We start from the raw sequence: 112,037 nt of genomic DNA, 5'->3' as shown, positions 1-112,037 counted from the left end.
AGGGGAAGCAGTCCGCCAGTCGGCGGGTGTCGGCGAGCACCACCGCACCGAGCGCGCCGCGCGCCAGCTCGTCCCAGACGAACCAGAACCGGTCCTGGCCCGGGGTGCCGAACAGGTAGAGCGCGAGCCCGGCGCGCAGGTCGATCCGGCCGAAGTCCATCGCCACGGTGGTGGTCCGTTTGGCCTCCACCCCCGCGGTGTCGTCCACCGGGCGGCCGAGCTCGCTCAGCTCCTCCTCGGTGCGCAGCGGGCGGATCTCGCTGACCGCGCCGACCAGCGTGGTCTTGCCCGCGCCGAAGCCGCCCGCGACCAGGATCTTCACCGCGACCGCCGGACCACCGCGCCAGTGCGGGTCCTTGGCCGTGGCACCGGCGGCGGCGTTCTCGTGGTGGTCAGAGCGCACGGAGTCCATTGATCACGTCTCGCAGCAGGCGCTCGTCCGGCAGCTCGGCGAGCGGAACGGGTCGGGTGACGCTGATCAGCTCGGCGTCGTACAGATCGCCGAGCAGCACGCGGACCACACTGACCGGCAGGTCGGTGAAGGAGCCGAGCTCGGCGACGGACAGCGGCTCGCGGCGGCACCAGGCCAGGATGGTCTGGTGCTCCGGGTCGAGCACGAGCGCGGGCACGGCCCCGGCCTGCGGCGCGGGTTCGGCGGCGGTGATCAGCGAGATCAGGTCGAACAGGCCGTCCTCGACCGGACGGGTGCGTCCCCGGGTCATCGAGTACAGCCGCACCACCGGGCCGGCGTCGTCGTCGAACCAGCGGTCGTCGACCGGGGTGCGCGGCTGGAACAGGTCGACCTCGGACTCGTCCCCGACCGGGTCGTCCTGTTCCAGCTCCGGCTCCTCCTCCGCCATCGGGCCGCTCATCTCCCCGGCGGGGCGGCTTCGGTGCGCGGTTCGGCGGCCATGTGCTCGCCGACCCGCTTGACCAGCAGGGCCATCTCGTAGGCGATCTGGCCGATGTCGGCCTCGGCCTCGCTCAGCACCGCCAGGCAGCTGCCGTCACCGGCCGCGGTGATGAAGAGGAAGGCCTCGTCCAGCTCGACCATGGTCTGGCGGACGCCGCCGACCTTGAAGTGCCCGCCGGCGCCCTTGGCCAGGCTGTGGAAGCCGGCCGCGACGGCGGCCAGGTGCTCGGCGTCCTCGCGGTCGAGGTCGCGGGAGGCCCCGGTGGCCAGTCCGTCGCTGGACAGGATCACCGCGTGCCGCAGGGCCGCGACGCGCCCCACGAGATCGTCGAGAAGCCAGTTGAGGTCCCCGGACGACTGCGTCGAAGTGGTCATGAATCTCTTCCTTCCGCTGGAGCGGGTGGTGCGGGTGGTGCCGGTACTGCGGGTGATGAGGGTGATGTCCGTGCGGGGCGCGGGGCGAGCGGCCCGCCCGGCACCCGGCGCGCGAGCGGGGCCCGGTCGCCGGGCGGCGGGGCGGGCAGGGCTGCGGGGGCCGGCGCCGGGCTGATCGCGCGCCGGGTCGGGTCCGGCGGCTGCCAGCCGGGCGCGGCGGCGGGCCGGGCGGGCGGGACCGGCGCCGCGGCGGCCGGCCCGCGACCCCGGGTGAAGCCGCGCTGGAAGGAGGCGAACGCCGCCCGCGCCTCTTCCGGCGAGCGCTCGCGCGGACTCTCGGCGGCGGGCCGCTCGGGCTCCTGGACGGCGCGCTCCCGGAGTTGGGGGGCGAGGCTGGCCTGCCGGACCCGGCGCGGCAGCGGGCCGGGGCCGTCGGGGCGCCGGTCGGCCGACCGCGGCTCGGGCGAGGACTGCCCGGGAGACGGCTGCCCGGTCAAAGGCTGCTCAGGAGACGGCTGCTCAGGAGACGGCTGCTCGTGCGGGGACTGCTCGGTCGACCACGGCACGGCCCGCTGCGGCCGCTCGACCGGCGCGCGGCCGGCGAGGCCGGCGGCCTCGGCGTCCCGGCGGAGGACGCCGACGTCCTGCGGGCCCGTCTCGGCGGCGCCCTCCGGCGCGGTCAGGCCCTCCCGGCGGTGGCGGCCGGGGCCCCGGACGGCCTCGTCCGGCGAGGCCGTCACCAGCGTGGGCCCGCTCCTGTTCCGGGCCCGGCGCGGCAGACCGCCCGGGGTACGGGCCGTCTCGGGCGCCGACGGCCGCGGACCGCCGCTCCCCCGGTGCCGGCCGCCCTGGTCGGACGCCGCACCGGCGGCCCGGCGGGTCTCCGGCCCGGCCGCGCCGTCGGCCGCACCGCTCGCACCGGCCCCGCCCCTGCCGCCCGCGCCACCCGGCGCGGGCACCACGACCAGGTCGCGCTCGCCGTGCCGGGCCGGCACCGCACGCCGGCCGGGCGCCGTCCCGGCGGCGGCCGCCGGCCCGTCCGACACGTCCGCCAGCAGCTCGCGCGGGATCAGCACCACCGCGGTCGTCCCCCCGTAGGGCGAGGGCCGCAGGTGGACCCGGATGCCGTGCCGCCGGGCCAGCCGGCTGACCACGAAGAGGCCCAGGCGGTCGGTGTCCGCGAGGTCGAACTCCTGCTCCACCGCGAGGCGCTCGTTGATCTCGGCGAGCGCCTGCTCGCTCAGTCCGAGCCCCCGGTCGTCGATCTCCAGCGCGAAGCCGTGCGCCACCACCTCGCCCTGGACGGTCACCTGGGTGCTCGGCGGGGAGTACACCGCGGCGTTCTCGACCAGCTCGGCGACCAGGTGGGTGACGTCCGCGACCGCGCTGCCGAGCAGCCCGGTGCCCGGGAACGGCCGGACGATCACCCGGGCGTAGTCCTCCACCTCGCCGACGGCGGCGCGGACCACGTCCACCATCCGCACCGGCTTGCGCCAGGCCCGCCCCGGGGAGCCCCCCGCCAGGATGATCAGGCCCTCGGCGTGGCGGCGCATGCGGGTGGTGAGGTGGTCGACCTTGAAGAGGTCCTCCAGCTCCGCCGGGTCCTCGGTGCGGCGCTCCATCGTGTCCAGCAGCGTCAGCTGGCGGTGCAGCAGCACCTGGCTGCGGCGGGCCAGGTTGACGAAGACGGCCGAGACGCCGCGCCGCAGGTCGGCCTGCTCGACGGCGGCCTCGACGGCGGCCCGCTGGACGGCGTTGATCGCCCGCCCGACCTGGCCGATCTCGGCCGGGCCGAACTGCAGCTCCGGCGCCTCGGTCGCGACGTCCACCGCCTCGCCGCGGCGCAGCCGCAGCATCACCGAGGGCAGCCGGGTGCCGGCCAGCTCGTTGGCGGCGTTGCGCAGGCCGATCAGCTCGCGGGCCAGGCCCCGGCCTATTCGGTAGGAGATCATCACCGACAGCACCACGGCGACCAGGCCGATCGCACCGGCGATGCCGCCGCGCCAGAGCAGCCCGATCGCGTACGAGCGCTCGCGGTCGCCGATCGCGCCCGCCAGCCGGGTGTTGATCGCGGCGAGGTCGCCCAGCGCCCGGTCGGCGGTCTCCCGCCAGGAGTCGCCGTTGATCGCCTGGACCACCCGCTCCGGGCCGCCCGCGCCCACGAAGTCGGCCTCGGCCCGGGCCAGCGCCGCCCAGGCCTCGCCGCCGCGCAGCGCGATGTAGTCGATCTGGTCGACCGGGTCGAGCTCGGCGATGTAGACCGTGAACAGCGCCTGCTGGTTGTGCAGGGCGTCCAGCGCGACCTGGTACTGCTCGGAGGTGGGCCGGCCGGGCGCGGTGCGCAGGCCCTCCATCGCCGCGTCCTCCTGGGAGAGGTACTCGCGGGCCCGGGCCAGCTCGATCAGGATCGTCCCCTGGCGCGGCAGCTGGCCGCTCTGCCGGGCGACGAAGGCGGACCGGAACCCGAAGGTGGGCTTGACCAGGTCGCCGTACTGGCCGAGCGCGAACTCCCAGTTGAGCGCGGAGCGGCTGATCTGGCCGCGGAGCGGGGCCAGTTGGTCGGCGGCCGCGAGGATCTGCAGGTACCGGCCGCGCTGCGCCGCGTCGAGCTTGCCGCCGTCGCCGGTCTTCTTCTCCCGCAGCACCGCGAGGTCCCGGTCGGTGACGGCCTGGGCCCGCTCGAAGGCGTCCCGGGCGGCCGCCGAGGTCGGATCCGCCAGCCGCTGGACGGCGGCGCGGCGCTCGTTCTGCAGGTCGTAGGCGTACTGGTCGACCGGCTTGCCGAACTCCTTGTACGTACTGCTGACCGCCAACTGGCTCCAGACGTCTCCGGTGGTGGCGAGCGTCGCGTACACCCACAGGGCGGTGAGCGCGACGATGGGCACCAGGAGCAGCGCGATGATCTTCGCGCGGATCGAGCTGCTGCGCAGACGCATGGAGTCCTCGGTCGGGAAGTGCCAGGCGCGGACGGGGAGCGGTTCGAAGGGACGGTCGGCAGGGACGGGCGGGCAGTGGCGGTACGGCGGCGGTGCTGGGGTGTTTCCGGGGTGCTGCTGGGGGTGCTGCTGGGTGCTGTTCCCGCGGGGTTCCGTGCGGGGTTTTCGACGGTCGGACCGGGCCCGGCCAGGAGGCCCCGGTCGCAGGTCTGCGAGAGCCTACTACGCCCTGACCACTCGTTCGAGGGTCGAACCCGCCCTCTCCCCGCCCCCATTCCGATCATGTCCGAATCATCCCGGTCATCCCGGATTCACCCCACGGGCACCCGTCCCAGCCATCCCCCGCTACGGCACTTTCCACACGGGCAGGTGCCGATCTCGTCGCGTCACGGTCACAACCCTGGGCAGTGACAGAGCTATCCGATAGTTTCGCTCCACCTGCCCGACCGTTCAGCGCGCCGCCGATCCGGACGCCCGTACGGGCCCGGCAGGCAGGGGCCACAACGGGATCGGGGGCAATGTGCGCGAGTTCACCTCCCCCGCGCCGGCCGGGCCCCCGGCCACCGGCGGGCTGGCCGACTCGCTCTACGACACCGCCGAACGCACGTCCGGCCTGGTCCAGTTGGCCCGCCGGGCGGACGGCGACCCGCAGTGGCACGAGGTCACCGCGACCGCCTTCCGGGACGAGGTGCTGGCGCTGGCCAAGGGCCTGCTGACCCGGGGCGTCCGGTACGGCGACCGGGTCGCGCTGATGTCCCGCACCCGCTACGAGTGGACGCTGTTCGACTACGCACTCTGGTCGATCGGCGCGATCACCGTCCCGATCTACCCCACCGCGGCGCCCGAGCAGGTCCGCTGGATCCTCGCCGAGACCCAGGCGGTGGCCTGCCTGGTCGAGGACGAGGACCACGCCATGACGGTCGGCGCGGTCTGCGACGCACTGCCCGACCTCACCGGCATCTGGCAGCTCGACCGGGGCTGCGTCGCCTCGATCACGGACGACGGGCGCGGGGTGCCCGACTCGCTCGTCCACCGCCAGCGGCTCGGCGTCTCGGCCGAGAACGTCGCCACCGTGGTCTACACCTCCGGCACCACCGGCCGGCCCAAGGGCTGCATGCTGACCCACGCCAATCTGGCCTCGGCGGCCGACGCCCTGCTCGACGGCTGGGGGGAGGTCTTCGCGGACACCGGCGGCGGCCAGCCGTCCACCCTGCTCTTCCTCCCACTGGCGCACGTCTACGGCCGGATGGTGCAGATCGCGGCGATCCGCGGCGGCTTCCGGATCGGGCACATCCCCGAGGTCTCCACCGAGGCCCTGCTGCCCGCACTCGCCTCCTACCGGCCGACCTTCCTGCACCTCGTGCCCTACGTCTTCGACAAGGTCTTCCAGCAGGCCCGGCGGGCGGCCGAGGAGGCCGGGCGCGGCGAACTCTTCGAGCAGGCCCGGCAGGTGGCCGTCGAGTGGGCCACCGCCCGCGAGCAGCGCGCGCTGGGCCACGGCCCCGGCCCGGGCCCCCGGCTGCGACTGCGGCACCTGGCGTACGAGCGGACCGTCTACCAGCGGCTGCGGGCCGTGCTCGGCGGCCGGGTGCGCGGCGTGATGTGCGGCGGCTCGGCCCTCAACCGGGACCTCGCCCTCTTCTTCACCGGCATCGGCCTCAGCCTGTACGAGGGGTACGGCCTGACCGAGACCTCCGCCGCGATCACCGCCAACCCGGCCGGCCGGCAGAAGCTGGGCACGGTCGGCCGGCCGGTGCCGGGCGCCTCGGTGGCCATCGCCGACGACGGCGAGGTGTGGGTCCGCGGCGCCGGCGTCTTCGACGGCTACCTCAACCACCCCGAATGCACCGAGGAGTCGCTGTACGACGGCTGGTTCGGCACCGGGGACCTCGGCCGGCTGGACGAGGACGGCTACCTCACCCTCACCGGGCGCAAGAAGGACCTGATCGTCACCAGCAGCGGCAAGAACCTCGCCCCGGCCACGCTGGAGGAGCGGGTGCAGGCGCACCCGCTGGTCTCGCAGTGCCTGGTGGTCGGCGACGACCGCCCGTACGTGGCCGCACTGATCACGCTCGACCCGCCGGCGCTGGCGCACTGGCTGAAGTCGCACGGGCGGGAGCAGCTGGACCCGTGGGCGGTGCTCTCCGACGAGCAACTGCACGCCGAGATCCAGCGGGCGGTGGCCGCCGCGAACACCGCCGTCTCACGCGCCGAGTCGATCCGCGCGTTCCGCCTGCTGCCCCGGGAGTTCGGCGTGGACCAGGGCCTGCTGACGCCCTCGCTGAAGCTGCGGCGATCGGCGATCACGGAGTACTACCGGCCGGACATCGAGGAGCTGTACACCCCCTGACGGTGCGTCTTGTCCCTTTTGCGGCACGGCGGACGCCCCGTCCGTGACCCGCCACTCCCTTGACGATCCGAGTGGTCCAGTCCATTGTTTTGCCTCGGTCCGAGTGCGGCACGCCGACGGCTCCCACCCCCTCGGGGAGCGCTCCACCCCGTTCCACACGCCCTCCCCACGGGCGTGTTCCCACTGCCCCCACGCAGGAGTCCTCACGTGTCCATGTCCTCGCGCCTGTCGGCGCTGGCCGCCTGCACGCTGCTCGCCGTCTGCGGCCTCGCGGCCCCGGCCTCCGCCGAGCCCGCGCCGCCCGCGGCGCCCACCGTCAACCTGGCCACCAACCCGGGCTTCGAGATCCCCGCCTCCTCGCTCGCCGACTGGGGCAGCGTCCCCGGCTGGCGCTGCACCGGCGGCCCCGCCGAGGCCTCCGTCACCACCACCGCCCCGCACTCCGGCGGCTCCGCCCTCGCCGTCACCCCGGCGAACGACGACTCCAACGGCGAGTGCGCGCAGACCGTCTCCGTCCAGCCCAACACCACGTACACCGCCTCGGCCTGGGTGCGCGGCGCGTTCGTCTACCTGGGCGCCACCGGTACCGGCCGCGACGTCGCCCCCGCCTGGACGGAGAACACCAACGGCGGCTGGCAGAAGCTCACCACCCGGTTCACCACCGGGCCCACCGCGCGCACCGTGCGGCTGTACGTCCACGGCTGGTACCAGCAGGGCCCGTTCGCCGTCGACGACGTCCGCGTGGACGGCCCGGCGGCCACCCCCGCGACCGCCGCCGGCTCGGTGCCGACCAGCGACCGGGTCGTCTTCTTCACCGTGGACGACGGCTGGCAGCGCACCCCCGAGGCGGAGAAGTTCATCGCCGACCACAAGCTGCCGATCACCGCGTTCCCGCTGCCCATGCCGGCCGCCACCGACCCGGACTTCTTCCGGCGCGTCACCGCCGTTCCCGGCTCCTCCATCCAGGACCACAGCGTCTCCCACCCGGACCTCACCACGCTCTCCCCCGCCGAGCAGCAGGTCGAGATCTGCGACGCCCGCGACGCCCTGATCCGGACCTTCGGCACCGCCCCGACCGTCTTCCGCCCGCCGTACTTCACCTGGAACGCCGACACCCTCCAGGCCGCCGCCAACTGCGGCATCCGCACCGTGCTGACCGCCGACGCCGACTTCAGCTGGGGCGCCTCCAACATCTGGCACGAGGGCACCCTGTCCCCCGGCGACGTCGTGCTGATGCACTGGACCGACACCCTCGCCGGAGACCTCCAGCGCGCCCTCGCCGCCGCCGACGCGGCCGGCCTGACCCCCGCCGGCCTGGCCTCCTACCTGCGCTGACCTCCTGCCCGCAGCAACGCCCCACCCGCGTCGACCTCCCGGTGCGCCGCCGGCCGATCCGCTCGGCCGGCGGCGCACCGCCGTGTCTCCCGGCCCACCGGGCCACCCGACCGACCGGCTGCCCGGCCCCGGGCACCGACCGGATCCCGCTCGTTGACAGACTGCGGATCAGCTGGATTCAATGAGGGCGTGCAGCGTGGCGCCGGCCAAAGAGAACTGGGCCGGCCGGCGACCGAGCGAGCACCTTTCACCGAGGGACGATGCGCGATGAGTTCTCACTCCGCTCCCCTGATCTGACCCGAGCGGCCGCGGCGGTGCCCGCGCGCTCGCTCCGTTCCGTTGCCTGCCGCGCCGAAGCCGTGCGCCACCGTGGCCTTCACTCCCCATTGTTCGGAGAATCCACAGGCGTATGCCCATGTCTTTCAATCAAGCGATCATCGAGGAATTCCGCACCAACGCCGGGCGGGTCGGCGGACCTTTCGAGGGCGGCGACCTGCTGCTGCTCACCACCACCGGCGCACGGACCGGGCAGCAGCACACCGTGCCGCTCGGCTACGTCCGCGCGGACGGCCTGCTGCTGGTCGTCGCGTCGGCGGCCGGGGCGCCGGACCACCCGCAGTGGTACCGCAATCTGCTGACCCACCCCGTCGTCCGGGTCGAACTCGGCACCGAGGCGTTCGAGGCGGTCGCGGTGCCGGCCGAGGGCGCCCGGCGGGACGAACTGTTCGAGGCGGTGGTCCGCGTCGCGCCGGGGTACGGCGACTACCAGGCGCACACCGCGCGGGTGCTGCCGGTGGTGGTGCTGGAACGGGACGCGACCGAGCCGCGCGAGGTGGCCGACCTCGCGGACAAGCTGCTGGAGGTGCACACCTGGCTGCGCGACCAGCTGCGGCACGTGCGGACGGAGGTGGAGGCGTACTTCGCCGGCGGGCGGCCGGGGGACGGCCGCCCGCCCGGCCTCGGGCTGCAGGTGCGCCAGCACTGCCTCGCGTTCTGCGAGGGGCTGACCCACCATCACACCGGCGAGGACGCTGCGATCTTCCCCGCCCTGGCCCGGAGCCACCCGCACCTGCGCCCGACCCTGGACCGGCTGGGCGAGGAGCACCGGGTGGTGGGCCGGATCAAGGACGGGCTGGTGGCCCTGCTGTCCGGGATCGGGGACGCCGATCCGGAGCGGTTCCGGGCGGAGCTGACGCGGATGTCGGCCGAACTGGAGGCCCATCTGGCCCACGAGGAGGAAGCGTTGCTGCCGGTGCTCGCCGGCATTCCCTTCCCGCCGCGGCGGTGAGGCTGGGCTAGGAGTAGGTGTGCTGAGCCCGTGCGGTGAGCCGGGCCGGTGCACCGCTGTGCCGGCCGGCCCCGCCCACCTCGTGGCAGGGCCGGCCGACACCGGGTACCGCGCCGGCTACACCTGCGCGGAGAACACCGGGAGGTAGCCGCCCGAGTGGCCGGCGGCCTTCGGGTGGTAGCTCTCCTCCACGGGCAGGGTGGTGCTGTTCAGCCAGGTGGTCTGGGAACCACAGATCTCGTGCTCGGTGAAGGCGCTCCGGACGTCGCCGAACGCGAAACCGGCGTTCGCGGCCCGCTTGGCGATGACACCGTCGAGCGTGTCCGCCGCGCCGTTGATCGCGGCACGCTTGGTGTCGCCGATGCCGAAGATGCAGCTGCCGCCGATCTTGTAGAGGTGCGGGTAGCCCAGCACCACCACGCGGGCGTTGGGCGCCTTGGCGTGGATGGCCGCGTAGACCTGGTCGAGCTGGCCGGGCAGGGTGTTGGTGGCGTAGGACTTCGCGGTGGCGACGGCGTTGAGGCAGGCGCTCTCCGAGTCCAGCACGCAGGTCTGCATGGTGCTGGCGAAGCCCGCGTCATTGCCGCCGACGCTGATGCTGACGAGCGTGGTGCCGGAGTTCAGGGCCGAGAGCTGGCCGTTGAGCACATCACCGGTTCTGGCGCCGGAGCAGGCGACGAAGGAGAAGGAGGACGGCGCGTGGGCGTTCTTCCAGAGGTACGGGTAGGCGTTGGTGCTGCGCTTGCAGCTGCCGCTGTCGCCGGTGTAGCTGCCGGCGCCGAGGCCGGAGGCGTAGGAGTCCCCCAGGGCGACGTAGTTGGTACCGGCGGCGCTGGCGGACGTGGCGGTGAAGAGGGTGGTCAGCGTGAGGAGGACCGCGAGGGCGGCCACGGACATGGCACGGGTGGGGCGTAGCATGACACCTCCAGGGAGTGACGTGAGTCACACTTTTGATACCAGGCAGTAGGTAGCCCGGGAAGTGGTCATGCCAAGGCAATTGACGGTCGGTCTGACGACGATGGAGTGAACTTCCCCGCGCGATACGGGAAGTGCGCTGGTCAGGCCCCGGCGGCGCCGCCTGCGGGGCCTCCGGCCGGTGCCCCGTTCGAGGGACGGCCGCAGGGCCGCCGGGCCCTCACTCCCCCGTGCCGGCGCCGGGATCCGGGGCGGGCACGGCGGACGGGACCGACCCGGGAGCGCCCTGGGCCTCCGCGCAGACGATCTCCAGCTCGAAGCCCTGACCGTCGATCAGGTGCACCGCCTCGCCGGTGTCCACCCGGACCGCCCACCCGGCCGCGAGCGCGGCGGCCACCGCTGTGCGCGACCCGTGCACCGCGAGGTGGTTGAGCCCGGCGCGCAGGCGCTGATGCCCGCCCGGCAGCAGCGCGGGCGACTGCTCGATCACCAGATAGGCGCCGCCCAGGCGCCAGCTGCGGCCCCGGGGCCAGTGCTGGAACGGTTCGCAGCCGAGGGCGAGCAGCACCGGGGACCACTGCGCCTCGGCGGCGGCGAGGTCGTCCACCCAGAGCTCGACGTGGTGGAAGAGCCCCGCCGGGTTCGGCACCGTCACCCGCTCACTCCCCGCCCGCGCGCCGGCCGGCACCGGGGCCCGGGCCGACACCGGGACCGGGGCCGGGGCCGGGAAGGAGCCCGTCCGGACCCGGATGAACTCCGGCCGGCCCCGGGGGAACCGCGCCGGGAAAGACCTCGCAGCCCTCGACCGGCAGCTCCTCGATCGCCTCGTTGGCGGCCGAGGGCACCCCGAGCCACCGGACGGCGGCCGAGACCGCCGCCCGGGCCTGACGCAGACCGGGCCCGCCCCAGCCGAGCAGCTCGACCGCGAGGCCGGGCGCGACCAGCAACCGCCGGTAGTGCCGGCCCGAGGCCGGGTCCGCCGCGCTGGGGCCGACGGCCCGCAGCGCGGCGGCCATCCGGACCCGGGCGCACTCGTGCCCGCCGTTCGCCGAACCGACCCGGTCGTAGAGGTAGCCGAGGTAGTACGGCGTGCCGATCACCGCCTGGGCCTCCTCGGCCGCCTCGCGGGCCAGGGCGGAGCCCGGGTCGCCGTCGTCCTCGGGCTCCAGCGAGCCGCCGGGGAGCGAGACGATGCCGTCCTTGGGGTTGATCAGGGTCAGCACCCGGCCGTCGGGCGCGAACAGCCAGCCCCACGACTGCTTCACCGACAGCCCGGCCGGCACCCGCTCGCCCGGCCGCCACGGCCAGCCCGCCGTGGGACGCCGCCGCACCCTGCCCAGCAGCTCGGCGATCTCCGCGCTGTACTCGATCCGGCTCATGCGTCCCCCTTTCGGTGTCGGGCTCGCCGGACCGGCGGTGCGCGAGGAGGACCTGCGTGCGCGGTTCAGGGCGGAGCGAGGGGAAGCGGCGGCGTGGGGCACCACGCGCTTCTCCTGTTGATCTTCCCCGAAATCTTCCCCGAACAGGCGGTCGATGAACAGTCCCCAGCGCCGCTTGGTGGACACGGAGACCTCACCCGGGTGGTCGGACCAGCGGCCCACCGCCCTCCGGACCCAGGTCGCCCCGGTCCGACGACGCCCCGCCGGGCCACGGCTCCCCGCCGGGCCACGACTGCGCGTCGGACGGCGGCCGCGGCCCGGACGGCGGCGCCTCGGGCAGCGGGAAGCCCGGCAGCGGCACGGCCCCGGGCGGGACGGGTACGCCCAGGGCGGCGTCGTCGGCGAGCGCGTCGACCACCTCCCGGACGGTCATCGGCCGCAGCCGGCCGGCCGCCAGGGCCCAGCCGCGCACCACCGGGCCACCGGGCGCCGCGGGATCCCCGTGCAGCAGGAGCGCGCCCGCGCCGCCGAGGGCCACGCCGGCCGCCAGGGTCGCGCAGAACGCCTCGGTGTCCCGGCCGCCGGCGAAGACGTACCCGCCGTCGCCGCGCACGTCCGCCGCCGCGGTGAGGTGCTCGCCGTCCTCCGGGCCGTGACAGCGCAGGGTCAGCAGGTGGCCGCCCGGCCCGGCGCCCTCGGCCAGCGCCAGGTGGACCGAGGCGACGTGGTGCATCACCGCCACCAGCCGCGCGTGCCCGGGCGGGCCGTCGCCGACCGCGTCCAGCAACACGGTGCAGGCGATCGAGATCCGTACCCGGGCGCGGTGGTCGTCGGCCAGCACCGGGAGCAGCTCGGTCAGCTGCTCGCCGCCGTAGACGAAGGGCTCGCCGGCCAGCTCCGGGTCGGCCGCGTACGCGACGCGCGCGGCCGCCGATCCGGGATCGAGGCCGAACGCCTCGCAGTAGTCCTCGTAGTCGGCCGGTTCGAACACCCGCAGGTGCACCTCGACGCCCTGCCCGCGCAGGGCCCGGAGCCGGGTCTCCGTCCGCCGCAGGTACTCCCGGAAGCCGAGGGCCCCGAACAGACCGTGCCGGGCCAGATCGGCGAAGTCGGCGGCGTGGACGGCCAGCGCGAGCGCCACCGGCTGCGGCGGCGGCGCACCCCGCGAGCCGCCCCGCCGCCGCGCCCGGGCACCGGGACCGCCCGGCCCGGCGCCGCCCCCACCCCCGGGCACCCGACCACCCGCCCGCCCACCCGGCAGCCGGCCACCGCCCCGACCGCCGGACGGCGGCCCACCCGGCGGCCCACCCGGCGGCCCACCGGAGGGACCGCCGGCGGACGGACCGCCCGGCCCCGGCCGCCGCCCCGCGCGGGCGGGCGCCGGACGCCCGGGCGAGGCCCGCCCGACCCGCCCGGCGGGCCCGCGAGCGCCGGACTCACGGGCAGCGGACTCACGGACGCCGGACTCACGGACGCCGGCGCCGTCGAGGTACGGGAACTGCACGGACATGGTTCCTCCCAGGGGCTCGTGCCGCGCCGCCCCGGGGCCCGAAGCGGCCGACGGTCGCGAACATACACACCGTCACCGACAAGCCACCCTGGGCGACCGTCCGAGGGGCCCCTCGGACGGGTGGGATTCCCGGTCCGGCCCGCGTTGTCGGTGCCGGACGTTATGGTCGGGGACCATGCGACTGCTGCATACCTCCGACTGGCACCTCGGGCGCTCCTTCCACCGGGAGAGCCTGCACGACGCCCAGCGCGCCTTCCTGGACCACCTCGTGGCGGTGGTCCGGGCCGAGCGCGTCGACGCCGTGCTCGTCGCCGGCGACGTGTACGACCGGGCGCTGCCCGGTCTGGAGGCGGTCGCCCTGTTCGACGACGTGCTGCACCGGCTGGCCGACCTGGGCGTGCCGACGGTGTTCATCAGCGGCAACCACGACTCGGCCCGCCGGCTGGGCGTGGGCGCGGGCCTGATCGGCCGGGCCGGCGTCCACCTGCGGACGGACCCGGGCGAGTGCGCGGTGCCCGTCCTGCTGGCCGACGAGCACGGGCCGGTCGCCGTCTACGGGCTGCCCTACCTGGAGCCGACGCTGGTCCGCGAGCGCTTCGGGCTGGCGCGCGGCGGCCACGCGGCGGTGCTCGGCGCGGCCATGGACGCCGTCCGGGCCGACCTCGCGACCCGCCCCGGGGGCACCCGGTCGGTGGTGCTGGCGCACGCCTTCGTCACCGGCGGCGCGCCCAGCGACAGCGAGCGGGACATCGCGGTCGGCGGTGTCGCCGCCGTCCCCGCCACCGTCTTCGACGGCGTGCACTACGCCGCGCTGGGCCATCTGCACGGCTGCCAGACGCTCGCCCCGCACCTGCGCTACAGCGGCTCGCCGCTCGCCTACTCCTTCTCCGAGGCCACCCACCGCAAGACCATGTGGTTGGTCGACCTCGCGGCGGACGGCTCGGTCGGGGCCGAGCGGATCGACTGTCCGCAGCCGCGCCCGCTGGCCCGCCTGCGCGGCCGCCTGGACGACCTGCTGTCGGCCCCGGAGCACGCCGAGCACGAGCAGTCCTGGGTGCAGGCCACCCTGACGGACCCGGGCCGCCCGAGCGAGCCGATGGAGCAGCTGCGCCGCCGCTTCCCACACACCCTGCAGCTGCTCTTCGACCCCCAGGAGAGCGAGGCGGCCGCCTCCCCCTCCTACGCGGCCAGGGTCAGCGGGCGGGCGGACCTGGAGATCGCCGAGGGTTTCCTGCGGCACGTGCGCCCCGGCGCCGAACCGGACGCGGAGGAGCTCGGCTGGCTGCGCGAGGGCTTCGAGACCGTCCGGGAGTCCGACGACCGCAAGGCGGAGCTGCCCCGATGAGACTGCACAGCCTGACCGTCACCGCCTTCGGGCCGTTCGCCGGCACCGAGACGGTGGACTTCGACGCGCTCGCCGCCGGCGGCCTCTTCCTGCTGCGCGGGGCCACCGGCGCGGGCAAGAGCAGTGTGCTGGACGCCGTCTGCTTCGCCCTCTACGGCGAGGTGCCCGGCGCCCGGCGGGCCAGCCGGCTGCGCAGTGACCACGCCGAACCACTGCGGCTCACCCAGGTCCGGCTGGAGCTGACGCTCGGCGGGCGGCGGCTGGAGATCACCCGGCTCCCGGAGCAGCTGCGCCCCAAGAAGGTCGGCAAGGGCACGACCGTCGAGCGCGCCCAGACGCTGCTGCGCGAGTGGGCCGCCGACAGCGGCGACGGCACGCCGGGCTGGCGGGCGGTCAGCAAGTCGCACCAGGAGGCCGGGGAGGAGATCCACCGGCTGATCGGGATGAGCCGGGAGCAGTTCTGCCAGGTGGTGCTGCTTCCGCAGGGGGACTTCGCCCGGTTCCTGCGCGGGGACTCGGAGGAGCGCAGCAAGCTGCTCCGGAGGCTGTTCGACACCGAGCGGTTCCAGCACGTCGAGGCCTGGCTGGCCGAGCAGCGCCGGTCGCACGAAGCCGCCGTCCAGACCGGCCGCCGGCGCCTGCGGGACTTGGCCAGCAAGGCCGAGCAGGCGGCCGGCCCGCAGGCCGAACCCGCCGCCGGCTGGGTGCCCGCCGAGGAGGAGCCGGCGCACCCCGCCGTCGACCTCACCTCCGGGGTGCTCGGCTGGGCCGCGATCCTGCGCAGCGGCGCCGCCGAGCAGCTCGCCGTCGCCGGTGCCGCGCTGGCCGGGGCCGAGGCGGGCCATCGCGGGGCCCAGGCCGCCCGGGGCGCCGCCGAGGAGCTGGCCGGGCGGCAGCGCCGTCACCGGGAGGCCGCGGCGGAGGCGGCCCGCCTCGCCGAGGGCGCTCCGGCGATGGAGCGTGACTTCGGCAGGCTGGCCGCTGCCCGGGCCGCCGTCGGGGTGGAGTCGGTGCTACACCTGCGCCGGGCCGCCGAGGCGGCCCACCGGGCGGCCCGCGAGGAGGAACGCCGCCACCGCGCCGCACTGGGCGGCGCACCGGACGGCGAGGGCCGGGCGCTGGCCCGGGCCGAGGCGGAGGAGCTCGCCGCGGCCGAGCACCGGCTGCGGGCGGAGGTGGTCCGGCTGGAGGCGGCCCGGGCCGACGAGCTCCGCTGCGCGGATCTCCGCCGGGAACAGGCGTCGCTGGAGGCCGACCGGCGCCGCGCCGAGGAGCTCGCCGAGGAGGCGGCCGACTGGCTGGCCGACTTCGACGGCCGGCTCGCCGCACTCCAGGAGGAGCAGTCCGCCGCCCGGGCCGCCGGCGCCCGGGTCGAGCAGCTGGACGTCCGGCGCGGCGAGCTGACCGAGCGGCTGGCCGCCGCCCGCCGCCGGGACGAGCTGCGGGCGGCGATCGCCCTGGCCGAGCCCCGGGCACTCGCCCGGCGCACCGAGGCGCTCGACGCCCGCGAGCACAGCCAGGACGTCCGCGAGCGCCGGCTCACCGGCATGGCCGCCGAGCTGGCGGCGCAACTGCGGGCGGGCGAGGCCTGCCGGGTCTGCGGTTCGCCCGAGCATCCGGAGCCGGCCCGACCCGCGAGCGGCCAGGTCGGCGCGGAGGACGAGGAGCGCGCCCGGGCCGCCCAGGCGCTGGCCGAGCGGGCCGCCGACACCGCCGAGCAGGAGCTGGCGGGCCTGCGGGTGCGCGAGGCGACCGCGGCCGGAGCGGCCGGGCCGGAGAGCGTCGCGGCCCTCGCCGAGACGCTGGGCGCGCTGGAGCGCGAGCACCGCGAGGCGCTGCGGGCGGCGGAGGGGCTGGACCCGGTCACCCGGGAGCTGGAGCGACTGGCACAGGACCAGGCCCGCCAGCTCGCCGCGCTGCGCGACGCCGGTGAGCGCACCGCCGCGCTGACCGCCCGGATCCAGACCCTCGGCGGCGAGCAGGAGGAGCTGACCCGCCGGGTGGCCGCGGCCCGGGGTGACGCGGCGTCGGTGTCCGGCCGGGCCTCGGCGCTGGCCCGGCTGGCCGGGGGCGTGGCGGCGGTCGCCGGCGCGGCCCGGGCCTGCGCGGAGGCGGCGCTGCGGCTGAAGGAGGCCGACGACGAACTGGCCAGGGCCGCCGTGGCGGCCGGCTTCCCGAGCCCGGAGGAGGCCACCGCCGTCCTGCTGCCCCGGGAGGAGCGCGACCGGCTGGAGGCCCGGCTGACCGGGCACCGCTCGGCGCTGGCCGCGGCGGAGCAGCAGCTGGCCCTGCCCGAGCTGGCCGAGGCGGCGGGCCGCCCGCCGGCCGACCTGCCCGGCACCCAGGCCGGGCTGCTGGCCGCCACCGACCGGCTCCGCCGGGCGCACGCCGCGCACGAGGCGGCCGGCGAGCGCTGCGCGGCGCTGGCCGGGATCGGGCGGCAGCTGGCCGAGCTGGCCGCGTCGCTGGCGCCGGCCCTGGACCGGTACGCCCGGATCAACCGGCTGGCCGCCGTCACCGCCGGCACCTCCACCGAGAACCGGCTGCGCATGCGGCTGGAGTCGTACGTGCTGGCGGCACGGCTGGAGCAGGTGGCGGCGGCGGCGAGCGCCCGCCTGGTCCGGATGTCGGGCGGCCGCTACACCCTGGTCCACAGCGACGGCCGGGGCACCGGCAACAAGCGCTCGGGCCTCGCCCTGCGGGTGGTGGACGCCTGGACCGGCACCGAACGGGACACCTCGACGCTCTCCGGCGGCGAGAGCTTCTTCGCCTCGCTCGCCCTGGCGCTCGGTCTCGCCGACGTGGTCACCGACGAGGCGGGCGGCATGCCCCTGGACACGCTCTTCATCGACGAGGGCTTCGGCACGCTGGACGAGCAGGCCCTGGAGGAGGTGATGGACGTCCTCGACGGCCTGCGCGAGCGGGACCGCGCGGTCGGCATCGTCAGCCACGTCGCCGATCTGAAGAGTCGCATCCCGGCCCAGCTGATGGTCCGCAAGGGCCGCCGGGGCTCCACCCTGGCGTTGGCCGGACGGGAGGACGTCTGACCGCCTGAGCGAGGCCCGGAGGCGCCGGGCCCAGAGGTACCGGACTCGGAGCTGCCGGGCCCGGAGGTACCGGACTCGGCAGCTACCGGGCCCGGAGGCTCCGCCGTCAGCCGGAGCAGGCGATCCGCTGCGCCTGCTGCCAGGTGCAGACCGGGCAGAGCGTGCTGCCGGGGTGGTCGGCGGGCAGTTCGGTCGGCTCCCCGCACAGCACGCAGTCCGCGCGCGGGCCGGTCGCCCCCGGGTCGTGCAGCAGGGCCGCCTCCAGGCCGGCGGCGCCGGGGGCGAGTTCGCAGACCGGGCCGTCCTCGTCGTTCTTCACCGCTTCGCTCATGCCGCCTTGATACTCCGCGCCCCCACCCCGCGGCAAGGCCGGCCCCGGCAACTCCGCCGGGCGGCCCGGAGGGCGGTGGGGAAACGGCACGCGGCAGGAACGGCCCGGGGCCGGGGCGACGCACCACTCCGGGCGGCCACCGGGGCGGGCACCCCGCTCACCCACCCACCCCGGGCCCGGCCGCCGGGCCCGGTTACGGTGGGCCCATGCCCACCTCGCCCACCGCCCTCCACCGGCGGCTGCTCGCCGCCCGCGCCGCCGCCCCCACCTACCCGGAGGTGGGCGCCAGCCGCGGGGCCCGGCTGCCCGCGGGCTACGCGCAGCTGCGGCGGCGGATCCACCTCGGACACGGGCCCGACGTCCTGGAGCGGGCCGGGCGGTACGTGCTCGGCTGGGGGTGCCAGCTGGGCAGCGGCTTCGCCGTCCACCCGTACGCGCCGGCCGAGGAGGGCGCGACCGTGCTGCTGCGGCTGAGCCCGCCCGGGCTGCGGCGTCCCCGGCTGGTGATCCCCTGCCGGGTGGTGTGGACGGTGGACGAGCCGGACCGGATCGGCTTCGCGTACGGGACGCTGCCGGGGCACCCGGAGTGCGGCGAGGAGGCGTTCCTGGTGAGCATGGACGCCTCGGGCGAGGTCTGGTTCGAGGTGACGGCGTTCGCCCGGCTCGCCTCCTGGTACGCGCGGCTCGGCCGTCCGGTGGCGGTGCTCTGCCAGTACCTGGCGATCGAGCGCTACCTCGCCGCCGTGGCGACGGCGGTCTCCTCCGTTGCGGCCGTCCCGCCGGGGGCCGCGGCACCGGCCCCCGGCGGGACGGCCGAGGTGGAGACGGCCCAGGACTCCCCCGGGCCCGGCGTGCTCGGCGCACCCGGCGTGCCCGGCGTGCCCGGCGTGCCCGGCGGCCGTACCGCCGCACGCTAGCCGGTCGGCCGGGGGGCCGGTCAGCCCAGGAAGGAGAGCCGGACCGTCCGGCGCGGATTGTCCCCGTTGGTGTCGATCAGGACGACGGACTGCCAGACGCCGAGCGCGAGTTGACCGCCGATCACCGGCAGGGTGGCATGCGGGGCGACCAGGCCGGGGACGACGTGGTCGCGGCCGTGGCCGGGGCTGCCGTGCCGGTGGCGCCAGCGGTCGTCGGCGGGGATCAGGTCGCGCAGCGTCGCGAGGAAGTCGTCGTCGCTGCCCGAACCGGTCTCCAGGACGGCGATTCCGGCCGTGGCGTGCGGCACGAAGACGTTGAGCAGGCCGTCGCGGCCGGCGGCCCGGTCGTTGAGGAACTCGGCGCAGCGGTCGGTGATGTCGAGGGCGACCTCGCGACGGCCGGTCGTGATCTCGAAGGTGGTGGAGTGGAAGGGCGTGGAGTTGATGTTGTCCGCCATGACGCTCATCCTCACCCACGGCCGGGGGTGCCCGGGACCGCCTCGCCGACTCTCCGTGCCACGGAGGCACGGTGCCGTACGGTGGACGGTCGGACAGTTCCGGGCCGATCCGGATCGGTCACGGGCCGATCCGGGCCGGCTGCGGCCCCCGGGTACGCCAAAGACCCGACGGTCCCTGAGGTCCGTCGGGCCGGATGTCGGTGGGCAGCGAGGGCCGAGGGCCCTAGCCGCGACCGCCGAACAGGCTTCGCCGCAGCCGGCGCAGTGGCGCCAGCAGCGACACCCGCACGTGGCGGCGCGGCGCGGAGGGGGCGCCGGCGCCGCGCGGCGTCAGCTCCCTTATCAACCCGAGCGCCTCGGCGGTGTCCACCGCCGGGAGTGCGGGCGCGCCGAGCACAGCCAGGTGACGCTCGATCCGACGGCCGGTCGCGCCGACGCCGCACTGGATCGCCGGCACGCGGGGCCGAGACCGCACTTGCATGTGTTCCATCAGTATTCCCACCCCTACGAGGCGCCAGGGCCGTGAGGCGAAGACTATCCGTGACAGACGGCCTTCGCGCAACCGTCCTGGTGTGCTGCCACCGTATCGTGCGGCGTCAACTGACGCCGCACCAGGGGCCACCCGGAGCGGTCACGACTAGGCATCAATGATGGTGCACGACCGGCCGCACGTCACCGGTGCCTCGGGGTCACACGCCCGGCGCTTGCCGGAGAGGCACGCGCCGGGCGCGCAGGGTCACCGGCGATCACGACCGGTGGGGCCCGGACGCGACCGGCGGCCGCCCCGCACGCCTGCGGAAGCACCCCCGAGCACTCGGGGCAGATAGTTCAGAAAGTGAACACAATCGAGGGATTGACGTGGAGGAAACCTCCAAGCAATATCTTCATCGACCGCGCATGCGCGAGCAGTCGTCCAGCACCACTCAACCGTGCGTTCGACTGATGAAGAACTCCGGCTCCCCCGAGCCACTGCCCGGCCGCCTCGACGCTGCGGTGGCCAGGCCCGGGAGGTGCTCGGACCGGCGGCCGGCCGTAGAGGGTCGGCCGGGCCGCCACCAGGCTGCCGGTGCCGCCCCGCACGGGGCCCGGCACCGGCGGCTCCGGGTCCTCGGACCGACCCGCACACGGCCCCGCCCCGGCAACACCCGGCCCCGCACCCCGGCCCGCGTCACCGGCCCGCACACGCCCCCCGCACACGCCCCACGCACAAGCTCCCCGCGCGGCAACACCCGGCCCCGCGCCCCACCCCGCACCGCGCGAATCCGCTCCCCGACCGCGCTCGGTAGACTCGGCCAGCGTGCCAGTCCTCCTCAGCATCGTGCTCCCGGTCCACGGGGTCGAGCGCTACCTCCCCCGCTGCCTCGACTCGATCCTGGAAGCCACTCCCGCCGGGGAGTCGCGCTTCGAGGTGATCGCGGTCGACGACCTCTCCCCCGATCGCTGCGGCGCGATCCTGGACGAGTACGCGGCCCGCGACCCCCGGTTGCGCGTGCTGCACCTCACCGAGAACCAGGGCCTCGGCGGCGCCCGGACCGCCGCCCTCCCCGAGGTGTGCGGCGAGTACGTCTGGTTCGTCGACAGCGACGACTGGCTGCCGGACGGCACCGTCTCCGCGCTCCTCGACGAGCTCGCGCAGGAGCGCGACCGCGAGACGCCCGCCGACGTACTGCTCACCGACTTCACCCACGTCTACCCGGACGGCGGGACGGAGCCCAATCCCTGGCGCCACCTGCTGGTCGGCTCGCCGCTGGTCGACGGCTGCACCCTCGCCGAGCACCCCGCGCTGTTCCGGACCGTGATGTCGGTGTGGAACAAGGTGTTCCGCCGCGACTTCCTGCTCGGCCTCGGCGTCTCCTTCGGGCGCGGCTTCTACGAGGACATCTCGGTCACCTACCCGGCCCTGCTGGCGGCCGGCCGGCTGCGCTACCTCGACCGCGCCTGCTACTTCTACCGGCGCGGGCGCCCCGGCGCGATCACCAGCACCGCCTCCCCCAAGCACGCCGACGTCTTCGCCCAGTACGACGCGATCTTCGACTTCCTGGACCGCCCGGACCGGCCCGGCCGCCCCGTGCCGGACGCGCTGCGCACCCTCGTCTTCGAGCGGACCGTCCAGCAGGCGCTGACCGTCCACGACACCCCGGGGCTGGTCCCGGCCGAGCTGCGCAAGGACTTCTTCCGGCGGATCGCCGAGCACTTCGCCCGGCACCGCCCGGCGGGCTACCGCTTCCCCGGCGGCCTGCGCGGCGTGCAGTACCGGCTGGCGGCGCGCGGCGCCCGGGTCGCGTACGCGGAGCTGCGCCGCACCGGGCGGCTGCCCCGCGAGCTCAAGCGGGGGGCGCGGGCGGTCGCCCCGGCGGTGAAGAAGGGGGTGCGCAGCGGCGCCCGGTTCACCGCGTACAACGCCTTCCGCCGGCTCCCGCTGGACGAGCACCTGGCGGTCTACGCGGCGTACTGGCACCGGGGTTACGCGTGCAGCCCGGCGGCGATCTACGAGAAGGCCAAGGAACTGGCCCCCGGTGTGCGGGGCGTCTGGGTGGTGGAGAACCGCACGCAGGCGGCCACGCTGCCGGCCGGGGTGCCGCACGTGATCGTCAACACCCCCGCCTACCTCAAGGCGATGGCGACCGCCAAGTACTTCGTGAACAACGTCAACTTCCCGCGCACCATGGCGAAGCGGCCGGGGACGGTGCACGTCCAGACGCAGCACGGGACGCCGCTGAAGGCGATGGGGATGGACCTCAGGGACCACCCGGTGGCCGCCGACGGGATGGACTTCGACCGGCTGCAGGAGGCCGTCGACCGCTGGGACTTCCTGGTCTCCTCCAACCCGCACACCAGTGAGCACTTCGCCCGGGCCTTCCCCGGCCGCTACGAGATGCTGGACACCGGCTACCCGCGCAACGACCGGCTGGCCGTCACCACGGCGGCCGAAGTCGCGGCGATGCGCGAGCGGTTCGGGCTGACGCCGGGCCGCACGGCGGTGCTGTACGCGCCGACCCACCGCGAGGGCCGGGGCGGGTACGTACCGCTGCTGGACGTGCGCGAGCTGGCCCGGCGGCTGGGCCCCGGCTTCACGCTGCTGGTACGCACCCACTACTTCCACACCGGCGGCCCGGGCGACCTGGTGGCGGGCGAGGACGCGGCCGAGATCGTGGACGTCTCGGCACACCCGACCGTGGAGGACCTCTACCTCGCGGCGGACGTCCTGGTCACGGACTACTCGTCGATGATGTTCGACTACGCCGTGCTGGACCGGCCGATCGTGATCTTCGCACCGGACTGGGAGGAGTACCGGCGGGTGCGCGGGGTCTACTTCGACCTGTTCGCGGAGCCGCCGGGCGCGGTGACGGTGGACGCCGACGGGCTGGCCGCGGCGCTGCTGGCGGGCGACCCCGAGCCGGCGGCGCGGGCGAAGTTCCGGGAGCGGTTCTGCCCGTGGGACGACGGCGGGGCGGCCGAGCGGGTGGTCCGCCGGGTGTTCCCGACCGGGGCCTGAGCGGAGCGGCGGGCCGGCCCGGGTGACCGGCCGGCCCGGACGCCCCGCCGGGACGCGACCGACCCGGGACGCGAACCGCCGGGACGCGACCGGCCGGCACGCGCCCGGCCCCGGTCGCCGAGGCCCCGGAAACGCGGCAGCGGGGCCCCGGGGAGTCCCGGAGCCCCGCCCGAAGCGGACTCAGCCCTGGCGCGCGGCCAGGAACTCGTCGAAGGTCAGCTCACCGTCGTGGTTGGTGTCCATCTGGTTGATGATGGCCTCGGCCATCGAGATCGACGTGGTCAGGTCGCCGAGCTCGCGGGCGACCTTCGCGTACTCGGCGGCGGTGATCCGGCCGTTGCCGTTCACGTCGTACTTGTCGAACGCCGCGCGGATGGTGTCGACGTCTGCCATGGGTGGCCCCTCCTGAATGAACTGCATGACTGCGATGATCTGCATGACTGCTGATGTGCGTTTCCGACGGCCGTACCCTACCCGGCCGTGGCGAGCGCCACGGTTGCCGGGAGTGGACGGGCTCGGGGGTGGGTGTCGTAGTCTGCGGGTCTGATCCCGGCCCGGCCGGGGAACGACCGCCGATTGTCGTCTGTTCAGGCCCGGGCACCTCTCGGGCGTGCTCGTCCTGGGAGGGACCCATGCTCGATCTCGTCACCAAGCTGGTGCTGAAACCGCTCGCGCGGGGGATCTGGCGGCCGACCATCGAGGGCCTGGAGAACGTGCCGCGCAAGGGCGGCGTGATCCTGGCCAGCAATCACCTCTCGTTCATCGACAGCGTGGTCATCCCGCTGACCGCGCCGCGCCGGGTGCACTTCCTGGCCAAGGCCGAGTACTTCACCGGCACCGGGATGAAGGGCGCGCTGTCCAAGGGCTTCTTCGAGGCGATCGGCGCGGTGCCGGTCGAGCGCGGCACCTACCGCTCCGCCCAGGCCTCGCTGGAGTCGGCCCTGGAGATCCTGGAGGACGGCAAGGCCTTCGGCATCTACCCCGAGGGCACCCGCTCGCTGGACGGCCGCCTCTACCGGGGCAAGACCGGCGTGGCCTGGCTGGCCCTGACCGCCGGCGTCCCGGTGGTGCCGGTGGCACTGGAGGGGCCGGACCAGATCCTCCCGATCGGCAAGCGCGTCCCGCGGGTGCGCAAGGTGACGGTCCGCTTCGGCGAGCCGCTGCACTTCGACGAGCTGCACGGCCAGGCCCGTTCACTCAAGGCGCGCCGTCAGGTCACCGACGAGGTGATGCGGGCGATCCAGCAGCTCTCCGGCCAGGAGGTCGCGGAGACCTACAACGAGATCCCCAAGGCCGCCTGAGCCACCGCCCGGAGCGCCTACCGCTTCTCGAGCACCGGGACCGGCGCCTCACGGCGCAGCAGCGCCGCGTACCGGCCGTCCGCCTCGACCAGTTCGTCGTGGCTGCCCAGCTCGACGACCTCGCCGCGGTCCAGCACGACGATCTGGTCGGCGGCGCGGACGGTGGAGAGCCGGTGGGCGATGGTGATGGTGGTCCGGCCGGCCGCGAGGGTGTCGATGGCCTGCTGGACGGCGTGTTCGGTGCGGTTGTCCAGCGCGCTGGTGGCCTCGTCGAGGATCAGCACGGGCGGGTTGCGCAGGATGGTCCGGGCCAGCGCGAGGCGCTGCTTCTCCCCTCCCGAGAAGCGGTAGCCGCGCTCGCCGACCAGGGTCGCGTAGCCGTCCGGGAGCCCGGCGATGGTGTCGTGGATCTGCGCGGCCCGGGCGGCGGCGACGAGGTCCTCGTCGGTGGCGTCCGGCTTGGCGAAGCGCAGGTTGTCGGCGACGGAGGCGTGGAAGAGGTAGGTCTCCTGGGAGACCACGCCGACCGCCCGTGACAGCGAGTCGAAGGACAGCTCGCGGACGTCGACCCCGTCGATCGTGACCCGGCCGCCGGTCACGTCGTAGAGACGGGGGACGAGGTAGCTGAGCGTGGTCTTGCCGGAGCCGGTCTCGCCGACCACGGCGAGTGAGCTGCCGGCCGGGACCTTGAGCTCGACACCGGCGAGCGTGGGCCGCTCCTGCTCCGGGTCGTAGCGGAACTCGACTCCCTCGAAGCGGACCTCGCCGCGGACCTTCTCCAGCACGGCCGGCCGCTCGGGCTCGGCGATCTCCACCGGGAGGTCGAGGTACTCGAAGATCCGCTGGAACAGGGCCAGCGAGGTCTGCACCTGGACGCCGGTGGAGAGCAGGCCGATGGTGGGCCGGAACAGGCCCTGCTGGAGCGAGACGAAGGCCACCAGGGTGCCGACCGAGACGATCGGCGAGCCGCCGGCCGCGGCCAGGCCGGCCGCCCAGTAGATCACCGCGGGCATCGCGGCCATCACGATCTGGATGGTGTTCATCCGCCAGCGCCCGGCCATGCTGGAGCGCACCTCCAGCTCGGCGAGCCGGTCGGACTGTCCGGTGAACTCCCGGGCGAGCGAGTCGGAGCGGCCCATGGTGCGGCCGAGCAGGATGCCGCTGACCGAGAGGGACTCCTGGACGGCCGAACTCATCGCGGCGAGCTGCTTCTGCCGCTCGCCGGTGATCTTCTTGCGCTCGTTGCCGACCCGGCGGCTGATCCAGACGAAGACCGGCAGGAGCAGCAGCGAGACGACGGTGAGCCGCCAGTCCAGTGCGACCATGGCGACCACCGAGGCGACCACGCTGGTGAAGTTGGAGACCAGCGAGGTGGCGGTGGAGGTCACGGTGGACTGCATGCCGCCGATGTCGTTGGCGATCCGGGACTGCACCTCGCCGGTGCGGGTGCGGGTGAAGAACGCCAGCGACATCCGCTGGAGGTGGCTGTAGACGGCGGTGCGCAGGTCGTGCATCACGCGCTGGCCGACGGTGGTGGAGATCAGCGTCTGCAGCACGTTGAAGACGCTGTTGATCACCGCGGTGGCGATCATGCCGAGCGCGAGCAGGCTGAGCAGGCCGGTCCGGCCCTGCGGGATGGCGGTGTCCAGGACGGCCTTCAGCAGGAACGGCGACACCACCGAGACCACCGCGGAGGCCGCCACCAGCGCGCCGACCACGGTGAGCCGGCCGGAGTACGGGCGGAACAGCGCGAGGATGCGGCGCCACTGGGCCGGCGGGCGGGGCTCGCCCTCGGCCTGGGCGGGTGGGGTCCATCGGATGCCGTCGGGCCTCAAGGGCGGGCCTCCCTGGGTCGGACGCGCGGGGGCGCGGTGGGCACGGCGCCGCACGAGGGTGCGGCGGGCACGGTGGGCACGGCGATCGGGCGGCCGCCGGTATAGCGAGGATAGCTCATAGTTAGCCAAGCTAATAGTGAGGCTCTCTCTATTCCCGCGGCCGCCGGGCGGTCACCGCGCCCCGGCCCCCCGGGGGGGCGCCCCCCGGGCCGGGCGCCGCCCCTCAGTCGGTCCGGTACGTCCGCGCCGCCTTGGAGGAGACCCCGCCGAGCTTGCCGGACGGCAGCAGGCGGGCGATCGCGACCGCGAGCTTGTAGCGCTTGCTCGGAACGGACAGCGAGCGGCCCCGCGCCAGGTCGCGCATGGCCTCGTCGACGACCCGCTCGGCCGACAGCCAGCCCCAGGACGGGATGTTGCCCGTACCCATGCCGGCCCGCTGGTGGAACTCGGTGTGGGTGAAGCCCGGGCAGAGCGCCATCAGCCGCACGCCGCTGCCGCCGAGGTCGCGCATCACGCCCTGGGTGAAGCTCACCACCCACGCCTTGCTGGCGCCGTACGTGCCGCGCGGCAGGAAGGCCGCCACCGAGGCGACGTTGACGATCGCGCCCCGCCGGCGCTCGCGCATGCCGGGCAGGGCCGCCGTGGTGAGCCGCAGGATCGCCTCCACGTGCACCTTCAGCATGTCCAGCTCGTCCTGGAGCGGGACGGTCAGGAAGGCGCCCTTGTTGCCGAAGCCGGCGTTGTTCACGAGCAGGTCCACCGGGTGGGCGGCGTCGCCCAGCCGGGTCTCGACGGCCGCGATGCCGGCCTCGGTGGCGAGGTCGGCGGTCAGCACCTCGGTGTCGACGCCGAACTTCGCCCGCAGGTCGTCGGCGGCCTTCTCCAGCCGCTCGGCGTCCCGGGCGACCAGGACGAGCCGGTAGCCGCTTCGGGCGAGCCGGCGCGCGAAGGCGGCTCCGATGCCGGCGGTCGCGCCGGTGATCAAGGCAGTGGTGGTCATACAGCGACCGTATCTACTCACGAGTATCCGCGACAGCCCCGGCGGCTCCGCTGCGCGACACGGACGTACCTCTCGGTGATGCCAGTCACGGAGAGTGCACCAGTGGCGCCGGATGGTTCGTGCGCCTATCGTCGGTGAAGGGGGCATCGCCGGACCAGGCGATGAAACTTCGATGAGGAGGCATCCAGATGCTTACTCAGACCACCCGGACCACGCGGTCGACGCTCGCCACCCAGGCGGAGCTCGACGCACTCGGCATGTTGATCACGGAGGACGAGGCGACCGTCAGCGACGCGCCCACGTACCGTCCCGAAGCCGCCGCCCTGCTGCTGCTGGCAGGTGCCCTGCTGTTGTCGCCGAAGCCGCCGAAGGAGAAGACCCGGTAACTCGGGACCGACGGTACCCGGCACCGCGCGGAGTCTGCGGACGCACTGCCGCCCGTGACACCGCGACGCCCTCTTCAAGGAGACGCACGCACCATGCCAACCGCCGATCTCTCGCTCCGTGACGAATACGCCGCGGCGGTGGAGCGGCTGGCAGGCCGCACCCTCGACGCCCTCCGGGGAGTCGGGGGTGCGGTCACGCCCGCCGCGCCCGACACCGGGCCCGCGCCGCGCCCGGTCCTCGCCGCCGCCCGGGTGCTCGGGCCGGACGTGCTCGCACCCCAGGCGCTGGGCGCGGCCGGGGCCGACGAACAGGCCGTCCTGCTGCTGACCGAAGCCCACCGGGCCTTCCCGCTCGCCGCCTTCCCGGCACCCGCCGACCCGGGATCCCCCACCTCCGCCGGGGCCGCCCGGTCCGCCGACGAGGACCGGGCCGCCGGTGCCGTCCTCGTCGCCGCGTGGCGGGACTGGGCCACCACCGTGCTGCTCTCCCGGACACCCGGCCCCGTCGCCGACCCCCCGTTCCCCGAACCGACCGGCGACCCGGCGCAGGACCGGGGCACGCCACATCCCGGCCACGCCCCTCGGCCGGAGCCCTACGCCTGGCAGGCCTGGTCGGTCCGGATGGCCCAGCTGTCGGCCCTCGCCCTCCCCGGCCTGGACGGGCCCCTGCACGACGCGGCCCGCGAGCACACGCTCGACCTGGCCCGCGGCGCCGTCCGTTCGCTACTGCGCTGCGACTACCGGGTCGCCGCCCGGCTGACCCGATGGCTCGCCTGGCTCGCCGCCGACGGACGGCCGCTGCCCCTGGAGGTCGAACCCATGCTGGACCGGATCCGGGCCGTGGGTGACGGCAGCGCCCGCACCGCCCTCGAACTCGCCGTCGCCGACCACCTACTGAGCGGAGCAGCTTCATGACCGACCATCAGCTCCTCTCCTCCGCACAGCAGTTGGGCTCCCGCGCGATGGCCTGGCTGCACAGTTGCCATGAGCGCGGCTTCGGCCGGCTCCCCGACGACGTCACCATCGACCTGGCCGATCCGAACAACGCCTACAAGCCGCTCGCCGAGTCCGCCCTGGCCGCTTCACTCGTCCTGCGGGACGGCGTCACCGGCCCGCACGACGCCCGCATCGCCCGCGAACTCCTGGACTTCGGCTGGTCCCAGCTGCGGGAGGGCAACCTCCTGTACGAGCGGCTGCTGCGCTACCCGGTGATGACCGACCCGCTGGAGACGTACGTCCACTTCGCCCGGGCCGGCTACCGGCACGCCCCGCTGGAGGAGTTGCTGGAATCCCTGACGAAGGTCCGCGGGATCCAGGCCATCGAGATGATGCCCAACCGGCGGCTCGCCCTCGCCAACGCGCGCCGGGTGATCGGACTGCGCAACCAGCCCGACGACTGGGACGCCCTCACCGCCCGGACCTGGCTCGGCGCCACGCCGGAGCCCTGGGCGATCGACTGGCTGACCGGTTACCACATCACGCACGCCGTGTTCCACCTCACCGACTGGGGCGCCCGGCCCGAGGGCATGCCCGAACCGATGCGCGACTACGTCCGCGACTGGCTGCCGGTCTGGGTCGACACCTGGCTGGAGGTCGGCCAGTGGGACCTCGTCGGCGAGCTGCTGGTGGTCGACTCGTGCATCGGGGAGCCCGTCACCGGCACGCAGGGCTGGCAGGCCCTGGCCGCGATCCAGCGCGAGGACGGGCTGATCCCGCGCGAGAGCGCCGAACCGGTCTCGGACGACCCCGAGCAGGCCTTCCGCGACCACGAGCACACCGCCGTCGTCGCGGTGGTGGCCGGCACCGTCACCCTGTCCCGGGCGCTCGGCGGCGCCGCGGTCGCGGCCTGAGCGCGATGGCCGACCCGGACACGATGACCGGCCCGGACCGCACCTCCCGGCGGGCCGTGGCGCCGGGAGGCGGGGCGGTCTTCAGCGGTCCGGGCGCGGACCACGTCCCCGCCCTGGTCCGGGCCGCCACACCGTACGCCACCGCCGTCACGCTGGCCGTGGCCCAGGGCGACCGGACCGCCGTCCACTGCCACGGACGGACCGCCCGCGACGGGGAACCCTGCACACCCGACACCGTCTACGAACTCGGCTCCGTCACCAAGACGTTCACCGCGCTGCTGCTCGCTGTCATGGCCGCCCGGGGTGAACTCGCCCTGGACGACCCGCTGGAGCGCCACCTCCCGCCGGACTGGCGCCCGCCGGACCTCCGGCACGGCGGCCCGATCCGGCTGCTGCACCTGGCCACCCACACCTCCGGCCTGCCCAAGCTCCCGCCCGGACTGCTCACGACCGCCCTCCCCACCTGGACCAGCAACCCGTACGTCGCCTTCGACGACCGGCGGTTGCGCGCCGGCGTGGCCCGAACCACCGTGCGCCACACGCCCGGTGCGCGGTACGGGTACTCCAACTACGGAGTCGGCCTGCTCGGCCGGCTGCTCGCCGAGACGGGCCGCACCAGCTACGCCGAGCTGCTCGCCGACCGCCTGCACCGCCCGCTCGGCCTGCGCACCGCCACCTGCTCCCCCGACGCCCCGCACCGCGCCACCGGCCACCGGCGCGGCCGGCCGCTCCCGCCCTGGCTCATCCCCGGACTGCCGGGCGCGGGCGCCATCCGGGCCGGCGGCGCCGATGTGCTGCGCTTCCTACGCGCCCATCTGTCGCCGGTCGAGGGCGAGTTGGGGCGCGCACTGCGCGACGTCCAGCGCCCGCGGCTTCGGCCGGCACATTCGACGGACCGACTCGGGCTGGTCTGGAACCTGCGCGGCACCGCGGACGGCCGCGACCTCTACTTCCACTCCGGCGCCACCCGCGGGTTCACCGTCGTGGTCGGCTTCTGCCCGCAGACCGCGACGGCGGTCGCCGCCCTCACCAACACCGGCCCGGCCCTCGACGGACGCTTCGTGCAGTCGGCGTACGACATTCTGAAACAGCTCGCGAAGCCGACGGACTGAGCGGCACCGGACGGGGCGGCGGGCGGAGCCGGGGCAGGCGGGTGCGGACCACTGCGCGCCGAGGCCCGGCCGCCCCCGTCGCGCGGGGCCGGCCGGGCCTGGGCGGTCAGCGCTTCTCGGTGTGTGCGGCGCTGTCGGCGGCGCCGCCGGCGCCCACCGGGCGGAGCCGGGAGGCGGCGGTGGCGGCCAGTTGCGGGGCTAGCCTGGCCATGTCGCGGGAGCCGACGGCGGCGATCAGCGAGGGCAGGATCCAGCGGACCGGCTGCATGCCGCGCAGCCAGGGCTGGGCGTAGACGTGGGCGGAGCGGCGGGCGATGCCGGCGACCAGGCGGTCCACGGCCGGGCCCAGCGGGTACGTCTTGTTGGCCGGCCAGGGCAGCCGGTCGCGCATCTGCTTGAGGACGGCGTCCTGGTCGGCGCCGCGAACCATGTCGGTGTCGGTCCAACTCAGGTAACCGACGCCGACCTTGACGCCCTGGTGGGCGACCTCGGCGCGGATCGAGTGGGCGAAGGCCTCGACACCGGACTTGCTGGCGCAGTAGGCGCTCATCAGCGGGGCGGGCGTGAGCGCGGCGAGCGAGGCGATCTGGAGCAGGTAGCCGCGGCTCTCGGCGAGCGCCGGGAGGAAGGCACGCGCGGTGGCCACGCTGCCGAGCAGGTTCACCTCGATCACCCGGCTGAACGCCCGGTGGTCGCTGTCCAGCAGCGGGCCGCCGATGGCGATGCCCGCGTTGGCGACCACCACGTCGATCCGGCCGTAGTGCTCCTTGATCTGCCGGGCGGTCTCGGTGAGCGCCTCGATGTCGGTGACGTCGGCCTCCCAGGCGGTGGCGCCCGGGCCGCAGAGCGCGGCGACGTCCTTGAGCTCGGCGGGCTCCAGGCCGAGCAGGGCCACCTTGGCGCCCTGCAGGGTGAGCTTGCGGGCCAGCGCGGCGCCGACACCGCGCGCGGCACCCGTGACGACGACGACCTGTGCGGACAGCGGCAACGTGGCGCTCATGCGGTCAGGCTCCTCTGGGGGGAAGGACGGTGGGCGGCGGGCAGGTGGGCGGCCGCGAGCCGGTCGATCTCGGCGGCGACCTCGGCCGGCCGCTCGATCGGTGCCATGTGGCCGACCCCGGGCAGCAGGAGCAGGCCCTGCGGGTCGGGCAGTGCGGCGACGATCCGGTGCGCGTGCACCGGCGGCGTCAGCCGGTCGTCGGTGCCGACCACGACGGCGGTCGGCACCGTGAGCCGCGCCAGCCCGGCACGGACGTCCAGCACGTCCAGGACGCCGCCCCAGCGGGCCCGGACGGCGGCCGGGCAGGCGTGCACGATGCGGGCCGTCGCCTCGACCCGGTCGGCGGCCGAACCCGGGCCCATGGTCGCGTACTTGAGCGCGGCCCGGCTGACCGGGCCGACCGGCCCGAGCGGCAGCCGCGAGCGCAGCCCCTGGCGGTGCAGGAAGCGGCGCAGCCGCGGCGAGCGCACCGCCTCCGGCAGGACGCGCAGCTCGGCCACCAGATCGGCCGCGCCGGTGGAGACCAGCACCGCGGCGGCGGTGCGCTCGGCCACCTCGGGGCGGCCGGCGGCGGCCATCACGGTCATGCCGCCCATGCTGTGGCCGGCCAGGACGGCCCGCTCCCCCGCCGGGACGGTCCGGGTGAGCACGGCGGAGAGGTCCTCGGCGAGCGCCCGGGTGGAGTAGCGGAGCCGGCTGGGCGGGACTTCGCTGCGGCCGTGGCCGCGCTGGTCGTAGGTCACCACCCGGTAGCGGTCGGCGAGCCGGTGGATCACCGGCGCCCAGAAGAAGGTCGAGCAGGTCCAGCCGTGGGCGAGCACGACGGTCGGGGCGCCGGGCTGCCCGTGGATCTCGGCGTGCAGCCGGCTCCCGTCCGCCGAGCGGATCTCCAACTCCTCGGCGGGGGCGGGCGGGACGCAGTCGGCGGGGATCGCGGGGCTCACGCCAGGGCCTCCTCGGGCGCGGCGGCGGCCCGGGAGGCCGGCGCGGTCCGCATGATCAGCTCGTACTCGGCGAGGTCGACCTTGCGGGTGGCCCGGCGGAAGGAGGTGGTGGAGCCGGGCCAGAGCACGGTGTTCTTGCCGCTGCTGTCCAGGTACCAGCTGCGGCAGCCGCCGGTGGTCCAGACGGTCCGGTCCATCCGGTGCTGGAGTTCGAGGTTCCAGTGCCGCTGGGCGCGCGCGGTCGGCTGCATCGCGGTGGCACCGACCGAGCCGAGCGTGGTGAGGGCGTCGACCAGGTAGTTCAGCTGGGACTCGATCATCAGGATCATCGAGCTGTTGCCGAGACCGGTGTTGGGGCCGATCACGAAGAAGAGGTTGGGGAAGCCGTGCACGGTGGAGCCGCGCAGCGCCTCCATGCCGTCCTTCCACTCCTCCGCGAGGCTGGTGCCGTTGGCCCCGAACACCCGGGCGCCGATGGGCATGTCGGTGACGTGGAAGCCGGTGCCGAAGACGATCGCGTCCGCCTCGTGCTCGCTGCCGTCGGCGGCGACCAGGGTCGAGCCGCGCACCTCGCGCAGGCCGGCGGCGACCACCTCGGTGTTGGCGGCGGCGAGCGCCGGGTAGTAGGTGTTGCTGAGCAGGATGCGCTTGCAGCCGATCCGGTAGTCCGGCGTGAGCTTGGCGCGCAGCGCGGGATCGGCGACGCCCTGGGCGATGTGCCGCTCGGCGAGCTGCTGGACCACCTTCAGCAGGCCGGGCCGGCGGACGAAGGCGTCGACCTGGAGCTCCCGGAGCGCGAACAGGGTGCCCCGGCGGAGCTTGGTGGTGACGGGCAGCCGGCTGTGCAGCCACTTCTCGGCCTCGGTGATCGCGCGGTCGCGGCGCGGCAGGACCCAGGCCGGGGTGCGCTGGAAGACCGTCAGCCGGCCGACCCGCGGCTGGATGTTCGGGATGATCTGCGCGGCGGAGGCGCCGGTGCCGACCATCGCGACCCGCTTGCCGGCGAGGTCGAAGTCGTGGTCCCAGCGGGAGGAGTGGAACACCTTGCCGGTGAAGGAGTCCAGGCCCGGCAGCTCGGGGATCTGCGGGTCGGCGAGCGGTCCGGCGGCGGAGACGACGGCGTCGGCCGTCCACTGGCCGGCCGTGGTGGTGATCCGCCAGCGGGTCCGGTCGGCCTCCCAGCGCGCCTCGGTGACCTCGGCGTTGAAGCGCAGGTGCGGGCGGATGCCGAAGACGTCGGTGACCTTCTCCAGGTAGGCGCGGATGTCGGGCTGGCCGGAGAAGCTGCGCGGCCAGTCGGGGTTGGGCGCGAAGGAGAAGGAGTAGAGGTGGGAGGGCACGTCGCAGGCGCAGCCGGGATAGCTGTTGTCGCGCCAGGTGCCGCCGACCGAGTCGGCGCGCTCCAGGATGACGAAGTCGGTGATGCCGGCGCGGCGCAGCCGGACACCGGCGCCGATGCCGCCGAAGCCGGAGCCGATGACGGCCACCCGGACGTGCGGGACATCGGGGGCGGCCGCCGGGCCGGCCTCGGCGGTCGCGGTGGCCTCGGCGCTCGCGGTGGCCTCGGCGCTCGCGGTGGCCTCGGCGGTCGCGGTGGCCTCGGCGCTCGCGGTGGCCTCGGTCGCCGGGGTGGCGTCGGCCCGGCCGGTCGAGGCGTCCAGGGGGTCCCGGTCGGACGCGTCGGGGCGGGGGCGCTTGGTGCTGGATGCCATGCGGCGTCCTCCTGAGGGTGGGGGCCGTGAGGTGCGCACTGCCGCGACGTGCCGTCGTGCGTGCTGCCATGGTGCCGTCATGCCGTCGCGATAACCATGCCAGCAATCACTGGCACGATTGGCAGAGTAGCCCTTGCCGACAGCGGAGGGAAGAAGCCCGGCCACGTCACTTCGGCGATCGCCGGTCCTATGCTGAGCGCCGTGGACAAGGTCAGAGCAGCTGCGGGCGACGGACGACGCGAGTACCGGGTGGAGGAACTGGCCGAGGCGGCCGGCATCACCACCCGGACGCTGCGTTTCTACCGCGAGCGCAAACTGCTCCAGCCGCCGCGCAAGGAGGGCCGGATCGCCTGGTACGGCGACGCCCACCTGGCCCGGCTGCGGGTGATCGCCGAGCTGCTGGAGCGCGGCCACACGCTGGGCGGGATCGCCGAGCTGATCGGCGCCGGCGAGAGCGGCCGGGACGTCGCCGAGCTGATCGGCCTGGAGGCGGCGATCGTCGCGCCCTGGTCGGACGAGACGCCGGTCCACCTGGACTGGGACGAGCTGAAGACCGCCTTCGGCGACCAGCTCACCGAGGAGAACACCGCCGAGTCCATCGCCCAGGGGTACATCACGGTCGAGGAGGACGGGATCACCCACGTCAGCCGCCGGCTGATGGACGCCACCACGGCACTGGTCGCCGAGGGCGTGCCGCTCACCGTCGTGCTGGAGGCGAGCCGCCGGACCCAGGAGCACGTGGACGCGATCGCCGAGATCTTCACGGCGCTGGTCCGCGACCAGCTCCTCCTGCCGCTCGCCGCCGACACCCCGCTGGCACCGGGCGAGGCGGCCCGCCTCACCGAGCAGATCCTGCGGGTGCGACCGCTGGCCCGGACGGTCACGGACGCCCAGTTCGCCCTGGCCATGGACCGGCGGGTGCACGCCGAGTACGACGAACTCCTGCGGCAGCGACTGGAGCAGCGCGAGGACGTCCGGGAGGACGGGCGCGAGGACGGGCCCGGGGGCGGCCGGGAGGCCGCCGACGGCTGACCGACGACCGACCGGCGGCGGCCCGGTGGCCCGGCGGAGCCCGCAGGCGTAGCCGCACCCGTCGGCGGGCAGGGATCGGGGCGCCTCGCCGCCTTCCGGATCGGAGTCGCCCGATGCTCCCCACCCTCACCCGCCGCGCCGTGCTCACCCTCGCCTCCGGACTCGCGCTCGCCGCCTGCGGCTCGTCCGGGAACGGCCCGGGGGCCGCACCGACCGCCACCCGTGTCGTGCGGCACGCGCGCGGCGAGAGCGCGGTGCCGCAGCGCGCCGCCCGGGTCGTCGTCCTGGACACCGATGCCCTGGACTCCGCCGTCACGCTCGGCCTCATCCCGGTCGGCGCCACCACCGTCGCCGAGGGCGCGCCCTTCTCCGGCTACCTGCCGGCGGACCGGCTGGCCGGGACCAAGGCCGTCGGCACCATCGGCCAGCCCAACCTGGAGAGCATCGCCGCGCTCGAGCCGGACCTGATCCTGAGCAACCAGGTCCGCGACGACAAGCGGTACGACGAACTGTCGAAGATCGCGCCGACCGTCCTGACCGCGACCACCGGGCCCGCCTGGAAGGAGAACGTCCGGCTGCACGCCGACGCGCTGGGCCGCCGGAGCGAGGCCGCGGCGGCGGAGTCGGTCTACCGGGCCGAGGTGGCCGAGCTGGTCACCGCCCTCGGCGGGCCGGCGAGAGCGGCGGCCACCAGGGTGGAGATGGCCCGCTTCCTGGCCGGCGCGCCCACCCGGCTCTACCTGAACGACACCTTCGTCGGCTCGCTCTTCAAGGACCTCGGCGTGGGCCGGCCGGCCAACCAGGACAAGCCCGGCTTCTCGATCGAGATCAGCCCCGAGCAGGTCGACCAGGCGGCCGCCGACGTCATCTTCTACTCGGTGTACGGCGACGCGGCCAAGTCGGACCGGTCCAGGATCGTCGAGGGGTCGCTCTGGAAGAACCTGGACGCGGTGCGCGCCGGGCGGGTGTACCCGGTGGACGACGCCCTCTGGATGCTCGGCATCGGCTACACCGGCGCGGGGCTGATCCTGGACCAGATCCGCACGAACCTGGTCGGCTGAGCCCGGCCGGCCGAGCCGGGCGGACGGCTCGCCGGCCGGTGGACGGCCCGTCCTTGGGTGGTCCTCCAAGGTGACCGAGCGCCTCGATCCGGCTGCGCTGGGTGATCGTACGGTTACCCGGTTGATCATCCGGGCCGTACGGTCGGAGTTCACCCGCGGGCCACTGCCACCGGCTCGGGCCGGTGTGGGAGGCGGGCGCCCACTCCGGCTCGGTGTGGGGGTCGGCACGATGTCCGTGGTCACGAAGTTCCGCTCGGCGGCGCGGCTGACGGGTGGTGGGGTCCTGCTCTGGTCGCTGCTCGGCCGGCTGCCGAACGCGATGTGCCCGATCGGCACCCTGCTGCTGGTCACCCGGAACACCGACAGCGTCTGGCGCGGCTCGGTGGTGGCCGGGGCGCTGGCCGTCGGGCAGGCGGTCGGCGGGCCGCTGGTCGGCCGGCTCGCCGACCGGCGCGGACAGCGCACCGTCGGGCTGGTCGCCGCGATCGTCAACACGGTGGCGATCCTCGCGCTGGTCGCCGCGTCCGGGAGCGGTCTGCCGCTCGGTGCGCAGATCGCACCGGCCGCGCTGATCGGGCTCTCGGCCCCGCTGGTCGGCCCGCTGTCGCGCAGCCGCTGGGTCCGGCTGGCGGGCGGGGACGCGGAGTTGACGTCCTCGATGCTCTCGCTGGACGGCATCGTGGACGAGATCAGCTTCACCGCCGGCCCGGCCCTGGTGGGCCTGCTCGCCACGCTGGCCTCCCCCGCCGCCGGGCTGCTCACCGCAGCGGCACTGGTCGGCGTCGGCGCCACCCTGTTCGCGCTGCACCCGACCGCGCCGCCCGGGACGGGGCGCGGCTCCCGACGGCGCCCCGCCGAGCGCCTGGTGAGCACCCCGTACGTGCTGCTGCTCGCCGGGATGGCCCTGCTGGGCGCCTGCTTCGGCTCGGTGCAGGTCGGGGTCACCGCCACCACGGACGCGCTCGGCACGCCGGGCGCGGCCGGGTTGATCTACGGCTTCATGGGCTTCACCAGTGCCTTCGCGGGCATCGCCACCGCCGCCCTGCCGGCCCGCTGGGAGCTGGCGGCCCGGCTGCGGGCCGGGACGGTCCTGCTCTTCGCCACCTCCGTGCTGCTGCTCTTCTCCGGTGGTGGGGTGGCCGCCCTGGCCGCGGCGGTCGGATGCCTGGGCGTGGCCGTCGCACCCCAGATGATCACCATGTTCGGCCTGGTGGAGCGGACGGTGCCGACGGCGCGGCTCGGCGAGGCGATGGCGGCGCTGGTCAGCGCGATCATCCTGGCCCAGTCGGCCGGGACGTTCCTCGGCGGCTGGGCGGCCGACCACCTCGCACCCGACGCGCCGTTCCGGATCACCGTCGTCGCCGCGGCGGCCGCGCTGCTGCTCGCCGCGTTCACGGCCACCGACCGCCGCTACCCCCGCCGCGCCGCGGCACCGGCGGGGACAGCGGCAGCGGCGGGCGCCGTACCGCCGGCGGGTGACGCCGGGTCGGCAGCCGGCGCGGGCCCCGTACCGGACGCGGCGCCGACGTCGAGGACCGTCCCGAGCCGGGGCGCGGATTCCGCGCAGCGCATGGAGCCGACGCGTACCCGCCGCGAGGAGGACGAGGAGCCGATGCGGCCCTCCCGGGCGTAACACCGGATCCCCCACCACAGGTTAGGCTCTCTCCCCGGTGTCCGCGCCGTACCGTCGCGCGGGCATCGGTGGCATGTGGACTGACGGACCGGGAGACGGGGGAACGGGGAACCATGAGCGACGGAGCAGCACCGGGCGCCGGTGGCGGCGGGGACGGATACGGCGTCAGCGTGGCCGGCCTGAGCGGCGTCACCGAGGCGCTGAACAAGACGGCGACGGACATCGCCACGGCCAAGACCGCCTACGCGGGCTCGGTCTGCTACGCGGCCACGGCGTTCGGCGAGTTCGGCATGGACAGCGCCTGGTCCGCCTTCGACAGCGCCTGGTCGAAGGAGATCACCGTCACCCAGCGCGCCCTCGACGAGCTGTCCCAGAAGATGTCGACCACCACGGCGAACTACCGCAACGCGGAGAAGGCCGTCACGGCTTCGCTGGTGCCGGCGGGCGGCGGCCGGTGAGCAAGGTCAAGGATCTGGAGCACGCCCGGCACACCATCGAGAAGGTGAACTTCATGTTCGCCAACCTCCACCTGCTGCAGGGCATCGACCAGGCGCTCGCCGTGCCGGAGCCGGTCGGCGACGTGGGTGCGATACAGGCCCGGGCCAAGGACTACGGACGGGCGGCCACCTCCTTCGGCCAGGCCTCGCAGGACCTCTCGGGGATCGCCACCAACCAGCTGCCCGCGGTCTGGAGCGGCTCGGTGGCGGAGCACGCCACCCAGGCGATCCACGCGATGTCGGAGGAGACCACCACCTCCCAGGGGACCCTGGCCCAGGCGGCCGTGCTGCTGGACACCTGGGCGAACGAGCTGGACTGGGCGAAGAAGACCGACACCCAGGGCCGCCAGCAGCTCCAGTCCGCCCGCGAGCGGGCCGGGAAGGATCCGGGCGGCTTCGACCAGGAGGCGATGGCGACCGCACTGGCGGGCGTCGACGCCCGGCTCGCGGCGGCCCGCCGGGTGGAGGGCAGCGGCACCAGCACCGCCAGCAAGCTGAACCAGCTGGCGTCGATGGCGCGTGCCTCGCGCGCCGGCATGGGCTCGCTCGACCCGCTGGCGGCAGTGGTCCTGGCCACCGAGAAGAACCCGGGCGCGGGCGAGGACGGCGGATACATCCTCACGCCCAACCAGCTCGACCGGGCCACCCAGACCCTCGGTGTGATGACCGGTCCGGACCAGGCGGCCTTCCGCGCCCTGCTGTCCGGCGCGAAGTCCCCCGAGGAGGCGGCCTACCTCTGGAAGGCGCTGGCCTCCGGGCACTCGGTGGCCGACATCCAGCGGTTCGACGAACAGATCCACCCGCACGGCGACGACCCGGCCTGGCTCGCCAAGCACCTGGTGCCGGCGACCAGCACCGGCGACACCGGCCGGGAGTCCTCGGACAACATCGACGTCACCTACGGCGGCCAGAACGTCGGCATCGACGGCTACAACGTCTACTCGCAGCGCAACGTCAGCGACTGCGTGGCGGCCTCCACGGTGATCGCCCAGGCCAAGCTGGACCCGATGCTGATGCTCCAGCTGACCACCGGCGGCACGCCGGACGTCCCCGGCGCCGACTCCCCGGAGAACTTCGAGAAGCGGCTGCAGGACACGTACATCAACGAGTACAAGGACGGCCAGAAGGTCGACGGGAACAAGAAGGTCTACCCGCAGGTGGACAGCGGTCTCGGCTCCAAGGCCCAGACCTACCTGGCCGACAAGGACCTCGGCAAGGCCACCGGCGCCGACTACGAGCACGTCGAGCTGGAGAGCGACGCGGACCGCCGTGCCGCGCTGGCGCGGATCGAGAAGTCCGTCGACGAGGGCCTGCCGGTCCCGATCACCGTGCGGAACAACGACTCGGGCCACCAGATGATGATCATCGGGCGGGACGGTGACAAGCTGCAGGTCTACAACCCCTGGGGCTTCACCTCCTGGGTGACCGAGGAGCAGTTCGTCAACAGCCAGCTCGGCGGACTGACCCCCGGCGAACACCCCCTGAACAAGTCGACCGCGCTGGAGCTGCCGAAATGACGAACGTCCGCCCGGACGCCGAACTGGCGGACCTCGACGTCCCCGCCGCCATCACCCGTGGCCTGCTGCTCACCGGCGGCCCGCGCCAGGCCCTGTTCACCGAGGCCGCCATCGCCGCCGCCCACCGGGCCGAGGCGGCGAACATCGGCCCGTACCCGCTGGGCTTCCTCGCCCAGCACGTCCGCGCCGGCGGCTTCGCGGCCGCCCTCGCACTGCCCCAGCCCGTGATCGGCGAGCCCGGCCGGACCGTCGTCCGCGAGTGGCTGCAGGCCGCCGCCGCGAGCGGCGCCGACCTCGGGCGCGAGCACCTGTTCGCGCGCTGGCTGGCGGAGGTCGCGGCGCTGATCGAGCTGCGGCGCAACGCCCGCGAGGCGGGCGCCGAGTGACCGTCCGCTCCCTCCCCCGCCCGCTCGCCCTCGCGGCCGCCGCCCTGCTGGTGCTGGCGCCGGTGGCCGGCTGCTCGTCCGCTGGCGGGCCGTCGTCGGACAAGCAGCCGGACACCGCCCTCGCACTGCCCGCCGACCAGGAGGCGGAGGCCGTGGCCGGTGGCAAGCCCGCCTTCGAGCCGGCCGACGTCCACCTGGCCGTCGGCCGCTCGGTCGGCGTCAGCCTGACCTCCGCCCCGCTCCCGCACGGCTGGCAGCTGTCCGCCGAGGGCGACCCGGCCGTGCTGCGGCGGGGCGCCGACGCCAAGCTGAGCAGCTGCCCGCCCGACTCCGCCGGCTGCGGCCACACCGTCCGCCAGACCTGGACCGCGACCGCCGCCGGCAGCACCACGCTCACCTGGCACTACGTCGACCGCGCCTCCTGCAAGGAGCCGGGCAACGCCGCCTCCTGCAAGGTGCTGGCGGTCAAGGACGTCCGGGTCACCGTCGGCTGACCGCCCGGGCCCGAACCACCGGGCCCCGCCGCCCCGGTCAGGGGCGGCGGGGCCTTCCCGACCGCCCCAACTGGTTCGACCGGCGGGCGCGGTGCGGGTCACACCGCGCGGGTCTGCGCCCAGTCGTAGAGGCGGTGGGCGCCGTCTCCGAGGCGCGTGGCGTAGAGCGTGCCGGTCCCGCCCGCGAGTTCGTCGGTGGTGGTGGTGACGCCGACGACGGTGCCGGTTCCGGTCCGGGTGTCGAACTGTGCGAGGTGGGGGCCGCCGCTCGCCCCGTGCCCCATGTCGCAGGACTCTCCCCACAGGAGCGGGGCCTTGGGGCCGGGCCGGGCCGGCCCCGCGCAGTGGATCATGCGCGATCCGGCGTACTTGGCCTCGGCGTTGTTGAGCCGGTCCTTCGGGTACCCGAAGGTGTGGACGAACTCGCCCTTCACGGGCTTGGTGAACGCGATCTTCTGGCTCCCCGTGACGTCCGCGATCCGTCGTCCCCCGGCGGACGGATTCACCACGAGGATCCCCGTGTCGTGGCCGGCGAGAGCGATGTCGTCCGAGGGCGTCGTGCTCGGATCGGCGTCCCAGCGGGAGGAGGTGGCCATGCTCCTGATGCTGAAGCCTCCGAGCGGCTTCGTTCCGTTGCGGTAGCCGGGCACGAAGTAGAGGTTCTGCCTCCACGTGTCGGCGGCGGCGGGGTCCCCGACGCCCCTCAGGCAGTGCGCCGCCGTGATGACGGTGCTGCGGTTCGCGCCGGTGACGACCGTTGCGGTGCAACTGCCGTCGTAGCCGTCGGAGAAGGTGAAGAAGAGCCGGCCGACGCTCTGGTTCACCGCGCCGCCGTGCGTCCACACGGCCCCGGGATCCGGCGTGTTCGCGGGGAGCGGCCGCGGGTCGTCCGGCGTGTTGTCGTCCTCCGGGACGGGCGTGATCTCGGGGACCATGGCCCCGGCGAGCTTCATCCGGTCGGGGGTCCAGTAGGTGTCGATCCGGGCGCGCTCCTGCTCGGTCGTGGCGCCGGCGTGCGTGGTCACGGACGCCGGTTCCGCCGCGAAGGCCGCGGTCGGCAGCAGCACTGCCGCCGTGGTCGCACTCAGTAGGAGGGCTCCGGCGGTGGCGGTGCGGCGGGCGAGCGTCCGGTGCGTGGTTGACATCGTTGCCATCCTTGGTCGGGTTCGTTTCGGGGGACGGTCGCGATCGGGTGCCGGGACCGGGTCGGACACGGCTCAGCCGACGTTCCAGGCGCGCTGGGCGGCCTCGTACAGCGGCTTGGTGATCGCGGTGGTGAACTGCGGGCCGACCAGGTGCCGGGTGCAGGAGGCGGTGCCGGCGGTGCAGGTCCGGCCCGAGGAGTCGAGGTAGGGGGCGTGGGTGTTGTCCCCCACCACGGTGCCGATCCCGGAGCGCGGGTCGAGCCCGGCGATGCGGGGGCCGCCGCTGGAGCCGCCGCCCATCACGCACGGGGCGCCCCACTCGCCCCGGGGCTCCGGGTGCTCCTCGGGGCCCGGGTCCTCACGGGTCCGTCCCGCGCAGTGGGCGAGCCCGGCCCCGGTGTACTCGGGCAGGCCGGCGCGCGCCGGGTCGCTCGACGCGCGCGGATAGCCGAACTCGTGGACCAGTGCGCTGCCCGGCCGGTCGAAGCCGATGCGCTGCGCGGCGCCGACGGCGTCCTGGACGCGCTTGCCCTCGGCGTTGGTGTTCAGGACCAGGAACGCCTGGTCGTACCCGTCGTACTTCAGGGTGTTCTGCTGGTCGTTGAGGAGCCAGGTGGCGTCGGCGACGCCGGCGCGTGCGACGAACCGGCCGTACGGCGCGAGGCCGTCGTGGTAGCCCGGGACGAACATCTCGTTCGTCAGCCACTCGTTGTTATCACCGAGGAGGTCGGTGTTGTTGACGCAGTGCGCCGCCGTGACGACGGTGCTGCGGTTGGCGCTGTTCACGACGGTCGCGGTACAGCTCTCGTCCTCGCCGTGGTTGGTGAAGAAGAGCCGGCCCACCGTCCCGCTCAGGGTGGCGCTCCCGGTCCACGGAGCGCCGTCGGGGCCGCTCCTGGGCGGGTTGCCGGAGGACGGCGTGGTCAGGGCGGCGATCCGTTCCGGGGTCCAGTGGTCCAGGACGGCCTGCTGCTGCGCGGCCGTGACCGCCTCCGGGTGGACGACCACCCGGCTCGGGGCGGCCCCGCCGTCGGGTGTGGCCGCGCTCGGGGCGGCCCCCGCCGGCGCCGCCAGCGCGAGCCCCGCGGCCAACACGACCGCCGTCAGGACGGCTCGGGTGCACGCTCGGCTGCGGATCGCGTTCCGGTGGCCGTCGGTCCGACCAGGTGTAGGTGACATGTCCGGCACGGTAGGAGCGGGACGTCGGATTCCTGTCCGGGGAGCGTTTCATCCCTTCATCGATCACATCAGGATCCTGCAAAGAGCGTCTCGGTCCCGTATCGGTCACCCCCACCGCACCGGGTCGCTGCCCGCGTCCGGGGACGGCCGGGCGAGCCGTCGCCCCGGGGTGCGCGATGCTCGTCCGTACGCCAGGATGTGGCATGACCTGGACCTTCAGTACCTCGCTGGGCGACTTCCGTGCGGTGGCCGGTGACTTCCTCGCCGCCGAGCCCACCCTGAACACCGTGCCGCTGACCGTCCTGGACCGGCTGGCCAAGGACGGTCCGCACGCCCTCGGCCCGGGTCGGCCCCGTTTCGGCTGGTGGCGGGAGGACCCGCGGGGCCCGGTGTCCGGGGCGTTCGTGCAGACCCCGCCGTTCGGGGTGGTGCTGGGGGCGATGACCGGAAGGACCGCCGGTCACCTCGCGCAGGCGCTGGCGGCGGCCGGGGAGGCACTGCCCTCCGTCCAGGGGAACAAGCAGGTGACCACCGTCTTCGCGCGGACCTGGGAGCGGACCACCGGCGGGCGGGCGAAGCTGCGGGCCCACGAACGGCTGTACCGCCTAGGGGCGTTGGTCCCGCCCGAGCCGGCGCCGAGCGGCCGTGCCCGGCCGGCCGCCGAAGCCGACCACGGGCTGCTGGTCGCGTGGCACGAGGCCTTCCTGGCGGAGAGCACCGTGGCCCTCCCCGGCGCGGACCTGGGCGCGCTGGTCGGACGCCGGATCGCCGAAGGCCTCCTGCACCTCTGGGAGGACGACGGCCGTCCGGTCTCGTTCGCCGGGGTCAGCCCGGTGATCGCGGGGATGTCCCGGATCGGGCCGGTCTACACCCCGCCCGGGCTGCGCCGCCGCGGCTACGCCAGCGGCATCGTCGCGGCGGGTTCGCAGCACGCCCTCACCCGGGGCGCGACGGAGGTCCTGCTCTATGCCGACCTGGCGAACCCGACCAGCAACTCGGTCTACCGGCAGCTCGGTTACGTCATGGTGCAGGACGCCCTCGTCCTCGATCTGGAGGCGGCCACCGGGTGACCGCGAGGGCGCGCCGCCGTCCGCACCACCGGGAGACCCGGCCGGCGACCCGCGCCGAGCGGCTCCTGGTGTCCCGCTTCCCGCGGGTGCGCCACCCGCGCGCGGAACCTCCTAGGATGTCGGGCCATGGGCGAGACGACGATTCCGATCCTTCCCTGCCGGACCCTCCAACCCGTGCTCGACTTCTACACGGCCCTCGGCTTCGACGTGACGTTCCATCAGAAGGCTCCCAATCCCTACGCGGTGGTCGAACGCGGCGGGATCCGGCTGCACTTCTTCGGCATGAAGCAGTACGACCCCGCCGCGTCGTACAGCACCTGCATCGTCGGGACCGACGACGTCGACGCCCTGCACGCCGCCTTCCGGGCCGGCCTGAAGGCGGCGTACGGGCGGGTGCCGACCAGCGGCCTGCCGCGGATCGGCGCGGTCAAGGACACCTCGCACGGCGTGCGGCAGTTCCTGCTGACCGACCCCGGCGGCAACTGCCTGCGCGTCGGGCAGCCGATCAGCGAGGACCTCCACCACCGGCCGGCCCCCGAGGGCACGTTCGCCAGGGCGCTGCATCTGGCGGCGCTGCTCGCGGACTCGAAGGACGATCCGGCGGCGGCCGCCAGGGCGATCGACCACGCGCTCCGCCGGGAAGGCGAACAGCCCACCCCCACGGAGCTGTTGAGGCTCCTCGGGCTGCGGGCGGAGGTCGCCGCGCGCCTGGGCGACGAGGAGGCCGTCTCCGCCGCACTGGCCCGGGCCGAGGCGGTCGGGCTGACCGACGAGGAGCGGGCGGCGGTCCGGGCCGAGCTCGACCGCCTCGCCGACCTCCGGGCCCGGTGAAGCGCCCGGAGCGGGAAGTCGGCCAGGTCGACTTCCCACTCCGGGAGCGGAGGGCGTCCGCTCAGAGCGCGCGCTTCAGCAGCGCCAGCAGGGCCGCCCAGTGCCGGGCGTCCGCCTCGGCGCGGTACGCGGTGGAATCGGCCTGGGTGAAGCCGTGCGGCGCACCCTCGTACACCTCGCAGGTGTGGCGGACACCGGCCTCCGTCAGGGCCTTCGCCAGGAGCTCGATCTGCTCGACGGGCAGCGACGGGTCCTGGTCGGCGTGGCCGAAGTACAGCTCGGCGGTGACGCGGTGGGCGGCCAGGTGCGGGCTGTCCGCCGCGCCGGTGGCGAGCAGGCCGCCGTGGAAGCCGGCCGCCGCCGCGACCCGGTCCGGGTGGGCGGCGGCCGTGCGCAGCGCCAGGATGGCGCCGAGGCAGTAGCCCGTGATGCCGACCGGACCGTCCACGGCCAGCGGGGAGTCGGCCAGCCAGCGGAGGTAGGCGTCGGCGTCGCGCACCGCGTGCTCGGCGGTGTACGCCCGCATGAGCTCGCCCAGCCGCTCGACCAGGGCGGGGTCGGTGGCCGGGTCGATCAGGGCGGGCGGTTCGGGCAGGTCGACCAGCGGCGCGCGGCCGTGCCGGTAGAACACGTTGGGCAGCAGCACGGTGTAGCCCTCGGCCGCGATCCGGTCCGCCGTCGACTCCAGGAACGGGCGCAGCCCGAACGCGTTCATGTACAGCAGGACGGCGGGGTGGGCCAGGCCGTCGTCCGGGTGGGCCAGGTAGGCGTCGGCGATGCCGTCGGCCGTCGGGATGTCGAGGGTCGTGCCGCGCACGGGGGTGCTCACGATCGGGTGCTCCTCAGCTCGTGGTGCGGTCGTCGCCCAGCAGGCTACCCACCGTGCGTGCACGGTAAGGGAGTCGGACCGGTCGCCGTACCGGGGCCGGCTACGGCCGGGCCCCGGTCCGACCCCGGGTCAGGCGTTCCAGCTGCGGCTGCAGAGCACCAGGCGGTAGCCGTCCGGGTCGGCGACGGTCACGCCGAACTCGTCCCAGTAGGGGTTGTGCGCGGTGACCCTGGTGCCGCCGGCGGCCTCCAGCCGGGCCACGTCGGCCTCGTCGACCGGTGCGCCCAGGTAGACGACGAAGAGGTCGTCGACGGTCGGCGTCGGCTCCAGCGGGTGCTCCGGGTCGTGGGTGAGCTCGAAGTGCCAGCCGCCGCCGGCCGGGCCGACCATGAGCAGGTCGTGCTCGCCGGGGACGCGCTCGGTGCTGCGCCAGAGGACGTCGAGCCCCAGGCCGTCGACATAGAACCGCTCGGCGGCGGCGAGGTCCCGGGAGGGGCGGGCGACCCGCACCCGCATCGTCGAATTGATCATGGGGGCGAGCGTACCCGGCCGCTGATCACCCATCAGGACCACCCCACGGGCCGGCGCCGGAGCGGGCTCAGAGCCGCCGCAGGCGCTCCTCGTCCGACGTCCGGGGGCAGGTGAGGCAGGCGGAGTCCGGCCGGATCGCGTAGTAGAGGCAGCAGCCGAGCCGGGTGCGGGTCGGGTGGCTGCGCCCGTCCTCGCCGCGCAGGTGGCGGAAGTCGGCGGCGCCGAGCAGCGGCTGGGTGCCGCCGGGCAGGACGGCCCCGGCGGCGGCGACGGCGGCGGGCTCCTCGCCGAGCATCCGGCCGAGGTACCAGATGGCGGAGGCCAGATCGTCCGTCACCATGCCCCACAGGGCCCGGGTGCCGCGCCGGGTGGCACCGGAGAAGGCGGTGAGCAGCGGTTCGACGTGGGTGACGACGCTGGCGCGCAGCTCGGCGCGCAGCTCGTCGTCGCCCGGGAGGGTGGTGTGGGCGCGCGGGCGGAGCGCCAGGTCACCGGTTGGGGCGTGCATCCAGATGTCCGCGCCGTCGATGACGGGCACCCGCCGGGCGAGGTGCCAGGGGCCGGCGATCAGGACGCAGACCGACCAGAGGTAGTGGTGCAGCAGCCGGGAGGCGGTGACGTGGGGGCGCGGGGCGCTGCCGTGCTCGGCGACGATCCGGGCCTCCTCGCCGGCCAGCGCGTCGGCCAGGGCGATCGGATCGGCCGTCAGCTCGACGGCGGAGTACCAGCCCCGGGCGCGCTCGGGGGCGGGTTCACCGGCCCCGAGGATCTCGACCCGCAGGGCCGGGGCGAGCTCCAGCAGCCGCCGGTAGTCCGCGTAGAGAGGGCATGGGGCACAAGGGGCGGCGGGCATGGGTGTGACCCCCAAGATCATCGGTACTCCCCGAGATCGACTAAGGTGAGGCTCACCTTATACGCGGCGGGCAGAGCACCGGCACCACGCATCGCCCGATCCGGCCCTGGTCGACCGGAACTTGACTCGGTAAGGCTTGCCTAACCTAGTATTTCGCCTCGTGTGGAAAACCGAACCGCCGGCCGGCCCGGCCCCGGCGGTCCCCCGACTCCCGACGGTGCGGCGGCCCCTGCTGCCGGCCGCCGGCGTCTGCGCGCCCGTCCCGTTCGCCGCGCCGAGCACGGCGGCCCGCCGCCGGGCCGGCACCGCGGCGCGGCCGCTGCCGGCCGCCGCCCGATCGGTGCTGCCGACCGAGCAGAGCGAGGACCAGGGCACGCCGGTCCGGCAGGGCTTGAACGCCGTCAAGAACAAGAAGGTCTTCAACGTGCCGGACGAGACCGGGGTGTCCGGCCCCGGCGTCCAGGCCGCCGGGGCCATGCTCGGCGACATCGCCGAGGCCGCCGGCGTCGACGCGCCCAAGTAGCCCCACCCCCCGGGTGTGAGGGGCGGGCACCCACGGCCCCGCCCCTCGCGCCCTCGTGGCCGGCCTCCCAGCCCGGCCCCCAGCCCCTCGTCCTCAGTCACGGAGAGGCCCGACATGCGGCTCTACCTGCTCGCCCTCAACCCCACCGACTCGGTCACCCAGGGCTTCCTGCCGGCCGCCGCGCGGCTCGGGATCGACGTCACGGTGCTCACCGACCACGCCGAGCCCCACCGCCGCGCCTACGCCGAACTGGCGCCCCCGCCGGACGTGGTGGAGTGCGACGTCCGGGACTTCCGCGAGGTGATCGGGCTGATCTCCCGACGGGACGCACCCGACGCGGTGTTCAGCAACAGTGACCACCTGCAGACCCAGACCGCCCTGGCCGCCGGGTACTTCGGGCTCGCGGCGAAGGACTGGAAGGCGACCCTGCGGGCCAAGAACAAGGGCGAGCTGCGCCGTCACCTGGCCGCCGCCGGCCTGGACGCCGTCCGCTCCTTCGAGCTCGGCCCCGGCCAGGACCCGGCCGTGCTGCGGGAGTCCGCCGTCCCGTTCCCGGTCGTGGTCAAGCCGCGCGAGGGCGTCGCCAGCGAGGACGTCTCGCTGGTGGCCGACGCCGTGGAGCTGGAGCGGCGCTGCACGGAGATCCAGCACCGGCGCCCGGGCGCGGCCCTGGTCGTCGAGGAGTTCCTGGAGGGGCGGTTGTGCACCCTGGAGACGCTCGGCGACACCGGGCGGCGCCACGTCCTCGGCGGCTTCCGGACCAGAATCTCCCCTCCCCCGCACTTCATCGAGGAGATGCTGGAGTTCGTCCCCGCCCACCCGCAGGCGGTGGTCGAGCAGATCCTCGCCCAGCTCGACGCCATCGGCGTCGGACTCGGGGCCTGCCACACCGAGTTCGTCGTGCAGCCGGACGGCCGGGCCCGGATCATCGAGGTCAACTACCGTGCCATCGGCGACCAGTGCGACCTGATGCTCGCCGAGATCCTCGGCATCCCGCTGTTCGAGCACATCCTCGCCGCGCACCTCGGCCGTGAACTGCCCGAGGACCTCGCCGAGCAGTGCGCGGCCACCGGGAAGCGGGCCCGCAACGAGCCGGTCTGCGCGGACCGGCCCGGCACCCTGACCGCCGCGCCCGGCCCCCACGACGAGGAGCGCGACGGGGTCCGGCTCGCCTACCGGCCGCTGCGCCCGCTCGGCGAGCACCACGAGCACTACCGCACCAACCGGGACTACCTCGGCGTGATCTGGGCCGTCGGCACCGACCAGAGCGCCGTGGACGCCGCCGTCGCCCGCTTCGTCGCGGCCAACCGCTGGGAGATCACCCCGTGAGCACCACCACCCGCGCCGTCGCGCCGCCCGGAAGCCCGTCCGTCGCCGACCGGTTGACCCTGCGGGTGCTCTCCGCGCTGCTGCGCGAGGACGTGCTCGGGCTGCGCACCCGCAGTACCCCGCAGGACCGGGCCGACGGCCGGTGGCTGGTGCTGGCGCAGGCCCGCCTCGCCCTGCCCGTCACCGAGGAGGGCTTCCAGTGCGAGTACGCGGCCCGGCTCCCGCTGCTGGAGCTGGACGGCGCCCCGCTGTTCGGGCTCGACACCGTCCTGGCGGCCCTGACCGGCCTGGCCGAGGCCGAGGACCGGCCCGGCTGGGCGGCCTTCGCCGAGGAGTGCCGGCAGACCCTCGCCACCATGGAGCTGCACGAGCGCGCCCGGGCCGGGGTGCACACCGCGCTCACCGACCTCTACGGCGCGGACCCGGCCCACTGGAGCGGCCCCGCCGCCGCCCTGGGCCACGACGCCCTGGCCGCCCACCTCGACCACCCGGTCTACCCCACGGCGCGCGGGCGCTCCGGCCTCACCGAGCCCCAACTGCGCTCCTACGCACCGGAGTTCCACGCGGCCTTCGAGCTGCGCTGGCTCGCCGTCCCGGCCGGCGCCCTCACCGTGCACGGCGACCGGCCACTGCCCAGCTGGTGGCCCACCCCGAGCTGGCTCGGCCTCGCCCTCGCGGGCGGCGACAACGCCTGGGCCACCCTGCCCGTGCACCCGCTCACCGTGGGCGAGCCGCTCACCGGGGCCCTGCGCGCCGCCGGCCTGGAGGGCCGCGCCGTCCTCGCCGACCGGCCGTACCTGACCGTCGTGCCCACCCTCTCGATGCGCACGGTGGCCGTCGCCGACGACCCCGGACACCACCTCAAGCTCCCGCTCGCGACCGCGACCCTGGGCCGGCTCAACCGCCGCACCATCAAGCCCGGGACGCTGCGCGACGGCGCGGCCGGCCAGCGACTGATCGAGGCCGTCCTGGCCCGCGAGCCCCGCTTCGCCGACCGGATCCTGCACGCCGACGAGCAGAGCTGGGCGCACGCCGGCCACGAACTGCTCGCCGTCCTGCTGCGCCGCCACCCCGCCGGCGCCGGCCTGGAGCGCGCCGTCACCGTCCCGCTGGCCGCCCTGCTGGCCCCCGCCCCCGGCGGACGCCTGGTGATCGACCACCTCGCCGACCGCTTCCACGGCGGCGACCCGGTCGCCCTCTACGACGCCCTGCTGGAGCTGGTGCTCGACTGGCAGACCACGCTCTTCGGCTACGGCATCGCGCTGGAGTCCCACCAGCAGAACACCTCACTGGTGTTCGACGAGGACGGCGGCCTGCGCCTGCTCTACAAGGACGACGACGGACCGCGGATCCACACCGGCCGGCTCGCCGCCACCCTGGGCGACAGCGCGCCCGACCGCGCGGAGTTCGACGACGCCCGGATCTTCGCCGACGGCGACGGACCGCTGACCGACCTCTTCGCCACCATCACCGGCCACCTCTGCACCGGCGCCCTGGCGTTCGGACTCGCCGCCCACGGCCGCGCCGAACTCGACGCCCTGCTGGCCCTGCTGCGCAAGCGGCTGGCCGAGGCCACCGACCGGATCGGGCCGGCCGGCGAACCGCTGCGCGCCGCCCTGCTGGACGCCGAACGGCTGCCGGTCAAGGCCATGGTGACGGCCGGAACACTGCTCACCAAGCAGCGATCGGGCGCCGCCGACATCAACAAGCACTACACCGACGGACCCAACTACCTCCGCGCCGGCGCACCGGAGGCCACCGGAGGGGCGGGTGCCGCCGGAGCCACCGGATGAGCGTCGACACCCTTCCGCAGCACCCCGGCAGCACCACCGTCCGCCCCGAGGGGCTCGGCCGGCGCCAGGTGCACGCGGTGGCCGCCTGCTACGTCGCCGCCTCCGCCGCCGCCCCCGGCCTACCGCCGTACCTGACCGCCGTCCCGCCCGCGCTCGGCGACCCGCAGGGCCGGTGGGCGGGCGTGCCCTGCATCGTCCCGACCGTGTTCAGCGCCCCCGGCACCCCGCTCCGGGGCCGGCTCGCCGACCGGTTCGGCCGCACGCGCCTGCTGCTCCGCGCCCGACTCGGGCTCACCGTCCCGTTCCTGCGGGCCGGCGCGGCCGACAGCCTGCCCGCGTGCAGGCTCGCCCTCGTCCTCCAGGGCTTCCTCCTCCAGGGCTTCCTCGGCGGCACCTTCGCCGCCACCAACGGCTACCCGGCGGCCGCCGCCCGGACCCGCACCGCCTTCCTCACCCGCCCGCGGGCCGGCATCGCGCTGGGCTTCGGCTTCGTCGCCCTCGGCCTCGCCGGGCACGCCGCCGCCCACTCGCCGGCGGCGTTCGCCGCCCTCCGGCTGCTGCTCGGCGCCGGGCTCACCCTCGGCCTGGTCTGCCTCTCGGTGCCGGCCGCCGAGGCCACCCGGGGCCGGGCGCCGGGGCGGATGTTCGGCACCGCCGAACTCCTCTCCAAGGGCGGCGCCGTGGCCGCCGGCGCCGTCGCCGCACTGGCCGACGACCGCTTCGGCACCGCCGCCCCCGTGCTGGTCGGCACCGCCGCCGCACTGCCGGCCATCGCCGCAGCCGCCACACTCGTCTTACCGACCCGCACGCGCTGGAGTAATCGCCGATGAGTCACGAACTGCCCAACCCCGACCACGCCGTGGCCCACACCCTGCTCAACTGCCTGCTGCGCGAGGTCTCCGGACCGGAGCACCAGACCACCGTCACCGACGGCCGGCTGCTGCTGCGCCTGCCCCGGAGCGGCGTCCTGCTCCGGGTCGCCCTGCGCCGCACCTCGCTGCTCGGCGCGCACCGCTTCACCGGCCCGGTGGAGGAGGAACGAGCCCCCGGCTGGGCCCCGTTGGCCTGGCAGCAGCTCGCCGGGCACGTCCAGGACGAGCTGGAGCTGCGCACCGGCACGGTGAACGAGGAGTTCCTGGACCAGCTGGCGTCCAGTCACGCGGGCGTGCGCGCCGGGCTGGAGAACCGGCCGGCCCCGGGACCGGACCGCTACCTGGAGTCCGAGCAGGCCCTGCTGTTCGGCCACCGCTTCCACCCCGCGCCCAAGTCCCGCTCGGCCGAGCGCGGCGACTGGCGCTCCTACGCCCCCGAGTCGCGCGCCGTGTTCCGGCTGCGCCACCTCGCGGTGCGGCCGGAGCTGATCGCGGAGTCCTCGCTGGACGCCTCCGCGACGGCGCTGCTGGACGGCCTGGGCGAGGCCCCCGCCGGCCACCGGCTGCTGGCCGCCCACCCCTGGCAGTACGAACTCCTCGCCGACCACCCGCTGCTGCGCGGCGCCCTGGCGAGCGGGGACGTCCTGGACCTCGGGCCGGGCGGCGAGCCGTTCGCCGCGACCGCCTCGGTGCGCACGCTGTACGGCGCGGGCGCGTTCCTGAAGTTCAGCCTCAACGTGCGGATCACCAACTGCCTGCGCAAGAACGCCGCCTACGAGCTGACCGGCGCCGTCGCGCTGACCCGGCTGCTGGCCCCCGTGCTGGGCGACCTCGCCGAGCGCTACCCGGACGCCGCGGTGCTGCGCGAGCCGGCCTTCCGGACGCTGGCCCTGCCGGGCGCGGACGGCCTCCCGGACCGGGCCCTGTTCGAGGGCTTCGGCCTGATCGTCCGCGAGGGCTTCGCCGGCGTGCTGCGGCCCGGCGTCACCCCGCTGCTGGCCGCCGCCGTCGCCGACGAGCACCCGACCAGCTCCGCGCACATCTCGCGGCTGCTCGGCCGGGACGCCGGCGCCGAGGAGGCGCTCGACTGGTGGACGGACTACCTGCGGCTGCTCGTCCCGCCCGTGCTCGCCGCCTACTTCGACCACGGCGTGGTGCTGGAGCCGCACCTGCAGAACGTACTGATCGGCGTCGACGGCGCCGGGCGGCCCGCCCAGGTGCTCTTCCGCGACCTGGAGGGCACCAAGCTCGTCCCCGAGCGGAACGCCGCGCTGCTCGCCGCGCTGCCGCCCGAGGTGGCCGGCCCGATGGCCTACGACGCCGAGCGCGGCTGGGACCGGGTGGTCTACTGCCTGCTGGTCAACCACGTCGCCGAACTGCTGGCCGCGCTCGCCGACCGCCATCCGGAGGCGGAGGCCGCCCTGTGGGAGGCCGTCCGGGGCGCCCTGGAGGAGTACGCCGACGCCCACGGCCGCCCGCCCCGGCTGCGTGCCCTGCTGGCCGGGGTCCCGCTGCCCGCGAAGGCCAACCTGCTCACCCGCTGGGAGCGCCGGCCCGACCGCGAGGCGGGCTACGTCCGTCTGCCGTCCCCGCTGGCCGGCTGCGTCCTGGCGGAGGCGGAGGCGGCGCGGCTGCCCCTGGAGGCCGTCCGCACGCCGGCCTGGAGCAGCCGCTGAGCCCCGCCGCCCACCCGCCCGGGCACGCCCCCGCACCGACCACCACCCACCCACGCGGGCAAGCCCCCGCACCGACCGCCACCCACCCGCCCGGGCACGCCCCCGCACCGACCACCACCCACCCAGTCCCCGTCTGGAGTACCTGATGACCGACGCCGTCCGCCGGCACGTCGCCGCGCTCGCCCCGGAGGCGCTGCCCGCGTACGTCCACGACCTGGCGGCGCTGCGTGCGCACGCCGCCGCCGTCCGGGCCGCGCTGCCCGCGCGCGTCGAGCTGTACTACGCCGCCAAGGCCAACCCGGAGGCGCCCGTGCTGGCCGCGCTGCGCGCCGCGGTCGACGGCTACGAGGTCTCCAGCGGCGGCGAGCTCGCACACGTGCGGCAGACCGTGCCGGACGCCCCGCTGGCCTTCGGCGGGCCGGGCAAGACGCCCGCCGAGATCGCCGCCGCGCTCGACGCCGGGGTGCACCGCTGGCACGTCGAGAGCGAGCAGGAGCTGCACCGGCTCGCCGCCGCCCTGACCGACCGCCCGGACGCCGGGGTCGACGTCCTGCTGCGGGTCAACCTGCCGGTGGGCGCGGGCGCCCTGGACGCGGTGGCGCTCGCCATGGGCGGCCGGCCGACCCCGTTCGGGCTGGACCCGGAGCGCGCCGAGGCCTGCGCCCGCCTGCTGACCGACCCGCACGGGCCGCTCGGCCCGCTGCTGCCGCGGCTGCGGCTGCGCGGTGTGCACGCCCACCTGGCGAGCGGCCTGGCGGCGGCGGAGCAGCTGGCCCTCGCCCGGCAGATCGTCGACTGGTCGGCCCGGACGGCGCAGCGGCACGGGTTCGCCCTGGCGGAGGTCAACGTGGGCGGCGGCATGGCCGTCGACTACGCCGACCCGGACGCGCGCTTCGACTGGTCGGCCTTCGGCGAGGGCCTGGCCGAGCTGCTCGACCGCCACCCCGGGCTGACCCTGCGGATCGAGCCCGGCCGCGCGCTGACCGCCCACAGCGGCTGGTACGCCACCGAGGTGCTGGACGTGAAGCAGAGCCACGGCGAGGACTTCGCGGTCCTCCGCGGCGGCACCCACCACCTGCGCACCCCGGCCACCCGGGGCCACGACCAGCCGTTCGCCGTCCTGCCGGTCGACGCCTGGCCGCACCCGTGGCCGCGCCCGGCCGTGACCACCGGCCGCGCCACCCTGGCCGGCCAGCTCTGCACCCCGAAGGACGTCCTCGCCCGCGCCGCCCCGGCGGCGAAGGGCCTGCGGACGGCGGACCGGGTGCTCTTCGCGATGGCCGGCGCCTACGCGTGGAACATCTCGCACCACGAGTTCCTGATGCACCCCCGCCCGGGCTTCCACTACCTGGGCGAGGACGCGGCCCGGGACGGGCGCACCGGGGGCTGACGGCGGCGGGCGGCCGGTCCGGGCGGCGGGCGGTGCCGCCTGCCGCCCGGACCGGGTGCGTCGTCGGGAGGCCCCGGCGGGCGGCGCTCCGGGGGCTGACGAAGGTCCGCACCGCACAGACGTGCGAAAGTGGTAGCCAGCGAAGGGAGCGCGCAACGTGCTGATGGACAGGGTGGCGGAGATTCTCGCCGAGGCCGCGGCCGAGGTGGTGGAGCCGCGGTTCCGCGCGCTGGCCGCCGGCGAGGTGATGGAGAAGGCCCCCGGCGAGGTCGTGACCGTCGCCGACCGCGAGGCCGAGGTGATCATCGAGCGGCGGCTGCGCGAGCTGCTGCCCGTCCCGGTGGTCGGCGAGGAGGCCGTCGCCGCCGACCCGGCGCTCGCCCAGGCCCTGCACACGGAGCCCGCCGCCTGGCTGGTCGACCCGGTCGACGGCACCTCGAACTTCATCGCCGGCCGCCCCGACTACGCCGTGATGGCCTCGCTGGTCCGCTCCGGCCGGACCGTCGCCTCCTGGATCTGGCAGCCGGCCACCGCCACCTGCTACACCGCCGAGCTGGGCTCCGGCGCCTGGCGCAACGGCGACCGTCTGACCCGGCCCCCCGCGGCCGGTGAGCCCGGCCGGTGGCGCGGCTCGCTGAAGAGCCGCTTCCTGGAGCCGGAGCTGCGCCGGACGCTGGTGGCGAACGCGGCGGCCGGCTTCGGCGAGATCACCCCCGGCCGCAACGCCGCCGGGGTCGAGTACCCGGACATCGCCGAGGGCGCGCTGGACTTCATCCTCTACTGGCGCACCCTGCCCTGGGACCACGCGCCCGGCTCGCTGCTGGTCACCGAGGCCGGCGGGGTCTCCGCCCGGCTCGACGGCAGCCCCTACCGGCCGGAGGCCCCGGGCGGCGAGGACGGCCTGCTGGTCGCCGCCGACCCGGAGTGCTGGGAGCGCACCCGCGCCGTCCTGCTCGGCCACTGAGCCCGCCCGGCCCCCGCCGGCCCGCGCGCGCCGGGCGACCGGGGCATCCGGTTACCAGAGCACCGGGAGCCGCTCCGGCAGGCGCTTGATGAAGCCGGGCCGCCAGGCCAGCTGCTCGACCGGCAGCGCGAGCCGCAGGCCCGGCAGGCGCTCGACCAGCGCCGTGATCGCGATCTCGGCGTGCGTGCGGCCGAGCGCCGAGGCCGGGCAGAAGTGGCGGCCCGCGCCGAAGGCCAGGTGCGGGTTGTCGGCCCGGTCGAAGTCGATCCGCTCCGGCTCCGGGAAGACGGCCGGGTCGTGGTTCGCCCCCTCGACCAGGACCAGCACCAGCTCGCCCGCCTTCACCAGCACCTCGCCGACCCGGACGTCCGCCAGCGCGATCCGGGGCAGCGCGTCGCCGATCGACAGGTTGACCCGCAGCAGCTCGTCCACCGCCCGCGCCGTCAACGCCGGCTCCTCGCGCAGCCGTTCGGCCAGCTCCGGCTGCCGGACGAGGTGGAGGACGGCGTGCAGCAGGAACGACGAGGTGGAGACGGCACCCGCACCGAACAGCGAGAGCGCGACGGTGGCCAGCAGTTCGTCGTCGACCCGGTCCGAGACGTCCGGGGAGCGCCGCAGTTCGGCGAACCGGCCGAGCAGGCCCTCCGTGGGCGCCGGGTCGGCGACGAGCCGCTCCCGCAGGTAGCCGAGGTCCTTGTACCAGTTGGGCGCGGCACCCTCGAACGGGACCGGGCTGGTGACGAAGGCGACGTCGATGCCCGCCATCAGCCGCCGCCAGTCGTCGACGGGCAGGCCGAGCAGCCGGCAGTGCAGGGCGGCGGAGTAGGGCTCGGCGAAGCCGTCCCGCAGATCGGCGGGGGCGCCCTGCCCGACCAGGGCGTCGATCAGCCGGTGCGCCTCGGCCTGCAGCCAGCCGTCCAACTCCTTGTCCGCACGCGGTGAAAGGGTCTTCATCACGGCGTTGCGCAGGCCGGCGCTGTTGATGTTGCCCATGTTGTTCACCACCTCGGGCGGGATGGTCAGCGCGTACTGGCGCGGGACGCCGGGGTTGGCGGTGTCCTTGAGGCTGAAGCGCTCGTCCTCCAGCACCTGCTTGGCCAGCGCGTAGCTGCTGACCAGCCAGGCCGGGTCGCCGGTCATGGTGCGGACCCGGGCGACGGGCTGCTCCGCGCGCAGCCGGTTCGCCTCCTCGGGCAGGACGTCGCCCCGTCGGGAGAGCGGGAAGGTGAGCTCGGTCATGGGGGTACTCCCTGAGATCGGATACGGGCACGGGTACGGGACGCGTGACCGGCTACGGGCACGGACGCGGGTACGAATGGGCGCCAGGCATGGGTACGGGACGCGCGACCGGCTACGGGCACGGGCACGGCCGGGCGCGGGACGGCAGCGCCGGCGGGCGGGCGCGGTCAGGCCGCGCGGCTCCGGGCGGCGGCTCCCGCGGCGGCCGTCGGCGCGGCCGGTCGGACCACCGCATAGGCCTGGCCGGGGGCCGCCCGCAGACCCTCCTCACGGCCGAACAGCACCGGGGTGAGCGGGAGTTGGAGGTGGTAGCAGCTGACCGAGGAGGGCACGCCGAGCAGCGCCGGGGTGTCCAGGAAGAACGGCAGCTCGGCGGCTATGTACCGGAGGCCGGCGGCGAGTTGGGGTTCGTTCGGGGCCAGCCCCTCGTCCAGCCGGGCGGCCAGGAAACCGCGCGCCATGGCCTCGGCGGCCGCGCGGAACTCCCGGTCGGCGTCGAGCGCGTCGACGACCTGCCGGTGCAACCGCCGGTAGGCGGGGTGGCCGGTGAACGCGGAGAGCGCGTGCGTCCGGACGCCGTCGGGACCGCCGGCCTCCTCGACACCGCGGGCGATCCGGCGGGCGGTGGCCTTGATCTCCTTGGCGGCGCGCCGCTGGGCGTGCTCGGGCGTGTAGCCGAAGGTCTCGTACTGGGCCTCGACGTGCAGATCGGCCTGGACGATGTCGATCCGCTCGAAGAACTCCAGCCCCCACCCGACGAGTTCGGCAATCCGACGGTGACTGAAATAGCTGTTTCCCGGACTGACTCCGATGAGCAGGTGCTCGCCGCGGCGCCAGATCTCCCGGCAACCGCCGGAGAACGGAAACGCCTCGTACACGGTCAGGTCGACGGGTGTGGCACGTTCGCCCGGGAGGGTTTCGCGCATGCCTTGCCTCCGCTTCGCAGGAATGGTCACAGGACTGGCTTCAGGTGGTCCACGCGGTTTTACCGGGATTCACAGAAGTGCATGGCGGGTACGCGGAGTTCACCCGGATGTAGGGGTGGGCTCACCGCATGCGGATGACGCGCGCCTGGTCAGGCGGCCTGCCCCGGGGAGCCGTGTGCTCTTGGTGGGGCGGCGACCACATGAAGTTACCGCCGCCGTTCGGGATCTCCGCAAGCCCTGCCGAGGGGTTGGCGGATTCTGATCACCGGGCGGCCTGAATCAGCCTGTACTCCTCCGGAAAGGTATGTCCACGGAGGCTTTCCGGGGGCGGCCGAATATCCCCCGGACAGCATGGCACGCCAGTGTGTCTTCCTCCAACATCCGTCCGCGAAAAGGGCTTTGTCTTTGCCGCGGCAGGGCGGCGGACGGCGTTCAGCCGGCCGCGACCTCCCGCCCGGTGCGGACCACCAGGCCCAGCAGGGCGCCGATCTCGGCGGCGGTGGTGTGCGGATTGAGCAGCGTCAGCTTCAGCCGGACCCGGCCCGGTCCCTCGCCGGGCAGTTCGGTCCGGCCGACGATGGCGCGGCCGGTGCGCAGCAGCGTCCGGCGCAGCTCGCCGTTGACCGCGTCGACGACGGCCGGGTCGGCGGCGTCCGCGTCCGGGCGGCCCGGCGGTCGGTAGCGGAACACCACCGTGGTCAGGACGGGTTCGGCGTACAGCTCCAGCTCGGGGTCCGCCCGGACGGCCTCGGCGGCGTCCAGCGCCAGCCGGTGGCAGGCGTCGACCAGCCGGCCGAGCCCGGCGCGGCCGAGGGTGCGCAGGGTGACGGCGATCTTGAAGGCGTCGGCCCGCCGGGTGGTGCGCAGCGAGCGGCCCAGCAGGCTGGGGTAGCCGGCCTGTTCGTCGTCGGCCGGGTTGAGGTATTCGGCCCGGCGGGCGAGCGAGACGTAGGTCTCGGCGCGGCGGACCAGGAAGATCCCGGCGGCGGCGGGCTGCCAGCCGAGCTTGTGCCAGTCGAGCGAGACGGAGTCGGCGCGGGCGATGCCGTCGAGCAGCGGGGCGAGGCGGTCCGAGAGCAGCGCGCCGCCCCCGTACGCGGCGTCCACGTGCAGCCAGGCGCCGTAGCGGGCGGCGAGGTCGGCGGCGGTGTGCAGCGGGTCGACGGCGCCGGTGTCGGTGGTGCCGGCCGTGGCCACCACCGCGATCGGGGTCTGCCCGGCCCAGCTGACCTCGGCCAGGGCGCGCTCCAGTCCGCCCGGGTCCATCCGCAGTTCGCGGTCGACGGGGACGGGGACGACGGCGCGTTCGCCGAGGCCGAGCAGCGCGGCGGCGCGCTGGACGGAGAAGTGCGCGGCGCGGGAGGCGATGATCCGCGGTTCGACGCCCGCCGGGATGCCGTCCAACTCGACGATGCCGTCGAGCTTCTGGTCGCGGGCCAGCATCAGGCCCATCAGATTGGACTCGGTGCCGCCGGAGGTGAGCACGCCGGCGGCGGCGGCCGGGTCGTAGCCGACCAGGGCGGCCAGTTCGGCGAGCAGCGCCGTCTCCAGCGCCGTCGCGGCGGGGGCCTGGTCCCAGGAGTCCTGCGAGGGGTTCAGCGCGCTGACGGCGAGGTCGGCGGCGGCCGCGACGGCCAGCGGCGGGCAGTGCAGGTGGGCGGCGCAGGCGGGGTCGGCCGGGTCGGCGGCGCCGTGGGCGAGCAGTTCGGTGAGCCGGGCGAGCGCCTGCGGGCCGTGCGCGTCGGCCAGCCCCGCGACGGCCAGGGCGGCGAGTTCCCCGGGCCGGCCGGCGGGCAGCGGGCCGGCCCGGCGGGCGGCCCCGGCACCCAGCGCGGCCAGGACGTCGGCGAGCAGGGGGGCGAGCGCGGCCGGGCCGCCGGTGCCGCCGGCCAGCGCGTCGGGGGCGGTGGCCGGGGCCGTCCGGGGAACGGCGGCGAGCCGCGCGGCGGGCTCGCGGGCGGGGTGGCCGGGGTCGTCCGGGGTGGTCACCGCGCTCCCGCCGCGGCCGCCGCGATGGCGTCGGCGAGGCGGTCGAGCACCGCGGCGGCCTGCTCGTCGGTGATGGTGAGCGGCGGCAGCAGCCGCAGGACGGCGTCGTGCCGGCCGCCGAGTTCGACGATCAGGCCGCGGGCCAGGCAGGCCTCGCGGACCTTGACCGCGAGCGCGGGAGCGGCCGGGCGGGCCCCGCAGGCGTCCGGTTCGGCGTCCGGGTCGACGAGTTCGACGCCCAGCATCAGCCCGCGCCCGCGCACGTCGCCGATCACCGGCAGCTCGCCGGCCAGCGCCCGCAGCCGCTCGATCATCCGGGCGCCGACCAGTTCGGCCCGCCCGGCCAGGCCGTTCGCGGCGACGTACCGCAGGGTGGCCGCGCCGGCCGCCATCGCGAGCGTGTTGCCGCGGAAGGTGCCGGTGTGCGCGCCGGGCCGCCAACTGTCGTACTCCTCGCGGTAGACGACGACGGCGAGCGGCAGGCTGCCGCCGATCGCCTTGGAGAGCACCATGGCGTCCGGCACGATGCCGCTGTGCTCGACCGCCCACATCGCACCGGTGCGGCCGACCCCGGTCTGCACCTCGTCGACGATCAGCGGGATGCCGCGCTCGGCGGTGATCCGGCGCATCGCGCGCAGCCAGCCGTCGGGGGCGGGGACGACCCCGCCCTCGCCCTGGACCGCCTCCAGGACCATCGCGGCGGGCCGCACCACGCCGCCCGAGGGGTCGTCCAGCAGCCGCTCGGCGTAGGTCGCGGCGAGCTCGGTGCCCGCCTCGCCGCCGACGCCGAACGGGCAGCGGTAGCCGTACGGGTAGGGCAGCCGGACCACCTCGCCGCCGCCCGGCAGGGGCTCCTTGACGGCGACGTTGCCGGTCAGCGCGAGGGATCCGGCCGTCATGCCGTGGTAGGCGCCGGTGAAGGCGAGGGCGCCGGAGCGGCCGGTGGCGGTCTGCATCAGCTTGAGCGCGGCCTCGACGGCGTCCGTCCCCGCGGGGCCGCAGAAGTGCACCCGGGCCTGCCGGGCGAACTCCTTCGGCAGGCTCTCGAACAGGGCGGTGGTGAAGTCGTCCTTCTCGGCGGTGGCGAGGTCCAGCAGGTGCAGCGGCGCGCCGCTGTCCAGGGTGCGGCGGATCGCCTCCAGCACCACCGGGTGGTTGTGGCCGAGTGCCAGCGTGCCGGCTCCGGAGAGGCAGTCCAGGTAGCGGCGGCCGTCGGCGCCCTCGACCGTCATGCCGTTGGCGCGCACCGGGACGATCGGGAACGAGCGGGCGTAGGTGCGGGCGGCGGACTCGCGGACACGCTGGCGGCGCAGGATGGCGTCGCCCGGGGCCTGGGCGGGGACGGCAGCGGACCCGGTGGCGGGGACGGCGGCGAGCGTCAAGGCGAACTCCCAAGAAGTTAGGTAAGCCTAACTTTACTTCCCTGACCTGGCCGGATCCGCCCCGGGTCGCGAGAACCACCCGAGCGGGTGACGCGGGGCCCGCCTCCCCAACGAGCGGAGGGGCCGCGGGTTACGGCCCGCGCGCTACCCTCGCCCCCATGTCACCCTCACCCTCAGCCTCGCCCGGCACCCCCGACGCCCCCGACACCCCCGACGCCCCCGCGCACGATGCCGAGCACGCCGCCGAACTGGCCCGCACCCGTGAGTTCTTCGGCACCCGCGCCGCCGGCTGGGACGCCAAGTTCCCCGACGACGGCCCCCGCTACACCGCCGCGATCGCCGAACTCGGCCTGCGCCCGGGCGACTCCGTCCTGGACGCCGGCTGCGGCACCGGCCGCGCACTCCCCCCGCTGCGCGCGGCGGTCGGCCGCGACGGCCGGGTGTACGGCGCCGACGTCACCCCCGAGATGCTCCACGAGGCCGACACCCGCCACCACGGCACCGCGGCCCTGCTGCTCGCCGACTGCGCCCGACTGCCGCTGCCCGACGCCGCCCTGGACGCCGTCTTCGCCGCCGGGCTGATCTCCCACCTCCCCGACCCCGCCCGCGCCCTGCGCGAGCTCGCCCGCGTCACCCGCCCGGGCGGCGCGCTCGCCCTCTTCCACCCCGTCGGCCGGGCCGCCCTGGCCGCCCGCCACGGCCGCGAGCTCACCCCCGACGACCTGCGCGCCGAGCCCAACCTGCGCCCACTGCTGACCGCCGCCGGCTGGCGACTGGACGGCTTTGCGGACACGGACGACCAGTACCTCGCACGGGCGATCCGGGTCAACCCGTAGTTGACACCGCCGGTGGTAACCTGGCCGCATGTCCGAGCAGATGGATGCCGCACCGACCTCGCGTCCGGTGAAGAAGTACAGCGTTTCCATGCCCGAGGACGTGGCCGAGGAGGTTCGCGCCCGGGTGGGTAAGGGCTCGTTCAGCGCCTACGTGACTGCCGCGGTCAAACAGGCGATAGAGCGCGAGCACCTTGCCGAACTCGTCGACGACTACGTTCGTCGCAATGGCGAGATCCCCGAAACCGCTCGGGCCCAGGCAGCCCGCGAGGCCGAGGAAGCGGAGCGGAGGTACGCGCAGTGGCTCGCCGAACAGGGACCCAGCGAGTCCCTGGCAAGCTGACGCCGGGGGCGCTCGTGCTGGACAGCCAGGGCCTGTCCCTGGCCATCGCCGAGGATCCGCTTGTGATGGCTCGGATCGACCACGCCAAGACTCACGGCGCCAGGGTGGTCATCAGCACGCTGACGCTGATCGAAGCGATGAATCCGCAGCAGTCACAGCCTCGTTGGGACTTCGTCGTCTCCCGCCTCAATGTCGAGGAGGTGACCCGACAGGTGACTCGGCAGGCGATGGCACTACTCGTGACCGCCGGACTGCACGGCCACAAGTACGCGATCGACGCCGTCGTCGCAGCCACCGCCATGGCGCAACCCGGACCCGTCCGACTCCTCACCAGCGACATCGACGACATGGCGAAGCTCTGCGACAAGCGGATCATGCTGATCCCGGTCTGACCCCTCCCCCACCGCCCGTCCAGCGGTAGCAGAGCTCCGGGCGGCCCACATTGCCGTACTGCGGCTCGCGGACGGCGAGGCCGATGTCGACGAGGTGTTCGAGGTAGCGGCGGGCGGTGATCCGGGAGACCCCGGCGGCGGTGCCGGCGGCCGCCGCGGAGATCCCGGTGCGGGCCTCGCGCAGGACGGCGGCGACGGTGTCCAGGGTGGGGGCGCTGAGCCCCTTGGGGAGGGCGGTGCGTTCGGGGGTGCGCAGCAGGGCGAGGGCCTGGTCGACCTCGTCCTGGCCGGTGGCCTCGCCGGTGCGGCCCAGGGTGTCGCGGTAGCGGGCGTAGCGCTCCAGCCGGTCGTGCAGGGCGGCGGCGCCGAACGGCTTCAGCAGGTACTGGACGACGCCCGCCGAGACGGCCTGGCGGACCATCGCGAGGTCCCGGGCCGAGGTGACGGCGATGACGTCGGTGGTGTGGCCGGCCGCGCGGAGCGTGCCGCAGAGCTGCAGTCCGTGCCCGTCCGGCAGGTAGAGGTCGAGCAGGGTGAGGTCGACGGGCCGGCCGGCGGCCCGGGCGCGGTCCAGGAAGCGCAGCGCGTCGGCGCAGCTGTGCACCGCGCCGGCGGCCCGGAAGCCCGGTTCGCGCTGAACGTAGAGGGTGTGGGCGGCGGCGGCCACCGGGTCGTCCTCGACCACCAGGACGGAGATCTCGGACCGGTCGGCGACGGGCCGGTCGGCGGGACCGTTCACGACAGCACCGCCCCGGCCGGCTCGGCCGGCTCGCACCGCCGGGGCGGCGGGCCCAGCGGCAGCCGGACGGTGAGCACCGCGCCGCGGTCCCGGCCGACCTCGACCGTGCCGCCGTTGCGGCGGGCGGTCTGGGCGACCAGGGCGAGCCCGAGGCCGTGCCCGCGGCCGTCCTGCTTGGTGCTCCAGCCGCGCCGGAACACGTCCTCGACCACGCCCGGGTCGATCCCGGCGCCGGTGTCGGCGACCCGCAGCAGCAGGTGCTCGCCGTCGACCCGGGCGGTGACGGTGACCTCGGGCTGCTCCGGGCGTTCGGCGGCGCCGGCGATCGCGGCGTCCACCGCGTTGTCGACCAGGTTGCCGAGGACGGTGATCAGGTCGCGGGGCGCGAGGTCGGGCGGCAGCACGCCGTCGTCGATCCGGCTGTCCTCGGTGAGCGTCAACTCCACGCCCCGCTCGGCCGCCTGGGCCGCCTTGCCGAGCAGCAGCGCGGCCAGCACCGGCTCACCGACGGCCGCGACGACGCGGTCGGTGAGCTGCTGGGCGAGTGCGAGTTCGGCGGTGGCGAACTCCACCGCCTGCTCGTGGCGCCCGAGTTCGATCAGCGAGACCACGGCGTGCAGCCGGTTGGCGGCCTCGTGCGCCTGCGCGCCGAGCGCCTCGGTGAAGCTCTTCACGGAGTCCAACTCGCCGGTGAGGGACTGCAGTTCGGTGTGGTCGCGAAGGGTGACCACACGGCCGAGGCCGGTGCCGATGGTGGAGGTGTTGAGCACCAGCACCCGCTCGGCGGTGAGGTGCACCTCGTCCCTCACCGGCCCCTCCCCGAGCACCGCGGCCACCAGGGCCTCCGGCAGCCCCAGCCCGTCGATCGGGCTCCGCTCCACCTCACCCTCCAGCGCCAGGAGTTCGCGGGCGGCGTCGTTGCAGAGCACCACCCGGTGCTTGCGGTCGAGCAGCACCAGCCCCTCGCGCACCGAGTGCAGGGTCGCCTGGTGGTACTCGTAGAGGTGGCTGAGCTCGGCCGGCCCCATGCCGTGGGTGTGCCGCCGCAGCCGGGAGTTGGCGAGGTAGGTGCCGAGCCCGCCGACGGCCAGCGCGGCCACGGCGACGCCCACCAGCGCGAGCAGCGGCCCGCGCAGCTGCGCGGAGATGGACTGCACCGTGATGCCCGCGCTGACCAGCGCGACCACCCGGTGCCGGTCGTCCAGGACCGGGGTGACCACCCGTACCGACGGCCCGAGCGTGCCCGTGTACGTCTCGCTGCGGGTCTCCCCCGCGAGCGCCCAGTCGATGTGCCCGAGGAAGGTCTTGCCGATCTGCTCGGGCAGCGGGTGCGTCCAGCGCACGCCCGCGGTGTCCATCACGGTGATGAAGGAGACCCCGGTGTCCACCCGCACCTGCTCGGCGTAGGGCTGGAGGACGGCGGTCGGGTCCGGGTCGGCGACGGCGGCCCGGACCGACGGCGAGTCGGCCACCGAGCGGGCGACGGCGGTGACCTGGCGGCGGGCGGCGTCCTCGGTGCGGTCGGCGGTGAACAGGTAGGCCAGCACGGCGCCGCCGGCCACCACGGCGGCGACGATCACCACCTGGACGACGAAGAGCTGTCCGGCCAGGCTGCGCACCGGCCGGCGCGGCGAGGGGAGGGTGCGCGCGGACATGCCTGACAGTGTGCACCACCGCCGGAGCCCGGCAAGGGCCCCGGCCGGCACGGCCCGTTCCCGTACGGGGTGTGAACTCTATGAACGCAAACGTGACCTCCGTCACGGCGCGGCCCATAGTCGGAGCGGCCCACCACCCGGGGCCGCCAGGACTGCAGGGCGAAGGAGCCGCAGATGTCGATCACTGGAGCAGGACCGCAGGCGGGAGGCAGACGCCGGGACCGCACCCACTACCTCTACCTCGCGGTGATCGTGGCCGTGATCGCGGGCGTGGTGGTCGGCCTGGCCGCGCCGTCGTTCGCGGTGGAGCTGAAGCCGATCGGGACCGGCTTCGTCAATCTGATCAAGATGATGATCAGTCCGGTGATCTTCTGCACCATCGTGCTGGGCATCGGCTCGGTGACCAAGGCGGCGAAGGTCGGCAAGGTCGGCGGGCTGGCCCTCGGCTACTTCCTCGCCATGTCGACCGTGGCCCTGGCCATCGGCCTGCTGGTCGGCAACCTGCTGGAGCCCGGCGGCGGCCTGCACCTGACCGCCGCGCTGGCCAAGTCCGGCCACGCCCAGGCGGCCGCCGGGGGCGCGCAGTCCACCGCCGACTTCCTGCTCGGGATGATCCCGACCACCATGTTCTCGGCCCTCACCGAGGGCAAGGTGCTGCAGACCCTGCTGGTCGCCCTGCTGGCCGGCTTCGCCCTCCAGGCGATGGGCCCCGCCGGCGCCCCGGTGCTGCGCGGCATCGAGCACGTGCAGCGCTTGGTGTTCCGGGTCATGTCGATGATCATGTGGGTGGCGCCGATCGGCGCCTTCGGGGCGATGGCGGCGGTGGTCGGCGCGACCGGCACGGCCGCCCTGAAGAGCCTCGCCGTGATCATGATCGGTTTCTACCTCACCTGCGGGCTCTTCGTCGTCGTGGTGCTCGGCACGCTGCTGCGGCTGGTCGCCGGGGTGAACGTGTTCACCCTGCTGCGCTACCTCGGCCGCGAGTTCCTGCTGATCCTCTCCACCTCGTCCTCCGAGAGCGCGCTGCCCCGCCTGATCGCCAAGATGGAGCACCTGGGCGTCAGCCGCCCGGTCGTCGGCATCACCGTGCCGACCGGCTACAGCTTCAACCTGGACGGCACCGCCATCTACCTCACGATGGCCTCGATCTTCATCTCCGAGGCGATGGACAAGCCGATGTCCGTGGGCGAGCAGCTGTCCCTGCTGGTCTTCATGGTGATCGCCAGCAAGGGCGCGGCCGGGGTCACCGGCGCCGGGCTGGCCACCCTCGCGGGCGGGCTGCAGTCGCACAAGCCGGCGCTGGTGGACGGGGTCGGTCTGATCGTCGGCATCGACCGCTTCATGTCGGAGGCCCGGGCGATGACCAACTTCGCGGGCAACGCCGTGGCCACCGTGCTGATCGGGCACTGGACCGGCGAGTTCGACCGGGAGCGGGCCCGGCAGGTGCTGGCGGGCGCGGTGCCGTTCGACGAGCGGACGCTGGTGGACGCCCACGGCGCGCCCGGGACGCCGGCGGCCGATGCCCCCGACGCTCCCGACGTCCTGCCGGAGCCCGTCCCCGCCCAGGGCGGCACCCCGAGCAGGACGGCCGCCTGAGCCCGCTGCGGCTCCCCCTTGTCCCCCCGGTCCGGCGCCTCGCCCAACCCCCCGAGCGGCGCCGGGCCGGGGGCCCGCACGTCCGTGCCGGCGAGGGCCCGGCCGGAGTCGCCGGATTCCGGTAACGGTCGCCGAAGGTCGCCGGGGTCGCCTGAGGCCACCGGAGCCCGTCAGAGCTCGTCAGAGCTCGTCGGAGCCACTGACCGCCCAGCTCAGGCCGCTCGCCGGGTCCTCGACCGCGACGTGCAGGTGGCGCAGCCCGTCCTCCGGCTCCCACCAGGTGAAGCAGCGCATCCGGGCCACCAGGGCGTTCACCTCCGCGCGGTCCGGTCCGCCGGCCCCGGCCATCGCGCCGAGCGCCCGCCACAGTGCCAGCCGGCCCTGCGCCGAGCCGTGCGCCCGGTCCACCACCCCGGCCTGGAGCAGCACCGGGTAGACCAGCGCGAAGGGCAGGTACCCGCCGGTGACCCGCCGCCCCGGGGCCAGCAGTGCGGCCGCCTGCGGCGCCGGCCCCCGGGCGCAGACCACCTCCACCCAGTCCGCCAGCGCGGCCAGCGCCCGGGTGGCCCGCTGGCCGCGCAGCCGGTCGCAGGACTCCGGCAGCAGGACCGGGCCGAGGCCCTCGCGGGTGGCGGGCAGGTTCAGCAGCGCGCTGCGCGACCCGCCGGCCGGCAGGTAGTCCCGGACCCGCACCCCGTCGCCCCAGCCGGCCGACTCCCAGGGCTCCAACTGCAGCGGGACGCCCTCCGGATCCGGCTCGGCCCCGTACGAGAGGTCCTCGCCGATCAGGATCCGGGTGTGCTCGACCAGCCGGCGCACCGGCGCCGGGCCGAGCAGCGGAGCCAGCCGCAGCCAGGAGTGCCGGGTGGCCAGCACCTCCCAGAGCGGCCCGGCGTCGTGGTCCGCCGGTCCGGCGGCGGTGCCGGGGCCCCCGTCGTGGTCGAACAGGCGGACGGCCAGCTCGGGCGGCGCGGCGTACGCGATCAGATGGCCGAGCGGCGCGGTCTCCGCCGCCGCCCGGTCCTCGCCGTCGCGCGCCACGGCGAGGGCCCGGGCCCGCCGGTAGTGGCCGAGCAGCTCGGACCAGCGCCCGTCCTCGGCCAGTGTGCGGAGCCGCTGCTCCTCGTACGCGATCACGATGCGCAGCGTACGGGCCGAGGCCGCCGCATCTGCTGACGTGCCGTCAGTTCGGTGCGTCGGCCCCTCCCCGGCGCCGCCCGCCGGTACGCGGCGGGCCGTCGTGGCCGGGGCGGGCCCGGCCGGGCTGGTGGCGGCGGTCGCATCCGCGGTCGCGCTCGCCCGGCTGTTCGACCACGTTCCGGCCGGGCCGCCCGCCCGGACAGCCGCCCTCGCGCCCGCCCCCGCCCTCGCGCTCAGCCTCGCCCCCGCCCTCGACCTCGCCTTCGAGGACCCGGCGGAGCCGGGCCAGCGCGCGCCGCCTGGTCACCGCCAGCGTGGAGCGGTGCAGGCCCAGCAGGGCGGCAGCCTCGTCGACGCTGTACCCGTCGAGGTCGACCAGCTGCACCACCCGGGCCTGCTTCGCCGTCAGGCAGCCCAGCAGCCGGACCACCTCCCAGCGCGCCAGCAGCTCCCCCAGCCCGCCACTGCCCGGGTCGGCCGAGGCGTGGTCGTCCGCCACCGGCTCGGACAGCAGCACCCGACGGCGTTCACGCCGCCACTGGTCGCGCACGAGGTTCGTCATGGTGGTGAACGCGTAGGCGTAGGGCTGCGGATGGCCGAGGAACCGCTCGGGGCGGCGGGCGATCCGCAGGTACGCGTCGTGGACGACGTCGTCGGCGGCGATCCGGCTCCCGGTGAGCGAGACGGCCGCACGGTGCAGCCGGGGCAGCAGGCCCGTGAACACCCGGTTGAATTCGGCCGGGTTGGCCGCGGACCCGAAGTCCGGCTCCCGCCCACCCCGGCACCGACCGCTGAACTCCATGCCGCCCCCTCGGAACTCGGCACCCCGCAGGCCCAGTTGACGACCCGACCGGCAACCCGCCTATGACACAGGTCACATCATAGTTCGTCGTCTCACTCTTCGCAGTCATTCGTATGCAATGAGTCACCGGTCGGGCGGGGCGGGGACCTCCGGGCCCCGACGCGCCCGGCCGGGGCAGGCACCACGAGCGAGGAGAGAGCACCCATGTCCGGTTGTATCGCCAGGAACATCGCCAAGTTCGGGATGGTGGCCGCGGCCGCCCTCGGCGCACTCGGCGCCACCACCCTGCCGTCCGTCGCCGCGCCGGCCGCCACCGACCAGTCCATCTCCGCCGGTTCGGGCCCGTCGGCCCAGGCCGTCACCGCCTCCTACCACTGCGTCATCACCGCCGACCTCGGCTGGCGCTGGGAGGGCAACTGCCGGATCTACTCGGGCGAGCTGCGCACCATCACCTACTGCGCCAACGGCACCTCCACCACCGGGCTCTGGATCGGCGCGCGGCCGGAGCCGTGGGCGGTCTGGGGCAACTGCCCGGGCTCCAGCTGGACCAGGATCGCCTTCCAGACCCGCGGCTGAACCTCCCCCGCACACCACGACCCGGGGGTGCCGCCCGTCGGCGGGCGGCACCCCCGGGCTCGTACCCGGGCCGGGGCGTCAGGCCGCGCGGTGGTGCTGATCCGGAGTCGGGCGTGCGGGCGCCGCCGGGAACTCCTCGATGGTCAGCTCGCCCGCCTCCCGGCGCACGGCGCGGTCCCGGGTCGTCGGGGAGAGCGCGACGAAGGCCGCGGTGATGAAGAGGAACGACCCGATCCCGACCGCGAGCGGGAAGACGAACTCCATCGGGCCGGCCCCGTCCAGCCCCGCCCCGTCCGGCCCCACCCCGTCCGGCCCGGTCCGCACCGGCTCCAGGTACGCGTGGACGGCGGCCATCCCCGTGTAGTGCATACAGCTCACGGCCAGGCCCATGACCAGCGAGGCGGCCGTCGCGGCGGCCACGCTGCGGATGGTGACGGCGGCCCAGAGCCCGCCGGTGGCGGCGCCGACCGCGATGAGTACGGACAGCGCCACCGTGCCCGGGTCGTAGCGCAGGCCGCCGTGCATCCGCAGGGCCGCCATGCCGACGTAGTGCATCGAGGCGATGCCGAGGCCGGTCACGAGCCCGCCGGTCAGCAGCGCGAGGCCCCGGTGCCGCCCGTACCCGACGGCGAACACCCCCAGGCCGGTGACCGCGACGGCCACCAGCAGCCCGAGCACCGTCAGCGGGACGCTGTAGCGCAGCTCGGTGCCGTCGACGGCGAAGCCGAACATCGCCACGAAGTGCATCGTCCAGACCCCGCAGCCGATCGCGGCCGCCGCCGTGAGCAGCCAGTTCCGGCGGGCCGCGCCGGTCCTGTCGAGGCCGCGCAGGGTGCAGCGCAGGCCGGTCGCCGCGCCGGCGCACGCGACCACGTACGAGAGCGCGGGCGTCAGCCAGCCGGAACCGAGATGGCTCGTCGTGCCCATGGGACCTCCGGTCGACCGGTCGGGCCCGGGGCGGTTCACGCTGCGCCCGGGCTCCCTGGACCGGGCGGACTCCGCGCGGCCGGCCGACGGGTGACCGGTCCCGGAGGACCGACACCCGTCATATGCCAGCAGCACGTGCGCTTCCGGTCCGGGGTGCGTGGGACGCTATCCGGGACCGGGAATTGGTCACCCGAAGATGTGAAAAGCTGCCCGCAACGTGTGGGCGCTGTGTTCGAATGGCCCCGTCCTGTGCCGCCGGACACCGCGAACGAACGGCCCCGGCGAGCCGGACTCCCCGGGCCCGCGCGCGCCGGCCTACTCGTACTCGGTGCCGCCCTTGCGGGTCAGGTAGGCGTCGCCGACCACCTTGGCGATCGCCCGGCCGCCCACCACCGGGCTGTACCGCTCGGTCACCGGCCGGATCACCACGCCCTCGCGCACGTGCAGTTCACGCCCGGAGACCGTCTCGCGCCCCTGGGCCAGCGCCAGCACGGTGTCCGGGTCGAACGGGCCGCGCCACAGCTCGGGTACCAACGGCAGTTCGCCGTCGAGCAGTTCGGCCGCCGACAGCCAGCGCAGCTGTCCGTCCACCACCGCCGAGACGTCGAACGCGGCGTAGCCGGGCAGCTCCGTGCGGCCGGACTCGCCGTACGTCAGGTCCTGCACGCCGGCGCCGAACACCTCGCCGAAGACGCCCACCCGCTCGGCCCCGAGCCGCTCCGCCAGCCGGGCGGCCACCGCCGGTATGCCGTGCGCCCGCACGGCCCGCCAGTAGAGGTTCCGCTCGTCCTCGACCAGCGCCAGCCCCTGGGCGCCGATGCCCTTCGAGGACACCTGCACCTCGCCCCCGGCGGCGTGGTAGGTGACGAGGCAGCAGCTGCCGTGCAGCTTCTCGGTCAGCACGACCGGCTCGCCGGGCTCGAAGATCCCCGGGAAGCGTTTGAGGTTCTCGATGTCCACCCACGGCAGCAGGTCCGGCGCGCGGACCACGTCGCCGTTCATCGACGTCGGGATCGGCGGCTGCCACTTGACCACGCCCAGCCGCTCGGCGAAGTCCTCGCCGAGTTCGGCGGCCGCCGCCAGGTCGGTGCCGGCCAGCGCGCCGGGGCGGCAGACGATGCCCTGCGACAGCTCGCCGCGCAGCCGGACGGCCTTGACCCGGTCGGCCCCGCTCCCGGCCAGCCGCCCGGTCAGGCCCAGCTCCTCGATCAGCGGGGCGGGCAGCACGGCCTGCTCGGGGATGTAGACGGCGTAGTCACCCGTCCGGTACGCGCCCTTGGCCACCACCGCCCGGTAGAGCCCGACCTGCGCCAGCTCCAGGGCGTCGGCATTCGGATGCGCCAGGATGGTCAGCCGTTCGGCGGTGACACGCAGTGTGGACATGGGTGGGCTCCTCCCCTTGGCTCGGCCGGTCGGCCGGCGGTGCGGTGCGATGCAATGCGGTGCAGCGCGGGCGGTGCGGCGCGGGCGGTGCGGTGCGGTGCGTGCGGGTGCACGGACCTACGGGCGTTCGGTTGTACGGCGGTACGGGCATACGGCTGTACGGGCGTACGGGTGCGCAGTCGTACGAGCTCTTCGTGCGCCCGCCCGGCGTTCACTCTCGCCGCTCGGAGTGCCCGCACGCCAAGGGTTTTCCCGGCCCGGGCGGCTCCCGGACGGGCTGGCGGCCCCGGCTGCCCCGGGGGCGCGCACAGGGCGCGGCGGGGGCACGCGCACCGGCCGGAACGGGCGGGCCGTCCACCCGGTTTGAGCCTTCCCACAGCCGGGGCATGAACCCCGGCGGTACCCGCCTGTGCAATGCGACAGGCGATTTTCCGTTGGTATTTGCAGCACTATGATCGGCGTAATGGCCGCACCTGCGGCTGCATCCCCGCGCCCCTTCCGGCGCGCCCAGGAGGGGAAAGACCGATGACCACCCGTACCGCCACCACCCGCAGACTCGCCGTCGCCGCCGCAGCGGTCCTCGCTCTCAGCCTCGGGGTCACCGCCTGCGGCAGCGACGGCGGCGACAAGGCCTCCGGCGGCTCGACCGGCGCGGCGTCGACCACCGGGGCGGCGTCCACCGGGGCTTCGGCCGGCGCCGCCAAGGTGTCCGGCCCGATCACCGTCTTCGCGGCCGCCTCGCTCAAGGAGACCTTCACCGACCTCGGCAAGAAGTTCGAGGCGGCCAACCCGGGCGCCAAGGTGACGTTCAACTTCGGCGGCAGCTCCAGCCTCGCCACCAGCATCAACTCCGGCGCCCCCGCCGACGTCTTCGCCGCCGCCAGCCCCGCCACCATGAAGACGGTGACCGACGCGGGCGGCGCCACCGGCGAGCCGAAGACCTTCGTCAAGAACACGCTCACCATCGCCGTGCCCAAGGGCAACCCCAAGCACCTCGCCGGGCTGAACGACCTCGCCGCCCCCGGCGTCAAGGTCGCGCTCTGCGCGAAGGAGGTGCCGTGCGGCGCCGCCGCCCAGACCGCGCTCAAGGCGGCCGGCGTCAACCTCACCCCGGTCACCCTGGAGCAGGACGTCAAGGGCGCGCTGACCAAGGTCGAGCTGGGCGAGGTCGACGCGTCGCTGGTCTACCAGACCGACGTCAAGGCCGATGCCGCGAAGATCGACGGCGTGGACTTCCCCGAGGCCGCCAAGGCCGTGAACGACTACCCGATCGCCGCCCTCGCCAAGGCCCCCAACAAGGACGGCGCCGCCGCCTTCGTCGCGTACATCCAGTCGCCCGAGGCCCAGCAGGTGCTCACCGCGGCGGGCTTCCAGGCGCCGTGAGCCACCGCACCACCCGGGGACCCGCGTCCGACGACGACGCGCGCGGTGCCGCCGGTGCCGGGCCTGCGCGAGCAGGCCTGCCGCACCGGCGGCGGCGCGCGCGCCGCGTCCCGGTCGCGCTGCTGCTCCCGGCGCTGCTCGGGCTGGCGTTCCTGACCCTGCCGCTGGTCGGGCTGCTGGTCCGGGCCCCCTGGAGCACGCTGTCCGACCAGCTCACCAGCACCGAGGTGTGGGACGCCCTACGGCTCTCGCTGTTCTGCGCGACGGCGGCCACGGCCGTCTCACTGGTGCTCGGGGTGCCGCTGGCCTGGGTGCTGGCGCGGACCGAGCTGCCCGGCCGCCGGCTGGTCCGGGCGCTGGTCACGCTGCCGCTCGTGCTGCCGCCGGTGGTCGGCGGCGTGGCGCTGCTGCTGGTGCTCGGGCGGCGCGGCATCGTCGGGTCCTGGCTGGACTCCACCTTCGGGATCACCCTGCCGTTCACCACCACCGGCGTGGTGGTCGCCGAGGCGTTCGTCGCGATGCCGTTCCTGGTGATCAGCGTCGAGGGCGCGCTCCGGGCCGCCGACCCCCGCTACGAGGAGGCGGCCGCCACCCTGGGCGCCTCCCGGCTGACCGCCTTCCGCCGGGTGACCCTGCCGCTGATCGCCCCAGGCATCGGGGCCGGCGCGGTGCTGGCCTGGGCCCGGGCGCTCGGCGAGTTCGGCGCGACGATCACCTTCGCGGGCAACTTCCCGGGCCGGACGCAGACCATGCCGCTCGCCGTCTACCTGGCCATGGAGTCCGACCCGGAGGCGGCGATCGCGCTGTCGCTCGTCCTGCTGGTGGTCTCCATCGCCGTCCTGGCCGGCCTGCGCGACCGCTGGCTGTCCACGCCGTGAGCGGCACCGTGAACGACGCCCGCGCCACCGTCACCGTCACCGTGGGCGCGCCGCCGCCGACCCGTACCTCCCCCAGGACGCCGCCACGATGACTGCCACGAAGCCCGCCCTCGACGCCCGGCTGCGGGTGGACCGCGCCGCCTTCAGCCTCGACCTCGCGCTCACCGCCGCCCCCGGCGAGGTGGTCGCCCTGCTCGGACCGAACGGCGCCGGCAAGTCCACCGCCCTGCGCGCGCTCGCCGGCCTGCTCCCGCTGAGCGGCGGCCACCTGCGGCTGGACGGCCGCGTGGTCGAGGACCCGGCGCAACGGCTGCACACCCCCGCCGAGGAGCGGCCGGTCGGCGTGGTGTTCCAGGACTACCTGCTCTTCCCGCACCTCAGCGCGCTCGACAACGTCGCGTTCGGGCCGCGCTGCCAGGGCCGGCCCAAGCGCGAGGCCCGGGCCGAGGCCGCCGGCTGGCTGGAGCGGATGGGTCTGGCCGAGCACGCGGGCACCCGCCCCGGCCGGCTCTCCGGCGGCCAGGCGCAGCGGGTCGCGCTGGCCCGGGCGCTGGCCGTCCGGCCCCGGCTGCTGCTGCTCGACGAGCCGCTGGCCGCCCTGGACGCCCGCACCCGCCTCGATGTCCGCTCCCAGCTCCGGCGCCACCTGGCCGAGTTCGAGGCGGTGGCGGTGCTGGTGACGCACGATCCGCTGGACGCCATGGTGCTGGCCGACCGGCTGGTGGTGATCGAGGACGGCCGCGAGGTGCAGTCCGGCAGCCCCGCCGAGATCGCCCGGCGGCCGCGCACCGACTACATCGCCCGCCTGGTCGGCCTCAACCTCTACCAGGGTGTCGCGGACGGCCGCCGGGTCACCCTGGCCGACGGCGCCGTACTGGCCACCGCCGAGGAGCTGACCGGTCCCGCCTTCGTGGCCTTCCCGCCGGCCGCCGTGACGCTGCACCGGGAGGCGCCGAAGGGCAGCGCGCGCAACGTCTGGGAGCTGGAGGTCGCGGGCCTGGACCTGCACGGCGACCAGGTCCGTGCCGACCTGGTCGGCACCCTCCCGATGGCGGCCGACCTCACCCCCGCCGCCGCGGCCGACCTCGACCTGGCGACCGGCGCGACCGTCTGGGCCTCCGTGAAGGCCGTCCAGACCCACGCCTACCCGGCCTGAGCCGCCCCGGGGCGGCGGGCGCCGGGGCCCGGGGGTACTCCTCGGGGCGCACCGGCGCGGGGTGCGCGCCCGGCTACTCCGCGGGCTCCACGAAGCCGGACTCGTACGCGGCGATCACCGCCTGGGCGCGGTCCCGGCCCCGAGCTTCGCCAGCACGCTGCTGACGTGCGGCTGGTGGTGCTCTGCCTCGGGCTGACCGCCGTCCTGCGCAACCTCGGTGCCGCCCTCGGCCTGCTCACCCCGATGCTCTTCCTCGGCACCACCCTGCTGGCGGCGTTCCCCGGGGTGCGCGAGGCGGCCCGGTTCCTGCCCGACCGGGCCGGCTTCCACGCGCTGCGCACCCAGCCGGACCCGACCGTCCACTACGGCCACTGGACCGGCCTGCTGATCATGGCCCTCTGGACGGCCGCGGCGGCGTACGGCGGGCTGCGCTCGGTGCGGCGCTACGAGGCCCGGACCGGGTGAGGGACGGGACAGGACTCGGCGGGGGGCCGGGCCGGGCTCGGCGGGGGGCCGGGCCGGACTCGGCGGGGGCCGGGCCGGGCTCGGCGGGGGGCGGGCGGCCCCGCGCTCAGCCGCGCAGTGCCGGGTGCTCCGCGATCACCGTGCAGCTGCCCGGGGCGATCTCGGTGAACCCCGCGTCCTGGACCAGCGGCAGACCGCTCGCCACCAGCTCCGTCCAGGCCTCGGGGGTGGCCGTCCGGACCGCCAGTGCGAACCCGGACTCGGCCCACTCCTTGCGCTGCGCGTCGTCCAGCCGCCACCAGGCGAGCTGGGCGGCGTGGCCGGTCTGGGCCATCGTCTTGCCCGCGCTCATCTCCAGCTCCGGGTTCAGCCAGAGCACCGGCAGGCCCGCTCCGGGTGCGGGGACGGGGCCGGTCTCCTCCAGATCGGTGCCGGAGACCTGGAGCTTGGCGAGCTCCTTGGGCCAGCCGTCCAGCGGAACCGGCGGGAACACCCGCACCTCCGCCTCCCGGCCGGCCACCGTGATGCCCGGCAGCTCGCCCGCCCGGCGCCACTCGCCGCCCCGCGCACGCCGGACGACCTTGCGGATCCGGGCGTCCTCCCAGGCCTCGACCCGCTCGGCCCACTCGCCGTCCGGCCCGGTGACCCGGGGGTCGGACAGCAGGGTGAGCACGGCCCGCGCCGAGGTCTCCAGCGCGTCGGTCCGCCCGGGCGGGGTGGCCCGCTCCAGCCGGACGACCAGCGGCAGCACGTACTGCGGCCGGGCGTCGCGGTCCTCGGGAGCAGGGGCGGGGACGGGGGCGTCGAACGGAGAAGTCACCCGTCCAGCATGCCAGCCCCCGATCCGCGACGATCACGACAGGTCGCCCGGTACGTCCGCCGACGGTCCGCCGCGGCCGTCGGGGCCGTCGGGGCCGTGGGGGTCGGGCCGGACGCGGCCGTCGGCGGACGGCGGGTCAGCGCAGGCGCCGGCGCAACTCGTCGACGGCGGCCCGGATGCCCGCGCTGTAGACGTCCTCCGGCAGCGCGTCGAGGCTCCGCACGGCGCGCTCCAGCTGCTCGCGCGCCCGGTCCGGTTCGCCCAGCTTGAGGTGGTCGGAGGCCAGGTTGAGGTGCAGGGAGGGATAGAACGCCCGGACCTGCAGGGCGGCGGCGTAGGTCTGCGCGCGCTCGGCGGTCAAGGAGTCGGCGGCGGCCAGTGCCCGGCGGTCCCACTCCAGCTCGGCGCGCGGGTCGTCCTGCAGATCGGCCAGATAGTGGGCGAGCACGCAGCGGTGGAAGACGTCGCCGCGCTCGCCGAGTGCGTCCCAGAGCCGCTCGAAGCTCTCCCGGGCCTGCGCCGTCCGTCCGCGCTGCGCGGCATCGACGCCTTCCAGACCCAGCGCGAGCCGCTCCAGCACCCGGTCGTCGACACCGAAGGCATCGGCCCCGAGGGCATCGGCACCGACGGCGGCGGCTCCGGTTGCCGGCGGCACGGCGGCGGGCTCGTCGAGGCTCTCGGACATATCGGACATGCCCGCAGCCTAACCGGCGCCCGCACACCCCGCCGGGCCGCGCCCGGGCCGCCGACGACCGGGCCGCCGGCGGTACGCGGCGTCAGCGCCGGTAGCCGCGCTGCGCGTCCCGCTCCTCGGCGTCCTCGTACACCAGGAACCAGCCCTCCGGGTGGGTCGCCGCGAGCAGCAGCTCGGTGCGCTGCTCGGCGCTCAGCTCCGGATCGCCGTCGTCCGGCCCGAAGACGCCGAAGAGCTCGTCGTGGCAGCCGTCCCAGTCGTAGTCGTAGAGGTCGGCCGGCAGGTCGCCCATCATGTCGGCGACCGACTCGGGCTGCGCGCCGAGCAGCGTGCGGGCGTCCACCAGGGCCATCCGCAGGGCGATCTCCTCGGCCAGGCAGCGCGGCAACGGCCACTCGCCGAGCGCGAGGTCGTCGGCGAGGTCGTCGAAGGCGCGGGCCATCGCCCGGCGCCAGCTCCGGTGCTGGCGCCAGGTGCGCTGCGGCAGCCGCGGGAAGACCGTCCAGTCCGTCTCGTCGCCGTCCGCGACCGGCTCGTCCTCGTGCTCCTCCAGGTCGTCGTACGCGGCGTCGGCCAGGCCGAGCAGCTGGGCGTGGAGGAGGCAGGCGGTGCGCGGGGTCAGCGTCCAGTCCCCGGCCCCGCCGCCGCCGTCCTCGTCCTCACCGCCGTCCAGCGGGAAGAGCTCGGCGAAATCCGGCGCGAAGTCCTCGGTCACGCTGATCTCCAGCGTGCCGCCGATCGCCTCGACGCCCGGAATCGCGGCCACCAGCCGGTCCGGGTGCAGCAGCGCGCCGAGCGCCGCGTTGGCGTCCTCGGACACCTCGCGCAGCAGCTCACGGCGCTGACCCGCCGGGTCGACGCCCTCGAAGTCCAGCTCCTCGACGGCCGCGACCGCGGCCGCACGCAACGCCGGCCAGTTGGTGATCCGCAGGCCCAGCACCACCGTCGCCTCGATCTCCTGCGCGCCGGAGTCCTCCGCCGCGCCCGGCCCCTGTGGATGATCGCTTCGCTCGCCCATGGGGCTACGGTACGGCCTTTCCGCCGCCCGATCACCGGTCCGTCCAGCATCTCGACGCCTTCTCCGCCGGTTCCCGGCCATGCCTCTGCCCACCGGCGGTGCGCAGCCCGCAGGATGGCCCCATGGCTAACATCGACGAATTCGGCGGCGGGCAGCGCCCGGACGCCCAGGTCCTGGTCGTGACCACCAATGACATCCCCGGCTTCCGGGTCGACCACGTCATCGGCGAGGTCTTCGGCCTGACGGTCCGCAGCCGGCACATCGGCAGCCAGATCGGCGCCTCCCTGAAGTCACTGGTCGGCGGCGAGCTGCGGGGTCTGACGAAGACCCTGGTGGAGAGCCGCAACGAGGCGATGGAGCGGCTGGTCGAACAGACCAAGGCGCGCGGCGGCAACGCGGTGCTCATGTTCCGATTCGATGTCACGGAGGCCGCTGACGCGGGAACCGAGGTCTGCGCCTACGGCACCGCCGTGGTGATCTCCCCGGCCACCTGAGCCGACCGTCCGAGGCTCCCGCCGGAGCCCGGCCCGGCGCGCGGGATCGCCGGTCGTGCCGGGAACACTCCCTCCCCGCCGTATGTTTCACCGGCGTGACTGTTTACGGTGCAACCAACACCGGGGCCGCCGAGGCGGGTGCCGCCCCGCTCGACGCCGGCGCCACCCCGGAGGCCGGCGGTACCCGGCGGGTCGACGTCCTGGTGGTGGGCGCCGGGCAGGCCGGCCTGTCCGCCGCCTACCACCTGCGCCGCCGCGGCTTCGCCCCCTACCGGGCCGGCGCCGACGGCGGCTTCGTCGTCCTCGACGCCGGCACCACCCCCGGCGGCGCCTGGGCGCACCGCGCGCCCTCGCTGCGGATGGCCACCGTGCACGGCTTCCACGACCTGCCCGACTTCGAGCTGCCCGAGCCCGACCCCGGCGCGCCCGCCCGCGAGGTGGTCCCGGGGTACTTCACGGCGTACGAGGCGAAGCACGCGCTCCCGGTGGTGCGCCCCGTCCACGTCCGGGCGGTGCGCTCGGCCTCCGACCGGCCGGACGCCCGCCTGCTGGTCGAGACGGACGCCGGCACCTGGTCGGCCCGGGCGCTGATCAACGCCACCGGCACCTGGACCAGGCCCTTCCTGCCGCACTACCCCGGCCACTTCGGCGGCCGGCAGCTGCACTACGCCGAGTACCGGGGGCCGGAGGAGTTCGCCGGCCAACGCGTCCTGGTGGTCGGCGGCGGCGCCTCGGCGGTCCAGGTGCTGTCCGAGGTCGCGGCCGTCGGCGAGACGGTCTGGGTCACCCGCACCCCGCCCGTCTACCACGAGGGCCCGTTCACCCCCGAGTACGGCCGCGCGGTGGTCGCCAAGGTCGAGGAGCGGGTGCGCCAGGGCCTGCCGGTGCGCAGCGTGGTGAGCGTCACCGGGCTCGGCCCGTCCGTCGCCTACCGCCGCGCCGAGGAACTGGGCGCGCTGCACCGCCGCCCGATGTTCGACCGCCTCACCGAGCACGGGGTCGCCTGGGGCGAGCAGGAGCTGCCGGTCGACGCGATCGTCTGGGCCACCGGCTTCCGCCCCGAGGTCGGCCACCTCGCCCCGCTCGGCCTGCGCTCCCCCGGCGGCGGCATCGCCCTCACCGGCACCCGCGCGAGCGCCGACCCCCGCGTCCACCTGGTCGGCTACGGCCCGTCCGCCAGCACCGTCGGTGCCAACCGCGCGGGCCGGGCCGCCGTCCGGGACATCGTGGCGCTGCTCGGGTCACCGGCCGGGGAGGCCGCGGTGCCCGCTCAGCGGTCGTAGTCGACCGTCACCCGGTCGGTGAGCGGGCGGGCCTGGCAGGTCAGCACGTAGCCGGCGGCCAGCTCCTTCTCCTCCAGGGCGAAGTTGCGGCGCATCTCGACCTCGCCCTCGGTGACCAGGGCGCGGCAGGTGCCGCAGACCCCGCCCTTGCAGGCGAACGGCAGATCGGGGCGGGAGCGCTGGGCGCCGTCCAGGACGGAGCGGTCGCGCGGCAGCGAGAGCGTGCTGCCGCGCCCGTCGAGGACGACGGTGACCTCGCTGTGCGCGACGCCGTCCGCCCGCTCCGACTGCTCGGTGCGCTCGGCGGCCGGCTCGTCCTCGGCGTGGAACAGCTCCTGGTGCACCCGCGCGGCCGGCACACCCAGCCCGGCCAGCAGCTCCTTGGCCCCGGTGACCATCCCGAACGGCCCGCAGAGCCACCAGTGGCCGACCGCCGGAACGTCCACCAGCGCGGTCAGCAGCGCCTCGACCCGCTCCGGGTCCAGCCGGCCGCTGAGCAGCTCGGCGTCCCTGGTCTCCCGGGAGAGCACGTGCACCAGCTGGAACCGGCCCAGGTAGCGGTCCTTGAGGTCGGCCAGCTCGTCGGCGAACATCACGGTGTCGCTGCGCCGGTTGCCGTAGAGGAGGGTGACGGTGGAGGTGCGGTCGGCGGCCAGGACGGAGGCGGCGATGGAGAGCATCGGGGTGATGCCGGAGCCGGCCGCCAGCAGGACGTGGTCGGCGGGCTCGTCCAGCGCGGGGGTGAAGAGCCCGGACGGGGTCAGCACCTCGACCTCCTCGCCCGCGCGCGCCTCCCGCACCAGCCGGCGGGAGAACAGCCCGCCGGGCACCTCGCGGACGGCGATCCGCAGCGGGCCGCCGACGGGGGCGCAGATCGAGTACGAGCGGCGCTCGTCGGCGCCGTCCACCACCTGGCGCAGGGTCAGCGTCTGTCCCGGGCGGAACGCGAACTGCTCGGCGAGGCCGTCCGGCACCTCGAAGGTCACCGCGACGGCGTCCTCGCAGAGCCGCTCCACCTCGGCGATCCGCAGGTGGTGGAAGACCGGGCGGCGGGCCGGGCGGACGGCCGCGTCCGGGCCGGCGGCCTGGGCCTGGGCCTCCTGGGCCGGAGCCTCCTGGGACTCCTGGGCCGGAGCTTGGGCCGGGGCCGGGGCCGGGCGGGCGGCCTGATCGGGGCGGGCGGCCATTCAGATCTCCTTGACGCGTTCGAAGGGCTCGCGGCACTCGCGGCAGCGCCACAGCGCCTTGCAGGCGGTGGAGCCGAAGCGGGACAGCTCCTCGGTGTCGGTGCCGCCGCAGAGCGGGCAGGCCACCAGGTGGCGGGTCGGGCCGAGGGCCAGCAGTCCGGGGGACGACGGGCGCGCCGACGCGGGACGGGGCGGGGCGATGCCCGCCTCGGCGAGCTTGCGCCGGCCCTCCCCGGTGATCAGGTCGGTGGACCACGGCGGGTCCAGCCGCAGCCGGACCCGCACGTCCGGGTACCCCGCCGCCCGCAGTCGGCGGTCCACATCGGCCGCCATCTCGGCGACGGCCGGGCAACCGGAGTAGGTCGGGGTCAGCCAGGCGGTCACGCTCGGACCGTCCTCCTCGACCTCGGCCAGCACCCCGAGGTCGGCGAGGGTGAGCATCGGCAGTTCCGGGTCCGGGACGGTCGCCGCGATCTCCCAGGCCCGGCTGCGCGTGGTCGTCACCATGTCGCCCCCGGGTGTGCGCGGGCCACCACCTGGAACTCCGCCAGCAGCGGGCCGAGCGCCTCGGTGTGCACGCCGTCCCGCCCGGCCCGGCCGCCGACCGTGGCCAGCCCCGGCACCTCGGGCACGGTCAGGCCCGCCTCGGCGAGGACGGCGGCCAGCGAGCGCAGCACCGGCTCGCGCAGCGCGGCCGGATCCACCCCGACCCGCAGCTCCACCGGATGCGCCGTGAAGAGCTCCTCCACCAGCGGCCAGACCGCGTCCAGCCCGGCCTGCATCCGCTGCGCCGAGTACGGCGTCCCGTCGCCGAGCCGCAGCGTCCAGGCGGTGGCGTACTCGCGGTGGTAGGCCAGCTCCTTGACGCCCCGGGCCGCGACCGCCGCCAGCACGGGATCGCGGTGCCCCGCCAGCGCCTCGTACAGCGCGAGGCGCGCGGTCGCGAAGACCAGCAGCCGGGCGGTCGAGAACGCGAAGTCCCCGTTCGGCGCCTCGACCAGGCGGACATTGCGGAAGTCGTGCTCCTCGCGCCAGTACGCCAGGTCGTCCTCGGAGCGGCCGGAGCCGTCCGCCTGGCCGGCCCGGGTGAGCAGTTGGCGCGCCTGGCCGAGCAGGTCGAGGCCGAGGTTGGCGAGCGCGACCTCCTCCTCCAGCTCGGGTGCCCGGGTGCACCACTCGGTGAGCCGCTGGGCCAGGACGAGGGCGTCGTCGCCCAGCATCAGGCAGTAGGCGGCGAGGTCGGCGCCGTCCAGGCCGGGCGGCACGGTGGTGTCCACGCCGAGCAGCGGGTCGGCGAAGCCCGTCCCGTACGCCCAGCGGCCCTCGCCCTCGGGCTCGGCCGACGCCTCGGAGAGGCTCAGGTAGACGTGGTCGTCTGTCATGGTTGTGCTGCTCCCCGTCAGATGTGCGGGACATCCTCGGGGATGTCGTAGAAGGTCGGGTGACGGTAGACCTTGTCGCCGCTGGGGGCGAAGAACGGGTCGCGCTCGTCGGGGGTGGAGGCGGTGATCGCGACGGAGGGGACCACCCAGAGGCTGACGCCCTCGTTGCGCCGGGTGTAGAGGTCCCGGGCGGCGAGCAGGGCCATCCGGTCGTCGGCCGCGTGCAGCGAGCCGACGTGGACGTGGTTCAGCCCGCGCCTCGGGCGCACGAACACCTCGTAGAGCGGCCAGCCGGCCTTGGACTCGGTCACTTTCCGTTCTCCTCGCTCTGCGCGCTCGGCGCGGTCTGCCCGCTCGGGGCCGGGTGCTGCGGGCGGGCGGGGTGCTGCGGCCGGGCGTGGTCCTGCGGGCGACTCGGCGCGCCGCTCTCCGCCCGGCGCTTCTGCGCGTAGGCGGTGGCGGCCTCGCGGACCCAGGCGCCGTCCTCGTGGGCGGCGCGGCGGCGGTCGACCCGCTGGGCGTTGCACGGGCCCTGGCCCTGGATGACCCGGGTCAGTTCGGACCAGTCCGGCTCGCCGAAGTCCCAGCCGCCGCGGTCCTCGTTCCACCGCAGCTCGGGGTCGGGGAGGGTGACACCGAGGTGCTCCGCCTGCGGGACGGTCATGTCGACGAAGCGCCGGCGGAGTTCGTCGTTGGTGTGCCGCTTGATCCGCCAGCCCATCGAGCGGGCGGTGTTCGGCGAGTCCGCGTCCGAGGGGCCGAACATCATCAGCGACGGCCACCACCAGCGGTCCACCGCGTCCTGGACCATCCGCCGCTGCGCCTCGGTGCCGCGCATCAGTGTCATCAGCAGTTCGTAGCCCTGGCGCTGGTGGAAGGACTCCTCCTTGCAGATCCGGACCATCGCGCGGGCGTACGGACCGTAGCTGCACCGGCAGAGCGGCACCTGGTTGCAGATCGCGGCGCCGTCGACCAGCCAGCCGATCACGCCGACGTCGGCGAAGGTGAGGGTCGGGTAGTTGAAGATCGAGGAGTACTTCTGGCGACCGGAGATCAGCTTCTCGGTCAGCTCCGCCCGGTCCACGCCGAGGGTCTCGGCGGCGGCGTAGAGGTAGAGGCCGTGGCCGGCCTCGTCCTGGGCCTTGGCGAGCAGGATCGCCTTGCGGCGCAGCGACGGGGCGCGGGTGAGCCAGTTGCCCTCGGGCTGCATGCCGATGATCTCGGAGTGGGCGTGCTGGGCGATCTGGCGGATCAGGGTGGCCCGGTAGGCGTCGGGCATCCAGTCCCGGGGCTCGATCCGCTGCTCGGCGGCGACGACCGCCTCGAACAGCTCCTCCTGCGTCTGCGCGGGGACCGGTTCGGCCACCTCTGTTGTCACCACGGGCCCCTCTCACGTCCTGTCCCTGCGTCGCGCGCCCGGCAGCCGGTGCTCCGGGGTCCGGTGCACCGGCGTCCGGCAGCGCGTCGTGCCGGGCTCGGTCGCCGCCCTCACGGCAACCGACTGACCGTTCGGTCGGTACCATTGTGCGCGGTGAGGCGGCGCCGTGACAAGGGAACCGGGCCGCCGCAGGTCGGCAGGGCCTGTTCCGCGGGCGGGTGGCCGGGGCGGCGGGGTCGTACGGGCTCGTGCGACCGGGCACGGCGGTGCCAGTGGCGAAGGAAGCAGGGACGAGCGCTGGAGGGGTCGGGCAGGGCGGGTCCGCCCCGACCCGGACGCGGGCCCCTGGGGTGTTCCCCCTTGGCCCGCGTCCGATGGGCGACGGTCTCCACCGCCCCGCCTGTCGGCCGGCCGACAGGCGGGGCGACCGCCGGCTCTACCGACCGTCCCGAAGGCGGCCCAGCTCCTCGGCGCGGGTGGCGCGCTTGGCGAAGACCTGCTCCTTGCGGTCCTCCATGCGCCGCAGCGCGGCACGGCGGCCGCGGTGCGAGAGGCGGTCGATGTAGAGGCTGCCGTAGAGGTGGTCGGTCTCGTGCTGGAGGCAGCGGGCGAAGTAGCCGTGGCCCTCGACGACCAGCGGGCGGCCCTCCAGATCACGACCGCGGACCACGGCGACGTCCGGGCGGTCCAGCTCCACGTACGGGCCGGGGACGGACAGGCAGCCCTCCTCCGCCCCGACCAGCCTGCGCGCGCCGGCCGCAGGCTCGTCCAGCACCGGGTTGAGGATGTGGCCGACGTGCCGCACGCCGCCCTCGTCGAGGCAGTCCCAGACGAAGGCCTGGAGGTCCACCCCGATCTGGTTGGCCGCCAGCCCGACCCCCTCGGCCACCCACATCGCGGCGAACATGTCGTCCACGAGCCGCGCCAGCTCCGGCGTACCGAACTCCTCCTCGGTCACCGCCCGGCACCTGCGGTGCAGCACCGCCTCCCCGACGACGGTGATCCGCCGGGCCTCCCCGCGCAAGGTCTCCGGCGGCACCTCCGGGTACCCCGCGACCGGTTCGCCCTGCACCCGTACGCGCGAGCGCGCCGCCGCGCCCGCCGATGCCTGCAGCTGTCCCGCCATCCCGTTCCTCCACTCTCCGCTCTTCGCTCGCCGCTCTTCGTCGGGTCGCGTACTGCTCGCCTGCCTGCCTGCCCGCCTGCCCACCCGGGTGGGCAGGCGGGCGGCGCGAGCGCAGAGCACGCGACCTTCCGCTCACTTTGCAAAGTCTGCTCTTTGCAAACAGGAATGCGCCACCGGAATGGCCCCGTTGACACCCGTTCAGACACGGTGAACTTGCCAAGCACTTTGCAAAGTAGCATCTTTGCAAAGTGACCACCGATGAGAACTCTGCGGACGCCCCCCGCACCCGGGCGGGCTCGCCCTCACCCGCGTCCCCGCCTCCGAGCGACGCCACGCCTGCCGGCGCCCTCGGGCCCGGGTCGTCCGGACCAGGGTTGTCGGGGCCCGGGCCGTCCGGGCCCGGGCCCCGCTTCGGATCCGCTGTCGGGGTCGGGGGCGGACCCACGACCGGGCCCGGATCCGGGCCCGAGGGAGGGTGGCGGCGGAGCCCCGCACCGCTGCCGCACCACGCGGTGCGCGTCGCCCTGCTGGACCTCATCGCCGAGTGGGGCAGCATCACCTCCAACCAGGCGGCCCAGCTGCTGCACCAGAGCTCCGGCACCTGCTCGTTCCACCTGCGCCAGCTCGCCCGCTACGGCCTGATCGAGGAGGCCCCCACCGGGGACGGCCGGTCCCGCCCCTGGCGACTGCGGTGGGAGGGATCGCTGATGCCCCCGGGGACGGCCGAGGAGCCGGCCTTCCGCACCGCCGCAACGACCCACTCCGGATCCGCGCCCGAGCAGGCCATTGCTTTGGAGGACGCCGACTACCGGCGCTGGCTCGCCCACCGCTCGCTCGCCCCCGCCGAGTGGCAGCGGGACCAGGTCTCCAGCGACGTCCTCCACCTCACCGCCGACGAACTCGCCGACCTCGGCGCAGCCGTCCGCGCCCTGCTCGCCCCCTACCGGCAGCGCGACCCCGGACCCGGCACCCGCCCGGTGGCCGCCACGACCCGGCTCTTCCCACTGCTCGCCCCGGACAGCGAAGCGGGCCGACCGGGCGGCCGGTGAACAGACCTGAGTCGACGGGGCACCGCTCCCCACCGGGCGGCCCCGCCCACAACGGCACTACGCCGTAGCCCGAACGACGGTGGGCCCGCCGTCCGAGCTTCTTCGGACGGCGGGCCCACCCGGCCCGGTCTGCCACTACCGCGGCAGCCGCGCGCTCACCCCTCCGACCGGTCCCGCAGCCGCGGCAGCGGTACGGCGAGGAGCGCCGCCAGCAACGCGATCCGGGGGGCCAGCTGATCGATCCGGATGTGCTCGTGCCGGGCGTGCGCCCCGGCCCCGACCGCGCCGAAGCCGTCCAGTGTGGGCAGGCCGCGCGAACCCGGCAGGTTGGTGTCCCCGGCGCCACCGGCCGGACCGCCGTCCAGCTGCTGCCCGAGCACCGCCGCGAGCGATCGGACGTGCCGCAGCAGCGGGTTGGCGGTGCGCTCCGGCCACGCCGGCCGACTGGACAGCACCTCCGTCCGCACCCGGGCCCCGGGGCGCAGCGCGGTGAGCCGGGCAAGGCTGTCGAGCGTGCGGCGCTGCGCCTCACCGGTGGAGAAGCGCAGGCCGAGCTCGGCCTCGGCCCGGCCCGCGACCACGTTGGCCCGGGTACCGCCGCTGATCCGCCCAGCGTTGAGCTCGGTGCCGGGCTGGCAGGCGAGGCCGCGGACCGCGACCAGCTGGTCGACGAGCTCGTCCACGGCGGAGACGCCCTCGCCGGCGTCGTTGCCGGCGTGCGCCTCCCGTCCGGTGACGGTGAGCCGTACCCGGGTGCTGCCCCGGCGGGCGGTCTTGAGCCGGCCGTCCGGGTGCGGCGGCTCCAGCCCCAGGACGGCGGCCGCGCCACGCAGTTGGCGCTCGACCAGGCGCCCTCCGTCGGGGCTGCCGACCTCCTCGTCGGAGACCACGACCAGCCGGACGGTGCGGTGCGGGCGCTGGCCGAGGTCGGCCAGCAGGGCGAACGCACCCTCCAGGACGGCGAGTCCGCCCTTCATGTCGACGACGCCGGGACCGCTGAGGGTGCCGTCCTGTTCGGTGACCGGCCAGTCGTTGAGGATGCCGGCGGGCCAGACGGTGTCGTGGTGGCCGACCACGAGGAGGTGCGGCAGGCTCTCGTCCTGGCCGTCCCACTGGAGCACCAGGTGGTCACCGGCGGGGCCGGGTTCGCGCCGGGCGGTGGCGCCGGTGGAGCGGAATCCTGCGGTCAACTCCTCGGCGAGGGCGTCGAGTCGGGGCGCATCGCCGCTGGGCGACTCGATTCGGGCAAGGTCCGCGCAGCGGCGTCGGACGGCGCCGGCCAGGGTACGAGCGCGGGAGCTGAGGGCCTGGGGCAGTCCGGGGAGAGCGGCGGTGGGACCGGATTGGGGGTCACCGTCGGTGACAGCCGGAGCGGGCGACGACACGGTTGCCGTTGGGGTGGGTGCGACGGGGCGGGCCGGCGGGGCGGGCGTGGTTGGTGTCGCGACCGGGGCCGGGGCGGCCTGCACGGCCTCCACGACGACTGTGGCCGCAGCCGCTGCTGTGGCGAGGATCACAGGGGAAGTGGCGGGCGTGGGGGTGCTTGCGGCTTCGGTGGTCATGGTCGGCGCGACCGGCGGCCGGACGGCTTGGGGACTCAACGCTCGCCTCCGCGGCCGCCGCCGGTATTCAGCGGCCGGACCGGCCGGCCGGACCAGCCCGGGTGCCCGGACCAACCGGGGCGCGCGGCCCCGGCCCTGCGTACGACCTGCCAGGTCGGCCCGTCTGGCCCAAGTACGTTGGAACGGCTGGGCGGCATGCTTGGCATTGCGTCCTCCTCGCTCGATCCGGAGGCCCCGGTCGGCCCGGAGCCCCCGTGGACGGCGGCTTCGATGCGGCGGGCGCAGCAACGGCACCGCCACAGGGAAGCCGAGATGTGAGCCTAGAAGAACCGTTCGGTTTCCTGCGAGGTGGCCCTGCTCCCAGCGCGCCGGGGCCGGGCCCTGCCTCGGGCGCCCGTCGGAGAACAGCGGCGGGCGCACGGCGCGCGGGCCTGGATCGGCACGCGAGCGCGGTCGCCGGATCGCGCCCATCTCCACCATGGACCCCGCGTCCGGGTTCGGCAGCGCAAACGGCCAAGGCGCGGGTTTTCCACGCCGGATGGGTGACAGCAGCTCAGCGTTCGGTACCAGGACGCGGGTCGTCGGCCACGGCTGGGAACGGTATTCGGACGCGACGGTGGGGCGTCGGGTGGAACCCACGGTGGGGGCGGTCACGGTGGGGGCGGCAGCGGTGGAGGTGACCGAGTGGGAGCGCGTGGGTGGAGTGTTGGCCGGTCCGGTGGCGCGCCGGTGGGTGGCCGAGCCCCCCGGCGTCAGCCGAGGTCATCGACGACTCCGGCGTCGCGGGCGAGCAGCGCGGCCTGGACTCGGTTGCCGACACCGAGCGCGGAGAGGATCCGGCTGACGTGCGCCTTGACGGTGCTCTCGCGCATCCCGAGCACCGCGCCGATCTCGGCGTTGGCGAGTCCGCGGGCCAGTTCGCGCAGGACGTCCGTCTCGCGCGGGGTCAGTCCGGCCGTCCGGCTGCGGGCGGCGACCGAGCGGGGGGCGCCCGCGCGGTGGTAGCGGTCGATCAGCCGGCGGGCGGCGGCCGGGTGCAGCATGCCCTGGCCGGCGGCCACGATGTGGACGGCGCGGGTGATCTCGGCGGGCGGGGTGTCCTTGAGCAGAAAGCCGTCGGCGCCGGCGGCGAGTGCCTGGTAGACGTACTCGTCGAGGTCGAAGGTGGTCAGCGCGATGACGCGCGGGGCATCGGGGAGCTCGCGCAGCCGTCGGGTGGCGGCGATGCCGTCGAGCCGGGGCATCCGGATGTCCATCAGGGCCACGTCGACGCGCCGGTGGCGGGCGAGTTCGACGGCCTGCAGCCCGTCGGCGGCCTCGGCGACGACGGTGAGCGCTGGGTCCTGGGCGAGCAGATCGACGAGGCCGAGGCGGACCAACGCGTCGTCGTCGACCACCATGGTGCGGATCACGGGGCCTCGCTCGGTGACGGCTGGGGTGACGGGGGTCGCCGGGTCACGGGGAGCGGTGTCGGCCTCGGTGGCGGCGGGTGCGGCCCGGGCCGGACCGGGAGGGGCGGCGGGCGCTCGGGCGAGGGGAGCCGGGCGGCGAGGCGGAATCCGCCCTGGCCGTCGGCCCCGGCGTCGAAGTGTCCGCCGAGCGCACCCACGCGTTCGGCGAGCCCGACCAGCCCGTACCCGCCACCGGTGCCGGCCCCGGACGGCGCCGGCCCGCCCGCGCCGTTGCGTACCTCGACGGTGGTCGCCGGGGTGCCGTAACGGACCCGGACCGCCACCGGAGCCGCGTGCGCGTACTTGCGGGCGTTGGTGAGCGCCTCCTGGACGAGGCGGTGGACGGCCAGGCGGTGGGTGGTGGGAACCGCCTCCGGGTCCCCGTCGAGGGTGAGTTCGACCGTCTGCCCGGCGGCGGTGGCCTCCCCGACGAGTTCGGTGAGGTCGCGCAGGGCGGGTGCGGGAATCGGCGCGGGCGACGGGGAGGGGCGCCACGCGAGCGGTCCGACGGCGGACGGGGGTCGTGACGAAGCGCCCTCGGGGCCCTGCGGGTCGGTCGGAGCGCTGGTCCCGTCGGGCAGACGGGGCTCCTCCGGTGGCTGCGGTTCGGCCCGGAGTGCGCCGAGAACGTCTCGCAGGTCGTCGAGCGAGCGGGCGGCGGTGGTGCGCAGGAGCTCCAGCCGGTGGGCGAGCCGGTCGGGGTCGTCGGCGACCGTGCCGGCCCGGGCCTGGTCGCGCAGGACCCCGGCGTGCAGCACGAGCAGGCTGAGGCGGTGGGCCAGGACGTCGTGCATCTCCCGTGCGATCCGGGCGCGTTCGGCGGAGCGGGCCTGTTCGGCGCGGAGCTCGCGCTCGCGCCGGAGGACGTCGACCTGGGTGCGCAGGGTCTCGATCACGACGCGGCGGCCGTGCAGCCAGAGGCCGAGGGCGAGCGCGGCGGCTTCGATGAGCAGTTGCGAGCCGGTGGTCCCGACCCAGCCGACGAGGGAGTCGGCCCGGGCCGCGCTGATCAGGGCGATGGTGGCACCACCGACCGCGGCGGGGCCGACGCGGCCGGTCGAGGCCAGGTGGCAGACGCTGAACAGCCCCGGGAAGGCGCGGTTGAAGAGCCCTGCGGTGAGAACGGGGAGGACTGCGGAGGCGACCGGGTGGCGGCGGGTGAGCAGGAGGGACGTGGCGGCGAGGCCGGCGGCGGCGGTGCGCAGCACGCGGTGGGGGCCGTCGGCGTTGTTCCACTGGGTGAGGCCCTCCTCGGCGATGAGGGCGAGGACGGCCAGCAGGAGCAAGGTCTCCGCCCACCGGCGGCGGCCGGGGGCGTACCAGCCCAGCAGGGCGACAGGAGGGCAGGAAGCGGGCGGTCGAGGGGCCGGGTGGTCGTCGGGTCGGCGGTCCGGGTGGTGGGGCTGGTGGGTGTCGCCCGAGCGGCTCGGGCGGATTCGGTGGCTCGGGTGGTCCGGGCGGCCTGTGGTCACGCGGTCTCCTCCCGTTGGCCTGGGCCGATGCTAGGGCTCGTCCAGGGCGCTCGACCCCTGACGAACGACCAGCGGCACCCTCGACTTTCGTCGGGGTCCGGAGTTGCCCATCGACAGATTCGGACGGGCGCGGGCACCCCTAGCGTCGATGTCATGACGACGGATCAGCTGTTCCCCCGCGCTCCCTCCCACCCCTTCGACTCCGGCCCGAACCGGCTCGGTGGCGACCGACTGCTGTTCCTCGCCGAGGCGTTCCGCACGTTCCACAGTACGGGCGCACTGGCGCCGAGCGGGACGGACTTGGTGAACGCCCTGGTGGTTCCGGTGACCAGCCGGCCGGACCGGCCGCTGTCGGTCCTGGAGGTCGGCGCCGGTACGGGGGTGGTGACCCGGCGGCTGGCCCAAGTGCTGCGCCCGGGAGACCGGTTGCACGTCGTCGAGGCGAACCCGCGGTTCGTCGGGCGGCTGCGCCAGGATCCGGAGCTGGCCCGGCGCGGTCCGGAGATCGGGCTGCGGCTGTCGGAGTGCCGGGTGGAGGAGCTGCCGGAGTGCCGGCCTCCGGCACCGGACGGCGGCGGGCCCGTGAGCGAGCGGTACGACGTGATCGTCTCGGGCCTGCCGTTCACCAACTTCGAGCCCGCGCAGGTCAGACACCTCCTGGAGCTCTATCTGCGGCTGCTGGTGCCGGGCGGCGAGCTGACCTGGTTCGGCTACCTGGGCACGGCTGCTGCGCGGACGCTGGCGTCCGGGCCCCGGCGCGGCGCGCGACACCGGGCGGTGATGCGGCTGTTGCAGCGGTTCGAGGCGACGTACGGGCTGGGCACCAGGACGGTGTGGCGCAACCTGCCACCGGCGCAGGCCCATCTGCTGCGCGTGCCGGGCGGCGGGGCGGACGCCCGGACGCCGGTCCCGGCCACCGGCACAGCTGGCGGAGCACCAGCGAGGGGCGAGGCAGCGGGCGGTGCAACGCGGGCGGGAGCATCGCCGACCAGAGCGACAGCAGACGGAGCAATACCGGCCGGCACGCCAGCGGGCGGTGCAACACTGACCGGAGCGACCACGGGCGGAGCCGTGGCGCCGGGCGAGCCGACGGGCGGGGCGACCATCGGCGCTCGATGATGGACCGGGGCCGGCCCCGGCTCTGTATCCGACAGCGAGGAGCCTGCAATGACCGTCACGGTACGCGATGCCGAAGCCGAGAACCGCTTCGAAGCCTGGGTGGACGACTCCCTCGCGGGCTTCGCCGAGTACATGCGCAGCGACCAACTGGTGGTCTATCCGCACACGGTGGTCGAGCCGGCCTTCGAGGGGCAGGGGATCGGCGGCGCGCTGGCCCGGGCCGCACTGGACGACGCCCGCGAGCGCGGTCTGGCGGTGCTGGCGACCTGCCCCTTCATCAAGGGCTGGATGCTGCGCCACCCCGAGTACACGGATCTGGCCTACGAGAACCGCAGCCGGGTGAGCGACTGATGGGTGCCGGCGGGGACTAGGCCGGGGCGCGCCGCCAGGGCGCCCGGACGTACGAGGGTGCGGGGATCGCGGTGACCTTCGATCCGCGGGTCTGCCGGCATGCGGCCGAGTGTGTGCGCGGCCTGCCGTCGGTGTTCGACACGGCGCGGCGGCCGTGGATCAGCCCGGACGGCGCGGAGCCGGGGCTGGTCGCCGAGGTGGTGCGGCGCTGCCCGACGGGCGCACTGACCTATCAACTGGCGGACGGCGGGACGGAGGCTCCGGAGCGGCCGACGACGGTACGGCGGACGTCGGACGGGCGGTTGCTGGTGCGCGGTGAGCTGCGGGTGACGGATGACGGGGGTGAGGTCCGGGAGACGCCGAGGGCGATGTTGTGCGGGTGCGGGAGCAGCGCCGGCCAGCCGTACTGCGACCGGAGCGGGGCGTGCGGCGGCGAGGCGGGCGATCAGGGAAGCGGCCAGGACGGCGGCCAGGGCAGCGACGACGCACAGCCGGGTGGCAACAGTGCGTAACGGGCAACCACTCGCCGACACCACCGACGACCGGCGGGCCCGGACAGCGAGCCCGGACAGCGAGCCCGGACAGCGTGTAACAGGTGACAACTGACAGATGACGGCTGACAAACTTTGAAATCTGTCAGCGGCCGTGCCATAGTGGAACCCGGCAGGCCCCCGTGCCCCGCGCGGCCGCCGCCCTCCCCACCCCCGCACCCCGCCTGGAGCACCCCGTGTCCACCACTCCCCGGATCCCCCAGCGCCGGCTCGGCGCCACCGGCCCCACCACCTCCGTCCTCGGCCTCGGCTGCATGGGCATGTCCGACCTCTACGGTCCGGCCGACGAGGCCGAGAGCATCGCCACCGTCCACGCCGCGCTCGACGCGGGCGTCACCCTGCTCGACACCGGCGACTTCTACGGCATGGGCCACAACGAGCTGCTGATCCACGACGCGCTGCGCGGCCGGGACCGCGCGAACGTGCAGATCAGCGTGAAGTTCGGCGCCCAGCGCGGCCCCGACGGCCAGTGGCTCGGCTACAACGCGAGCCCGGCCGCCACCAAGACCGCCCTCGCCTACACGCTGCGCCGCCTGCGCACCGACTACATCGACGTCTACCGCCCGGCGCGCCTGGACCCGGCTGTCCCGGTCGAGGAGACGGTCGGCGCGATCGCCGACCTCGTCAAGGCCGGCTACGTCCGCCACATCGGCCTCTCCGAGGTCGGCGCCGACACGCTGCGCCGGGCCGCCGCCGTCCACCCGATCAGCGACCTGCAGATCGAGTACTCGCTGCTCTCGCGTGCCCTCGAGGCCGAGATCCTGCCCACCGCCCGCGAGCTGGGCATCGGCGTCACCGCCTACGGCGTGCTCTCGCGCGGACTGCTCAGCGGGCACTGGAACAACGACCGCGCGCTGGCCGGCACCGACTTCCGCGGTTACAGCCCCCGTTTCCAGGGCGACAACCTGACCCACAACCTCAACCTGGTCGAGGCCCTGCGCGCGGTCGCCGCCGAGCGGGGCGCGAGCGTCGCCCAGGTCGCGATCGCCTGGGTCGCCTCGCGCGGCGAGGACGTCGTCCCGCTGGTCGGCGCCCGGCGCCGCGACCGGCTCACCGAGGCCCTCGGCGCCCTGGACGTCACCCTCACCGCGGCCGACCTCGCCGCCATCGAGGCCGCCGTCCCCGCCGGGTCCGCCGCCGGGGACAGGTACGCTGCCGCTCAGATGGCCCACCTCGACAGCGAGCACTGACCGGCACCTCCGGCGGTCGCCGGTTCGCCGCCGGGACCGGGCCTCGCCGGCGGCGCCGCACCAGCGCCGCCGGGCGGGCGCCCGCCCGGCCACCGCACCGCCTGTCAGCCGCAGCATCGTCCGCCACCCCGGCGGCGGACGCACCACCCCGTTAGGACGTACCTCCCCGTGACCACGGACAGCGCACTCACTCCCGAGCAGATCCTGGGCGCGACGGAGGAGGTCCTCAGGCGGTTCGGCCCGGCCAAGGCCACCGTGGTGGACGTCGCCCGCACCCTCGGCGTCAGCCACGGCAGCGTCTACCGCCACTTCCCCAGCAAGGCGGCGCTGCGCGAGGCCGTCACCCAGCGCTGGCTCGACCAGGCGCACGACAGCCTCGCGTCCATCGCCGCCGAGCCCGGCCCGGCGGTCGAGCGCCTGCACCGCTGGTTGGAGACGCTGTTCGCCGCCAAGCGGAAGAAGGCCCTGGACGACCCGCAGCTGTTCGCGACCTACCTGGTGCTGGTCGCGGAGACCAGCAGCACCGTCGAGGCCCACGTCGACACCCTGGTCGGGCAGATCGGCCGGATCGTCCAGGCCGGGGTGGACACCCAGGAGTTCGGGCCGACCCCGGTGGGCCCGACCGCCCGGGCCCTGTTCGAGGCCACCGCGCACTTCCACGACCCGGCGTACGCGGCCGAGTGGTCCGACCCGCAGGCGCCGGAGCGCTTCGAGGCCCTCTGGAAGCTCCTCCTCGGCGGCCTCCTCGCCCGCTGACCGGGCCTGAGCCGCCCGCCGTCCGGGCCCGAGCCCCCTCGCTCACCTCGCTCCGCCGCCCCACCAGCAGAGAACGCCCCACCGCTCCACGCCGCCCCACCGGCCGAGAACGCCCCCCGGAAAGCGTTCGCCCGACCGGGCCGCCACCCGGCAGACTGTCGCGCACGATCGATCCCCCGAGGAGGACGACATGCGTGCCACCGAACCGGCGCTGGACAGCCTGCAAGGACTCGCCCTCGGCGACGCTTTCGGCGACCGCTGGTTCTCCGTTCCCGTCGACGAGGCCCCCGCCGCGCTGGCCGCCCGACTGTCCCGTCCCGCGCCCTGGCACTGGACGGACGACACCGCGATGGCGCTCGTCCTGGTTCGCCATCTGCTCCACCGCGGCGAGGTCCACCAGGACGCGCTGGCAGACGAGTTCGCCGAGGAGTACGCCACCGCCTACGGCCGCAAGTACGGGCCGTCGATGCACGGCGTGCTGCGCGCGATCGGCGCGGGCGCCGACTGGCGGGCCGTCACCGCACAGCAGTTCGGCGGCCAGGGGTCCTGGGGGAACGGCGCCGCGATGCGGGTCGCCCCGCTCGGTGCCTGGTTCGCCGACGACCTCGACACCGTCGCCCGGCAGGCCGAACTGCAGGCGGTCACCACGCACTTCCACCCGGAGGCGGTGTCGGGCGCCGTCGCGGTCGCGCTCGCGGCGGCGCTGGCGGCCCGCAGCCGGGGGCAGCAGCCGCCCGGCCGGGTCGAGTTGCTCACCGAGGTCGCGGACCGGCTGCCCGACGGAGACGTCCGCTCCGGCCTGCGGATCGCCGCCCGGCTGCCCGGACACACCAGCGTCCGGCACGCCGCGCACGTCCTCGGCTCCGGCTTCCGGATCTCCGCCCCGGACACCGTCCCGTTCGCCCTCTGGTCCGCCGCGTCGCGCCTGGACGCCCTTCCGGACGCGATCTGGCACACCCTGGAGGGGTGGGGCGACATGGACACCACCTGTGCGATCGCGGCCGGCGTGGTCGCCGCCCGGACCGGCCTCGCCGGTGTGCCGACCGGCTGGCTGGACGCCCGCGAGGAGCTCCCGGCCGGGGTGGCCGCACCGTAGATGACGCGGTCCCGGCCGACCGACTCCGACCGGCCGACACCGACAGACCGACCCAGCCGACCCGGCCGACCCGGCCGACCGACCCGATCGGGCGGTCCCGACCGGCCGGTCAGCTGCGGGAGTTGCCGAAGAAGATCCGGTAGAGGATCAGCAGCACCAGCGCGCCGCCGATCGCCGAGCCCCAGGTGGCCAGGTCGAAGAAGTGCGCCGACACCGGCCGGTGCAGGATCCGCGAGGAGATCCAGCCCCCGACGAAGGACCCGGCGATGCCGATCAGGGTGGTCACCACCAGGCCTCCCGGGTCCTTCCCCGGCAGCAGCAGCTTCGCCAGTGCCCCTGCCACCAGACCCAGCACGATCCACGCGACTATGCCCATGCGTCCTCCCACCCTCCGTCACGGCGGCCCCACCTGGCCACTCCACTGGCGAGGACGCCTCCGTGCGCCCCCGCGGTTGCGATGCGCCGGGCGTGGCACCCAGCGGCCCGGCCACCCGCGCCGTGATACTGCGGCCATGCGCATCCTGATCGCCACCGCCGGCTCCCGGGGCGATGTGGCCCCCTTCACCGGCCTCGGCGCCCGACTCCGCGCGGCCGGCCACCACGTGGCCGTCGCCACCCACGGCACCTTCGCCGACCTGGTGTGCGCCGCCGGCTTGGAGTTCCGCCCGCTCCCCGTCGACCCGCGCGCCGAGCTCGCCTCCGACCGCGGCCAGCGCCTGCTGCGGACCGGCTCCGGGCCGCTGTCCGTCATCCAGCTCCTGCGCCTGGGCCGCTCCTTCATGCCCGCCCTCGGCGACGGCATCGTCGAGGCCACCGCCTTGGGCGCCGATCTCCTGCTCACCACCAGCGCCACCACCCCGCTCGGCCAGGTCGCCGCCGAGGCCGCCGGCATCCCCAGCATCGGCCTCTATCTCCAACCGATCTCCCCCACCCGGGAGTTCGCGCCCTCCGTGACCGGCACCCGGTCGCTGGGCCGGACCGGGAACCTGCTCGCCGGCCACGCCGTGGAGGCCGCCACCGACCGCCTCTTCGGCCCCGCCGTCCGCCAGTTGCGCCACCGGCTCGGTCTGCCGCCGCGCAGCATCGCCCGGACCCGGCGCGCCCACCCCGTGCTGCACGGCTTCTCCCCCGCCGTGGTCCCGCGCCCCGCCGACTGGCGCCCCGGTCTGGACGTCGCCGGCTACTGGTGGCCGTACCCCGAGCCCGGGTGGCAACCCCCGGAGCGCCTGGTCGACTTCCTCGCCGCCGGCCCGCCGCCGGTCTTCGTCGGCTTCGGCAGCCTGGTCGTCCCCGACCCGGAGGCGCTCAGTGCCACCGTGCTCGCCGCCCTGCGCGCGGCCAGGGTGCGGGCCGTGCTCCAGGCCGGCTGGAGCGGCCTCGGTGCGGCCGACTCCGACGACGTCCTGACCATCGACGACACCCCGCACGACTGGCTGTTCCCCCGGATGGCCGCCGTCGTCCACCACGCCGGCGCCGGCACCACCGCCGCCACCCTCCGGGCCGGCACGCCCGCCGTCCCCGTGCCCGCCCAACTCGACGCGCCGTTCTGGTCCGCCCGCCTCACCCGGCTCGGCACCTCCCCCGGCCCGGTGCCGCTGCCCGCGCTCACCGCCGCCCGACTCGCCGCGACCGTCCGACTCGCGCTCGACAACCCGCACCACCGCGAGCGCGCGCGGGCCCTCGCCGCCACGCTGGCCGCGGAGGACGGCAGCACCAAGGTGCTGGCCACCATCGACCGCCTCGCCTCCTGACATCCGTCGGAGCGTCCCCGCGCACCGGTCCCGGGCCGAAGCGCCAACCGGCCCGAAGCCCGCAACCGAACCGGCCAGCAGCCGAACCGGCCCCAACCGGCTCGAAGCCCGCCCCGAACCGACCCGAATCACCCCGAACCGCCCCGAACCGGCCCGCGGCCCGGTTCAGCGGCGCCGCCGGCCCGTCCCCCGGCTCAGCGCCGCGTAGAGGACGAACGAGGCGGTGAAGCCGACCGCCCAGCCGTAGTCGGCGAGCGGCTTGAGGAAGGGCACCAGGCCGTCGGCCGGGAACGGGCCGCCGTAGGAGCCGCCGACGGCGAGCAGGCCGCCGAGGAGCAGCGCGGTGACGGCACGCCAGTTCCAGCCGGCGGTGTACCAGTAGGCGCCGTTCGGGCGGTAGAGCTCGGCCAGCAGGAGCCGGGTGCGCCGCAGCAGCCAGTAGTCGGCGATCAGGACACCGGCCACCGTGCCGAGCAGGCCGCCGACCACACCGAGCCAGGTGAAGATGTAGACGTGCGGGTCGGAGATCAGCTTCCAGGGGAGGACCGCGATCCCGACCACGCCCGTGATCAGCGCCCCGGTGCGGAAGGTGACGAACCGGGGCAGCAGGTTGGCGAGGTCGTACGCGGGCGAGACGACGTTCGCCGCGATGTTGACGGAGAGCGTGGCGACCAGGACGGTCAGCAGGGCGAACAGGAGGCCCACCGGGCTCTCCATCTTCGCGGCGAGCGCGATCGGATCCCAGATCGGTTCGCCGTAGACGGCCTGGGAGCCGGAGGTCACCAGCACCGAGAGCAGCGCGAAGAGGGTCATGGTGGTGGGCAGGCCCAGCGCCTGGCCGCGGATCTGGGCGCGCTGGCTGCCGCCGAAGCGGGTGAAGTCGGGGATGTTCAGCGACAGGGTCGACCAGAAACCGATCATGCCCATCAGGGCCGGGAAGAAGACCTTCCAGAAGTCGCCGTCCCAGCCGAGCCGGGAGGGCTGGTCGAGCAGCGGCCCGAACCCGCCCGCCTTCACCGTGATCCAGGCCAGCAGGGCCAGCGCCCCGACGATGACGAAGGGGGCGGCCCAGTTCTCGAACCGGCGCAGGGTCTCCATGCCGCGGGCGATCACGGCCATCTCGACCAGCCAGAACAGCAGGAAGGAGAGCCACTGCGTCCACGGGTGGCCGCCGAACTCGGCCGCGGTGCGCCAGGATTCGCCCAGCAGCTTGCCGGCGAGCAGGAAGATGCCCTCGCCGCCGATCCAGGTCTGGATGCCGAACCAGGCACAGGCGACGGCGGCCCGCACGAGCGCGGGCAGGTTGGCCCCGCGCAGGCCGAAGGAGGCGCGGGCGAAGACCGGGAACGGGATGCCGTACTTGGTGCCGGCGTGGCCGGTGAGCAGCATCGGGACGAGCACCACGAGGTTGGCCAGGGCGATGGTGAGGACGGCCTGCTTCCAGTCCATGCCGAGGGCGACGAGGCCGGAGGCGAGCGTCCAGGAGGGGATGTTGTGGGCCATGCCGACCCACAGGGCGAGGAAGTTGTAGGTGGTCCAGGTGCGGCGGGCGACGGGGACGGGCCGCAGGTCGTCGTTGGTGAAGCCGTTGGGGGCCGGCACGGGGGCGGCGGGGTCGAGTTCGACCCGGCCGTCCCCGTGCTCGTACTGTCCGGCGGCGGGCGCGGGGGCGGCTATGGGCGGCGGTTCACCGTTCACCGGGACGGTCTCCTCTCAGAGTCGGGGGATGACGTCGGTGCCGTAGGCGTCGATGGTGGCTTCGACGGCGTCGTGCATGGCGTAGACGGCGAACTGGTCGACGCCCAGGGCGCGGAGGTGTTCGAGCCGCTCCCGGTGCGCGGCGGGCGGGCCGATGAGGCAGAAGCGGTCGACGATCTCGTCGGGGACGAACGCGGTGTCGGGGTTCCCCGCCCGGCCGTGGTGGCTGTAGTCGTAGCCCTGGCGGCCCTTGATGTACTCGGTGAGGGCCTCGGGGACGACGGCGGAGTGCTCGCCGTAGTGGGTGACGAGGTCGGCGACGTGGTTGCCGACCATGCCGCCGAACCAGCGGCACTGTTCGCGGGCGTGCGCGAGGGCGGCCGGGGAGTCGTCGGCCGTGACGTAGGCGGGGGCGGCGACGCAGATGGTGAGGGCGTCGGGGTCGCGGCCGGCGTCGGCGGCGGCGCTGCGGACGGCCTTGATCATGTACTCGGTGAGGTAGGGGTCGGCGAGTTGGAGGATGAACCCGTCGGCCTGGCGGCCGGTGAGGGCGAGCGCCTTGGGGCCGTAGGCGCCCATCCAGATCGGCAGTGCGGCGCCCTCGCGGACCCAGGGCAGGTGCATCTCGGTGCCGTCGACCTCGACGGTGCGGCCCTCGGCCAACTCCTTGATGGCGTGCATGGCTTCGGAGAGCCGGGCCAGGGTCGCGGGGTGGCGGCCGGCGACCCGCATCGCGGAGTCGCCGCGGCCGATGCCGCAGACCGTGCGGTTGCCGTACATGTCGTTGAGGGTGGCGAAGAGGGAGGCGGTGACCTCCCAGGTGCGGGTGGAGGGGTTGGTGACCATCGGGCCGACGGTGAGCGTCGTGGTCTCGGCGAGGATCCGGCTGTAGATGACGAAGGGTTCCTGCCACAGGACGCAGGAGTCGAAGGTCCAGCCGTGGCTGAAGCCGGCCTGTTCAGCGCGGACCATGCGGTCGATGAGCAGGCGGGCGGGCGGGTCGGTCTGCAGGACGAGGCCGATGTCCATCGGGGAGCTCCAGGGAAGGGTGGGGCCGCCCGGGGCCGACGGACCGGCCCCGGGCAACGGCGGTGCGGGGTCGGTCAGGTGAGGTACTGGCAGGTGTCGCGGCGCAGGAAGGCGCCGTGGCCGGCGCGGCCCAGCCAGGTGCCCTCGTCGAGGATCACGGTGCCGCGGGAGAGCACCGTGCGGGCGCGGCCGGTGAGCCGGCGCCCCTCGTACGCCGAGTAGTCGACGTTCATGTGGTGGGTGGCGGCGGAGACGGTCTGCTCGGCGGTGGGGTCGTAGACGACCACGTCGGCGTCGGCGCCGGGGGCGATGGTGCCCTTGCGCGGGTGCAGGCCGAACATCCGGGCGGGGGTGGTGCAGGCGATCTCGATCCACCGGCGGCGGGTCAAGTGCCCGTCGAGGACGGCCTGGTGGAGGAGGTCCATCCGGTTCTCCACGCCGGGCAGACCGTTGGGGATCTTGGAGAAGTCGCCGCGGCCGAGCTCCTTCTGGCCGGCGAAGCAGAACGGGCAGTGGTCGGTGGAGACCACCTGGAGGTCGTTGGTGCGCAGCCCGCGCCAGAGCGCCTCCTGGTGTTCACGGGGGCGCAGCGGCGTGCTGCAGACGTACTTGGCGCCCTCGAAGCCGTCGGCCCCGGTCTCGGCGAGGTTGTCGGTGGAGAGGAAGAGGTACTGGGGGCAGGTCTCGCCGAAGACGTTGAGGCCGGCGTCGCGGGCCCGGACGAGTTCGTCGAGGGCGGCGGCGGCGGAGACGTGGACGACGTAGAGCGGGCTGCCGGCGACCTGGGCGAGCTTGATGGCGCGGTGGGTGGCCTCGGCCTCCAGGAGTTCGCGGCGGACCTCGCCGTGGTAGCGGGGGTCGGTCCGGCCGGCGGCGAGGGCCTGTTCGACGAGGACGTCGATGGCGATGCCGTTCTCGGCGTGCATCATGACCAGCCCGCCGTTGGCGGCGCCGCGTTGCATGGCGCGCAGGATGCGGCCGTCGTCGCTGTAGAAGACGCCGGGGTAGGCCATGAAGAGTTTGAAGGAGGTGGATTCGCCGGAGTCGACGAGGGCGTCCATCTCCTTGAGGACCGCGTCGTTGACGTCGGAGACGATGGTGTGGAAGGCGTAGTCGACGGCGCAGTTGCCGTCGGCCTTGGCGTGCCAGGTGTCGAGGCCTTCGCGCAGGGAGCCGCCGACGGGTTGGACGGCGAAGTCGACGATGGTGGTGGTGCCGCCCCAGGCGGCGGCGCGGGTGCCGGTCTCGAAGGTGTCGGAGGCGGCGGTGCCGCCGAAGGGCAGTTCCATGTGGGTGTGGGCGTCGACGCCGCCGGGGACGACGTAGTGGCCGGTGGCGTCGATGACGGTGTCGGCGGTCCAGGCGCGGGCGGCGTCGCTGTCGGTGGCGGCGAGGGCGGCGATGCGCTCGCCCTCGATCAGGACGTCGGCGTGGATCTCGTCGGTGGCGGTGATGACGAGGCCGCCGCGGATGACGGTACGGGTCACGGTGCTCGCCCCCCTCACGCCTCGGTGAGCGGGCCGTAGGCCTCGGGCCGGCGGTCCCGGTAGAACGCCCACTGCTGGCGGACCTCTTCGATGAGGCCGAGGTCGAGGTCGCGGACGACGAGCTCCTCCTCCTTGTCGGAGGCGGGGTCGCCGACGAACTGGCCGCGCGGGTCGACGAAGTAGGAGGTGCCGTAGAAGTCGTTGTCGCCGTACTCCTCGGTGCCGACGCGGTTGATGGCGGCGACGAAGTACTCGTTGGCGACGGCGGCGGCGGGCTGTTCGAGCTGCCACAGGTAGGCGGAGAGGCCGCGGCTGGTGGCGGAGGGGTTGTAGACGATCTGGGCGCCGGCCAGGCCGAGGGCGCGCCAGCCCTCGGGGAAGTGGCGGTCGTAGCAGATGTAGACGCCGACCTTGCCGACGGCGGTGTCGAAGACGGGCCAGCCGAGGTTGCCGGGCTTGAAGTAGTACTTCTCCCAGAAGCCCTTGACCTGGGGGATGTGGTGCTTGCGGTACTTGCCGAGGTAGCTGCCGTCGGCGTCGATCACGGCGGCGGTGTTGTAGTAGACGCCGGGCTGCTCCTCCTCGTAGACGGGGACGACGACGACCAGGCCGAGTTCGCGGGCGAGGTCCTGCATCCGGCGGACGGTGGGACCGTCCGGGACGGCCTCGGCCCAGCGGTAGTGCTCCGGGTCCTGGACCTGACAGAAGTACGGGGCGTTGAAGACCTCCTGGAAGCCGATGATCTTCGCACCCCGGGCGGCGGCCTCGCGGGCGTAGCGCTCATGGAGGGCGATCATCGTCTCCTGATCACCGGTCCACCGGGTCTGCACGAGGGCGGCACGGACGATCTGCGACATGGGTACCTCCGCAACTCCGTGGCCCGGCCGGGGGGGTCGGGCCTGCGGTCTGAGGGTTGACGGGGCGGATCCGCCTCTGGTTTCCGCACGTGTCGACATGCGGCGGCGCACACATCTACGTGCGTAGAACGTGGTCCGTAGACCGTAGGCCCGGCCTCGGTGGCCTGACAATACGTCGGACGTAACGCGCCTGGGGCGATCCTGTTACGCGGACACGCGGGGGCTTCCGAACGGGATGAAACACTCATCTACCCCACTGGCTCACTCCTTACTCATTCGGGTGAATCCGGGTGCGAGGTGCCGCGTGTCGGGGTAAGACGCCCATGGTGCCGCTCCGGTCCGTCACCGGGGCGTTCCGGACGGTGAGGTCCTGACGGTCGGTTCCGGACGGCGATCCGGGGCGAGGTCCACGGGGGAGGTCGACGTGACGGCTGCATCCGATCCGTCCGGGCAGCGCGGCGACTCCGACGCCCCCGGGCCGCGCAACAGCTCCGACGCCCCCGGGCCGCGCACCGACTCCGACGCCCCCGGGCCGCGCGGCGCGCTCACCGGCACCCCGCCGGGCCCGGTACCGCCGTGGGCCGGCCTGCTGATCGCCCTGGCCGTGCCGGTACCGCTCGCGCTGGGGAGCGTGCTCTTCGCCCGGTGGGCGCCGGCGGTGCACAGCGTGCGGCTGCAACTGGCCGGTTCCGCGGCCGCCGCCGAGGCCGTCGTCGCCGGGCGGGCCGGCGACCACCGCGCGGCGCTGCGGGCCGAGCCCTGGCTGCTCGGCGGCGCCACCCTGACCCTCGTGGCGGCCGGGCTGCTCGGCTGGTACGTGCTCACCCGGCCGCACTGGCGGCTGGCCGCGCTCGCCGCCGGGGCCGCGGGCCTGCTCGCGGGCGCCCTGGACGTGGTGGAGAACGTCCTGCTCGGCGCCGGGCTGGACGGGCTCGGCGCGGGGCCGGCCGGCGATCCGGCCGGCTCGGGATCCGGCGCCGGCTCCGACGCGCCGTTCGCCGCCGCGGCCGCGCTCGCCACCGTCAAGTGGCTGCTCCTGCTGCCGGCCGGGGCGATCGCCCTGACCGTCCTCGCGATCACCCTGCACCGCGCGGTCCGCGGCATCCTGCGGCCCAGGCCCGCGCCGGGCCCCGAAGCCGCCGCAGCCGCCGAAGCCGGAGCCGCAGCCGGAGCCGGGGCGGACGCCGCCGGCCCCGCGCTGATCCCGCCGTGGCCGGTGGCCACCGCCCACGGCGGGCGCTGGCCGCCCGGCCACCGCCCGCACGGGCCGCTCGACCGCCACGCCCGCTGGCGCAACGGCGCCCGGGTGCCGCCCGGCCGGGAGCCCGCCCGGCTCGGCTTCTGCGTCTCCGGCGGCGGCATCCGCTCCGCCTGCGTCACCCTCGGCGCGTTGCAGGCACTGCGGCCCTGGCTCAAACAGGCCCGCTACCTGGTCTCCGTCTCCGGCGGCGGCTACACCGCGGGGGCACTGCAGCTGGCGCTCAGCGACTCCGCGCCCGGCGGCCCGGTACACGCCGTCTCCGGCCTGACGGCGGACAACGTCCTGGAGCCCGGATCGCCGGAGGAGGACCACCTCCGCCGGCACGCCAAGTACCTCGCCGACGGGGCCGGCCAGTGGCTGGTCGCCCTCGGGACGCTGCTGCGCGGCCTGGTCGCGGCCCTGACCCTGCTGCTCGCCACCGTCCTGGTGGTCGGCCTCGGGCTCAGCCGCTTCTACCACCTCGTCCCGCTGACCGACCTGGACGCGCTGGCCGGCGTCGGCCTGCGCACCGGCGGGGGCCACCGGCTCGACGCCCTCGCCGTCCGGGAGCCCGCCGTCCTGGCGCTGGTCGGGCTGCTCGGGGCCGCCGCGCTCTGCTGGCTGCTCTGGCTGCTGGCCTTCTCCCTGCTCGGCTGGGGCGCCCCGGTGCCCCGCACGCTGCGGCGGCTCTCGCACGCCGCCCTCGCGCTGGCCGCGCTGGTGGCCGCCGGGGTGCTGCTGGTGCCCGGGCTGGCCTGGGGCGCGGTCTGGCTGCAGCAGTCGCTCGCCGTAGGCGCCCGGCAGACCGGCGCCGGCCTCAGCCTGACCGTCCTGCTCAGCTACCTCTCCCTGCTGCTCGGCATACTCTGGCGCGGGCGCCGGGTCGTCGAGCAGGGCGCGGCGGCACTCGGCGGCCTGCTGCGCGGCACCCGGCGGCTCGGCGGCGGGGTGGCCGACCGGCTCGTCCAGTACCTGGTGGTGTGGGCGGCGCTCGCCGCGCTGTCGGCGGGCGCGCTGCTCGCACTCGGCTGGGCGGTCGCCACCGGCCACGCCTGGCCCGTTTCCGCCCAGGTGCTGCTGCCGCTCGTCCTCGGCACGGTCGGGCTCAACCTCGACCAGACCTGGATGAGCCTGCACCCGTTCTACCGCCGCCGGCTGGCCTCCGCCTTCGCCGTCCGCCGCGCCACCGAGGACGGCGAGGTACTGGCCCGGCCGTACCGCTTCTACCGCGAGCAGACCTGGCTCAGCCACTACGGCGCCCGGCACCCCGACGTGCCGCAGCTGGTCTTCTCGGCGGCCGCCAACCTGTCCGGCAGCTCCCGCACGCCACCCGGGCGCCGGGCGGTCTCGTTCACCTTCTCGCACGACTACGTCGGCGGGCCGGACGTCGGCTACGCCCGCACCGACCTGCTGGAGCGGCGCACCCGGCGGCACATCGCCAGGGACCTCACCGTGCAGTCCGCGATGGCCGTCTCGGGCGCCGCGTTCTCGTCGGCGATGGGCCGTCAGTCCCGCGCCTACCAGGGCCTGTTCGCCGTCACCAACGCCCGGCTGGGCACCTGGCTGCCCAACCCGGCCGCGCTCGGACCGCTCTGGGCACCGGACCGGGACTGGCGGCTCCCCCCGCAGCCCGCCGTCCGGCGCCTCCCCTACCAGCTGCGCGAACTGTGCGGGCGCTACCCGATGGACGACCGCTTCCTGCTGACCACCGACGGCGGGCACTACGAGAACCTCGGACTGGTCGAGCTGCTCCGGCACCGCGTGCGGACGGCGGTCTGCATCGACGCCAGCGGGGACGCCCCCGCCGCCGCGAGCCTGGCGGCGGCGATCACCCTCGCCCGCGAGGAGCTCGGCATCGTCATCACCCTGCACGAACCGGACCTGCTGATCCCCGGCAGCACCGACCGGCCGCTGCGCGGTCTGGCGGCCCGACTTGCGGACCGGCTCTCGGCCCGGGCGGTGATCACCGGGGACATCCGCTACCCGGACCCGTTCGACGTCCCCGGCGGCGACGCCCACGCCCGACCCGAAAGCCGCCCCGACGGCCACGGCAGCCGCGCCGCCCACGGGCACGGCCGCGGCGACGGCGACGGCCACGAGGACGAGTGGCGCCGGCACGGCACGCTGATCGTCGTCCAGGCCGTCCTCACCCCCGGCATGCCGTACGAGCTGCACGCCTACGCGACGGCCAACGCGGCGTTCCCGAACGACAGCACCAGCGACCAGTGGTTCGACCACCGGCAGTTCGACGCCTACCAGACCCTCGGCCGCCACCTGGGTGAGCAGGCGGCCCCCGTGATCAAGGCAGCGCTGGCCGAACCCGGGCCCGCCACCGTTCCGGCGCCCGCGCCTCCCGCCGTTCCGGCGCCCGTTCCGGCCCCCGCGCCGACCGCCCCGACGCCCCCGACCAGCGCCGCAGCGCGCCCGGCCGCGGCGCCTCCCCCGCCCCGGCGCGCCACGCACGAGTGAACGGGCTCGCTTGACTCGCGCCCGTCGCGTCGGGAAAGATCCGGCGCATGGACTCCGGCACCACTCTGGTTTGCCGCCTGCACGTCGATCTGCGACGCCAGGCGAGTTCCATCTGTGCCTGTTGACCTTGACTCTCCCCGCCGGTCCCGCCCTGTGACGTCCGCCAGGGCCCGCGCCGCGCACCCGTACCCGTCTTCCTGACGCGCCCAGCCCGGCGCACCCGTGCCGCCCGGCACGCCTGTTCCCGTTGCCGGGCCCGGCCGTCCCCTCCGCTCGCTCCGCCTTCCCCGAGGACGCCCACATGAGCCTGGACCTCGCCCCCGGCACTTCGGCCGGCCCGTCCGGCACCGAAGCCGTCGCGCCCGGCACCTCCCCCGCCGGCCCCTCCGCCGCCGCGACCCCGACCGCCGCGACCCCGACCGCCACGACCCCGACCGCCGTCACGGAATCCCGCGCCCCGCTCACCCCGAAGTCCCTGCGGGCGATCGTGCGCGACCTCGCCGAACAGCCCGACCAGTGGATCCACCACGTCCGGCTCTCCACCGAGGAGCGCTGGTACCGGCGGCTGGTGGCCGACGAGGACCACGAGGTCTGGCTGATCAGCTGGCTGCCCGGCCAGTCCACCGGGTTCCACGACCACGGCGGCTCGCGCGGCGCGTTCGCCGTCGCGCTCGGCGAGCTGGAGGAGCTCTCGCTCGGCGGGCCCGAGCAGGGCCTGCTGATCCGCCGGATCACGGCCGGCACCGCCCGGGCCTTCGGCCCGGAATACGTGCACGACGTCCGCAACACGGCCGCCGGCCCCGCGGTCACGCTGCACGCCTACTCGCCGCCGTTGAGCTCGATGGCGCACTACGAACTGCGGGCCGGCGGACTGGTCCGCACCTCGCAGGAAGGACCGGAGCAATGGTGACCACGATCGACGACCTGGTGGAGCGCGCCCGCGACGGGGTCCACCGGCCCCGCGCCCGGGAGGCCTACCAGGCGCAGCTGGACGGCGCGCTGCTGGTGGACATCCGGCCGGCGGCGCAGCGGGCGGCCGAGGGGGAGATCCCCGGCTCGCTGATCATCGAGCGCAACGTGCTGGAGTGGCGGCTCGATCCGACGGGCAGCCACCGGATCCCCGCGGCCACCGGTTACGACGTGGAGGTGATCGTGGTCTGCTCGGAGGGCTACGCCTCCAGTCTGGCGGCCGCCTCGCTGCGCGAGCTGGGGCTGCACCGGGCGACGGACCTGGACGGCGGTTTCGTCGGCTGGGCCGCTGCCGGGCTGCCGACGCGTCAGGGCGGCTGAGCGGCCGACCGGCACCACGCGCCCCGGCCCCACCCCCGACCCCGACCCCCGACCCCGACCCCGACCCCCGACCCCGACCCTCGCCGAGGAGACCGGCCCGATGACCCCGGCCGGTGACCCCGGAGCCCTGCCCGGTGACCCCGGGCCGGGCCGCCCGGGCGGACGGTAAATCAGGGACAGGAGATGATTCAGGTCATAGTCTGATCGGAGTTTCCGCCGGTCCGATGCTGGGCAGCCACGCGGGCGGAAGAACGCCCGGGCAGTTGGTCCGACAGACGCGGTCCCTTCACGGGCCGTCACTTGTCGACAAACCGCCACGACCGACAGACCGACACCGTCGGCGCCACCACCGGGAGGCGCCGAGACAGAGGAAACTCCCCGTGATCAGATTCGACGGCGCAGGCAAGCGCCACCCCGACGGCACCATCGCCGTCGGGGGCCTGGACCTCGACGTGCCCACCGGCCGGATAACCGTCCTGGTCGGCCCGTCCGGCTGCGGCAAGACCACGCTGCTGCGCATGGTCAACCGGATGGTGGAGCCGACCTCGGGCCGGGTGCTCCTGGACGGGACGGACGTCGCCCGGCTGGAGCCCGCCAAGCTGCGCCGCGGCATCGGCTACGTGATCCAGCAGGCCGGGCTCTTCCCGCACCGCAAGGTGATCGACAACATCGCCACCGTCCCCTACCTGCTCGGCTGGGACCGGAAGCGGGCCCGGGCCCGGGCCGCGGAGCTGCTGGAGCTGGTCGGGCTGGCGCCCGAGACCGGAAAGCGGTACCCGTTCCAGCTCTCCGGCGGTCAGCAGCAGCGTGTCGGGGTGGCCAGGGCGCTGGCCGCCGACCCGCCGGTCCTGCTGATGGACGAGCCGTTCAGCGCCGTCGACCCGGTGGTGCGGGCCGGGCTCCAGGAGGAGCTGCTGCGGCTGCAGTCCGAGCTGCACAAGACCGTGCTCTTCGTCACGCACGACATCGAGGAGGCCGTCCGGCTCGGCGACCAGGTCGTGGTGCTGCGCGAGCAGGGCCGGATCGCCCAGCTGGCCGATCCGCACACCCTGCTCACCGCGCCCGCCGACGACGACGTCGCCGCGTTCCTCGGTCGCGACCGCGGGCTGCGCGGGCTCGGCCTGCGCCCCGCCACCGCCGTCACCGTCCGCCCGGTGGCCGACGGGCTGCGCTACGGGGGGTGGGAGTTGGCCCTGGACGACGAGCGCCGCCCGATCGGCTGGATCGACCGGAACGCCCCGGCCACCACCCTGCACCCGGCGGCCGGGTACCGCCCGGAGACCGACACGCTGCGGACCGCGCTGGACGCCGCCGTCCTCTCCCCCGCCGGCGTCGCGGTCGCCCTGGACGCCGACGGCCGGGCCACCGGCACCGCGAGCCGCGAGGCCGTCCTGACCGCCCTCTCCGCAGCGCCCGCGACGGTGTCCGGAGCACCCGCGACGGTGTCCGGAGCACCCGCGACGGTGTCCGGAGCACCCGCGACGGTGTCCGGAGCGACCGCGGCCCCGTCCGCGGCGGGCGTCACGGTGCCCGGGATCGGCGCCGCGGACCGGACCGGGGCCGGCGCAGCGCCGGCTCCGGTGCGGGTGGCCCGGGCGAACGCGACGGACGAGAGCGGCGGAGCCACCGGTGGACGATGAACCGATCGTCCGGTGGTACTGGATCGGCGACCACCTCGGCTATCTCGGCGGCCTGCTCGCCGACCACGCGGTGATCGCCCTGCTCCCGGTGCTGATCGGCCTGCTGCTGGCCGTCCCGCTCGGCCTGGCCTGCACCCGCTTCCCCCGGCTCTACCAGCCGCTGGCCGCCGTCTTCAACGTCGTCTACGCGCTGCCCTCCCTGGCGGTCTTCGTGGTGCTCATCCCCTACACCGGGCTGGCCACCCAGGCCACCGTGATGATCCCGCTCACCTTCTACGCGGTCGCCGTGCTGCTGCCGACCACCGTGGACGGCCTGCACGCCGTCCCCGACCCCGTCCGCCAGGCGGCGACCGCGATGGGTTACGGCCCGTGGCACCGGCTGGCGGCCGTCGAGCTGCCCGCCTCCGTGCCGTACCTGGTGGCCGGGCTCCGGGTCGCGGCGGTCTCCAGCATCTCGCTGGCGAGCGTCGGCGCGCTGGTCGGGCGCGGCGGACTCGGCTACCTCTTCATCGACGGCTTCCAGCGCACCTTCCCGACCCCGATCGTGGCCGGCATCGTGCTGATCGCCGCGCTGGCGCTGGCCGTGGACCTGCTGCTGATCGGGGCCCGGCGGCTGCTCGCGCCCTGGGCCGTCCGGGAGCAGGGGGCCGGCCGGTGAACTGGCTCTCCTGGCTGGGGGACTTCTTCTCCTCCCCGGACCGCCGCAGCGGCCCGGACTCGATCGTGCACCGCATCGCCGAGCACCTGCTGCTCTCGGGCGAGGCGCTGCTCTACGCGGCCCTGCTGGCCGTGCCGCTCGGCCTGCTGATCGGCTACACCGGCCGCGGCGCCACCGCCGTCACCTCGCTGGCCGGCGCCGCCCGCGCGCTGCCCACGCTCGGCCTGGTGACGCTCGCGGTGCTGCTCGCCGGGGTGGGCGACACGGCCGTGCTGATCCCGCTGGTCGCGCTCGCCGCGCCGCCGCTGCTGGTCGCCGCCGTCGAGGGGGTGCGCGGCACCGACCCGGACGTCCGGGATGCGGCGCGCGGCGTCGGGCTGACGCACCCGCAGGTGCTGTGGCAGGTCTGCCTGCCGTCCGCGCTGCCGACCCTGCTGGCCGGGTTCCGGACCGCGACCGTCCAGGTCGTCGCGACGGCCACGGTCGCCGCGTACGTCGGCCTCGGCGGTCTCGGCCGGTACGTCATCGACGGGCTGGCCACCCGGAACTTCGCCGTGACGGTGGGCGGCGCGCTGCTCGTGGTGCTGCTCGCGGTCGGCGCCCAGCTGTTCTTCGCGCTGCTCGCCCGGTTCGCGCTCCCGCCCGGCCTGCGCGCCCAGCGCAAGTCGCGCTCGTCCCGCTGATCGCGACGCCATGCCGATTCCGTCGACCCGCCGCCCCGTCGTCCCACCGATCCCGTCGACCCCGCTCATGGCGTTGATCCCGCTCGTCCCGCTGATTCTCATCCGTTCCGAAAGGACACGTATCACCATGTCGATATCTGCACGCCGCCGAAGCGGCCGCCGGGCCCTGCTCCTCGGCACGATCGCCGCGCTCGCCCTCGGTGCCACCGCCTGCTCCTCCTCCGGCGGCGACCCGCTGGGCGGCGGCTCCTCGACCTCGGCGGCCGCGACCGGCGGCGCGACGGCCGGCGGCGGCTCCGGCTCGACCGTGGTGGTCGGCTCGGCCAACTTCCCCGAGAACGTGCTGCTCGGCTCGATCTACTCGCAGGCGCTGAAGGCCAAGGGCGTCAAGGTCGAGGAGAAGTTCAACATCGGCAGCCGCGAGGTGCTGTACGGGCAGCTGCAGAACGGCAGCCTGACGGTGCTGCCCGAGTACAACGGCGCGCTGCTCGCCTACCTCGGCGGCAAGGCGACCGCGCCCACCAAGGACGAGGTCAACGCGGCGCTGGCGAAGACCCTGCCCGCCTCGCTGGCCATCCTGGACTCCTCGCCCGCCGAGGACAAGGACACCCTGAGCATCAGCCAGGAGAGCGCCGACAAGTACCAGCTGAAGACCATCGACGACCTCGCCGCCAAGGCCGGCGAGTTCACCATCGGCGGCCCGCCCGAGTTCAAGACCCGCCAGGAGCAGCCGCTCAAGGACGTCTACGGGCTGACCTTCAAGGAGTGGAAGCCGACCGGCGAGACCACCGCCAACGCGATCAAGGACGGCTCGATCCAGGTCGGCAACGTCTTCTCCACCGACCCGAAGATCGCCCAGCTGAAGCTCGTCCCGCTGGCCGACCCGAAGAACCTGTTCGGCGCGCAGAACGTCACCCCGCTGGTGAACAAGGGCGCGATCGACGCCCCCGCCGCCGCCGCGCTGAACGCGGTGTCGGCCAAGCTCGACACCGCGGGGCTGGCGACGCTGATGAAGAAGGTCGCCGTCGACAAGGAGGACCCGTCCGCCGTGGCCAAGGAGTGGCTGAAGGCCAACGGACTGGGCTGAGCCCGGCGGCACGACCGGCCGACGGCGGCGGCCCGGTCTACGGCACGACCGCCCGGCGGCGCGACCGGCCACGGCGGCGGCCCGGTCGACGGCGCGACCGCCCGACGGCACGACCGGCCACGGCGGCGGCCCGGGAGGGGAGGACCTCCCGGGCCGCCGCCGCTTCGCCGTCAGGGGATCTTCCCTTGAGCGGCGCGAACATGACAGTGTGGCGGAATGCGCACTCGTCTCCTCGCCGCCACCCTCACGGCGTTCGCCGCGGTGAGCCTCGCTGCCTGTTCGTCCGGCTCGGGTTCGAGCGGCACCGCGGCCGGCTCCCCCACCACACCCGCCGCCGCCACCGCGTCCGTGCCGAGCACCCCCGGCCCCGGCGGCACCGCCGACGCCACCGGCACCGGCGCGCCGACCACGGCCCCCACGGCGGCCGGTCCGGCCACCCCCACCGCACCCGCCACGGGCAGCCCCGACGGACCCGCGCCGGGATCGGCCTCGCCGGGCGCCCCCGACGCCCCCGGTGCCCCGGCGCCGTCCAAGCCCGCGCCACCGGCCGACGCGGGACTGCCCGCCAAGCCCGGCTCGGACGACACCGGCAGGCTGGTCGCCGCGCTCGACGCGATCGACCCGGCGATCGTCGGCGGCAAGCCCGACCAGGCCGTCGACCGCGCCCGCAACCAGTGCCAGTCGATGTACCAGTTCCCCAAGGACCGCGCGAAGTTGGTCGAGCTGGCCAACCAGCGCTTCACCGCACCCGACCACCCGCAGGGCTTCGGCGCCGAGAAGGCCGAGAAGATCCTCGACGCGCTGCGCGCCACCCTCTGCCCGCCGGCCTGACGCCGGTCCTCACCCTCGCCCCCGGCCTCGACGCCCGCCCCCGCCCGCGCCCTTCACCTCGCGCTCCGGGGCCGGGCAGGGCCGCCCCGAGCAGCCCGGTGTCCTGAGCACCGGGCCGCCGTGGCCGCGCGCAACGACCTGCCCGAACCGGTGCGGTCGGGCCCGCGCCGGGTGCCCGCCCAGGGCGGCACCGT

General features: G+C 75.1%; 105 protein-coding genes and 2 pseudogenes (1 of these 107 running past the window's edge). 57 read left to right on the top strand and 50 right to left on the bottom strand.

The features are described from left to right. From ACWDRR_RS08140 to ACWDRR_RS08125, 4 genes are all read right to left on the bottom strand, one after another. Window positions 1-322, bottom strand: the 5' portion of a protein-coding gene (locus ACWDRR_RS08140; protein WP_449771463.1) for a GTP-binding protein. It extends 227 nt beyond the left edge of the window; the window shows 322 of its 549 coding nt (coding positions 1-322); its start codon is at window positions 320-322; the stop codon falls past the left edge of the window. A 70-nt stretch (window positions 323-392) separates the two neighbouring features. Further along, the gene (locus ACWDRR_RS08135; protein ID WP_449771336.1) at window positions 393-860 is read right to left on the bottom strand and encodes a DUF742 domain-containing protein; all 468 of its coding nucleotides are present in this window, start codon (window positions 858-860) and stop codon (window positions 393-395) included. Window positions 861-868: 8 nt separating this feature from the next. Then, complete coding sequence (locus ACWDRR_RS08130) at window positions 869-1,288, bottom strand: roadblock/LC7 domain-containing protein (protein WP_329490565.1); 420 nt, start codon at window positions 1,286-1,288, stop codon at window positions 869-871. After that, on the bottom strand, window positions 1,285-4,224 hold the full coding sequence (locus ACWDRR_RS08125; protein WP_449771335.1) for a nitrate- and nitrite sensing domain-containing protein: 2,940 nt from the start codon (window positions 4,222-4,224) through the stop codon (window positions 1,285-1,287). Before ACWDRR_RS08125 ends, ACWDRR_RS08130 begins: the two co-directional genes overlap by 4 nt. A gap of 520 nt (window positions 4,225-4,744) precedes the next feature. Here ACWDRR_RS08125 and ACWDRR_RS08120 point away from each other — a divergent pair. The 3 genes from ACWDRR_RS08120 (at window position 4,745) to ACWDRR_RS08110 (ending at window position 9,197) form a co-directional block, all read left to right on the top strand. After that, window positions 4,745-6,574: an AMP-dependent synthetase/ligase gene (locus tag ACWDRR_RS08120; protein ID WP_449771334.1), complete on the top strand. Its 1,830-nt coding sequence runs from the start codon at window positions 4,745-4,747 to the stop codon at window positions 6,572-6,574. A gap of 213 nt (window positions 6,575-6,787) precedes the next feature. Then, entirely contained in the window at window positions 6,788-7,909 is a 1,122-nt protein-coding gene (locus tag ACWDRR_RS08115) for a polysaccharide deacetylase family protein (protein WP_449771333.1), read from the top strand. A 409-nt stretch (window positions 7,910-8,318) separates the two neighbouring features. Next, entirely contained in the window at window positions 8,319-9,197 is an 879-nt protein-coding gene (locus tag ACWDRR_RS08110; protein WP_449771332.1) for a nitroreductase/quinone reductase family protein, read from the top strand. Between the two features lie 117 nt (window positions 9,198-9,314). Here the strand turns inward: ACWDRR_RS08110 and ACWDRR_RS08105 are convergent, their stop codons facing one another. From ACWDRR_RS08105 to ACWDRR_RS08090, 4 genes are all read right to left on the bottom strand, one after another. After that, window positions 9,315-10,115 carry an SGNH/GDSL hydrolase family protein gene (locus ACWDRR_RS08105; RefSeq protein ID WP_449771331.1) on the bottom strand — a complete coding sequence of 267 codons (801 nt, stop codon included), beginning with the start codon at window positions 10,113-10,115 and terminating at the stop codon, window positions 9,315-9,317. Window positions 10,116-10,332: 217 nt separating this feature from the next. Beyond that, window positions 10,333-10,767 carry a VOC family protein gene (locus ACWDRR_RS08100; RefSeq protein WP_449771330.1) on the bottom strand — a complete coding sequence of 145 codons (435 nt, stop codon included), beginning with the start codon at window positions 10,765-10,767 and terminating at the stop codon, window positions 10,333-10,335. 4 nt (window positions 10,768-10,771) lie between these two features. Continuing rightward, the gene (locus tag ACWDRR_RS08095; RefSeq protein WP_449771329.1) at window positions 10,772-11,491 is read right to left on the bottom strand and encodes a hypothetical protein; all 720 of its coding nucleotides are present in this window, start codon (window positions 11,489-11,491) and stop codon (window positions 10,772-10,774) included. Window positions 11,492-11,684: 193 nt separating this feature from the next. Continuing rightward, a complete protein-coding gene (locus ACWDRR_RS08090; RefSeq protein ID WP_449771328.1) occupies window positions 11,685-12,632 on the bottom strand; it encodes a hypothetical protein in 948 nt (315 codons plus the stop codon). Between the two features lie 544 nt (window positions 12,633-13,176). On the opposite strand from ACWDRR_RS08090, the gene ACWDRR_RS08085 reads away from it, so the two are divergent. Continuing rightward, entirely contained in the window at window positions 13,177-14,346 is a 1,170-nt protein-coding gene (locus ACWDRR_RS08085; protein ID WP_449771327.1) for an exonuclease SbcCD subunit D, read from the top strand. After that, window positions 14,343-17,393, top strand: coding sequence for an AAA family ATPase (locus ACWDRR_RS08080; protein ID WP_449771326.1), 3,051 nt, complete (start codon window positions 14,343-14,345; stop codon window positions 17,391-17,393). Before ACWDRR_RS08085 ends, ACWDRR_RS08080 begins: the two co-directional genes overlap by 4 nt. Before the next feature lie 106 nt (window positions 17,394-17,499). On the opposite strand, the gene ACWDRR_RS08075 is transcribed toward ACWDRR_RS08080, so the two are convergent. Next, the gene (locus tag ACWDRR_RS08075; protein ID WP_449771325.1) at window positions 17,500-17,724 is read right to left on the bottom strand and encodes a hypothetical protein; all 225 of its coding nucleotides are present in this window, start codon (window positions 17,722-17,724) and stop codon (window positions 17,500-17,502) included. A gap of 206 nt (window positions 17,725-17,930) precedes the next feature. Between ACWDRR_RS08075 and ACWDRR_RS08070 the strand changes: the two genes are divergently transcribed. Beyond that, complete coding sequence (locus ACWDRR_RS08070) at window positions 17,931-18,641, top strand: DUF1990 family protein (RefSeq protein ID WP_449771324.1); 711 nt, start codon at window positions 17,931-17,933, stop codon at window positions 18,639-18,641. Window positions 18,642-18,661: 20 nt separating this feature from the next. On the opposite strand, the gene ACWDRR_RS08065 is transcribed toward ACWDRR_RS08070, so the two are convergent. Both ACWDRR_RS08065 and ACWDRR_RS08060 read right to left on the bottom strand, forming a co-directional pair. After that, the gene (locus ACWDRR_RS08065; RefSeq protein ID WP_449771323.1) at window positions 18,662-19,099 is read right to left on the bottom strand and encodes a YjbQ family protein; all 438 of its coding nucleotides are present in this window, start codon (window positions 19,097-19,099) and stop codon (window positions 18,662-18,664) included. A gap of 223 nt (window positions 19,100-19,322) precedes the next feature. After that, the gene (locus tag ACWDRR_RS08060) at window positions 19,323-19,589 is read right to left on the bottom strand and encodes a hypothetical protein (RefSeq protein ID WP_449771322.1); all 267 of its coding nucleotides are present in this window, start codon (window positions 19,587-19,589) and stop codon (window positions 19,323-19,325) included. An 807-nt stretch (window positions 19,590-20,396) separates the two neighbouring features. Here ACWDRR_RS08060 and ACWDRR_RS08055 point away from each other — a divergent pair. Continuing rightward, window positions 20,397-22,595 (top strand): bifunctional glycosyltransferase/CDP-glycerol:glycerophosphate glycerophosphotransferase, encoded by a 2,199-nt coding sequence (locus ACWDRR_RS08055; protein ID WP_449771321.1) that lies wholly within the window; start codon window positions 20,397-20,399, stop codon window positions 22,593-22,595. Window positions 22,596-22,775: 180 nt separating this feature from the next. Here ACWDRR_RS08055 and ACWDRR_RS08050 read toward each other — a convergent pair whose 3' ends face one another. Then, entirely contained in the window at window positions 22,776-22,988 is a 213-nt protein-coding gene (locus tag ACWDRR_RS08050; protein WP_360632140.1) for an EF-hand domain-containing protein, read from the bottom strand. A 239-nt stretch (window positions 22,989-23,227) separates the two neighbouring features. On the opposite strand from ACWDRR_RS08050, the gene ACWDRR_RS08045 reads away from it, so the two are divergent. Beyond that, the gene (locus ACWDRR_RS08045) at window positions 23,228-23,896 is read left to right on the top strand and encodes a lysophospholipid acyltransferase family protein (RefSeq protein WP_360632143.1); all 669 of its coding nucleotides are present in this window, start codon (window positions 23,228-23,230) and stop codon (window positions 23,894-23,896) included. A 17-nt stretch (window positions 23,897-23,913) separates the two neighbouring features. On the opposite strand, the gene ACWDRR_RS08040 is transcribed toward ACWDRR_RS08045, so the two are convergent. Both ACWDRR_RS08040 and ACWDRR_RS08035 read right to left on the bottom strand, forming a co-directional pair. Continuing rightward, window positions 23,914-25,731, bottom strand: coding sequence for an ABC transporter ATP-binding protein (locus ACWDRR_RS08040; RefSeq protein ID WP_449771320.1), 1,818 nt, complete (start codon window positions 25,729-25,731; stop codon window positions 23,914-23,916). A gap of 223 nt (window positions 25,732-25,954) precedes the next feature. After that, window positions 25,955-26,731, bottom strand: coding sequence for an SDR family NAD(P)-dependent oxidoreductase (locus ACWDRR_RS08035; RefSeq protein ID WP_449771319.1), 777 nt, complete (start codon window positions 26,729-26,731; stop codon window positions 25,955-25,957). A gap of 188 nt (window positions 26,732-26,919) precedes the next feature. Here ACWDRR_RS08035 and ACWDRR_RS08030 point away from each other — a divergent pair, with 188 nt between their 5' ends. The 4 genes from ACWDRR_RS08030 to ACWDRR_RS08015 all read left to right on the top strand — a co-directional run bounded on the left by ACWDRR_RS08030 (window position 26,920) and on the right by ACWDRR_RS08015 (window position 30,079). Further along, window positions 26,920-27,117 carry a hypothetical protein gene (locus ACWDRR_RS08030; RefSeq protein ID WP_387892552.1) on the top strand — a complete coding sequence of 66 codons (198 nt, stop codon included), beginning with the start codon at window positions 26,920-26,922 and terminating at the stop codon, window positions 27,115-27,117. Window positions 27,118-27,210: 93 nt separating this feature from the next. After that, complete coding sequence (locus ACWDRR_RS08025; RefSeq protein ID WP_449771318.1) at window positions 27,211-28,032, top strand: hypothetical protein; 822 nt, start codon at window positions 27,211-27,213, stop codon at window positions 28,030-28,032. Continuing rightward, window positions 28,029-28,967: a DUF6895 family protein gene (locus ACWDRR_RS08020; RefSeq protein WP_449771317.1), complete on the top strand. Its 939-nt coding sequence runs from the start codon at window positions 28,029-28,031 to the stop codon at window positions 28,965-28,967. Before ACWDRR_RS08025 ends, ACWDRR_RS08020 begins: the two co-directional genes overlap by 4 nt. Window positions 28,968-28,972: 5 nt before the next feature. After that, window positions 28,973-30,079, top strand: coding sequence for a serine hydrolase domain-containing protein (locus tag ACWDRR_RS08015; protein ID WP_449771316.1), 1,107 nt, complete (start codon window positions 28,973-28,975; stop codon window positions 30,077-30,079). A gap of 106 nt (window positions 30,080-30,185) precedes the next feature. Here the strand turns inward: ACWDRR_RS08015 and ACWDRR_RS08010 are convergent, their stop codons facing one another. From ACWDRR_RS08010 to ACWDRR_RS08000, 3 genes are read right to left on the bottom strand one after another with little or no spacing between them, the layout of a single operon-like run. Then, on the bottom strand, window positions 30,186-31,079 hold the full coding sequence (locus ACWDRR_RS08010) for an SDR family oxidoreductase (protein WP_449771315.1): 894 nt from the start codon (window positions 31,077-31,079) through the stop codon (window positions 30,186-30,188). Then, on the bottom strand, window positions 31,076-32,023 hold the full coding sequence (locus ACWDRR_RS08005) for an alpha/beta fold hydrolase (protein ID WP_449771314.1): 948 nt from the start codon (window positions 32,021-32,023) through the stop codon (window positions 31,076-31,078). The genes ACWDRR_RS08010 and ACWDRR_RS08005 overlap by 4 nt, the downstream gene beginning before the upstream one ends. Next, window positions 32,020-33,735: a flavin-containing monooxygenase gene (locus tag ACWDRR_RS08000; protein WP_449771313.1), complete on the bottom strand. Its 1,716-nt coding sequence runs from the start codon at window positions 33,733-33,735 to the stop codon at window positions 32,020-32,022. The genes ACWDRR_RS08005 and ACWDRR_RS08000 overlap by 4 nt, the downstream gene beginning before the upstream one ends. 189 nt (window positions 33,736-33,924) lie before the next feature. Between ACWDRR_RS08000 and ACWDRR_RS07995 the strand changes: the two genes are divergently transcribed. From ACWDRR_RS07995 to ACWDRR_RS07965, 7 genes are all read left to right on the top strand, one after another. Next, window positions 33,925-34,767 carry a MerR family transcriptional regulator gene (locus ACWDRR_RS07995; RefSeq protein ID WP_449771312.1) on the top strand — a complete coding sequence of 281 codons (843 nt, stop codon included), beginning with the start codon at window positions 33,925-33,927 and terminating at the stop codon, window positions 34,765-34,767. Between the two features lie 113 nt (window positions 34,768-34,880). Beyond that, entirely contained in the window at window positions 34,881-35,828 is a 948-nt protein-coding gene (locus ACWDRR_RS07990; RefSeq protein ID WP_449771311.1) for an ABC transporter substrate-binding protein, read from the top strand. Between the two features lie 229 nt (window positions 35,829-36,057). Next, window positions 36,058-37,461: an MFS transporter gene (locus ACWDRR_RS07985; RefSeq protein WP_449771310.1), complete on the top strand. Its 1,404-nt coding sequence runs from the start codon at window positions 36,058-36,060 to the stop codon at window positions 37,459-37,461. Between the two features lie 113 nt (window positions 37,462-37,574). Next, complete coding sequence (locus tag ACWDRR_RS07980) at window positions 37,575-37,919, top strand: type VII secretion target (protein ID WP_449771309.1); 345 nt, start codon at window positions 37,575-37,577, stop codon at window positions 37,917-37,919. Beyond that, a complete protein-coding gene (locus ACWDRR_RS07975) occupies window positions 37,916-39,475 on the top strand; it encodes a hypothetical protein (RefSeq protein WP_449771308.1) in 1,560 nt (519 codons plus the stop codon). The genes ACWDRR_RS07980 and ACWDRR_RS07975 overlap by 4 nt, the downstream gene beginning before the upstream one ends. After that, window positions 39,472-39,861: a hypothetical protein gene (locus tag ACWDRR_RS07970; RefSeq protein WP_387892528.1), complete on the top strand. Its 390-nt coding sequence runs from the start codon at window positions 39,472-39,474 to the stop codon at window positions 39,859-39,861. The genes ACWDRR_RS07975 and ACWDRR_RS07970 overlap by 4 nt, the downstream gene beginning before the upstream one ends. Then, window positions 39,858-40,355 carry a hypothetical protein gene (locus ACWDRR_RS07965; RefSeq protein WP_449771307.1) on the top strand — a complete coding sequence of 166 codons (498 nt, stop codon included), beginning with the start codon at window positions 39,858-39,860 and terminating at the stop codon, window positions 40,353-40,355. The genes ACWDRR_RS07970 and ACWDRR_RS07965 overlap by 4 nt, the downstream gene beginning before the upstream one ends. Before the next feature lie 98 nt (window positions 40,356-40,453). Here the strand turns inward: ACWDRR_RS07965 and ACWDRR_RS07960 are convergent, their stop codons facing one another. Together ACWDRR_RS07960 and ACWDRR_RS07955 are read right to left on the bottom strand one after the other, a co-directional pair. Next, complete coding sequence (locus ACWDRR_RS07960; RefSeq protein ID WP_449771306.1) at window positions 40,454-41,500, bottom strand: trypsin-like serine peptidase; 1,047 nt, start codon at window positions 41,498-41,500, stop codon at window positions 40,454-40,456. A gap of 72 nt (window positions 41,501-41,572) precedes the next feature. After that, window positions 41,573-42,679 carry a trypsin-like serine peptidase gene (locus ACWDRR_RS07955; RefSeq protein ID WP_449771305.1) on the bottom strand — a complete coding sequence of 369 codons (1,107 nt, stop codon included), beginning with the start codon at window positions 42,677-42,679 and terminating at the stop codon, window positions 41,573-41,575. A gap of 203 nt (window positions 42,680-42,882) precedes the next feature. On the opposite strand from ACWDRR_RS07955, the gene ACWDRR_RS07950 reads away from it, so the two are divergent. Beyond that, window positions 42,883-43,749, top strand: a complete 867-nt coding sequence (locus ACWDRR_RS07950; RefSeq protein WP_449771304.1) for a GNAT family N-acetyltransferase — start codon at window positions 42,883-42,885, stop codon at window positions 43,747-43,749. A 126-nt stretch (window positions 43,750-43,875) separates the two neighbouring features. After that, on the top strand, window positions 43,876-44,580 hold the full coding sequence (locus tag ACWDRR_RS07945; RefSeq protein WP_449771303.1) for a bleomycin resistance protein: 705 nt from the start codon (window positions 43,876-43,878) through the stop codon (window positions 44,578-44,580). 61 nt (window positions 44,581-44,641) lie between these two features. Here ACWDRR_RS07945 and ACWDRR_RS07940 read toward each other — a convergent pair whose 3' ends face one another. The 3 genes from ACWDRR_RS07940 to ACWDRR_RS07930 all read right to left on the bottom strand — a co-directional run bounded on the left by ACWDRR_RS07940 (window position 44,642) and on the right by ACWDRR_RS07930 (window position 46,793). Beyond that, complete coding sequence (locus ACWDRR_RS07940; protein ID WP_449771302.1) at window positions 44,642-45,409, bottom strand: dienelactone hydrolase family protein; 768 nt, start codon at window positions 45,407-45,409, stop codon at window positions 44,642-44,644. 129 nt (window positions 45,410-45,538) lie between these two features. Next, window positions 45,539-45,940, bottom strand: coding sequence for a VOC family protein (locus ACWDRR_RS07935; protein WP_449771301.1), 402 nt, complete (start codon window positions 45,938-45,940; stop codon window positions 45,539-45,541). Between the two features lie 67 nt (window positions 45,941-46,007). Next, window positions 46,008-46,793 carry an iron-sulfur protein gene (locus ACWDRR_RS07930; RefSeq protein WP_449771300.1) on the bottom strand — a complete coding sequence of 262 codons (786 nt, stop codon included), beginning with the start codon at window positions 46,791-46,793 and terminating at the stop codon, window positions 46,008-46,010. Between the two features lie 160 nt (window positions 46,794-46,953). Here ACWDRR_RS07930 and ACWDRR_RS07925 point away from each other — a divergent pair, with 160 nt between their 5' ends. The 7 genes from ACWDRR_RS07925 (at window position 46,954) to ACWDRR_RS07895 (ending at window position 55,340) form a co-directional block, all read left to right on the top strand. Further along, window positions 46,954-47,316 (top strand): hypothetical protein, encoded by a 363-nt coding sequence (locus ACWDRR_RS07925; RefSeq protein ID WP_449771299.1) that lies wholly within the window; start codon window positions 46,954-46,956, stop codon window positions 47,314-47,316. Between the two features lie 114 nt (window positions 47,317-47,430). After that, entirely contained in the window at window positions 47,431-48,645 is a 1,215-nt protein-coding gene (locus ACWDRR_RS07920) for an ATP-grasp domain-containing protein (protein ID WP_449771298.1), read from the top strand. Beyond that, a complete protein-coding gene (locus ACWDRR_RS07915; protein ID WP_449771297.1) occupies window positions 48,642-50,438 on the top strand; it encodes an IucA/IucC family protein in 1,797 nt (598 codons plus the stop codon). The genes ACWDRR_RS07920 and ACWDRR_RS07915 overlap by 4 nt, the downstream gene beginning before the upstream one ends. Next, the gene (locus tag ACWDRR_RS07910; protein ID WP_449771296.1) at window positions 50,435-51,268 is read left to right on the top strand and encodes a hypothetical protein; all 834 of its coding nucleotides are present in this window, start codon (window positions 50,435-50,437) and stop codon (window positions 51,266-51,268) included. The genes ACWDRR_RS07915 and ACWDRR_RS07910 overlap by 4 nt, the downstream gene beginning before the upstream one ends. Next, window positions 51,265-52,986 (top strand): IucA/IucC family protein, encoded by a 1,722-nt coding sequence (locus ACWDRR_RS07905; protein WP_449771295.1) that lies wholly within the window; start codon window positions 51,265-51,267, stop codon window positions 52,984-52,986. The genes ACWDRR_RS07910 and ACWDRR_RS07905 overlap by 4 nt, the downstream gene beginning before the upstream one ends. A gap of 145 nt (window positions 52,987-53,131) precedes the next feature. After that, on the top strand, window positions 53,132-54,376 hold the full coding sequence (locus ACWDRR_RS07900) for an alanine racemase (protein ID WP_449771294.1): 1,245 nt from the start codon (window positions 53,132-53,134) through the stop codon (window positions 54,374-54,376). Window positions 54,377-54,539: 163 nt separating this feature from the next. Next, on the top strand, window positions 54,540-55,340 hold the full coding sequence (locus ACWDRR_RS07895; protein WP_449771462.1) for an inositol monophosphatase family protein: 801 nt from the start codon (window positions 54,540-54,542) through the stop codon (window positions 55,338-55,340). 51 nt (window positions 55,341-55,391) lie between these two features. Here ACWDRR_RS07895 and ACWDRR_RS07890 read toward each other — a convergent pair whose 3' ends face one another. The 4 genes from ACWDRR_RS07890 to ACWDRR_RS07875 all read right to left on the bottom strand — a co-directional run bounded on the left by ACWDRR_RS07890 (window position 55,392) and on the right by ACWDRR_RS07875 (window position 60,876). Beyond that, window positions 55,392-56,579, bottom strand: coding sequence for a cytochrome P450 (locus ACWDRR_RS07890; protein WP_449771293.1), 1,188 nt, complete (start codon window positions 56,577-56,579; stop codon window positions 55,392-55,394). Window positions 56,580-56,746: 167 nt separating this feature from the next. After that, a complete protein-coding gene (locus ACWDRR_RS07885; protein ID WP_449771292.1) occupies window positions 56,747-57,505 on the bottom strand; it encodes a tRNA-dependent cyclodipeptide synthase in 759 nt (252 codons plus the stop codon). A 432-nt stretch (window positions 57,506-57,937) separates the two neighbouring features. Next, on the bottom strand, window positions 57,938-59,398 hold the full coding sequence (locus ACWDRR_RS07880) for a pyridoxal phosphate-dependent decarboxylase family protein (protein WP_449771461.1): 1,461 nt from the start codon (window positions 59,396-59,398) through the stop codon (window positions 57,938-57,940). Window positions 59,399-59,490: 92 nt separating this feature from the next. Beyond that, a complete protein-coding gene (locus tag ACWDRR_RS07875; protein WP_449771291.1) occupies window positions 59,491-60,876 on the bottom strand; it encodes a diaminobutyrate--2-oxoglutarate transaminase family protein in 1,386 nt (461 codons plus the stop codon). A gap of 158 nt (window positions 60,877-61,034) precedes the next feature. Here ACWDRR_RS07875 and ACWDRR_RS07870 point away from each other — a divergent pair, with 158 nt between their 5' ends. Genes ACWDRR_RS07870 through ACWDRR_RS07860 form a run of 3 tightly spaced genes read left to right on the top strand, consistent with a single transcriptional unit; the run spans window position 61,035 to window position 62,444 of the window. Further along, entirely contained in the window at window positions 61,035-61,712 is a 678-nt protein-coding gene (locus ACWDRR_RS07870) for a class I SAM-dependent methyltransferase (protein ID WP_449771290.1), read from the top strand. Between the two features lie 28 nt (window positions 61,713-61,740). Continuing rightward, window positions 61,741-62,052, top strand: coding sequence for a hypothetical protein (locus ACWDRR_RS07865; RefSeq protein WP_449771289.1), 312 nt, complete (start codon window positions 61,741-61,743; stop codon window positions 62,050-62,052). 14 nt (window positions 62,053-62,066) lie between these two features. After that, window positions 62,067-62,444: a DNA-binding protein gene (locus ACWDRR_RS07860; protein ID WP_449771288.1), complete on the top strand. Its 378-nt coding sequence runs from the start codon at window positions 62,067-62,069 to the stop codon at window positions 62,442-62,444. Here ACWDRR_RS07860 and ACWDRR_RS07855 read toward each other — a convergent pair. Both ACWDRR_RS07855 and ACWDRR_RS07850 read right to left on the bottom strand, forming a co-directional pair. Continuing rightward, window positions 62,425-63,183 carry a response regulator gene (locus ACWDRR_RS07855; protein WP_449771287.1) on the bottom strand — a complete coding sequence of 253 codons (759 nt, stop codon included), beginning with the start codon at window positions 63,181-63,183 and terminating at the stop codon, window positions 62,425-62,427. The two genes, ACWDRR_RS07860 and ACWDRR_RS07855, sit on opposite strands and share 20 nt — an antisense overlap. After that, window positions 63,180-64,838 (bottom strand): sensor histidine kinase, encoded by a 1,659-nt coding sequence (locus tag ACWDRR_RS07850; protein ID WP_449771286.1) that lies wholly within the window; start codon window positions 64,836-64,838, stop codon window positions 63,180-63,182. Before ACWDRR_RS07850 ends, ACWDRR_RS07855 begins: the two co-directional genes overlap by 4 nt. A gap of 174 nt (window positions 64,839-65,012) precedes the next feature. Here ACWDRR_RS07850 and ACWDRR_RS07845 point away from each other — a divergent pair, with 174 nt between their 5' ends. Further along, entirely contained in the window at window positions 65,013-66,434 is a 1,422-nt protein-coding gene (locus ACWDRR_RS07845; RefSeq protein ID WP_449771285.1) for a cation:dicarboxylate symporter family transporter, read from the top strand. A 180-nt stretch (window positions 66,435-66,614) separates the two neighbouring features. Here ACWDRR_RS07845 and ACWDRR_RS07840 read toward each other — a convergent pair whose 3' ends face one another. Next, the gene (locus ACWDRR_RS07840) at window positions 66,615-67,571 is read right to left on the bottom strand and encodes a hypothetical protein (protein ID WP_449771284.1); all 957 of its coding nucleotides are present in this window, start codon (window positions 67,569-67,571) and stop codon (window positions 66,615-66,617) included. 46 nt (window positions 67,572-67,617) lie between these two features. Continuing rightward, window positions 67,618-68,376, bottom strand: coding sequence for an RNA polymerase sigma factor (locus ACWDRR_RS07835; protein ID WP_449771283.1), 759 nt, complete (start codon window positions 68,374-68,376; stop codon window positions 67,618-67,620). Window positions 68,377-68,580: 204 nt separating this feature from the next. Here ACWDRR_RS07835 and ACWDRR_RS07830 point away from each other — a divergent pair, with 204 nt between their 5' ends. After that, the gene (locus ACWDRR_RS07830) at window positions 68,581-68,952 is read left to right on the top strand and encodes a hypothetical protein (RefSeq protein WP_449771282.1); all 372 of its coding nucleotides are present in this window, start codon (window positions 68,581-68,583) and stop codon (window positions 68,950-68,952) included. A gap of 78 nt (window positions 68,953-69,030) precedes the next feature. Here ACWDRR_RS07830 and ACWDRR_RS07825 read toward each other — a convergent pair whose 3' ends face one another. Both ACWDRR_RS07825 and ACWDRR_RS07820 read right to left on the bottom strand, forming a co-directional pair. Further along, the gene (locus ACWDRR_RS07825) at window positions 69,031-69,879 is read right to left on the bottom strand and encodes an MHYT domain-containing protein (RefSeq protein ID WP_449771281.1); all 849 of its coding nucleotides are present in this window, start codon (window positions 69,877-69,879) and stop codon (window positions 69,031-69,033) included. Window positions 69,880-70,194: 315 nt separating this feature from the next. Next, window positions 70,195-71,262, bottom strand: coding sequence for an RNA ligase (ATP) (locus tag ACWDRR_RS07820; RefSeq protein WP_449771280.1), 1,068 nt, complete (start codon window positions 71,260-71,262; stop codon window positions 70,195-70,197). 409 nt (window positions 71,263-71,671) lie between these two features. Between ACWDRR_RS07820 and ACWDRR_RS07815 the strand changes: the two genes are divergently transcribed. From ACWDRR_RS07815 to ACWDRR_RS07800, 4 genes are all read left to right on the top strand, one after another. After that, window positions 71,672-71,791, top strand: coding sequence for a YSIRK-type signal peptide-containing protein (locus ACWDRR_RS07815; RefSeq protein WP_449771279.1), 120 nt, complete (start codon window positions 71,672-71,674; stop codon window positions 71,789-71,791). Beyond that, on the top strand, window positions 71,788-72,645 hold the full coding sequence (gene modA / locus ACWDRR_RS07810; RefSeq protein ID WP_449771278.1) for a molybdate ABC transporter substrate-binding protein: 858 nt from the start codon (window positions 71,788-71,790) through the stop codon (window positions 72,643-72,645). Before ACWDRR_RS07815 ends, modA begins: the two co-directional genes overlap by 4 nt. Then, the gene (locus tag ACWDRR_RS07805; RefSeq protein ID WP_449771277.1) at window positions 72,642-73,523 is read left to right on the top strand and encodes an ABC transporter permease; all 882 of its coding nucleotides are present in this window, start codon (window positions 72,642-72,644) and stop codon (window positions 73,521-73,523) included. The genes modA and ACWDRR_RS07805 overlap by 4 nt, the downstream gene beginning before the upstream one ends. Before the next feature lie 88 nt (window positions 73,524-73,611). Beyond that, window positions 73,612-74,679, top strand: a complete 1,068-nt coding sequence (locus ACWDRR_RS07800) for an ABC transporter ATP-binding protein (RefSeq protein WP_449771276.1) — start codon at window positions 73,612-73,614, stop codon at window positions 74,677-74,679. Window positions 74,680-74,752: 73 nt separating this feature from the next. Here the strand turns inward: ACWDRR_RS07800 and ACWDRR_RS07795 are convergent. Next, window positions 74,753-74,847: pseudogene (locus ACWDRR_RS07795) on the bottom strand (DNA-binding response regulator); the annotation flags it as partial. Here ACWDRR_RS07795 and ACWDRR_RS07790 point away from each other — a divergent pair. Continuing rightward, window positions 74,845-75,144 (top strand): hypothetical protein, encoded by a 300-nt coding sequence (locus tag ACWDRR_RS07790; protein ID WP_449771468.1) that lies wholly within the window; start codon window positions 74,845-74,847, stop codon window positions 75,142-75,144. The pseudogene ACWDRR_RS07795 and the gene ACWDRR_RS07790 sit on opposite strands and share 3 nt — an antisense overlap. A gap of 106 nt (window positions 75,145-75,250) precedes the next feature. Here ACWDRR_RS07790 and ACWDRR_RS07785 read toward each other — a convergent pair whose 3' ends face one another. The 3 genes from ACWDRR_RS07785 to ACWDRR_RS07775 form a co-directional block, all read right to left on the bottom strand. Next, window positions 75,251-75,964 carry an aminoacyl-tRNA hydrolase gene (locus ACWDRR_RS07785; protein WP_449771275.1) on the bottom strand — a complete coding sequence of 238 codons (714 nt, stop codon included), beginning with the start codon at window positions 75,962-75,964 and terminating at the stop codon, window positions 75,251-75,253. Window positions 75,965-76,100: 136 nt separating this feature from the next. Then, window positions 76,101-76,658: a hypothetical protein gene (locus ACWDRR_RS07780; protein WP_449771274.1), complete on the bottom strand. Its 558-nt coding sequence runs from the start codon at window positions 76,656-76,658 to the stop codon at window positions 76,101-76,103. Between the two features lie 82 nt (window positions 76,659-76,740). Further along, the gene (locus ACWDRR_RS07775; protein WP_449771273.1) at window positions 76,741-77,676 is read right to left on the bottom strand and encodes a hypothetical protein; all 936 of its coding nucleotides are present in this window, start codon (window positions 77,674-77,676) and stop codon (window positions 76,741-76,743) included. A gap of 122 nt (window positions 77,677-77,798) precedes the next feature. Between ACWDRR_RS07775 and ACWDRR_RS07770 the strand changes: the two genes are divergently transcribed. Together ACWDRR_RS07770 and ACWDRR_RS07765 are read left to right on the top strand one after the other, a co-directional pair. Continuing rightward, window positions 77,799-78,170, top strand: a complete 372-nt coding sequence (locus ACWDRR_RS07770; protein WP_449771272.1) for a YbjQ family protein — start codon at window positions 77,799-77,801, stop codon at window positions 78,168-78,170. Window positions 78,171-78,370: 200 nt separating this feature from the next. Next, window positions 78,371-79,453 carry an NAD(P)-binding domain-containing protein gene (locus ACWDRR_RS07765; protein ID WP_449771460.1) on the top strand — a complete coding sequence of 361 codons (1,083 nt, stop codon included), beginning with the start codon at window positions 78,371-78,373 and terminating at the stop codon, window positions 79,451-79,453. Here the strand turns inward: ACWDRR_RS07765 and paaE are convergent. The 6 genes from paaE to def form a co-directional block, all read right to left on the bottom strand. Next, on the bottom strand, window positions 79,441-80,640 hold the full coding sequence (gene paaE, locus ACWDRR_RS07760) for a 1,2-phenylacetyl-CoA epoxidase subunit PaaE (protein WP_449771271.1): 1,200 nt from the start codon (window positions 80,638-80,640) through the stop codon (window positions 79,441-79,443). The genes ACWDRR_RS07765 and paaE overlap by 13 nt on opposite strands. Then, complete coding sequence (paaD, locus tag ACWDRR_RS07755) at window positions 80,641-81,147, bottom strand: 1,2-phenylacetyl-CoA epoxidase subunit PaaD (protein WP_449771270.1); 507 nt, start codon at window positions 81,145-81,147, stop codon at window positions 80,641-80,643. Continuing rightward, window positions 81,141-82,022 carry a 1,2-phenylacetyl-CoA epoxidase subunit PaaC gene (gene paaC / locus ACWDRR_RS07750; protein WP_449771269.1) on the bottom strand — a complete coding sequence of 294 codons (882 nt, stop codon included), beginning with the start codon at window positions 82,020-82,022 and terminating at the stop codon, window positions 81,141-81,143. The genes paaD and paaC overlap by 7 nt, the downstream gene beginning before the upstream one ends. A gap of 17 nt (window positions 82,023-82,039) precedes the next feature. Next, window positions 82,040-82,333, bottom strand: coding sequence for a 1,2-phenylacetyl-CoA epoxidase subunit PaaB (gene paaB, locus ACWDRR_RS07745; RefSeq protein ID WP_449771268.1), 294 nt, complete (start codon window positions 82,331-82,333; stop codon window positions 82,040-82,042). Further along, window positions 82,330-83,403 (bottom strand): 1,2-phenylacetyl-CoA epoxidase subunit PaaA, encoded by a 1,074-nt coding sequence (paaA, locus tag ACWDRR_RS07740; protein ID WP_449771267.1) that lies wholly within the window; start codon window positions 83,401-83,403, stop codon window positions 82,330-82,332. Before paaA ends, paaB begins: the two co-directional genes overlap by 4 nt. A 433-nt stretch (window positions 83,404-83,836) precedes the next feature. Then, window positions 83,837-84,526 carry a peptide deformylase gene (def, locus tag ACWDRR_RS07735; RefSeq protein ID WP_449771266.1) on the bottom strand — a complete coding sequence of 230 codons (690 nt, stop codon included), beginning with the start codon at window positions 84,524-84,526 and terminating at the stop codon, window positions 83,837-83,839. A 512-nt stretch (window positions 84,527-85,038) separates the two neighbouring features. Here def and ACWDRR_RS07730 point away from each other — a divergent pair. Further along, a complete protein-coding gene (locus tag ACWDRR_RS07730; protein ID WP_449771265.1) occupies window positions 85,039-85,575 on the top strand; it encodes a winged helix-turn-helix domain-containing protein in 537 nt (178 codons plus the stop codon). A 155-nt stretch (window positions 85,576-85,730) separates the two neighbouring features. Here the strand turns inward: ACWDRR_RS07730 and ACWDRR_RS07725 are convergent, their stop codons facing one another. The 3 genes from ACWDRR_RS07725 to ACWDRR_RS07715 all read right to left on the bottom strand — a co-directional run bounded on the left by ACWDRR_RS07725 (window position 85,731) and on the right by ACWDRR_RS07715 (window position 90,060). Beyond that, window positions 85,731-86,765, bottom strand: a complete 1,035-nt coding sequence (locus ACWDRR_RS07725) for a M20/M25/M40 family metallo-hydrolase (RefSeq protein ID WP_449771264.1) — start codon at window positions 86,763-86,765, stop codon at window positions 85,731-85,733. Between the two features lie 1,124 nt (window positions 86,766-87,889). Then, a complete protein-coding gene (locus tag ACWDRR_RS07720; protein ID WP_449771263.1) occupies window positions 87,890-88,549 on the bottom strand; it encodes a response regulator in 660 nt (219 codons plus the stop codon). Then, window positions 88,546-90,060, bottom strand: a complete 1,515-nt coding sequence (locus ACWDRR_RS07715) for a sensor histidine kinase (RefSeq protein WP_449771262.1) — start codon at window positions 90,058-90,060, stop codon at window positions 88,546-88,548. The genes ACWDRR_RS07720 and ACWDRR_RS07715 overlap by 4 nt, the downstream gene beginning before the upstream one ends. 153 nt (window positions 90,061-90,213) lie before the next feature. Here ACWDRR_RS07715 and ACWDRR_RS07710 point away from each other — a divergent pair, with 153 nt between their 5' ends. From ACWDRR_RS07710 to ACWDRR_RS07685, 6 genes and pseudogenes are all read left to right on the top strand, one after another. Further along, complete coding sequence (locus ACWDRR_RS07710; protein ID WP_449771261.1) at window positions 90,214-91,179, top strand: class I SAM-dependent methyltransferase; 966 nt, start codon at window positions 90,214-90,216, stop codon at window positions 91,177-91,179. A 48-nt stretch (window positions 91,180-91,227) separates the two neighbouring features. Then, window positions 91,228-91,530, top strand: a complete 303-nt coding sequence (locus tag ACWDRR_RS07705; RefSeq protein ID WP_449771260.1) for a GNAT family N-acetyltransferase — start codon at window positions 91,228-91,230, stop codon at window positions 91,528-91,530. 38 nt (window positions 91,531-91,568) lie between these two features. Next, window positions 91,569-92,042: pseudogene (locus ACWDRR_RS07700) on the top strand ((4Fe-4S)-binding protein); the annotation flags it as partial. Between the two features lie 233 nt (window positions 92,043-92,275). Continuing rightward, entirely contained in the window at window positions 92,276-93,271 is a 996-nt protein-coding gene (locus ACWDRR_RS07695; RefSeq protein ID WP_449771459.1) for an aldo/keto reductase, read from the top strand. Between the two features lie 168 nt (window positions 93,272-93,439). Then, window positions 93,440-94,027 (top strand): TetR family transcriptional regulator, encoded by a 588-nt coding sequence (locus ACWDRR_RS07690; RefSeq protein WP_449771259.1) that lies wholly within the window; start codon window positions 93,440-93,442, stop codon window positions 94,025-94,027. A gap of 190 nt (window positions 94,028-94,217) precedes the next feature. Then, window positions 94,218-95,123 (top strand): ADP-ribosylglycohydrolase family protein, encoded by a 906-nt coding sequence (locus ACWDRR_RS07685; RefSeq protein WP_449771258.1) that lies wholly within the window; start codon window positions 94,218-94,220, stop codon window positions 95,121-95,123. Window positions 95,124-95,232: 109 nt separating this feature from the next. Here the strand turns inward: ACWDRR_RS07685 and ACWDRR_RS07680 are convergent, their stop codons facing one another. Further along, window positions 95,233-95,499, bottom strand: coding sequence for a GlsB/YeaQ/YmgE family stress response membrane protein (locus tag ACWDRR_RS07680; protein WP_449771257.1), 267 nt, complete (start codon window positions 95,497-95,499; stop codon window positions 95,233-95,235). A gap of 136 nt (window positions 95,500-95,635) precedes the next feature. On the opposite strand from ACWDRR_RS07680, the gene ACWDRR_RS07675 reads away from it, so the two are divergent. Then, complete coding sequence (locus ACWDRR_RS07675) at window positions 95,636-96,874, top strand: glycosyltransferase (RefSeq protein WP_449771256.1); 1,239 nt, start codon at window positions 95,636-95,638, stop codon at window positions 96,872-96,874. Between the two features lie 165 nt (window positions 96,875-97,039). Here ACWDRR_RS07675 and ACWDRR_RS07670 read toward each other — a convergent pair whose 3' ends face one another. The 4 genes from ACWDRR_RS07670 to ACWDRR_RS07655 all read right to left on the bottom strand — a co-directional run bounded on the left by ACWDRR_RS07670 (window position 97,040) and on the right by ACWDRR_RS07655 (window position 101,945). Then, window positions 97,040-98,551, bottom strand: coding sequence for an NCS1 family nucleobase:cation symporter-1 (locus tag ACWDRR_RS07670; RefSeq protein ID WP_449771458.1), 1,512 nt, complete (start codon window positions 98,549-98,551; stop codon window positions 97,040-97,042). 36 nt (window positions 98,552-98,587) lie between these two features. Next, window positions 98,588-99,601, bottom strand: coding sequence for a TIGR03842 family LLM class F420-dependent oxidoreductase (locus ACWDRR_RS07665; protein ID WP_449771255.1), 1,014 nt, complete (start codon window positions 99,599-99,601; stop codon window positions 98,588-98,590). A 74-nt stretch (window positions 99,602-99,675) separates the two neighbouring features. Next, on the bottom strand, window positions 99,676-101,088 hold the full coding sequence (hydA, locus tag ACWDRR_RS07660; RefSeq protein ID WP_449771254.1) for a dihydropyrimidinase: 1,413 nt from the start codon (window positions 101,086-101,088) through the stop codon (window positions 99,676-99,678). Between the two features lie 14 nt (window positions 101,089-101,102). Beyond that, the gene (locus tag ACWDRR_RS07655; protein ID WP_387890248.1) at window positions 101,103-101,945 is read right to left on the bottom strand and encodes a nitrilase-related carbon-nitrogen hydrolase; all 843 of its coding nucleotides are present in this window, start codon (window positions 101,943-101,945) and stop codon (window positions 101,103-101,105) included. A 424-nt stretch (window positions 101,946-102,369) separates the two neighbouring features. Here ACWDRR_RS07655 and ACWDRR_RS07650 point away from each other — a divergent pair, with 424 nt between their 5' ends. From ACWDRR_RS07650 to ACWDRR_RS07610, 9 genes are all read left to right on the top strand, one after another. Next, entirely contained in the window at window positions 102,370-105,654 is a 3,285-nt protein-coding gene (locus ACWDRR_RS07650) for a hypothetical protein (RefSeq protein ID WP_449771253.1), read from the top strand. 47 nt (window positions 105,655-105,701) lie between these two features. Beyond that, window positions 105,702-105,779 carry a putative leader peptide gene (locus ACWDRR_RS07645; RefSeq protein ID WP_101948289.1) on the top strand — a complete coding sequence of 26 codons (78 nt, stop codon included), beginning with the start codon at window positions 105,702-105,704 and terminating at the stop codon, window positions 105,777-105,779. 176 nt (window positions 105,780-105,955) lie between these two features. Continuing rightward, window positions 105,956-106,564, top strand: coding sequence for a cysteine dioxygenase (locus tag ACWDRR_RS07640; RefSeq protein ID WP_449771252.1), 609 nt, complete (start codon window positions 105,956-105,958; stop codon window positions 106,562-106,564). Then, window positions 106,558-106,944, top strand: coding sequence for a rhodanese-like domain-containing protein (locus ACWDRR_RS07635; protein ID WP_449771251.1), 387 nt, complete (start codon window positions 106,558-106,560; stop codon window positions 106,942-106,944). The genes ACWDRR_RS07640 and ACWDRR_RS07635 overlap by 7 nt, the downstream gene beginning before the upstream one ends. A gap of 380 nt (window positions 106,945-107,324) precedes the next feature. After that, window positions 107,325-108,584, top strand: coding sequence for an ATP-binding cassette domain-containing protein (locus ACWDRR_RS07630; RefSeq protein ID WP_449771250.1), 1,260 nt, complete (start codon window positions 107,325-107,327; stop codon window positions 108,582-108,584). Beyond that, entirely contained in the window at window positions 108,574-109,242 is a 669-nt protein-coding gene (locus ACWDRR_RS07625; RefSeq protein ID WP_449771249.1) for an ABC transporter permease, read from the top strand. Before ACWDRR_RS07630 ends, ACWDRR_RS07625 begins: the two co-directional genes overlap by 11 nt. Beyond that, window positions 109,239-109,925 (top strand): ABC transporter permease, encoded by a 687-nt coding sequence (locus ACWDRR_RS07620; protein ID WP_449771248.1) that lies wholly within the window; start codon window positions 109,239-109,241, stop codon window positions 109,923-109,925. The genes ACWDRR_RS07625 and ACWDRR_RS07620 overlap by 4 nt, the downstream gene beginning before the upstream one ends. Window positions 109,926-110,052: 127 nt before the next feature. Then, window positions 110,053-111,012, top strand: coding sequence for an ABC transporter substrate-binding protein (locus ACWDRR_RS07615; protein WP_449771247.1), 960 nt, complete (start codon window positions 110,053-110,055; stop codon window positions 111,010-111,012). A gap of 216 nt (window positions 111,013-111,228) precedes the next feature. Further along, window positions 111,229-111,843, top strand: coding sequence for a hypothetical protein (locus ACWDRR_RS07610; protein WP_449771246.1), 615 nt, complete (start codon window positions 111,229-111,231; stop codon window positions 111,841-111,843). Window positions 111,844-112,037: the final 194 nt, after the last annotated feature.

It is taken from the genome of Kitasatospora sp. NPDC003701 (genome assembly GCF_053587085.1).
This window is presented reverse-complemented; position numbering and strand designations above follow the sequence as displayed.

Coding starts and splice junctions, on each gene's coding strand:
- ACWDRR_RS07900 (WP_449771294.1), top strand. CDS start 53,132: ATGACCGACGCCGTCCGCCGGCACGTCGCCGCGCTCGCCCCGGAGGCG.
- ACWDRR_RS08085 (WP_449771327.1), top strand. CDS start 13,177: ATGCGACTGCTGCATACCTCCGACTGGCACCTCGGGCGCTCCTTCCAC.
- paaC (WP_449771269.1), bottom strand. CDS start 82,022: ATGACAGACGACCACGTCTACCTGAGCCTCTCCGAGGCGTCGGCCGAG.
- ACWDRR_RS07865 (WP_449771289.1), top strand. CDS start 61,741: ATGTCCGAGCAGATGGATGCCGCACCGACCTCGCGTCCGGTGAAGAAG.
- ACWDRR_RS07680 (WP_449771257.1), bottom strand. CDS start 95,499: ATGGGCATAGTCGCGTGGATCGTGCTGGGTCTGGTGGCAGGGGCACTG.
- ACWDRR_RS08060 (WP_449771322.1), bottom strand. CDS start 19,589: ATGGAACACATGCAAGTGCGGTCTCGGCCCCGCGTGCCGGCGATCCAG.
- ACWDRR_RS07665 (WP_449771255.1), bottom strand. CDS start 99,601: ATGGACATCGGCCTCGTCCTGCAGACCGACCCGCCCGCCCGCCTGCTC.
- ACWDRR_RS08080 (WP_449771326.1), top strand. CDS start 14,343: ATGAGACTGCACAGCCTGACCGTCACCGCCTTCGGGCCGTTCGCCGGC.
- ACWDRR_RS08070 (WP_449771324.1), top strand. CDS start 17,931: ATGCCCACCTCGCCCACCGCCCTCCACCGGCGGCTGCTCGCCGCCCGC.
- ACWDRR_RS07820 (WP_449771280.1), bottom strand. CDS start 71,262: ATGTCCACACTGCGTGTCACCGCCGAACGGCTGACCATCCTGGCGCAT.
- ACWDRR_RS07845 (WP_449771285.1), top strand. CDS start 65,013: ATGTCGATCACTGGAGCAGGACCGCAGGCGGGAGGCAGACGCCGGGAC.
- ACWDRR_RS08035 (WP_449771319.1), bottom strand. CDS start 26,731: ATGACCACCACTGCCTTGATCACCGGCGCGACCGCCGGCATCGGAGCC.
- ACWDRR_RS07705 (WP_449771260.1), top strand. CDS start 91,228: ATGACCGTCACGGTACGCGATGCCGAAGCCGAGAACCGCTTCGAAGCC.
- ACWDRR_RS07920 (WP_449771298.1), top strand. CDS start 47,431: ATGCGGCTCTACCTGCTCGCCCTCAACCCCACCGACTCGGTCACCCAG.
- ACWDRR_RS07775 (WP_449771273.1), bottom strand. CDS start 77,676: ATGGGCGAGCGAAGCGATCATCCACAGGGGCCGGGCGCGGCGGAGGAC.
- ACWDRR_RS08065 (WP_449771323.1), bottom strand. CDS start 19,099: ATGGCGGACAACATCAACTCCACGCCCTTCCACTCCACCACCTTCGAG.
- ACWDRR_RS07970 (WP_387892528.1), top strand. CDS start 39,472: ATGACGAACGTCCGCCCGGACGCCGAACTGGCGGACCTCGACGTCCCC.
- ACWDRR_RS07645 (WP_101948289.1), top strand. CDS start 105,702: ATGGACTCCGGCACCACTCTGGTTTGCCGCCTGCACGTCGATCTGCGA.
- ACWDRR_RS08000 (WP_449771313.1), bottom strand. CDS start 33,735: ATGGCATCCAGCACCAAGCGCCCCCGCCCCGACGCGTCCGACCGGGAC.
- ACWDRR_RS07615 (WP_449771247.1), top strand. CDS start 110,053: ATGTCGATATCTGCACGCCGCCGAAGCGGCCGCCGGGCCCTGCTCCTC.
- ACWDRR_RS07980 (WP_449771309.1), top strand. CDS start 37,575: ATGAGCGACGGAGCAGCACCGGGCGCCGGTGGCGGCGGGGACGGATAC.
- ACWDRR_RS07885 (WP_449771292.1), bottom strand. CDS start 57,505: ATGCGCGAAACCCTCCCGGGCGAACGTGCCACACCCGTCGACCTGACC.
- ACWDRR_RS08045 (WP_360632143.1), top strand. CDS start 23,228: ATGCTCGATCTCGTCACCAAGCTGGTGCTGAAACCGCTCGCGCGGGGG.
- ACWDRR_RS07710 (WP_449771261.1), top strand. CDS start 90,214: ATGACGACGGATCAGCTGTTCCCCCGCGCTCCCTCCCACCCCTTCGAC.
- ACWDRR_RS08020 (WP_449771317.1), top strand. CDS start 28,029: ATGACCGACCATCAGCTCCTCTCCTCCGCACAGCAGTTGGGCTCCCGC.
- ACWDRR_RS07910 (WP_449771296.1), top strand. CDS start 50,435: ATGAGCGTCGACACCCTTCCGCAGCACCCCGGCAGCACCACCGTCCGC.
- ACWDRR_RS08010 (WP_449771315.1), bottom strand. CDS start 31,079: ATGAGCGCCACGTTGCCGCTGTCCGCACAGGTCGTCGTCGTCACGGGT.
- ACWDRR_RS08110 (WP_449771332.1), top strand. CDS start 8,319: ATGCCCATGTCTTTCAATCAAGCGATCATCGAGGAATTCCGCACCAAC.
- ACWDRR_RS07635 (WP_449771251.1), top strand. CDS start 106,558: ATGGTGACCACGATCGACGACCTGGTGGAGCGCGCCCGCGACGGGGTC.
- ACWDRR_RS07870 (WP_449771290.1), top strand. CDS start 61,035: ATGTCACCCTCACCCTCAGCCTCGCCCGGCACCCCCGACGCCCCCGAC.
- ACWDRR_RS08075 (WP_449771325.1), bottom strand. CDS start 17,724: ATGAGCGAAGCGGTGAAGAACGACGAGGACGGCCCGGTCTGCGAACTC.
- ACWDRR_RS08105 (WP_449771331.1), bottom strand. CDS start 10,115: ATGCTACGCCCCACCCGTGCCATGTCCGTGGCCGCCCTCGCGGTCCTC.
- ACWDRR_RS07685 (WP_449771258.1), top strand. CDS start 94,218: ATGCGTGCCACCGAACCGGCGCTGGACAGCCTGCAAGGACTCGCCCTC.
- ACWDRR_RS07905 (WP_449771295.1), top strand. CDS start 51,265: ATGAGTCACGAACTGCCCAACCCCGACCACGCCGTGGCCCACACCCTG.
- ACWDRR_RS07990 (WP_449771311.1), top strand. CDS start 34,881: ATGCTCCCCACCCTCACCCGCCGCGCCGTGCTCACCCTCGCCTCCGGA.
- ACWDRR_RS07890 (WP_449771293.1), bottom strand. CDS start 56,579: ATGACCGAGCTCACCTTCCCGCTCTCCCGACGGGGCGACGTCCTGCCC.
- ACWDRR_RS07955 (WP_449771305.1), bottom strand. CDS start 42,679: ATGTCACCTACACCTGGTCGGACCGACGGCCACCGGAACGCGATCCGC.
- ACWDRR_RS07800 (WP_449771276.1), top strand. CDS start 73,612: ATGACTGCCACGAAGCCCGCCCTCGACGCCCGGCTGCGGGTGGACCGC.
- ACWDRR_RS07930 (WP_449771300.1), bottom strand. CDS start 46,793: ATGCCCGCCGCCCCTTGTGCCCCATGCCCTCTCTACGCGGACTACCGG.
- ACWDRR_RS07770 (WP_449771272.1), top strand. CDS start 77,799: ATGGCTAACATCGACGAATTCGGCGGCGGGCAGCGCCCGGACGCCCAG.
- ACWDRR_RS08115 (WP_449771333.1), top strand. CDS start 6,788: ATGTCCTCGCGCCTGTCGGCGCTGGCCGCCTGCACGCTGCTCGCCGTC.
- ACWDRR_RS07640 (WP_449771252.1), top strand. CDS start 105,956: ATGAGCCTGGACCTCGCCCCCGGCACTTCGGCCGGCCCGTCCGGCACC.
- ACWDRR_RS07830 (WP_449771282.1), top strand. CDS start 68,581: ATGTCCGGTTGTATCGCCAGGAACATCGCCAAGTTCGGGATGGTGGCC.
- paaE (WP_449771271.1), bottom strand. CDS start 80,640: ATGGCCGCCCGCCCCGATCAGGCCGCCCGCCCGGCCCCGGCCCCGGCC.
- ACWDRR_RS07950 (WP_449771304.1), top strand. CDS start 42,883: ATGACCTGGACCTTCAGTACCTCGCTGGGCGACTTCCGTGCGGTGGCC.
- ACWDRR_RS07985 (WP_449771310.1), top strand. CDS start 36,058: ATGTCCGTGGTCACGAAGTTCCGCTCGGCGGCGCGGCTGACGGGTGGT.
- ACWDRR_RS07655 (WP_387890248.1), bottom strand. CDS start 101,945: ATGTCGCAGATCGTCCGTGCCGCCCTCGTGCAGACCCGGTGGACCGGT.
- ACWDRR_RS07895 (WP_449771462.1), top strand. CDS start 54,540: ATGGACAGGGTGGCGGAGATTCTCGCCGAGGCCGCGGCCGAGGTGGTG.
- paaD (WP_449771270.1), bottom strand. CDS start 81,147: ATGGTGACGACCACGCGCAGCCGGGCCTGGGAGATCGCGGCGACCGTC.
- modA (WP_449771278.1), top strand. CDS start 71,788: ATGACCACCCGTACCGCCACCACCCGCAGACTCGCCGTCGCCGCCGCA.
- ACWDRR_RS07835 (WP_449771283.1), bottom strand. CDS start 68,376: ATGGAGTTCAGCGGTCGGTGCCGGGGTGGGCGGGAGCCGGACTTCGGG.
- ACWDRR_RS07960 (WP_449771306.1), bottom strand. CDS start 41,500: ATGTCAACCACGCACCGGACGCTCGCCCGCCGCACCGCCACCGCCGGA.
- ACWDRR_RS07675 (WP_449771256.1), top strand. CDS start 95,636: ATGCGCATCCTGATCGCCACCGCCGGCTCCCGGGGCGATGTGGCCCCC.
- ACWDRR_RS07935 (WP_449771301.1), bottom strand. CDS start 45,940: ATGATCAATTCGACGATGCGGGTGCGGGTCGCCCGCCCCTCCCGGGAC.
- ACWDRR_RS07825 (WP_449771281.1), bottom strand. CDS start 69,879: ATGGGCACGACGAGCCATCTCGGTTCCGGCTGGCTGACGCCCGCGCTC.
- ACWDRR_RS08025 (WP_449771318.1), top strand. CDS start 27,211: ATGCCAACCGCCGATCTCTCGCTCCGTGACGAATACGCCGCGGCGGTG.
- ACWDRR_RS07610 (WP_449771246.1), top strand. CDS start 111,229: ATGCGCACTCGTCTCCTCGCCGCCACCCTCACGGCGTTCGCCGCGGTG.
- def (WP_449771266.1), bottom strand. CDS start 84,526: ATGGCGGGACAGCTGCAGGCATCGGCGGGCGCGGCGGCGCGCTCGCGC.
- ACWDRR_RS08125 (WP_449771335.1), bottom strand. CDS start 4,224: ATGCGTCTGCGCAGCAGCTCGATCCGCGCGAAGATCATCGCGCTGCTC.
- ACWDRR_RS07780 (WP_449771274.1), bottom strand. CDS start 76,658: ATGTCCGATATGTCCGAGAGCCTCGACGAGCCCGCCGCCGTGCCGCCG.
- ACWDRR_RS08135 (WP_449771336.1), bottom strand. CDS start 860: ATGGCGGAGGAGGAGCCGGAGCTGGAACAGGACGACCCGGTCGGGGAC.
- ACWDRR_RS08095 (WP_449771329.1), bottom strand. CDS start 11,491: ATGAGCCGGATCGAGTACAGCGCGGAGATCGCCGAGCTGCTGGGCAGG.
- ACWDRR_RS08050 (WP_360632140.1), bottom strand. CDS start 22,988: ATGGCAGACGTCGACACCATCCGCGCGGCGTTCGACAAGTACGACGTG.
- ACWDRR_RS07995 (WP_449771312.1), top strand. CDS start 33,925: ATGCTGAGCGCCGTGGACAAGGTCAGAGCAGCTGCGGGCGACGGACGA.
- ACWDRR_RS07850 (WP_449771286.1), bottom strand. CDS start 64,838: ATGTCCGCGCGCACCCTCCCCTCGCCGCGCCGGCCGGTGCGCAGCCTG.
- ACWDRR_RS08015 (WP_449771316.1), top strand. CDS start 28,973: ATGGCCGACCCGGACACGATGACCGGCCCGGACCGCACCTCCCGGCGG.
- ACWDRR_RS08130 (WP_329490565.1), bottom strand. CDS start 1,288: ATGACCACTTCGACGCAGTCGTCCGGGGACCTCAACTGGCTTCTCGAC.
- ACWDRR_RS07945 (WP_449771303.1), top strand. CDS start 43,876: ATGGGCGAGACGACGATTCCGATCCTTCCCTGCCGGACCCTCCAACCC.
- ACWDRR_RS08030 (WP_387892552.1), top strand. CDS start 26,920: ATGCTTACTCAGACCACCCGGACCACGCGGTCGACGCTCGCCACCCAG.